Genomic DNA, 113,750 nt, shown 5'->3' on the forward strand with positions numbered 1-113,750 from the left:
TAGACCGCCGCGAACAGGTCGTCCTTGCCCCGCACATGGTTGTAGATCGACATCTGCCGGGCACCCAGCTCACCGGCCACCGCGGTCATCGTCATAGCCTCGAACCCGTCCCGGTCCAAGACCTTCACCGCGGCCTCCACCGTCGAGGCCCGGCTGAGACTGCCCCGCCGTACCCGCTGCCGCCGCCCATACCGGGCAGGCACGGACGGCACCGAGTCTTGTTCACCCTGCCACGGCCGCGGGCTGCGGCACCTTCACAACTCCCTCCCGCCGCGCCGTCCAGCCCGTCGAGATGAGGTGACGCCACCGTGCCCGTCCTGAGTCGCCTTCGGCGCAGCCTGCCGGCAGCTCTGGCAGGGAGCGGGCGTGGCCGGTCGCGGAGGGTTGAGGTTCGTCTGCGGGCGGGCCATGCCACGGGCGTGCGTACGACGGGCGCGTGGAAGCGGTACCGGGTGGCCCGTCAGGGCCGGCGCAGAGAGATGGGCAGATGGAAGCGGCGGGCGATCCAGATGATGGCCAGGTCGCAGAGGGCGAGCCCAAGGGTGGCGGGGAGCAGGACGGCCCAGCCGCTGTCGCCTCCTTCGCCGATGCTCCAGAGGACTTTGAGCAGGGCCATAAGGTTGATGATCACCAGGCCCCAGCCCAGGGACCGGTGCCAGAATGCCAGGCACAGGGCGGTCAAGCTGGCGATGACGGCCAGCACGCCGAGCAGGTGGGCCGCTGACAGTTCGCCGATGCTGCGGATGAGCTCCTTCTCCATGTCGAGGAATGCCTGTACCTGGGGGTCGACCCGGGCCGGCGGCGGGAACCAGAACATGCTGGTGAACAGTGCCAGGAGCGTGATGACAATGCCTTTCCAACTTCGCCGCCAGGCGAAGTAGGCCAGAGGGAGGACGAACAGCGGCCGGATGTACCAGCTCAGGGTGTTGGTGTGCCGGGCGTAGGCCCAGTCGAGGAATTCCTGCAGCACACCGCTCACCGAGCCTCTGTGTGATGCCCGGCAGCCTGCGACGATTCGCGGGCCTCGGCGACATGTGGCCGGCCCGCACCGGCGATAGCGAGAGAGAACATAGTTCATTCTATTCGTTCGGAACGATCCGAACAACATAGAATATTGGTGTGGCAGACATCGAGGAGTTCGTGGAGAGTGCGGGACTGTACTTCGAGCGTCTGGGGCTGAGCAGGACGGCCGGCCGGGTCATCGGCGCCTTGCTGGTCGACTCGGGTGACGCGGCCGACGCGCCGGGGTTGTGTGCGAGTTTGGGGGTGGCCAAGAGCAGTATGAGCGTCGCCCTCGGCCAGCTCGAGCGAGGTGGCCTTGTCGAACGTTTCCGCCCGCCCCGGGCACGCCGCGATCACTACCGGCTGGCCGAGGACGTCTTCGGGCGGGCGTTCCGGGCGAAGATGGCCGAGTTCACGGCGTTCGCCGAACTGGCGGGGCAAGGATTGAGCGTCGTCGGCGACAACCCCCGGGGCAAGGCCAGGCTTGAATCGATGCGCGACATGTACGCGTTCATGGGCCGCGAGTTCCCCAAGCTCCTCGATCAGTGGGAGAAGGAAAGAGAGCGTTCATGATGCGGTGGCGCCCGAGCAGGGCGTAGATCTGGTCCGCGGGTGGAAGAGCATCTGGTTCATGGCGTGCCGAGAAGGATCTTCAGCCTGACGGTACTGGGGTTACGCAGCCGCAGGCCCACGACGATGATCCAGGCGAATCCGGCCGGCAGGGCGGCGTGTTCGAGCAGCCCTGCAGGCGCGGGGCGGAGCACGCCCTGCACGTCCAGACGGAAGGCGATGCCCGCGGCCCACGTGGTGGGTACCGCCGAGTACGAGCAGTTTCATGACGCTCCTGGAGTGAGGGGCAGCCAGAGGGCTGACGGGTGCCGATGGTCGTGGAAGATCTCGTGCTGCGAGGAGCGCAGGTTCGTACCGGTCTCGAGCGGTTCGCCGGTGCCGGGATTGCGGCCGAAACGCGGGTGGGCGCCGCTGGAGACCTGCAGCCGGATGCGATGCCCGCGCCGGAAGCGATGGGCCATCGGCCACAGGACGATGTCGGCCACGCGGATGTCACCGGGGTCGGTCAGCCGGACGATGCCGTCGCACACGTTGACCGAGCAGCCGCGCGTGTCCACGTCACACAGCCGGGCGAAGTAGTCGACGTGTGGGTTGTCCGAGCGCGCGTGCAGGCGGACGCGGACCGGGCCGATGGCCTCGACGGCTTCCGTCAGTGGCGCGGTGGTGAAGGTGAGCACGTCGGCGCGGCCTTCGACGGCGCGGTTGTCCTTGGCCCCCGCGAACAGGCCCACCTGTGTCCCGCCGATGGTGGTGGTGGGGTCCGCGGGATCGTAGCGGTATCGGCTGGGCGCGGCGTCACCGTCTTGCGGGGTACGGCTCAGCCCGCCGCCCGCGTGCAGGAACCAGGGGGCCGGTTCGTGGGCGGGCGGCCAGGCGGGCAGGTCGATCCAGCGGCCCGCACCGGTGACGAACAGCCGTACACCGGTTGGTGCTTGACGCCCGAGCAACGCGGCGTCCAGCATCGCCAGCGCGTCGGCCAGCCCTTGACGGGTGTAGAGACCGCGGCCGTGGCTCCACGGGCCGACCAGCAGCCGCACCTGCCGCCCGGCCGCGACCAGAGCGGCGTGGTCGGCCAGCATGCCCGGCAGGAAGAAGTCGTACCAGCCGCCCTGCAGGTGCACCACCGGCGGCATGCGGGCGGTGTTGGCGCGGTGATCGGTGCTCGCCCAGTAGGGGTCGCCGGGACCATGCCGGACCCATTCCCGAAACCACGTCACGGCGTGCCCGGTCAGTGCCCTGTCGGCCTCCGGCAGCGGAAGGGCCAGCGTGGCGCGCGACAACCGCCGCTCGGCGCCCACCATGCTGAGCATCTGGCGGGCGATGCCGCTGGAGAACATGCGGTCCACCAGTTGCACCCAGCCGAGCGCGCTACCCGTCGCGAACGCTCCCCCCGGATACATGAAGCCTTCGGCGAAGGAGGACGGCGCGTCCTGGACGAGCGCGATCTTCCATTCCGGGATGTCCCGGGCGGCCAGTTCCCACTGGGCGAAGCCGAGGTAGCTGGCGCCCCAGGTGGCGAGCGTGTCGCCGAACCACGGCTGGGCGCGCAGCCAGCTCAGCGTGCCATCGCCGTCGGCCGGATCGATGACGAACCCGTCGAAACGACCGCCGGAGCCGGCCGTGCCACGCAGGCTTTGGTACAGCACCTGGTAGCCGCGCTCGGCCAGCAACTTCGGGAGCCCGTCCAGCGCGTTGCCCCTGCCGTACGGGCTGCGCAGCAGGACCAATGGCGGCTGTCGCTGGCCCGCCGGATAGTAGTGCGTGGCGAGCAGCCGCACGCCATCGGCGGCCGGGATCTCCACGTTGCGCCGCATGCGCACGTGGTGCCGCAGCGCGGGGCGAACGCCGTACAAACGGCTGAGCAGGGTCATAGCCGGTCACTTTCCGCCGACGCCGATGAGACATCGCCGACCAGGCTTCCCGGCACACCATCGCGACCTCGCCGAGGTCCGATACTCCATCAATCTAGCAAAGTTTCATGAATCTCTGAAGGCTCGATACATTCAATGTTGCCGCGGAGGTCGACGAAAGCTCACCCTCCCAGGGGCGGCGCGCCCTCCCGGGCATGCTTCCGCTCTTCGTACAGCAGCCCCATTCTGTCGATCCGCCAGAGCTGGGCGATGACCGTGAGCGTCGCGCCGAAGACCGTCGGCCAGACGTCGAGCACGACCAGCCCGTAGCCGATCAGTGCGAAGCCCGCCGACCCGGCCGCGATGAGCAGTCGCAAGATCTTGCGGTGATCGGCCGAGACGAGCGACTTGTGCTGCAGCCAGAGTTGTTCCCCGTAGATCCCTTTGGACGACCAGCTGGTGGGCGTGGTGACCGCCGGGAACGCGTAAGGGTTGACGAACAGCCAGACCACGACCAGTCCGATGGGAAGCAGGCTCCACCAGCCGATCCACTCCCTGCTCCAGATCGCGAGAATCATGAGCGGGATCGCGGCGAACCTTGTCCATACGCTCCACGGGTTGGCGTGACGCTTCCATCCCTGGTCACTCAGGCCGATTTCCATAGCTTCTCCGTTTCCCGGTCCACCTCAATGTATACAACTTTCAGAGATCTGTAAATATTCAGAGCACCTAGTAGCATTGACGGATGGATGGGAATGAACGGCTGCGCGAGGCGGCCGAAAGGCTTGCGCTCACCCTGTCGCAAGGCGGCATGCAGCGCTCGACCGCCCGGGTCATGACCGCACTGCTCTACACGCAGCAGGAGACCATGACCGCGGCGGACTTGTGCGACGAGTTGTCGATCAGCTCCGGGGCGGTCTCCACCGCGGTCAAGCAGTTGCTCCCGGTCGGCCTGATCGAACGTGTCCCGGCGCCGGGCAGCCGCCGCGATCACTACCGTTTCCGCCCGGGCGCGTGGGCACGGCTCATGTCCCAGCAGAACGCCATCGTGGCCACCATGAGCGAGGCCGCCCGGGAAGGGCTCGATGCCGCGGGAGAAGACAGCGTCGCCGGCCGACGGCTTCACGAGATGCGAGATTTCTACACCTACATGGCAGCCGAACTGATCCCGCTCATCGACGGCTGGCGCGAGCACTACCTCGCCGAGCACGATGGTGGCGACCGTACCGGGCCGTCAGTGTGATCGATGGGTCGAGCTCTGTCATCACCATCTTGATCCTTGCATAGGGCAACAATCTGCTAGCCTCGGAAAAGGTGAGCCGGGAAGTCTGGTCGGCATGGCACGGTCATGCCCACCCCCCCCGGAGGTCCTCGATGCCGCCCTCGCTCGCGTCCACGGCCGGCCAAGCTCCAGAGCCAGACTTCGTGGGGGATGTCCCGGGCGCCAACGATCATGCTCGTGCTTCGGGCGGCCGGACTGCGGACTCGGGCCTCGATCGATGATGCGATGTCGGAGTTCGAGGACACCTGATCATTGACAGCGAGGAGCGGAATGCCGCGAAGTCACGGTATGAGGTCGCAGACGGTCCTTCGCGGCCTGCCGTTCGCGGCAATGGCGGCGGTCGCCTCTGTTGATCTTCTGGCTGGGCGGAGCCTTGGTTTTCTTCCCTTGCTCACCCTCGGGCCCACGTTCGCCTGCGTGTCGGGAAGTGTCAGAAGGACCGCGGTGGCGGGAGTGATCGCTCTGGCCATCTGCCTGCCGCTGGCGTACTACAACGGCTCGCTGTTTCGGTGGCAGAACAATCTCACCATCGTCACCATCATCGGTGTCACCGGCGCAAGCATGCTGGCCAGCGCGCTCCGGCTGCGTCGCGAGCGGGAACTGGCCAATGTCCGGCTGGTCGCCGAGGCGGCACAGCGGGTTCTGCTGCGGCCTGTGCCGCGCCGGGCGGCGGATCTGCAGATAGCGCTCTCCTATACCTCCGCCGCGGCCGAGGCCCAGATCGGCGGCGATCTCTACGAGGTCGTCACCACGCCGAGCGGCGTCCGGCTGCTCATCGGTGACGTTCAGGGTAAGGGCTTGGATGCGGTCGAGACCGCCGCCTGGGTGCTCGGCGCCTTCCGCGAGGCGGCCTACGACGAAGACGACCTGCTCGGGGTGAGCGAGCGGCTCGAAGCGTCCCTCACCCGGCGCCTTGGTGACGAATCGTTCGTGACAGCGATCCTGGCCGAGCTTCGGGACGGCGAGCTCGTTGTGCTCAACTGCGGCCATCCCGCCCCGCTCCTGCTCACCCGTGAAGGCGGTGTCTGCCTGATGGAACCCCCGGAGGAAGGGCTGCCTCTCGGCCTCGCCGCGCTGGCGTCCGCCGTTCCGAAGCCGTATCGGATCCCGTTCCGGCAAGGGGATCGGATCCTCCTCTACACCGACGGCGTCATCGAGACCCGCGACCGGACCGGCGCCTTCTATCCGCTCGTCGAACGGGCTTCGCTGCTGAGTGAGGCGGACTCTCAGCATGCGCTGGACACCCTGCGGGAGGACTTGCTGGAGCATGCGGGCGGTCCACTGCCGGATGACGCGGCGATGCTGCTCCTGCGAAGGCTACGGGACTGAATCATGGAACCGACTCTTTCCGAGCCCTTCTGCGGCTCCATGGGGCTGGCCGTACTCACCCAAGGACTGACGGCGGCACGGGCACACGCGGGTGGCCTAAGCTTCAGCGCGGTAAAACGGTACCCATGACTGAGCTGCCCGCTGGAGAGGACGTCGATGCGGTGAGCGCGGCCGTGCTCACCGGTTCGCGGACCCTTGTCGCGATCGCGGCCAGGTCGCTGGCTTCGGTCGAGGACAAGGTCACGCTCCCGCAGTTCCGCATGCTCGTGGTGCTGGCGGGCCATGGCGAGACGAAGCTCGTCACCATGGCGGAGTTGCTCGATGTGAACTCGTCCACGGCCATGCGGATGGCCGACCGCCTGGCCAGTAACGGCCTGGTGGTGCGCGAGGTCAACCCTGACAACCGCAGGGAGAGCCTGATGCGTCTGACACCGGAAGGGCGCCGCCTGGTCGATGAGGTCACCGCGCGCCGGCGGGCGGAGATCTCCTCGATCGTCTCCCGGATGAGGCCGGATCAGCGACAGGCGCTCATCTCCGCGGTGGCCGCGTTCAACGCGGCCGCGGGTGAGCCGCCGGCCGATACGGTGCATCCGCTCGGCTGGCCCGACCTGCCATGAGAGGCCCGCCCGGCGGCCAGACCGGTGGTCGCCGCTTGCGGCGCCGGAGCCACCACCTGAGCCAGGTGTGATCCGTCCCCGAAAGGGCCGGCCCTGAGCCTGTCAGCTCTCCTCCACCTTCACCGTGCCGGCGCTCCCGTCGATCGTGATCAGCTGCCCGGTCCTGATCTCGTGCGTGGCGTTGCGGACGCAGATGACGGCGGGGATGCCGTACTCCCGGGCCACGGTGGGGCCGTGCGCCACCGGGGATCCGGTCTCGGTGACCAGACCGGCCGTGGTCATGAACAGCGGGGTCCAGCCGGGGTCGGTGGTGGGGGCCACGAGGATCTCGCCGGGTTCGATGTGCGCGCCCGCCGGGTCGCGGATCACCCGTGCCCTGCCGGTGGCCCTGCCCGCGGCGCCGGCCATGCCGGTCAGCACGCCCTCCTCCGCCGGCCCGTGCGGAACGAGCGTCTCCACGTCGGTCCCGTCCGACAGCAACGCGCCGGGGACGGCGTGCCGCCGCAGTTCCCGCGTGTACTCGGCGCGGCGTCTCGCGGTCAGGCCGCGCTGGTCCGCTCCTTCGTGTACGGCGGCGCCGGCCTCGGACAGGTCGAGGAACATGATGTCGTCGGCACGCTCCAGCAGCCCGCGAGCGACCAGGTCGTCGCCGATCAGCAGAAGCTGCCGGCGTGCCGCCTGGAGCGCCGGCAGCCAGGCGAACTTCCCGATCTCCCGGAGCCCGGTCAGTTCGCGCGAGCGACGCATGAGAAACGTCGCCAGCCGGCCGCGCACCGGCCTGTTGCGCCGCGCTCGCCGAGCCAGCACCTCAAGCGTGGCTTCCGCCTTCCGCGCCGCCTGGTCGAAGCGCCGGTCGGGCGCCTGCTCAGGGTCCTCGACGCGAAGGTAGTTGGCGATCGTGGCGAACAACGGGGCCGGTTCCTCCTCCCAGCGGGGCATGCCGACGTCGATCTCGGCGGCGGCGCGCATGCCGTACTTCTTCAGGAAGCCGGACATCCCGATGTCCGGCAGATCACCGGCACGGAAACGCGCGGCCAGTTCTTCCGGCGGGGTGTCGAGGAACAGCTCTCGGTGCTTGCGCGCCTTCACCGACAGGTTCCACAGGGCCAGGTCCATCTCGGTGGTCACGTTGTACGGCATGCCGCCCAGGACGGTGTCCAGTTCGCCGGGCGAGGCGACGCCTTCGAGCAGCCCGGCGGGGGCGGTGCCTGCCAGGATTCCGGCCATCAGCGGCCACACGATGCCCATCATGTCGGGCGTCATCACGGCCTTGTGAGAGTCCTCGATCACCCAGCGCAGCCGCTGCGCGCTGGTGGCGGGCTCGGCCGGCGGTCGCGTCAGGCGGCTGATCTCCCGGACGCCGCGATAGGCCCGGGCCCTCGCGGCGCCCGGCCGGGCCAGGCTTCGGACGATACCGGTGATCGCGCCGGGCGCCAGCCGTACCGTGATCCTCAAGGCGCTTCGTACACGGAACGGCAGGCCGCGCCGCGGCGCGAACCGCGGATCGTCCAGCATGCGCAGGACGGCGCCCTGGACCCGGGGACCGTACACCTCCAGGGAGACGCCGAGCCGGTTGCGCATGGCCTTGTTGCGCACGAAGTCGGTGAGGTCGAAGTACAGCCGCCCGCCGATGGGGACCATCCGGGGCATCGGATCGCGCGGGTCGACGGTGGCGCCGGCGCCCTTGAACCACATGCCCGCGCCGGTTTTGAGCATCGACACCCCCATCGGAGTCGTCGGCCTGAGCATGCCCTGGATGTGGCCGAACTCCAGGTAGAGCCGCGTGTCGCCGGTGTCGGGCGGGGCCGGGAACAGAGTGGTGACCGGCCGGGACTGCAGCAGCCACAGCGTGTCGTCACCGTCGATCGCCCACTCGATGTCCTGCGGCGAGCCGAAGTGCTTCTGCAGCCGCCGCCCGGCCTCCCGCAGTCGTTCCAGCTGGTGTGCGGAGAGGCATCCCGACTCGGCCGGGATGGCCGTCGTGTCATGGTCGAGCAGGTAATGGTCGGGTACGACCGTGCCGTCGACGATCGCGGTACCCAGACCGGGGGCTGCGTCGACGACCATCTGGGTGCGGCAGCCGGTGATCGGGTTGGCGGTGAACAGCACACCGGCGACCGCGGGGTCGATCATGCGCTGAACCACCACGGCCATGGCGGCCTCGTCGATGCCCGCCACCGCGCGATAGGCGACGGCACGCTCGGTATGCAGGGAGTCCCAGCACCGCCGGACGGCGTCGAGCAGCGGCCCGGTGCCCTCGACGTTCAGATAGGTGTCCTGCTGACCGGCGAAACTGGCGTCCGGCAGGTCCTCGGCGGTGGCGCTGGAACGAACGGCCACGCGGCCCCCGCCGAGCCGCTCGTAGGCATCGAGCAGCTCGGCCTCAGGAAGATCTCCGGACCTGTACGACTCGACCGTGAGACAGAAAGCCGTCCGGGACGCGCTCACCCGCCTTGATCATCTCTCCGAGCCCGGCGGCCTTGCCTCCCACACGATCGACCATCTGAGCGTCGATCTCCAGCAGACGGATCAGATTCATCCCTCTACCCCCATCTCAGTTGCCGGTCAGATCACGCCGCCGGAAGGTGAGGAGCCCGGCCCCTGCGCAGGCCAGGGCGACGGTGGCGAGCCAAAGGAGCGGGCCCGCGATCACCTCGCCGCCCGGGGCCTGCGGCAGGTGCGCGTAGGGCGACAGGTTCCGCAACGCATCGGGCAGTTGGAGGACCTCGCCCAGCTGTCCGAGCAGAGCGAAGCCGGCCAGCGCCGCCCAGGCGAGTGCGGTCAGCCGGGGAAGCACGCCGTACAGCAGCATGGCCAGAGCGGCCGTCACCCAGACCGCGGGCACCTGGACCCACGCCGCCCCTGCCAGCCGGAGCATCTGCCGTCCCGCGTCGCCGGTGCGCAGACCGTGGGCCAGTCCGACGGCAAGCCCGCCGGCGGTGAGGATCACCGCGGCGCCGCCGAAGGCCATGACCAGGTGAGCGAGCGTCCAACTGGTGCGCGAGACGGCCGCGGCCAGCACCGGTTCGGCGCGCAGCGCGCTCTCCTCGGCCTGGAGCCGCAGCACCGCCTGGACGGCGAAGCCGCCCGCGACCAGGCCCATCACGCCCAGCACGGTGGCCAGGAAGGTGTCGGTCAGCGCTCCCTCGCCACCCAGCTGGTCCAGGATGGCGGCGAGCTGCGGGTTGTCGCGCACGATCTGCCCGGCGCTGTCCGCCAGGGTCCCGAACAGCGTCCCCATGACGGCGAAGCCCGCGGCCCAGGCGAGCACACCGCCACGATGCAGCCGCCAGGCCAGGCCCAGCGCGCCGCCCAGATACGGCGGCGCGTCGGCAGGGCCGTGCCGGGGCCGCAGTACTCCGGCGCCCAGGTCTCGGCGCCGGGCCAGTGCCGCGGCGAGGACGACCAGCGTGAACGCGGTCAGGACGGCCAGGGCGAGGACCCACCAGCGCTCGTCGGCGAAGGCCCGCACCCGCTGCGCCCAGCCGAGCGGAGAAGCCCACGACAGCGCGTCGATCCGCGCGGCATCGCCCGCGGCGCGCAGCAGGAACGCCAGGCCGAGCACCAGGAGGGCGAGGCCGTTGGCGGTGCGGGCGTGCTCGGTCAGTTGCGCCGTGAGCGCGGCCAGCGCGGCGAACAGCCACCCGGTGCAGGCGATGGCGAGCCCGAAGGCGAGCGCGCCGGGGGCGGGCAGTCCCTGGCCGGCCAACGCGGCCGTGAGCAGCAGGCCGATGAGCAGGTTCGTGCCTGCCGCCACGAGGAGCGCGGAGGTCATGAAGGCGTGCCGGCCGATGGCGCAGGCGCCGAGAAGTTCGGCCCGGCCGCTCTCCTCTTCCGCGCGGGTGTGCCGGGTGATGAGCAGCAGGTTCATCAGCGCGGTCAGGATGGTGGTGATCGTGGTGGCCCGCCAGGCGGTCAGCCCGCCGACCGAGGCCGGGTCGTAGACCGGGCCGGTGATCGCCTGCAGGGCCGGGGTGGAACCGATGGTGACGCCCAGGGCGACCCGCTGCGCCATGCCGGGATACAGCTCCGCGATCGCCGAGGCGGTGCCCGCGACGGCGCCGACGATGAGCAGGATCCACACCGCGAGCGCGAGGCGGTCACGGCGCAGCGCCAGCCGTACCAGGGAGAAGGTGCCCGTCATGGGGAGGCCTGGTAGTGGCGCAGGAACAGCTCCTCCAGGGTGGCCGGGTGGCAGGTCAGGTCGCGCACGCCCGCGGCGGTGAGCAGCGGCAGCACCTCACGCAGCCGGTCGGGCTCGATCTCGAAGATGATCCTTGAGCCGTCGACGGCCAGGTTGTGCACACCGGGCAGGTTCCCGGGGACGCGGTCGAGGTCGGCGGTGACGGTGGTCCGCGTCAGGTGCCGCAACTGGGCCAGGGTGCCGCTTTCCACGATGCGGCCGGCGCGGATGATGCTCACCCGGTCGCAGAGCGCTTCGACCTCGGACAGGATGTGGCTGGACAGCAGGACCGTGCGGCCGTTGCCGCGCTCCTCGGCCACACACTCGCGGAAGGCGGCCTCCATCAGCGGGTCGAGCCCGGCGGTGGGCTCGTCCAGCAGTAGCAGTTCGACGTTCGAGGCGAGTGCGGAGATGAGGGCGACTTTCTGCCGGTTGCCCTTGGAGTAGGCGCGGCCCTTCTTCGTCGGGTCAAGGTCGAAGCGCTCCAGCAGGTACTGCTTGCGCCCACGGTCGAGCCCGCCGCGCAGCCGTCCGAGCAGATCGATGGCCTCGCCGCCGGACAGGTTCGGCCACAGGACGACGTCGCCGGGCACGTAGGCCAGCCGCCTGTGCAACTCGACCGCGTCGTGCCAGGGGTGGCCGCCCAGCACTTCGGCGTGGCCGGAGTCGGCCCGCAGCAGGCCGAGCAGGACGCGCAGAGTGGTGGTCTTTCCCGCGCCGTTGGGGCCGAGGAAGCCGTGCACTTCACCTTCGGCCACGGACAGGTCGAGGCCGTCCAGGGCAGTGACGGCGCCGAAGGATTTGGTGAGGCCGCTGACGAGTACGGCGGGACTGCCCGGCATGGGCGCCTCCCTGAAGCCGGTCCGATATGACGTTGCCGACCAGGCTTCCCGGCGCTCCACCATCGACGTTAACAGCGCCGGATCCGGCGCGCCAGACGGGCTGATGCCCGATCGTCCGGGGTCAGCCCGGACGGGCGATGCCGAACACGTGGCTGAACCGGCTGAACGTGAAACGGTCGAGCCGGCCGATGCCGAACCCCGCCGCACGGATGGCGGCGACCGGGTCGCGGGCGGGGTGGCAGCCGCCGCAGGCGCGAGACCACAAGGGCGTGATGAGCGTCTCGGTCAGGGCGAGCGGCCGGCGGGCGGATCGCACATGTTCGTAAAAGCGCAGCTCTCCCCCGGGTCGAAGGACCCGGCGCACCTCGGCGAGTGTCGCCCGCAAGGGGGCGCAGCAGAGCACCAGCGAGCAGATCACGGCATCGCATGAGCCGTCCGGCAGCGGGACCTGGGCGGGATCGCCCTCGACGATGCGAATCGGGGTGGGGAGGGTGTCAGCCACCTGCTGAGCCGTGGAGCGCAGGAATCCATCCGGCTCGACCACGATGATCTCATCGAGGTCCGGCGGATAGCAGGTGAGTTTGACGCCGTCTCCTGCCCCGAACTCCAGCACCCGTCCGGTGAGACCTGCCATCAGCCATTCCCGCTGGACGGTCGGCCGACGTCCTGTGCATACGGGGCGGGGGTGGTGGAACTGCTCCATGCCGCATCCGATGATTGCCCGGCCGTCCGGAGGCCGGGGGACAACGTCCATCATGACCCCACTATCGACCGAAACCTCCGCCTGCGGCAGCCTTTGGCGCAATACCTTGGCGGTCAGGGCAGGTCGGTGAAGCGTTCGACGTTCTGGGTGGTGCCGGAGACGATGATGATGTCGCTGTAGGTGAGCTCGGTGTCGGCGGTGGCGTAGGTGAACTCCTCGCCCTCGCTCTTGACCGCGACGACGGTGACGCCGTACTTGCGTCGCAGGTTGGAGCGGCCCAGCGGGAGGCCGGTGTAGTCCTTGGGAGGTCGCGTCTTGGCCATCGCGAAGTTGTCGTCCACCTGCATGTAGTCGAGCATCCGGCCGCTTACCAGGTGCGCCACTCGTTCGCCCATGTCGTGTTCGGGCGAGACCACGTGGTGGACGCCGACTCGGGTCAGGATCTGGGCGTGCTGGCGGCTAACCGCCTTGGCCCAGATGTCGTCGACCTCCAGCTCTGTCAGCAGGGCCGCGGTGAGGATCGACGCCTCCAGGTCGCCGCCGATGGCCACGACCGCGCGGTAGAAGTCGGCGACATCTAACTGGCGCAGGGCGTCGAGGTCAGTGGAGTCCGCGACGGCGATGTGCGTGAACTGCCCGGCCAGGCTCTGCACCACCTTGGGACGGCGGTCGATGGCCAGCACATCGGTGCCCCGCCGGACCAGCTCCAGCGCCAGCGCGCTGCCGAAGCGACCCATGCCGACCACCACGACCGGGTCACTGTGTATGTCAGCCACGATGGTCCTTCCCATCCGCGATGTCCTTGCGTCCCCGCATGCGGCGGACGATGCCGAACCAGGCGGGCACGTCGCGCTCGTCGTCGAAGCCGCGGGCGACGACGATGTCAGTGGACGAGTGCACCAGGATCGAGAGCACGATGGTGACCGCAACCAGCTGAAAGACCTCCTGGGCTGCGGCGATGCCGGAGGCGAGCACGATCAGGCCGTAGACCACCGAGGCGAACCCCTTCGGCCCGAACCAGGCCACCGCCGCCTGCTCCCGCATCGTCAGCCCGGATCCGAGGAACGACACCCAGATCGCCACCGGCCGCGCGGCGACCAGCGCCAGGACGGCGAAGACCCAGCCCTGCCAGCCGACCGCGCCCAGCAGCGCGGGCGTGATGAGCGCGCCGAAGACCAGCAACGCGGCCAGCTTGAACAGTTCCGCGATCAGCTCGCCGAAGTGCTCGAACGACTCACGCTGGCGCGCGCCGAAGGTCGCCACCGTGATCCCGGCGGCGAACGCGGCCAGGAACAAATTCCCATGCGTGGCCTTGCCCAGGGCCAGCACCAGCAGCCCGATCGCGAGCGCGTTGAGCGGCTCGTACTGCGTGGAGGCCGAGAACCAGCGCGTCTGCTCCAGCTTGATGGCCAGCCACGGCACCGCCACGCCGATCACCACGCCGATCCCGAGCTCCGCGCCGAGCGCGCCGAGGTGCAGGTCATCGGATCCGGCCGCGACGGCCAGGAAGAGCATGACGAACGGCAGCGCCAGCCCGTCGTTCACGCCCGATTCGACGTTGAGCAACTGTCGTAGCCGGGGCGGCACCTTCTCATTGCCGACCAGCGCGGCCGCGAACACCGGATCCGTCGGCGCCAGGATCGCGCCGATCAGCAGCGACTCGATCCAGCCCAGACCGACCAGATAGTGCGCCAGCAACGCGGTGATGATCAAGGTGAGCGGCAGCCCCCAGCCGAGCGCCCGGCCGGGCAGCCGCCACGCGCCGCGCAAATCCTGCCACCCGACCCGCATGCCGTCGCTGAACAGCACCGCGAACAACGCCAGCTCCGCCAGCGTGCCGACCAGCGGCTCACCCGCCCGCAGCGAGACCACGCCCAGCACGCCGTCGCCGAGCACGAACCCGGCCACCAGGAACAACGCGGCCGTCGACAAGATCGTCCGATGGGCCAGGCTGGACAGCAGCACCGCGACCAGCAGGACGACGGCGAACGCCGTCAACAAGGTGCCCATCAGCACGCCTCCGCGTCTCGTATGACTGTGACGTTTGCCGACCAGGCTTCCCGGCGCACCGCGCTATACCGTAGCAGCACCCCCGCGGCCAGCGTCTCTACACGACCCTGACGGCATCCTTACGCCCCTATGACGCCGCATCGGCTGATGAGCGCTCATAGGTAGCGCAGCCACAGATACGGCACACACAGCGCGACGGTCACGACCGTGACCACCAGCCCGTATTTCGTGAACTGCCAGAAACTGATCGGCGTGCCGTTGCGGGCGGCGATGCCCAGGACGACCACGTTGGCCGCCGCTCCGACCGCGGTGGCGTTGCCGCCGAGATCGGCGCCGAAGGCCAGCGCCCACCACAGCACCTGAGCCGAGTCGTTCCCGCCGTTGGCGGCCACGAGTTCCGCCACGATGGGGCTCATCGTGGCCACGTACGGGATGTTGTCCACGATCGCCGACAAACCTGCCGACGCCCACAGCAGGCCCATGGTGGTCAGGCCGAGCTGTCCTTGGGTCGCCTCGGTGGCGGCCTGGGAGATCTGACCGATGACACCCGTGTTCACCAGCGCGCCGACCATCACGAACAACCCGGCGAAGAACACCAGTGTGGGCCACTCGACCTCGCTGATCGCTTCCTCGGTGGTGACCTTGGTGGCGGCCACAAGAATGCCGGCGCCGAGCACCGCGACCACGGACGGTTCGTAGTGCAGCACCGGGTGCAGGACGAAGGCGGACATCACCACCACCAGCACCAGCAGCGACTGCCACAGCAGCCGCCGGTCCTTGATGGCCTCCCGCTCGTTCAACGTCATGATCTCGGCGGCCCGCTCGGGGTCGTAGACGAAGGACTTCCTGAACAAAATGCGGCACAACCCGATGAAGACCGCCATGAGCACCACGACCAGGGGTGCCATGTGGATGAGGAAGTCGTTGAACGACAGCCCCGCCCGGCTGGCGATGATGATGTTCGGCGGATCGCCCACCAGTGTGGAGGCGCCGCCGATGTTGGACGCCATGGCCTCGGCGATCAGGAACGGCGCGACCGGCAACGCCAGCCGTTCACACACCAGGAACGTCACCGGCGCGATCAGTAGCACCGTCGTGACGTTGTCCAGCAGAGCGGACGCACATGCGGTGATGACGACCAGCAGCACCATGAGGCGATAGGGACGGCCTTTGGCCCGCTTGGCCGCCCAGATCGCCAGGTACTCGAAGATACCGGTCTGTTTCAGCACCCCGACGATGATCATCATGCCGAGCAGCAGGAAGATGACGTTCCAGTCGATCCCGGTCGACTCCGAGAAGAACGCGGTCTCGGCGTTGGTGGCGTGGATCATCAGCATGATCCCCGCCCCGCCCAGGGCGGCGGCCACTCGGTGGATCTTCTCGGTGGCGATCAGCGTATACGCGCACAGGAACACCGCCACCGAGATCCACGCCGTGAGCGTCATGCGGCAACGACGCCAAGCTGATCACGCGTGCTCATGGACGTCCTTAGCGATCGACTGTGGAACCGCCGACCAGACTTCCCGGCACACCTGTAGACAACGTATCAATGATCGTAAGGACGGGACAGCGAGCCTCGTGCCGCTTACAGATGGCGCAGTCACGAAGCGAGCGCCCGATCCAGCAGCGCCTGGAGCGTGACCGCACCGAGCAGGCGATCATCCTCGACCACCGCGACCAGCGGACTGTGCGTGCGCGCCATCAGCGCCGCCAGTTCCAGCACGGTGGCGTCCGGGTCGGTGATGGGCAGCTCACGCTCCGCCTTCGGCAGCGCCGACTGGACCGTGCGGTCGGCCAGCGCCTGCAAGAACTGGTCGGCGTGCGCCTCGTCGATCACGCGCGCGAGCGCCGGATCATCCTGGCAATAGCCCGGTACGGCCAGCCGCAACACCTGGGTGCCGGGCAGGATGCTGGACGGCAGCCCGCGCTCGTCGACCACGATCAATCCGGGCAAGTCCTGGTCGGCCAGCAGCCGGGCCGCTTCGATCACCGGCGTGTCCAACGTGACGATGGGGAAGTCGACGAGCAGATCACGAGCGCGCATCCGCGAGACCTTTCGGGGTCGACGACACGGCCGCCGGTCAGTCGGCCCCGGCACACCCGTCGATACCGTACCAACGACCATCTGGATACCTGCGGTTTCCTCATCGCATCGTAAGGTCGTGACACCGTCCCGGCGTCGTTGAAGTGCACGGCCAGAACCCTGGACGGTGACGCCGCGCTGGTGCTCCGGTTCTGGGCGATGAAGGAGTTCCTCCAGCGCACCGGCTCCATCCTCCAGTTCTCCACGAGAAGGGCGTCACCTCGCAGCCCACCGTCGTCTTCATGAGACCCGACGGCTTCACCACCGGGCCTGGTCGTCACCGTCACCGGCGGTGGCCCGGGTCCGGCCGCGCCGCGCTCCTCACCTGCGTGGACGCCGCGCGGACGTCGGCGCGGTGCGGAGTCTACGAGAGACGACTGACCGCGGTCGTCAGTTGTGCTCTTGATCCCATCGGTCGAGGAGCTTGGGGAACTCACGGCCCATGAAGCCGTACATGTCGCGCATCAGTTCCAGCCTGGCCCGGCGCTTGGGGTTGTCGCCAACTACCACCAGCCCCTGCTCGGCGAGCTGCGCGAACGCGGTGAATTCTGCCATCTTCGCCCGGAACGCACGACCGAAGACGTCTTCGGTAAGCCGGTAGTGATCGCGACGCCCCCGGGGCGGACGGAATCGCTCAACGAGTCCACCCCGTTCGAGCTGGCCGAGGGCGACGCTCATACTGCTCTTGGCCACGCCGAGGTGTTCGCAGAGCCTCGGGGCATCGGCGGAATCGTCTGGATCGACCAGGAGCACCCCAACGACCCGGCCTGCCGTACGACTGAGTCCCAACCGCTCGAAGTACAGCCCGGCACTCTCCACGAACTCCTCGACACCGGCCACAAACAAATTCTATTCTGTTCGGATAGTTCCGAACAGAATAGACAAACTTCATGATCTCCACCGCCATCACCGGGGCCGGCCCGCGCGCCGCCCGCACCCTCGCCTCCGCAGACCACCTTGACGATCCGAGCTGCTCTCGCGCCACTCCCGGCCATGCCGCCCGGGCCCGGTGAGCGGCATGCTGCAGGAATTCCTCGACTGGGCCTACGCCCATCCGCCCGCTGTTCGTCCTCCCCCTGGCCTACTTCGCCTGGCGGCGAAGCTGGAAAGGCATCGTCATCACGCTCCTGGCACTGTTCACCAGCATGTTCTGGTTTCCGCCGCCGGCCCGCGTCGACCCCCAAGTACAGGCATTCCTCGACATGGAGAAGGAGCTCATCCACAGCATCGGCGAACTGTCGGCCGCCTACCTGCTCGGCGTGCTGGCCGTCATCGCCAGCCTCACCGCCCTGTGCCTGGCATTCTGGCACCGGTCCCTAGGCTGGGGCCTAGTGATTATCAACCTCATGGCCCTGCTCAAAGTCCTCTGGAGCATCGGCGAAGGAGGCGACAGCGGCTGGGCGGTCCTGCTCCCGACCACGCTGGGGCTGGCCTTGTGCGACCTGGCCATCGTCTGGATCGCCCGTCGCTTCCGCCTACCCATCTCGCTTCGCCGTCATAAGGACGCCTGACAGGCGACGTCCGCCAGGGAAGCTTGACCGTGGCCTGGGCGGATGCCACGGCATGAGGCGGACCGGTGTTCATCGGAACGCAGGCGGTCGGCGGGCGCGAGTGCCTCTTCCAAGGCGTCGGAGGTGTCCACGCCGGTGGGATGATGCCATCCACTCCGATGATCTCGATGGTGCCGGCACAGTCCAGGATCTTGCGGAGCAAGGGCCAGGAACGGCGTGCCGCCACCGTCTCGGAGCTTGGTGGCATGCTTCTGGAAGGCCTTCGTCAAGGGCGCCGAGATCTTCAACCCTGGCGACTCCGGCCAGAGCTTCGCCCTCGCCGCCAACCAGGAACTCAGGCTCAGGGCCCTCGCTGCGACCTGAGCACTCCGGCCGACAGCGGCGCGGTACGGCAGGCGCGCGACGCGGTCGTGGCCGCGGGCGCACCCGGCATCCGGGCCCGTGCTGGCGACCGGCGTAGAGCCCGGATCGCCAACGGCGGACTCTCCGCCCCCGGACTCCATGGAACCGGCGCCGGCCCCACCACGGGTCACGGGAACGAAAGACTAACCACCTTCGCGATGGGAGGCCCCGGTCACGAGCCGATTCAGGACGCTGTCCGCGACAGTCGTGAGGCTGTCCCAGGTGCCGTCCTCGACCACCCGGCCGTTGTCGAGGACGGCGATGTGGGGGGCGCGGCGGATGGTGGCAGGACGGTGCGCGATGACGATCGTGGTGGCGTCCAGGCCGGCGAGCAGGTCGGCGAGCTCAGCGTCGCCGACGGCGTCCACGTGTGCGGTCGCTTCGTCGAGGATCAGCACCCGGGGGTTCGTGAGCAGGGCGCGGGCGAGTGCGACGCGGGCTCGTTGACCGCCGGAGAGCGTGGCGCCACGTTCTCCGACGACGCTGTCCAGGCCCTCGGGCAGGGTGGCGGCGATCCGGTCGATGCCGCATTGCCTGATCACGCGGTTCAGCAGGTCGTCGTCGGCGTCGGGCGCGGCCAGCCGCAGGTTGTCCCGGAGCGTGCCGTGGAACAGGGAGGCGTCCTGGCCGACCAGCGCGACGGCCGACCGCAGGTCGTCGTCGGTGAGATCGCGCAGGTCGACGGCTCCCTCGGTGGTGGTGAGCTCCACGGCGCCTCCCGTGGGGTCCCAGAAGCGGGCCATGAGGTGGGCAACGGTGGTCTTTCCCGCTCCGGACGCTCCGACAAGGGCGACGGTGCCGCGCGGAGGAATGGTGAGTTGCAGGCCGCGCAGCACCGGGGCGGGGCCGTAGGAAAAGCGGAGGTCGCGCAGCCGTACGCCGACCGGGCCGTCAGGAAGCGGAACCGGGTGAGGAGCGGACGGCGCGGTCGGCGGGGCGGCTAGCGCGGCCGTCACCCGCGCGGCGGCGGCACGCAGGCTGCCGGCCTGGCGCAGGGAGTCGGCGCCGGCGGCCACCGGCGCCAGGACCGAGACGGCCAAGGCCAGCGCGGCCGGAGCCCACGCGCCAGGTGGATCGCCGCCGGCTGTCCCGATGGCGGCCACTACGGCGATCAAGGCCAGCACCACGAGGATGTCTTGCACGGCCATGAAGGCGCCGTCGTGGCGGGCCTCGGCTCGCTGTGCCGAGGCGAGCCGGTGGCTGGCGTCGGCGAGTTGCCAGCGGCGGCGGTCGAGGGCGTTATGGGCGAGTAGCTCGCGGATGCCGTCCACGGTGTCGACGGCGTCGGCCGAGAGCCGTGCCGTGGCGGTGCGGACGTGTTCCCCGCGCCGGGTGCGGCCGCGGTCGCCGAGCAGCGGATGCGCCATCAGGGCGGCGGCCGCGGGCAGGACGGCGAGCGCCAGCCCGGGGTCGATGACGCCGAGCACCGCCGTACCGGCGACGAAGACCACGCCGGAGGCGAGCAGCTGAGCGATGGTGTGGGCGTAGAAGAACTCGAGCGTCTCGATGTCGTTCATCGCGGTCGCCGCAAGGTCACCGCTCCGGCGACCGGCGATGCGAGCGGGGGCGCTGCGGGCGAGCCCGTCGTAGATGCGCACCCGCAGCTCGGCGAGCACCCGGTAGGCCAGGTCGTGCGACAGGTCCATCTGCCGCCACGTGGCGACGGCCCGGATCAGCACCAGCCCGCCTAGCGCGCCGACGGTGGCAGGTCCTGGCGCGGCGTGGTCGATGACGGCCCGTCCGACGGTGTGGGCCAGCCAGGTGATCAGGATGACGAGGGCGGCCTGGTCGATCAGGCAGGAGATGATCGTGCGGGCGACCATCCGGCGGTGCGGCCGTAGCGCGGGCAGCAGGCCCCGCAGGACGTGCCGGTTCGGCAGGTTGACGTTCATGCGTGTCCTCAGCTTTGGTCGCGCAGGTCCGCGGTGGCCAGTGCGGTGTAGGTGCCGCCCGCGCCGGCCAGCGTGCTGTGGTCGCCGACGGCGTCGACCAGGCCATGGTCCAGGACCACGATCCGGTCGGCGTCCCTGACAGCGGCCAGCCGGTGGGCGATGATCAGGCAGGTTCTGCCGTGCGCGAGGCGGCGCAGCGCCCGGGTGATCTGTTGTTCCCGGCTTTCGTCCACCGCGCTGGTGGCCTCGTCCAGCACCAGCACCGGCGCGTCGCAGAGCAGGGCGCGGGCCAGGGCCAGGCGCTGCCGCTGGCCGCCGGACAGGGTCGCGCCTCGTTCTCCCAGGACGGTCGCGTATCCATCGGGGAGCGCGGCGATCTCGTCGTGGATCCCCGCGTCGCGACAGGCGGCGGCGAGTTGCCCGTCGGTGGCGTCGGGGGCGGCCAGCCTCAGGTTGTCAGCGATGGAGGCGGCGAAGAGATAGGTCTCCTGGGAGACCACCGCGATGCTACGGCGCAGCGCTGCCAGCGACAGGTCACGGATGTCGACGCCGTCGAGCGACACCGACCCCTCTTGGGGGTCGTGGAGGCGTTGCAGGAGCGCCAGCAGCGTGGACTTGCCCGCACCCGACGGCCCGACCAGGGCGGTCGTACGGCCGGCTGGGCACTCGAAACCGACGCCGCGAAGAGCCTGACGGCTCGCGCCCGGGTAGGAGAAGCGGACGTCGGCGAATGCCAGGGCGGGCGCCGACGCCCACGTGGGCGCGAGGGTGCCGGTGTCGGGTACCGACGGTCGCGCGGTCCGCAGGGCGGCGATACCGTCGGCGGCGGAGAGCCCCACGTATCCGGCGTGCCATTCCCTCGACAGATCGCGCAACGGCCTGAAGCACTCGGCGGCGAGCATCAGCAACAGATAGGACTCCGCCCCGGTGGCGCGGCCGGTCGCAGCCGAGATAGCGGCCAGCAGGACCGCGCAGAGCGTGCCCCCCTGGATGGCGAGGTCGGTCAGGGCCGTGTCGACCAGCGAAACCCGGAGCTTGGCCACGATGGCCCGATGCAACTGGCGTGATCGGCCTTCCAGTCCCTGACGCTTACGGTGAACGGCTCCGGTGGCACGGAGGGTGGGCATCTGCTGGAGCGCTTCCAGATAGTCGGCGGCCAGGTTCTCGTAACTGTCCCAATGTTCCTTGCCGCGCTTGGCCAGTGCGCGATCCCACAACCGGGGCACGAGAAGCGCCATCGCGACGGCGGCGGCCAGGCCGGCGGCGGCCCATACGTGGATAGTGGCGATCCACGTCAGAAGCACCGGCGTGACCAGGCACACCACGGCGAACTGCGGCAGATACCGCGACAGGTACGTGTTGACCCCTTCGGCACCGTCGACCACGGTCGCGCGCAAGGCCCCGGCGCGGGCGGCGGTGCTGTGGGCGGGGCCGAGCCGGCCAAGCTGGACGAGCAGTTCGTCACGCAGGACCGACCGGATCCGCGCCCCGGCGTCGGCGGCGGCCAGTCGCTGCCACCGCGTCAGGATCGCGCGCAGCAGGAGCACGGCGGCCACCACGACGAGCAGGACGGGCAGGCGGTCGGTTCGGCCACGGGCGATGTCGGCCAGGGCGACGGCGAGCAGCGCGGCCTGCGCGATGTGCGCGGCGGTGACAGCGGTGAGCAGGGCGGTGGCCCGCACCAGCGCCGCCGGCGCGGTACCGGCGGCACGCAGCAACTCCGGGTGCAGCATCATCGGCGGTCGCTCCGGGAGAGAGAAAGAGGGAGAGGGGAAGCCAGCGCGAGACCGTGAACGATCCATCGTCGTCCGGCCCGGCCGCCCAGTGCGGCTCCCAGATCGGCGGCCTGCCAGGAGCCGATCGGCCGGGTGCGCAGGCCGGCGGCGGTCGCGGTGAGCTCCGCGCAGGCGGCGGCGTAACCGGCGGCCAGATGCTCGACGCGGATCCGCTCGGCGGAAGCCGAATCTGGGGCGCCCCCGGCCAGGAGGACGGCTCCGGCGTGCGAAATCCAGCCTTGCCCGGCCGCCCACATGGCCAGCGTGGGCCGTGCCTCGCCACTGGCGACGAGGCGGAGTTCCTCCGGTTTCCCGGGTTCGGCGGTTACCAGGCCAGTGGGCGCGCCGACAGCGGCGTACCAGGGCGGACCATACGGGGTGGCGCGGTCGGCCGTGGACAGCACGGCGGCGAGGCTGACGGCATCGGGCTGTCCGCTCAGGGGTGGTGGCGCGCTGCGACGGTCGGCGATGGCCTGCGCCAGTGCCGATAGCTCGCCATCGAAGGGGGGTACGGCGGGCCACCAGACGGCCGGGGCGGTGGTACGGCACAAGGCGGCAAGCACGGCTCCGGCGCGCTGTCCTTCCGGGCTTGGCGCGGGGCCCGCCTCCGGCGGCGTCCCCGGCGGCTGGGCGGCCCACGCGGTGAGCGGGTCGACCTGGCCCGGCTCATCGCCCGGGGCGCGGGCCGTGATGTGCACGGCGGCAAGCGGATGTTGCGGGGTGGTCTGCGCCCAGACGGCCTGCCACTGGTCGGGCGTGGGCAGCCCGGCGGCGGCGGCCAGCGTCGCCGCGTCGGCGTTCAACGTCGGCCGGGCTTGGTGTCCGTGGGCGACCGCGGCCATGGCGAGGGCGGCCACCGCGTGTCCGGCGTCCAGGAGCAGCAGGGGCCAGGCGCGGTGGCCGTAATGGGAGACGGTCCGCTGGACGGTGACCGTGAACACGACGACGATCCCACGGGACGCCTTCCCCGGTGCGGGGCCTCGTCGGCAGACCCGATGGTCAAGCGGATCGTAGGCATAGAGCCCTGGCGGCACCGAACACCCGGGACCGACCAGCAGATGAGCGTTGACCGGATGGAGCCCGCCCGCGGAAGCCACCGGGCGCAGCCGTGTCGCGGCCACGCCGTCCCGATCGCGGACGCCGGAGTGGAACGGCGCGGGCTTGAGTCCGACGGGTCCGGCCTTGAACGAGAACCTCAGCAGGCGCCCGAGGTCGATGTCGCCCTCCCCGGCCGCAAGATCGGCCGGCTCGCCGGTCCAGCGTTGTCTCGCTGGGCCCGCTGGGCTGTGCGGGCCGACCGGCCGGATGGATCTGGCCTCGGTGATCGCTTCGGCGACCAGCCGGTCGGTGAATGTGGTGGTCATGCTCGAACACCCCTTACATGTGTGGAGGCGGGGCGAGGGTGAAGTCGCCGGGCCCGGTCGGGGCGGTGGCACGCCACTCGTGGACGAGTGCCACCTGCGAGAAACGTGGGCAGCCGTAGTAGGCGAACGCGGCGGGGGCGTTGGGCACCAGGCCGGTGACCAGGACACGAGCCACGCGCAGCGGGGTCTCGGCCACATCGGGTGTGGTCAGGTCGACGGCGACGACACGGTGGCCGCCAGAGACGAGACGTTCACGGAGCCGTTCCGGCGAACCGGCCACGACCTGGTCGATCGCGACGGTCTGCGCGGGATGCGTGAACCGCCGTGCCAATGGGGCCAGCCGGGCGTCGAGCCAGACCTGGACGTGGGCGCCCAGGTCGCGTACCCGGGCGAAGTCGTCTCCGGCGTCGTCGAGGTAACGACGATCCGCCCGGTGGTGCAGGTACAGGCCCTTCGCGAGTATCCCGGCGTCGATCGCCTGGAACACCCACCCACCGGGGTCGGTGAGGCCCTGGGTGAACACCCACGTGTGCACGGCCTCCAGGACGGCCTTCCTGGCGGCTTCCGCCGGGTCGTACCGGCAGGCGAACCCGGCCGCGTAGAGGTCGCGATCGGCGTCGTACACCAGGGCGGCCATGGCGGGGGCGAACTCATTCGGCATCTCCACCACCCAGGTCCGCAGCGGCGATCCCGCGAGGTCGGCCGACAGTCCCGGGATGCTGTCCACCTCGACGCCCCGCGTGGGGCCGCCCAGATGCCACCACACTTCAAGGGCGTCGCGTTCCACGACTTCCAGCAGGGCACGTTCGACGGCGTCGGCGAGGCCGGCGCCGGTCGCTATACCCGTGTAGTTCAGGTGGTGGGTACGCGGCAGGGACGTGAGATCGCCCTGCCGCCAGTTGAGATGGGTCAGCGCCACGGGTGCCAGGCACTCGCGCTCACCGCCACCGAGTAGCTGCTCGACGCCCTGTGTCCACAGTGCCTCGGTGGCGTCTGTGAACCGCCGGTACGGAAAGCCGGGCCGGTCGTATTGCCAGCCGGCGTAGGCGGGTAGCTCGGCCGGGGAGAGATGGTTGTGCCCGGCGAGGTCGCCCGCGGTGGCCCGCAGCGGAGCGCCCGTTTCGCCCGGTGGCGGGAGCCGGTTGCCGCAGTAGCGCTCCACAGCCTCCGCGATGGCGGCGACGCGGGCTCCTTCGGGATCGCCGAAGGTGGTGCCCAGGGCGACACGGTCGGCGGGCCAGGCCCCGAACCTGCGGGCGTCGCTGACTTCGGCGGTCATCGCCACATAGCGGGCCGGGGTTCCCTGAGGGTGGGCGACGGGGGCAACCGACCGGATCAGCCCGCAGACCGGGTCGACCAGCGCGTCCACCGAAAGCGGCTGGGCGGGGGTGGTGGCAAGACGGCGCGCGGTCACGTGGTGATCTCCTCTGCCGGGTCGACGGTTCTGATCGTGGCGGCCCGGTCGAGAGTCCTCAGCACCACGTGGCTGCCCTCCGGGATGACGGTGCGCCGGGAGGGCCACAGGACGGTGGTGCGGAGCGGGTCGAACCCGGTGTGCGGATTGCGGGCGTGGGCGGGGAAGTGATGCCCCGCGACCTCCAGCCGCAGCCGGACTCCCGCCAGCAGGCGTTTGGACAGCGGACCGAGAGAGATGTTGACCAGGGCGCGCGCCTCGGCCCGTGCCTGTACGCGCGTGATGCCGGTGGCCAGCGGCTCGGCGATGCCGCGGGAGCTGATAGCGACCAGGCGAGCGGCCCAGTCTGCGGTGGCGGTGTCCGCCGCGGCCAGGATCCGGACTTCGGCCTCCCCGGCCAGGTCGAGCGCTGTGGGCAGTGGCTCGCCGACGGCCAGGAAGCGGTCGGGCAGTCCGTACTCCGGCACATCGAGGCGGTCGGAACGCACCGGGCGTTCGGGATCCGCGACGAACTCCGTCCCTCGCAGCACCCGCAGACCGGCGCCGTTGCCGTCCATGTGGACACGGGTGGTGGTGCGGTCCAGCTCGTGGGCTGACAGCCATTGGCCGGTGCCCTCCAGGGCGACAGCGCCGCGGCGCCCGACCAACGTTCCCTTGAGCGCGGCCTGCGCGAACCTCACGTACAGCGGTCCCAACGCCAAGGCGGGGCCGTCATCGGTCCGGCTGGGGCCGGCGGTGAGAGCGTGACCCCAAGGACCGAGTAACAGCCGGGAGGCCCCGGCGCCTTGGCGGCCCCAAGCCCGCCACAACGTCATCGTGTCGGTGACGAACGGGTCGTGACTTCCGCCCACGGCGAGCAGGGGCATCGCTCCGGATTCAGCCTGCGCTCCGTCGCCGAGCGTTCCGGCGGGATCGCCTGAACGCTGCGCGGCCCAGAGCCGTTGCCAGGAGGGCAGCGGGCGCCCGAGCCGCCGGGGGAGATCCAGCACGGGCAGGTGGTCGAGCAGGGCGGGGTCAGTGGACAGGAGCCGCTCCAGCGCGGGCGGGTCGCTGTCCGGACGGTCACCGTGGGCGGCCCACCAACCGGCTCTCGCCAGCAGCCGTTCCACACCGTTCCTCTCCCGTGCGGTCTCCGCCAGACCCAGCGCGGGTACGGCGGCGATCGCGGCGTCGGGGCGGACGGCGGGGTCGGCGTGCAGCGCTATGGCCAGGACACAGTGGGCGGCGTAGGAGGCCCCGCAGGCGACGATTCTGCCGTCGCACCATGACTGCCCCCGGAGTTCCCGCACCGTGGCCGCGCCGTCCTCGGCTTCGTTGGCGTACGGGTGCCACTGCCCGCTGGAGCCGTACCGGCCGCGTACGTCCTGGGCTACGGCGGCGAAACCCCGTCGCGCCCATGCGCGTAGCTCCGCGGCGTGCGAGCGCCGGTCGTACGGCGTGCGGATCAGGAGGCAGGGAAACGGGCCCGGCCCATCCGGCAGGCAGTAGTCGGTGGTCAGGACCGCGCCGTCACCTGTGATGACTGCCATGCTCTGAGAAGGGGTCATGCGCGGTGCGTTTCGATCGGGGCGACACGCGGGACGGGGAGCACGCAGTGCTCGGTGACCTTCAGATCCCGCAGGTCGACCCTGCGCAGGCGGCGCCGATCGGGCAGGTGCTCTCCTCCGCTGTCGCGCCGGGCCCAGGTGGCGAGGTCGGTGGCGATCAGCGCGGCGATGGTGGCCGCGGCCGCGGCTCCGGTGACCGGATGCGGGCCGGTGGCGACGTTTCCCGCCCAGTAGGCGGCCAGTTCGCGATGGGCCGGGGTGGCGGCCAGGCGGCGGGCGGCCACGTGGGTGGCCAGCACGTCGCCGGGGGCGGCGGCGATCGGTTCGATCCAGGCCTGCCGGCCCTCACGATGGCAGCGAGCCCAGGCGATGCCCTGTGCGGGCAGCCGATCGGCGTCCTTCCACAGCCCTGGAGGGACCGGACGGTCGAGGCACCAGACCACCGCGGCGACGTCGGAGGCCTGCCGGCCGGATGCGGATGCGTCGGCGAGCGCCGCTACGTCTCCGGGTGCCGCGGGACGGGGGCGCGCTCCCTCGGACGTCAGGAACTCGGTGAGGGGCGCGGTCAGGCGTTCGTCACCGAGCACGAGTACGCCGGCGTGGTCCGAGGGCCAGGACGGCGGCGCGGCGAGATATCCGGCGTCGGTGAAGGCGCCCAGCAGTCGTACGGTCTCCTGCCTCGCGGGATGGCCGGAACCGCCGCCGGGGCCGAGCAGGCTCAGCATCTCCGCCGTGGCCTCGGGAGGGGCGTTGACGCGCAGGAACTCGCCATCAGAAGTGCGGACCGCGGGCGGGTGACCGTCGACCGTGACGATCTCGACGCCGGGGGCGAGTTGGGGCCGCGACACGTTTCTCCTCATCAGCCGGTGCGCAGGATGGCGATCGAACGGGGACGGGCCCGTCCGGAGTCGCCTCCGGACGGGCCCGCGGAGTCGCTACTCCTGCTCGTCGTCGAAGGGGTTCTCGACGAGGGCGTTGGAGTGGGTGGCGGACAGGTGCGGAAGGTGGGACTGGTCGGAGATGGGGGTGAAGACCTGCTCCATGGTTCCTCCTTGCTGAGCGGACGTGATATCAGGCGATATCGGAGCTAACCGTAATGAAAACCGTTTTCAGTTTCAAGTGGGATAGGTCGGTCGGGGTAACAGACCGGCCACCCATGCTCGGGATCTCGGCCCACCCTGCCCTCGATGCCGAAGACGTGCCGTAGCAGCTCAGAGGTGACCACCTGGTCCGGGGGCCCGTCCGCCGCCACGCGTCCGTCCCGCAGAGCCACCAATCGCTGTGCGAAACGGGCGGCGAGGTCGAGGTCGTGCAGCACCATCAGCACGGTCAGCCGCCGTTCCTCGCGCAGACGGGCGACCAGTTGCAGCACTTCCAGCTGGTGACGCAGATCGAGGTAGGTGGTCGGCTCGTCGAGCAGCAGGACGGGCGTGTCCTGGGCCAGGGCCAGCGCCAGCCGTACCCGCTGCCGCTCACCGCCGGACAGCGTCTCCACCGGCCGGTCCGCCCACTCCTCCACCCCGACGTCCCGCATCGCGCGTACGGTCACCGCGTCGTCGCCGACACGAAGCATGCCCAGCGGGCCCCGCACGGCGTACCTGCCCTGCCGGACCAGCTGACGCACCGTCAGTCCCGGTACGGCGGGCGCGGACTGGTGCAGCAGGGCGACCTTGCGGGCGGCGGCACGGCGGGAAATCCGGGCCGCGTCGGCACCGTCCACCCACACCCGTCCCGACTCGGGACGCAGCACCCCCGCCGCAAGGCGGAGCAAGGTGCTCTTACCGCAGCCGTTCAGGCCGACAAGGGTGACGAACTCCCCGGTTCTGACCCGTAGGCTCACTTCATCCAGCACCCGCCACCCCGGATAGCCGAAACTCACCCGATCGAGGTCCAGCACGGCGGCCCCCGGCCCAGCTTCCGGGTTGGTCGTCGCGGTGCCGGGATCGTCGATCAATTCGGACACGGTCTGCACTCCTCGTAGACATGGGGAAACCCGGGCGTAAGATCACGGATCGACGGCATGGCGACGGACGATGAACAGCAGCACCACCGCTCCCACACAGGTGGTCACCGCACCGACCGGGACGCTGAGATGCTCCGCCCCCCAGGCGGTCACCGCCCGCGAAAGCAACTGGGCGGCGGCGTCGGCTCCGCACACGGCGACGGCGCCGACGAGCGCCGCTCCCGGCAGCGCGGTCCGCAGGTCGGCCCCGAACAGGGCGAGCGCCACGTGCGGCACGACCAGCCCGACGAAACCGAGCGCCCCCACGGAGGCCACAGCGCCCGCGGTCAGAGCCACCGCGCAGAGCAGCGCGAAGCCGCGTGCCCGCGACGGAACCAGACCGGCCGCCTCGGCCACCCGCTCGCCGCAGCGCAGCAGCATCAGCGGGCCCGCGGTCAGGCAGGCGACCACGCCCCAGCACAGCGCCCACGGCCACAGCAGTGTCCAGTGCTGCCAGGTCCGCGCCTCCGTGGTGCCGACCATCCACTGTACGAAGCTGCCGAGCTCGCCCGGCGCGGCCAGCAGGATCACCGACGTCAGTCCGCCGAGCACGGCTGAGACCAGCACGCCGTACACGGCCGTGGCGGCCGGATCGGCGCGCGCCCGCCCGCTCAGCAGCCATAGCAGACCCGCCCCGCCGCAACCACCGGCGACCGCGGCGATCACCACCGCAACCGGTGACGCCCAGTTGGCCAGGCCCAGTCCCGTGGCCGCGACCGCACCGAGCACCGCGCCCGGGGTGACCCCGGTGACCTCCGGCGCCGCCAGCGGGTTGCGCAGCGCCGCCTGCAGGATCAATCCGGCCAGGCCGAGACTGGCCCCGGCGCCGAGCGCGACCAGCACCCTCGGCAGCCGAACCTGCCAGACCAGATGATGGGTGATCGGGTCCACCGCACCGCCGGTGAGCGCCTGCCACAGCGCGCCAACCGTCAGCGCGCGCCCCGCCGCCAGATCGGCCATGGCCGCCACGAGTACGGCGACCAACAGCACACCGGCGACGAGCGCCGGCCGGCGCCGTCCTCGGCGGGAAGGCGCCGCGCGAGGCGCGGCCGACGTCGTGGACACTGACCGCTTCGTGAGCATCATCGGGCACCCGCACTCTGCCTGGCGCCGATCCCCCGCAGCAGCGCCACACCCGCGGGCACCCCGACCAACGCCGTCCAGGCCCCGACGGGAGTCTCCATCGGCAGGAGAACCAGACGCGCGGCCTGATCGGCCCACACGGTGATCACCGCGCCCCACACCACCGTCCACGGCAGCCACCTGACCACGTCGGCGTCCGGGCGCAGCCGCCGCGCCAGGTGCGGGGCGAGGAACCCCACCCAGGCGATGGGGCCGCACACCGCCACCACAGGCGCGATCAACAGCACGGAGACGGCGAGCGCCGCCAACCGGGCGTGCCGGACCCGCAACCCCAGCGCGCCGGCGTCCTCATCGCCGAGCCGCAGCACCGACAACATCGGGGCGCACAGCACCACGAGCGGAAGGGCAACCAGCAGCCAGGGCCAGACGCCGTGCCAGGCCTCCCATGTACGTCCGGACAGACTGCCCAGCAGATAGCGGAAGATCACCTGAAGATCGAGCTGATCGGCCATCACCATCAGCACCAGCAGCGCGGCCTGGAAAGCGGCCGCCACCGCGGCCCCGATCAGCAGCACCGCGGACGGGCTCCGGCCGAACCCGGCGGCCACGAGCGTCGCGACCCCGCCCAGCCCGGCTCCCACCAGCGCCAGCAGCGGATAGGACCAAGCGGGCAGAGTGAGCGTGAGCACCAGGGGAGCCACGACGCCCAGTGCCGCTCCCGAGGAGACGCCCAGCATCTCGGGAACGGCCAGCGGGTTGCGCAGCGCCTCCTGCATGACGAGCCCAGCGGCCCCCAGACAGCCTCCTGCGATCAGCGCCAGCAGTAACCGGGGCAGCCTGACCTCTCTGACCACAACCGCCACCAGCCCGTCCGCCGCGCCGCCGGGCAGCACCGCGGCCAGCCGAGTCGGCGAGATGGTGGGCGTGCCCACGCAGAGCGCGCACACCGCGGCGGCGGCCAGCAGCCCGGCCGCCAGAACGGCTGTTCGCGTCATCGCAGGGCGGCCGTAGCTTCATCCAGTACCAGGCCGAGGGATCGGGTGCCGCGGCCCTTGGCCCACAGCTCCGGGTCGACCTCGATCACCTTGCCGTTCTTGACCGCCGGAATCTGCGACCACAAGGGGTTCTTGGCCATCTTCTCCGACAGCTTCGCGCCAGGCGCGCCGAACGCGATGGTCTCCACGAAGAGCACGTCGACGTCGCGGGCGAGGATCTCCTCCAGGCTGAAGGTGCCCTCGACGCCGCGGTTCTCCCATGGATAGTCACAGATGCCGGGGAACAACCCGGCCGCCACGTCTGCGCCCGGCGTGGCCACGCCGAAGTTCTCGTCGCTGCCGAACACGATCAGCGCGGTCTTGTCACTCTTGGCCTTCTCCGCACCGGCCACCTTGTCGCGCAGCCGCTGCTCGGCGGCGACGGCCTGGTCTCCGCGATGGGTGAGCGCGGCCAGGTCGCGTAGATAGGCGACGCTGTCCTGCCACGTCGCCGGCTGCACGGCCCAGAACGTGGTGGCGCCCTGCAGTGCGGGCGCGAGTTTCGCGTGCGTGTCCTCCAGGCCGATCACCAGGTCCGGCTTGTGGGACAGGATCGCCTCCACCTCGGGACTGATGAAACCACCCGGGATGACAGGGACCTGCTTCGCCTTCTCCGTGCCGATGAACTGCGGATGGGCGAGGAGCTGGGAGTTGGTGGCGATTGGCACCATGCCCAGTTCGGTCAGCATGTCATCGCATATGGCCACCAGGCACACCACGCGTTCCGGAACGCTCTTAACGGAGATCTTCTTGCCCCGCACGTCGGTGATGCTGCTGGCATGGGCGACCGGCTGAACCGCAGGCAGGCTCGTGGCGTCGCCGCCGCCGGCGCCCGTTGTGCCGGCAACGGGGCTGGGGCCGTTGTTCGTGGTTCCACTGCAGCCGGCCAGCAGGACGCCGGCGGCGGCGAGCGCGACAGCACGCCTCAACAGGCCGCTGTGGGTGCGCGGCATGGTCATGGGTTCTCTCCTGGGGGACGGTGACGAATCGGTCGAAGGGCGTTCTGCTACGAGGCGCCTCTCACGCGACATCGGGCATGATAATGGTTTTCATTGCATTCGTACATTATGCCCGGGAGCATTCATGACATCTCTGCGACTCGTCGCGGCTGACCACGCCGCCGGCGCCGTCTACGTCATCGAGCCGCATAGCGGCCGCACGCTGGCCCGGCTCAACGGGCGCCACCTCGCCGAACACGCCGGATTCCTGCACCTGGAGGGATCCAAGCTCGCCTTCGTCGACGACCTCGCCGGCGAACTGGTCGTCCTCGACCCGTTCGCAGCCGGAACCGGCGATCCGCTGATCGTGGCCGGCGCGCCGGTCGCCGTTCCCGCCGAACACCTGGCCGCCGATCCCAGTGGCCGCTACGTGGTCGTGACCAGCGGCTGCGGTCGCTCCTGGGAGCCGTGGAGCGACCTCCTCACCCTCGTCGACCTGAACCCGCGGACGGGATCAGGGCCGGACCAAACCGCCTGGCCCCACGCGGTACGGGTGCGCACCCGCATCGGCGAACCCGGCGTCACCGTGCTCCCCGATCCGGCCGATGCGAGTGACCTGCACGTCCTGCTGCGGCATCGCATGCCCGGAGCCTTGGACGCCCACCCGCTCTCCCGATTGCTGGACGCGCCCCCGGGCTGCCCCACGGTCGAACCGGCCTTCCGCCTGCCTCTGCCCGACGACGGGCATGGAGACGCGGCGGACCCCGTGACCGGCCAGGTGTTCGCCGCCACCGGCACCGGCGTGCACCGCGCCCGCCTCGGCGGCTCCGGCCTGGTCGCCGAGCCGCCGTTGACCTGGGACACTCCCGGGCACGTCGGCGGGCGGGGCTACTACCTGCGGCTGGATCCGGCCCGCCGTACCCTGTGGAGCACCGTGCGCGGAGGGCCGGAAGAGCCTGGCGAGTGGCCGCTGTGGACCAACGACGCATGGTGGCATCGGCTGGACGACGGCACCACCGGGCGGGTGCCCCTTGGTCCCGGCCTGGTCTTCCGGCTGGCCTTCTGTGCCGATCGGGTCGTCTTCTCCCGTATCCATCCGGACGGGGACGAGTTGATCGTGGTCGGTGCGGCGGACCACGTCGTCCTGGCCCGCGTCCCGCTACCGCCGATGGACGGCGCTCCCCGCAGGGGCGGTACCCCCTGGGACGACGCACAACGCCGCGCCATCGCCGCCTCGCCGGCCGCTCCCGTGGTCGCGGTCACCCGCGGCGGTCATGGCCAGATTCACCTGCTCGACCTCTCGGCCGATACGGGCCTGCGCACGCTCGACCTGCCCGCCCCCTTCGAGGAAGGCGGCCACATGGCCTTGATCGGAACCGGCGACGGCCAGGAGGGAGACACCGTCGGCCGCTGAGCATCAGGTCGCCCACCCTTGATACGGCGAGACATGAATGATAATGATTTTCATGTCCAATCTAGAAGCGATTTCCTCCCCGGAGGTCTTATACGTCGCAGTACTCTCGTCGCCACGGCGGTGGCCCTACTCGCGGTCTCCTGGCAGGCGCAACCCGCCTTAGCGGAGCAAAGTGTGGAGGCCAGGCTTGTGGTCGCGGACGCCGCCGCGGGAAGCGTGCACGTCTACGCGATCCCGTCGAACGAGAAACTGACCACCATCACCGGCCGCACCTTCGCCGACCACTCCGGAATGCTGCCACTGAGAGACGGGCGGCTCCTGTTCGTCGACGAGGCGAACCACGAACTGGTCGCACTCCAGACCCGCGGCAAGCCCAAGATCGTGGGCACAGCCAAACTGCCCGAAGGCGAGGCCACGCACCTCGCCGTGGATGAGAGCGGCCGCTACGCCGTGGTGGCGGCAGCCGAGGAACACGACCACGAGCAGGCGCAGGAGGAGGCCCATGGCCTACTGACCGTCGTCGACCTGACGACCTACACGCCGGCCACGATCGAGGTCGACAGCGCCCACCCCGGCATCATGGTCAGCGGCGACACGGTGGTCCACCGCGGTGACGGCGTGCTGGAGACGTTCCCGATCGCCGACATCGTGGCCAATCCCGGAGCGCACCTGGAGCCCACAAGCACACTGTCCACCGGCGCGAACGGGCACGGCGAAGCCGCGCACGCCAACGGGCTGGCGCTGGGCGCCACCGACGCCGGCCTGGAAACCGCACGGGTCGTGGGCGGCACACTCCAGCGCGTCCGTACCGTCGCCTGGCCGACACCGGGTCGCGCCAGCTACGTCCGCGTGACCAAGGAGAAGCTGGTCACCTACACCTCCGACAGACCCGGCGACGACTGGCCGAACTGGCGCAACGACGCCCTCGCCGTCATCCCCGAGACCGGCGCGACCACCACCGCGGCGCTCGGAAACGGCTTCCTGTTCCGGCACGCGCTGTCCAGCCGGTACGCCGGATACGTCCTCCACCAGCCGGCAGGCGACCAGGTGGCCTTCACCAGCGTGAAGACCGGGCAGGTCACCGCCCGTGTCGCACTGCCGTCCCTGCCGGGTGGGCCGGCGCCCGGGCAGTCGCCGTGGGAGGCCCAGATCCGCCGCATCACGATGGACCCGTTCGGCGCACCGGCCTACGTGAGCGGCGGAGGCACCGGCAAGATCTCCGTCATCTCCCCGGACCTGGGCCGGGTCGTCGGCACGATCACCACGCCGACCTCGCTCGACGGTGGCGGCGCGCTCACCGTGGTCGTCCCCGGCCATGACGTTCCCGACAGGATCGGCCGTTAGCCGGTAGGTCTCTTCTCGCTCCGGCCGCACTCACCCTCGCGGTGTCCCGCGGCCGGAGCGAGTGGTCAGTGTTCATCCCAGTGGCCGTCGTGACGAGCGTGATGATGATCATCGTGAACGTAGTCCACATGGTCACCATGCGGGACGGCTACGTGCCCGCAGCCGAGACCACGTTGGTGATCATGCCCCACGTGCGGATGGTGTTCGGCAGAAGTGGTCATATCCGCCCCCATCCCCAAAGTGGGGAAATATCATTTCTTTGGTGTGTCAGGTACTGCCCGGCAAGAAGCGCGGTGATGTCGGGGAGTTGACGGAACGTGATCTGACCGAAACGGCTGATATGTGAGCTCTAGCCCTGTCAGCATGTCCCGGTGCCTTCCCTTGAGTCTCTCGAAGCGCCGCCTGCCTCAGCGGATCGTAGGAAGCATCTCCGCGCCATACCCTGGCTGTTCGCGGCCGTCGTCCTTCTGCTGCTGGTAGGACGGTTCGTGGTGGGCCCCCAGGAGGTTTCGCCCGCCGTACGAACATGGGCCACGATCTTCGTGGCGATCTGCGTCCAGGCGCTGCCCTTCCTGGCGTTCGGCGTCGCTGTTTCGGCGGCCATTTCGGCCTTCGTGCCCGCGACCTTCTGGACCAGAGCGCTGCCCAAGAGACCGGTGGCCGCGGTACCCGTGGCGGGGATCGCCGGAGCCGTGCTCCCCGGCTGTGAGTGCGCGTCGGTGCCGGTCGCCTCCGGGCTCATGTCACGCGGGGTGACGCCCGCGGCCGCGCTGGCCTTCCTGCTGTCGTCTCCGGCGATCAACCCCGTCGTGCTGGTCGCGACTGCTGTCGCCTTCCCTGACCAGCCGCTGATGGTGGTGGCGAGGTTCGCCGCCTCGCTCCTGGTGGCGGTCGTGGCGGGATGGTTGTGGCTGCGTTTCGGCAGGACGGACCTGCTGAAGATCCGCCGGCACCACCATGCCTCGTTCGTGGACGCGATGCGGCACGACCTTCTGCACGCGGGTGGTTTCCTGATCATCGGCGGGCTCGCGGCCGCGACGCTGAACGTGGTGGTCCCGCGCGACTGGCTGACCGCGGTCGCGGAGGTGCCGTGGCTCGCGATCATCGTGCTCGCGCTGCTCGCGGTGCTGCTGTCCATCTGCTCGGAGGCGGACGCGTTCGTCGCCGCCTCGCTCACCGCCTTCTCCCCGACGGCGAAGCTCGCGTTCCTGGTCGTCGGCCCCATGGTGGACCTCAAGCTGATCGCGCTGCAGGCGGGCACCTTCGGCAAGGCGTTCGCGGTGCGTTTCGTGCCGCTCACTTTTGTCCTCGCGGTGGCCGTCAGCGCCGTGGTGGGAGGGATCCTGCTGTGAACCGCACGTCACAGAACCTCGTCCTCATGCTGCTCGGCGGCGTCCTGGTGGGCATTTCCGCGTTCTCCACGGAGTACGTGAACTACGTCAAGCCCGGCTTCCGTCCCTTCCTCATCGCCGCCGGGGCGCTCATCGTGCTGGTCGCACTCGCGGGGCTGATCCAGGATGCGCGAGGGACGCAGGAGGCGCACGACCATCACGACAAGGGCCCCCGCGTGGCCTGGCTGCTCTGCCTTCCGGCCTTCTTCATTCTCCTGATCGCCCCGCCTGCGCTCGGCTCCTTCGCCGCGAGCCGCTCGGAGTCCGCCCCGCCCCTCCCGCCGCGGGCCCCCGTCTCGGACCTTGAGCCTGTCAGGAGCCAGGGGCAGAAACCGATCGACATGCCCATCGGCGAGTACATGTTCAGGTCCTGGGACAAGGGCGGCAAGAGACTCGCGGGCAAGACCTTCCGGCTGACCGGTTTCGTCACACCGTCCAAGAAGAAGGACCGGTGGTATGTCACGCGCATGCACATGGGCTGCTGTGCGGCCGACGCCTACGCGATGAAGGTAGCCGTGTTCGGCGCGCCACAGCCGGAGGATGACTCCTGGGTCGAAGTGACCGGCACCTGGATCAAGGTCAAGCCGGAGCAGATACCACAGATCTCCGCCACCGGCGTCCGGCCCATCAGTGAGCCGGAGTTCCCGTACGAGTAGCCCGGTCATCGTCACCGCTTCCGTATGCGCCAACGAAGCAAGAAGCAACACGTCCTGACCACCAGAACGAGCCCGGAAGTCGTAGCCTACGGTGGGTCGGGCCGGAGCGCCGGGTCACGGGTGACGGTTCGGCATGAATGCGACGGCCACCCCACCTCAGGTCCACCGCGGCCGAGGTAGGTGACCGTCTGGGGCAGCGTCGGGTGCTGTAGTTCCACTCGTTCGCCAGGGAGATTACGGAGCCAGCGCGGAGAGTATCACAGCGTCTTCAGGGAGCGATCAGCCCTCGCTGGTGGGCGCGGACCAGGCGGCGTGGGACCCGCAGTTCCCGGCCAGCCACCACGATCGGCACCAGGTCGGGCACGCTCGCCTTCCACTGCGCCCGCCGGTGCCGGGTGTTGGCGCGCGACATCTTGCGCTTGGGAACCGCCATCGCTACCAGCTCGCCTTCGTGATCCCGGGCAGCTCGCCCCGGTGCGCCATCTCCCGGAAGCGCACCCGCGACAGGCCGAACCTTGTCAAGTGCCCGCGCGGCCGTCCGTCGACGGAGTCGCGGTTGCGGACGCGGGTGGCGCTGGCGTCGCGGGGCTGCCGGTTGAGCTCCCGCACGGCTGCCGCCCGCTCGTCGGGGCCGCCGGTGCGGATGATCTCCTTGAGTTCGGCCCGCCGTACGGCATGGCGCGCCACGACGACCTTTCTGCGCTCGTTGGCGGCGATCTTGCTCTTCTTGGCCATCAGACCTTCTCTCCTCTGGCGCGGATGCGGGCCACGGCCGCCTCGACGCCGATCCTGTCCACGATCCTGATCGCCCGGGTGCTGAGCGTCAGCCGTACGTGCCGGTTCTCGCTGGGCAGCCAGTAGCGGCGGTGCTGCAGGTTGGGGTTCCACCGGCGGCGGGTGCGCCGATGGGAGTGGGAGACGTTGTTGCCGAAGACCGGCTTGACTCCCGTGAGCTGGCAGTGCGTCATCGTTCCTCCCGGAACGTCACGTGCCGGCGGACGACCGGGTCGTACTTGCGCAACGTGAGCCGATCGGGGTCGTTACGCCGGTTCTTGCGGGTCACGTAGGTATAGCCGGTGCCTGCCGTGGACTTCAGCTTGATCACCGGACGTAGCTCGTTTCTGGCCAAAGTGAACCTTTCTCTCGCTTCGATCTGCCATGATAATGACAACGGTTTTCATTCTTGGCAATTGGAGGCTTCGTGTCGACCCCTGTCGTCCTGATCGGCGGACTCCACGGCCCGGCTCGCACCGAGGTCGTGGATCAACTGCTGCGCGAGCACCCGGGCGCGCTCGCCGTCCACCACGACCTGACGGCGATCACGCGGGGCCGGATCGAACGGGTGGTGCGCGACGACCGCCGGGTTCTCGACATCACCGAGGTACGGCTCGCGCACAGCTGCCTGACCTGCACAGTCCGGGAGGATCTGCTGCCCTGGCTGGTCCACCACGCGGGACGGGCCCCGCTGCTCGTCGTCGATCTGTGGGACTCGGTCGAGCCCCGATCCGTCGCCGAGGCGCTCGACTGTGACGAGGCCCGCGACCTGCTGCGGCTGACCGCCGTACTGACCGCGATGGACGCCGAGCACCTGCCGGTCGACATCGTGCGCGGCGACGACCTGGCCGAGAGCGGGCACCAGGCCGCGGCGGGAGACCGGCGCTACCTGGCTGAGGTGCTGGCCAGGCAGCTCGAATACGCCACCGCCCTGGTCCTGCGCGGCGGCGACGCCGAGGACCATGACCTGACCCGCGCCATCCTCGACCACCTGGCGCCCTGCACGCCCGTCTTCGCCGAGACGCTGCCCGAGGTGAGCGGCCCCCCGCTGTGCACCCGGGAGCTGGCCGAGCGGGTCGATCCGCCCACCGCCCGGCTGCCCTGCGACGCGCAGACCGGCGAGATCATGACCGTGGTCTGGAAGCGCCTGCGACCGATGCACCCCGGCCGCTTCTTCGCCGCCGTCGACGAACTGGCCACCGGGTCCGTCCGCTCCCGCGGCCAGTTCTGGCTGGCCACCCAGCCCGACCGCATCCTCGCCTGGGACGCCGTCGCCGGGGTCGTCTCGGTAGAGGACTGCGGGCCATGGCTGATCTCGCTGCCGGAGGCGGCCTGGGAGCTGATGTCCCCGGCCCGGTGCGTGACCGCCTCGCTCGACTGGAACCCGATCCTGGGCGACCGGGTCCAGCACCTGGTCTTCATGGGGCCCGACCTCGACAGGCAGCGGCTGCTCGACCTGCTCGACTCCTGCCTGCTGACCCCCGACGAAGCGGAAACGCCGCTGGAAGACCCGTTCGTCCCCCTCATCACCCTCAAGGAGAGCGCGTGAAGCCCCGCCGTACACCCCGCAAGAAGACCAACCCGCTCCTGGGTGTCACCTTCGTCGACTACAAGAACACCGCCCTGCTGCGCACGTTCATCTCCGACCGCGGCAAGATCCGCGGCAGACGGGTCACCGGCGTCACCGTCCAGCAGCAACGGCAGGTGGCGCGCGCCATCAAGAACGCCCGGGAGATGGCCCTGCTCCCTTACTCCTCACGCTGACGTCCCGCCCGGCCATCGATCCACGAACGCACGAGTTCCAGTCCGGCGACCGCTCGTCGCCTCCTGATCCTGCGTTGCCCGAATCGGGCGCCGCCGCAGAGCGCGACCGAGGCCTGCGAAAGACTCGGCGCGATTCGTCACTCTTGCGACCGTCCCGACGCGCACGTGATTTCCGGGAGTGCGGGCAGATCGACGGACGAGCCCCCGGCCACACCTGATGTTGGCGACTTCCACATCGAGGCGATCTACGGCCTGTGTCGACCCTGCGCCAGACCGACTCCGAACCATCGCCCGCATGCTCTCACGGATATGGGGCTTGGACAGGCGCCCGCGTCGGGCTGGGAACCTAGCGATACCCAACGCCGACCAGGGTGGTGGCGTCCAGCGTGACGATTCCCCGCTCTCGCAGGGTGGTGAGCAGATTCGCCCGTAAGCGGGACAACGCGCGGGCGTCCAGCCCGTCGAGCATGCCGCGGAAGCCGCTGCCGACGACCAGAAGCCAGGCCAGGTCGTCGGTCACGGTGAGAATCAGGGGCACCCGGCTGACCGTGACCTCGCGTAACCCCAGGCCGGTCAGCCACTCGCCCAGAAGTGGCGCCGATGAGATCTTCGTCACGGAGTCGCGGCTGGCCGGGGCGGCGGGTTCGGTGCCGCGTTCCTGCGCGATGGTGTCCGCGAGTGCGATGCCGAAGTTCTCCAGGGCCCCGCCGGCCCAGGTGGTGACGGCGAAGGTGCCCCCCTGCCGTACCAGCCCGGTCAGCCGAGCTGCGGAGGCGTCCATGTCCGGAAGCATGAAGGCGCCGAGCACGCACATCACCACGTCGTAGGGGGAGTCTTCCCAGGTAGTGGCGTCGGCGTGGATGAATCGCAGATGCGCAAGGCCTTCTGCCGCGGCGCGGTCACGGCCCTGCGCGAGCAGGGAGTCCGCGAGGTCGATCGCGTCGACGCAGCCGTCAGGGCCGGTCGCGATGGCGGCGGGTACGGCGGAGCCGCCCGCGCCGCAGCACACGTCGAGCACCCGGTCACCCGGTTTGACGGCGACCACGTCGACCGTCGCAAGGCCGATCGGGTCCCACAGGTGCCGGGCCAGCCGCGAATAGTCGGCACCGGTCCGGTCGAACACCGCTCCGACGGCAGAGGGTTCCATGGTCTGCTCCTTAGCGCAGGGCTGTGAGGATCACATCGTCGCCGACCTGCCAGACGCTGCCGACCTCGGCGAAGCCGGCCGCGCGAAGGAGACCTGAAGCGGGACCTGCACTTCATGGCGGGCATGGTGGGCCGCATCACCGGCCGCTTCGCCGACCGGGAATGGTGGACGCCGGCGCGCGCCTTCTACCGCGTCCCCGACGGCTCCTGGGAAGCCTGACGAAACACCAACGGGCGGGTACGGCGCGCGCACGCGGTACCCACGCCGAAGTGTCCTTGAGGTAGTTCAGGCCCCTGCGGACGTGGTGCGCTGAGCGGGTGGGAGTCCTCCTCCCGAACATGGCCCCAGCCCCAAAGTGGAGCGATCGTTGCAGGTAGAGGCGTACATGCCTGGCATTGCGGAGACCGCGGGTTTCGGCGCTGGGGAGGTGTGCCGCTCGAATATTGAGTTAAGTGGCTTGAGCTGCGGCTATGCGGCGTAGTGGTATTGGCTGATCATTCCTATTACGACGGGTTTTCGATGGATGGATCGTAGGTCGTCTAGGTCGGAGGAAGGCTGCGTTGCGATGTCCGGAGGACGTTGATTCCGGGACTGGTGCGGACGGTGCCCGTTGTAGTGGATCAGATACTCCCGGAGCACGAAGGTCAGGTGGCGTTCGTTGAGGATCAGGATCCGGTCCAGGAGTTCGCGGCGTATGGTGCCGATGACCCGCTCGCAGATGGCGTTCATCCTCGGGGTCCGCGGCAGCGTGGTGATGCTCCGTAACCCTTCAGCTCTAAAGACCTCACGGAAGGTCGAGGTGAAGAGCGGGTCCCGATCGTGGATCAAGAACCGTAGCCCGGCGATGCGCTCCCCCAGGTCCATCGCCAGGTTGCGGGCCTGCTGCACCGTCCATGCTCCGGTTGGGCGCGCGGTTACTCCGCCAAGGTGCAGTCTCCGGGTGCCGTGCTCGATGAAGACCAGCACATACAGCCGTTTGAGCAGCATCGTCTCGACTACGAGGAAGTCACAGGCGATGATCGTGTGGGCTTGAGCGGTCAGGAACTGCCGCCAGGTCGGCCCAGCTCGGCGGGGGGCGGGATCGATACCGGCCGCGTGCAGGATCTCCCACACCGTGGAGGCCGCGATGTTGTAGCCCAGTCGGGCCAACTCGCCTTGGATTCTTCTATGCCCCCAGCCCGGGTTCTCCCGCGCCATCCGCACAATCAGCGCCTTGACGGGCCGGCGGGTGCATGGCCGTCCCGGGCGCCGCCTGTCCGTGAAGGTCCACTTACGCGCCACCAAGTAGCGGTGCCAGCGCAAGATCGTCGCCGGGGTGACCGGGAAGACTTCCGCCCATCGGCGACGGTGAATCAGCCGCGATAACGCTGCCAGCCAAAGACGGTCGGTGTGATTCCACCGCGGCTGGCTACCGAGCCGGCGACGGAGGACCTGGTTCTCGTGACGGAGCACCAGCAACTCAACATCCTTGGACAGATCAGAGCGGATCAGCACGGTCAGCAGGCCGAATAAGCCCCTCACCAACCGGTAGACAAGCGATAACAACACCTCGAGATGGTCGCAGCCGCCGCCCTGATCACGCAGCAAAACCCCAGCTCACAGTACGAAACCGTATTTCCGAGCGGGACACCCACAGATGGGTGACCGTGAAGACGGCGAGCAGCAGAACGAACCACGCGCCATGGCGTGGGCTCGGCATTGTCAACGATCCGTGCATGTCTAAGCACAGAGAGCAACAGTCTGTTGTCGGGCCGGTTCCGGGTGGAGGATGGCAGGATGCAGCCGTGGGCGAAGGTCGTCTGTGTTGTGCTGGTGGTGGCGCTCGTCGGCGTGGCTCTGCTCGCCGTCCTGAATGCCGTCGTCAGCTCCTTCTGATCCCGGAGCGCAAGGCCAACGGGACAAGCAGGAACGCCGCGCCTGCGGTGAGGAAGGCGCCGGTCCCGATCGTGCCCACGACCGCCCCGGCCAGGGCCGCCAGCGGGGGCACGACAGGCTGGGCCACTCCCCAGGACGATCCGTGGAAGGCGAACCAGCGCGGCCGGTCCGGTTCGGGCGCGGCGTCGGCGACCATCGACTGCCAGCGGCCGAGCAGCACGCTGTTGACCGCCGCGCAAGCCAGGTAGGCGGTGACGGTGAGGACGGGGCTCTTGGCCACGGCCATGATCAGGGCGAGGACGCCCAGAGCGAAGGTGCCCGTGATGAGGAGGACCTTGTGGGTGCGTCCGGTCAGCAAGGGAGCGGCCGCCCATAGCGCGAGAGGTGCGAGCAAGGCCGCGCCGGTCAGGGTCAGGCCCGGAAGCCAGGCGGGTGCGCCGCGTTCGAGCAAGGCCAGCGGCAGGTACATCATCACGGCCAGATGGCCGACCGCGAAGGCGGTGCCCGCCACGGTCAGATGCCATAGCGGTTTGGGGGGCTTCCAGCGGGCGCCCCGCCGTACAGTCGCCTTCTGAGGGCCGCGGGCGTCACGCGGCAGGAAGACCAAGGCCACGACGGCGGCGGTCAGGCAGGTGAGCGCGTCGGCGGCCACCAGCCAGCGCACACCCAGAGGGAGCAGAAACGCCGCCAGGAGCCCGGCGATCGCACTCGCCGCCGAAAGAGCCACGCCCAGCACCGCGAACACGCGATGCCGCTGCTCGCCTGTGGCAGCACGGGACAGGAGCTCCTGGGTGGCGGGCTCGTAAATCTCAAAGGCCACGCCGACCAGCGCGATCGCCACCAAGACCTGGGCCGGGCCCTGCGCCAAGGTCAGCATGATCAGCGCGGTGCCGGTGGCGGTCAGCCCCGCGGCCAGGACTCCGCGAGGCGCGAACCGGTCGAGCAGGAACGCGCCAGCCCACCGGGAGGCCAGGGCCGCCACACCGAAGATCACCAGTGCGGCGGTCGCGAGTCCGGGGCCCGCCAGCACTGCCAGGAAGGACAGGGCGTAGGCATCGAGCTGGTTGAGGACGCGCACCCATACCAGCGTCCGCGCTGCCGCGAGCATGTGTTCCTTCCGGGCCGGGGGCAAGGGGTGTCATCCTCGCAGGCGCCCCCGACAATTCACCGGTGGGCCACCAAGGGGGCGTGGTGGTCGATTCCGACGGGTCCGTCGGGATCGGCGTGCACCGTGGCCGCGCGCAGGCGGGGCACGTCGTGGATCAGCCGGTGCTCTGCCTCCACAGCCACCGCGTGCGCCTCGACCAGGGACAGGTCATGGCGGACCGCGATGTCGACCTCGGCGCGTAGCGCATGGCCGATCCAGCGCATCCGGATCGCGCCGACGCCTTCCACCCCGGGCACGCCGGACAGGATCTGCTCGGCTTGGGCGATCAACTGGGGATCGACCGCATCCATCAGCCGGTGATAGATCTCCTTGGCAGCGTCACGCAGCACGAAGCAGATGGCCGCGGTGATGAGCAGCCCCACGATCGGGTCGGCCAGCGGGAAGCCGAGTGCGGCACCACCGGCGCCCAGGAGAACGGCCAGGGAGGTGAAGCCGTCGGTGCGGGCGTGCAGGCCGTCGGCGACCAGGGCGGCGGAGCCGATCTCGCGGCCTACCTTGATGCGGTAGCGGGCAACCCACTCGTTTCCGATGAAGCCGACGACACCGGCCGCCGCGACCAGGCCGAGGGCCTGGACGTTCTCGGGGTTGATGAGCCGCTTGACCGCCTCGTACCCCGCCAGGCCGGCCGAGACGGCGATGAGCACCACGATGACGATCCCGGCCAGGTCCTCGGCCCGGCCGTACCCATAGGTGAAGCGGCGCGTGGCCGCGCGGCGGCCCAGCGAGAACGCGATCGCCAGGGGAACGGCGGTGAGGGCGTCGGCGAAGTTGTGCAGAGTGTCACCCAGCAGCGCCACCGAACCGGACAACGCCACGATAACCGCCTGCACGAGCGCGGTGGCCATGAGGATCGCGAAGGAGATGCCCAGCACCCGCATGCCCCGGCTGCTGGACTCCAGCGCGGTGTCGGTCTTGTCGGCGCTGTCATGGCTGTGCGGGGTGAAAACGTGGCCGAGCTTGGACAACAGCCGCCTGACGCCACCGTGACCGTGGCCGTGCCCGTGTCCATGCCCGTGCCCATGACCGTGACCGTGCTGCGGGGGGTCGAGCTCACTCATGGCGTCCCTCTCACTTGCCTTAGACCCGTTTGCCCGATTATATGTAGCCATGTATGCACGCGACAACGAATCAGGTGCAAGCCAGCCGCAGGAACAACCGACCAGCGCCCAGGTCGAGGCCGCTGTCGCAGCTTTCCGCATGCTCAGCGACGGCACTCGCTTGCGTCTGATGTGGGTGTTGTCCGAAGGCGAATACGACGTCAACTCGCTGGCCGCCGCGATCGACGTGGCCCGCCCGTCGGTCTCCCAGCATCTGGCCAAGCTACGCATGGCCGGCCTGGTGCAGACCCGCCGAGACGGCCGCCGCGTGCTGTACAAGGCCCGTGACGCGCACGTGCGTGCCGTGATCAAGGAGGCGCTGTTCCACGCCGACCACGAGGTCTCCGGCATCCCCCGCCACGACTGACAGCTCCTCGATCTCTCCCAGTCCTAGCCTCCATCGACCCGAGCCGGGTGGGCGCTGCCGGACGGCGCACAACCGGGCGAAGAGGTGTGGCGCGTCATCTGCGGCGCAGACTCTAGCAAGATCAAGTCGAGGGCTGAAGAGATCGCGGACGAAGTTGGGCAGCAGCCCGCCGAGCCATGTCTTCCTGGTCCATGGGCGGACATGGCCGATCCCTATCACTCGCGACAGCCGGGCCACCGCCTACGACAGCAGGATCGTACCGACGCCGAGCAGGGCGCAGATGCCGAGGACACGTAGCATCGGCCACTTCAGGACGAACGTCATCGCGAGCGCGGCCACGGTGATGGCCGAAGCGATGGGGCTGACCGTGCCGAGGTCGGGGAGCCGGATGCTCAACGGTCCCCACGCCCAGGTGAAGACCTCGCCGAACAGGGTGTGCTCGGCGAAGTAGAGGGCGAGATTGGCGATGACGCCGACCACGGAGGCGGTGATGCCGGTCAGGGCGGCGCTGATGGCGGTGTTGTGGCGCAGCCGCTCCACGTAGGGCGCGCCGAGAAGGATGAACAGGAAGCAGGGCACGAAGGTGACCCAGGTGGTCAGCAGAGCCCCCAGCAACGCGCCCGCCCAAGGGTTCAGCGCGCCGGGATCGCGGAAGGCGCCGAGGAAGGCCACGAACTGCACCACCATGATCAGTGGCCCGGGTGTCGACTCGGCCAGGGCCAGCCCACGCACCATCTCTCCCGGGCTCAGCCAGCCGTAGACCTCCACGGCCCGCTGGGCGACGAACGCCAGCACGGCGTAGGCGCCGCCGAAGGTCACCAGCGCGGTGCCGGAGAAGAACAGCCCCTGGGCGGTGAACACGCTGTCCGCACCAAGGAAGAGTGCCACCGCGGCCACCGGCAACCACCAGGCGACCAGCCCCACCGTGAGGATCTTGCCTGCCGAACGCCAGCTCGGCTGGGCGTGGTGCAGGGCATCGTCCGGGATCAGCGGGGCAGGGCCCCCGTCACCACCGTGCCCGTTGGCAGCCTTGAAGACGTGCGGGGCCAGGCGATGGACCAGCCACCCGGCGAGGGCCGCGGTGGCGACCACGATGGGGAACGGCACGCCGAACAGCGCCAGCGCGGCGAAGGCGGCCACGGCGAGGGCGACGAAGACGGGGTGGGTGAGTGAACGCCTGGCCACGCGGATGACGGCCTGGGCGACGATCGCCAGCACGGCCGGGGCGATCCCGGCGAACAGCGCCGTCACCACTGTGGTGTCCTGCCACAGGATGTAGACGGCCGACAGGATCAGCAACGCCAGCATGCCCGGCAGCACGAACAGGGTCCCGGCCACCAGGCCGCCCCGGGTGCCGTTGAGCAGCCAGCCGACGTAGATGGCCAGTTGCTGGGCCTCCGGGCCGGGCAGCAGCATGCAGTAATTGAGGGCGTGGTTGAAGCGCTGCTGGCCGATCCAGCGTTTCTCCTCCACCAGGGTGCGCTGCATGACGGCGATCTGCCCGGCCGGGCCGCCGAACGTCTGCAGCGAGATCAGGAACCACGCCCGTACGGCTTGGCGGAGCGGGACCACGTCGCGGGTTACGTCGGTTGTCACGTCGACCTCATCAGGAGGGCAGGCGGACGGATCGGAAGATCCGCCACAGGGTCAGGTCGTAGGCGGTCTTGGCGGCTGCGGCGATGACGAACGGGAGCGCCAGCCCGAAGGGCAGGATCAGCCCGGCCAGCGCGGGTCCGGCCGGACGGGTGAGGTAGCGGGCGGTGTTGGTGACGGCCGCGGCCGCGGTCCGCTCGTCGGCGGGGACCATGGTCATCACGTACGCCTGCCGGGTGGGCACGTCCATCTGCGACAGACAGGCCCGCGCCGTCAACAGCGCGATCGCCCCGCCCAGTCCCGGCGCGAACGGGACGGCGGCCAGCAGCAGGTTGGACGGGATGTGCGTGAACACCATCGTGCGCAGCAGCCCGATCCGCCCCGCCACCAGGGGCGCGGCCAGCAGGGACGCGGTCTGCAACACCCCCAGCACGGCGAAGGTGACGCCGATGGTCTGCGTGGTGGCGCCGTAGCGCAGGCTCAGCCAGTAGCCGAGGTACGCCTGCACCACAAAGCCGCCGGCGAGGCTGTCCACCGCGAACAGTGCGGCCAGCCGTACCACCGGCCGCCGCGAACGGGCCAGCACCCGGCGGCCGGGAACGACGGCGGGCGCCTCGACACTCGCGGGCAACCAGGCGGCCAGCACCACCCCGACCACCCCCACGACGGCCAGGACCCCTCCGAGCAGCCGCCGGTCCGGCGGCAGCGCCCCCAGCAGCGCGCCCGCCGTCCCGGCGACGGCGGCGACCGCGTTGTCCAGGCCGAAGCCCCGCACCACCTCGCGCTGTGGCCGCCCGGTGCCGGCCAGCATGACCTGCTCCAGCGTCGTGAACGGCCCGGACTCCATCACCTCGACCGACAGCGCCCCGGTCATGGCCACCGCCGCCAGCAACCACAGCGGCCCCCCGGACGCGATGACGACCCCCGAGCAGACCAACGCCCCGTACAAGGCGGCATACACCCGGCGGCGACCAAGGCGATCTCCCCACCGCGCCAACGCCAGGCTGGCGATGAGCGTGCCGGCCAAGACGGCCGCCAGCATCAGCCCCACACCGCCGGGAGTCAGGCCGTCCAGCCGCCAGATCGCACCAAGCTGGACAGCCGCGATCCCGTAGCCGAGACCGCGCAACGCCTGGGAGGTCAGCAGCAGGGTGACCACCCGGCCGACCGGGCTCATGCCGGTTCCCGCCCCAGGAGCAGAGCACGCCGGTGGAACTCATAGAGGCCGTCGAAGATCGGCTCGGTGATCTGCAGGATGCGTTGGTCGTCGTAGATCATCGACAGTCCGCGAAGGATCACGTCCACTCCGCGCGCCTCGGGTGCGTCGAACCGCTCGTCGTCGATGTCGGCCTCGTGCACGATCTCGGCGACCTTCCACAACACCGGGTCGTCGAGGTCGTAACGACGCAGAATCGTCTCGAAGCTGCAGTCGCCGGCATGATGCGACAGCTCAGCCCCCCGCATGTCGAACGGCGTCGCGTCCGCTGGCAGCGACGCGGCGTCGTCGACGAACACGAACTCGGGCTCCGAATCGAGGTGGCGGCGGATCAGCCAGGCACACGCCGCCCGGTCGATGTGCACCCCTCTGCGGGTTGCCCACTTCATCGGCTCTCCCGGGCGGCGAGGACCTGTTCAGCCAGCGCTCGCACCGCAAGGCGAGCCTGTTCACGTTCGGGTGGCGGGAAGTAGTCGCGGCGGCCGATCCGGCCCAACTCGGCCTGCAGCCGCTTGGCCGTCCGGGCTTGCTCGCCCGGCCGGGCTCGCGTCGTGTCTTCGGCCTGTGCGATCACCGCCCGATACTCCTGAGCTCGGGCCTGCCGCATCTCCGCCGCGATCATCTGCTCCTGCGCCTGACTGCCCGCGGCGGCCAGCCACAGCGTCGTCGAGCCGCCCAACTCGCCGATCTCCTCGGCGATCCACTCCAACTGCTCCCTGGTCCGGGCATCGGCCGGCAAGGCCACGAGCCCGTCCCCCAGCCGCGCAACGCCGAGCCGGTCCAGCTTGCGCCAGATCGTGATCCGCAACGTCGACGGCTGACGCGGGATGCGGTAGGCCAGCAACACCCACTGCCCCACCATTCCCGGCCCGCTGTCGCGCTGCCGCACTGTGCCGTCCATGACGCCTCATCGTAACCGTGGTTGTTGTAGCCGTGGTTACAGTCTAATGAGCAGTGTGGTACCGGTCAAAGGGCCGCGACGCCGATCCTGCCGAGCCAGGTCCGGGAGGTGTGTGGGTGCCGAAAAATCCATCCACCTGTGTTGAGCTGTAGTTTCTCTGGTGTTGATCACTCTTTGCTGAGCATCCGCTCAACTAGGATTGAGCGGATGCTCAACGGCCGACTCAAACTGCAACGTCGTTGCAAGTCACGCACTGTGTGCGAGTTTCGAAGCGTTACAGGCGTCTTGAGGATGCCGATGCCCTCGGCCGTGAAGACTTCGCCGAACATGGCGGTGAACTTCGTATCCCGATCGCAGATGAGGAACCTGAACCCCTCCATCCTGTCCCCCAGCTCGATCACCAGGTTCCTGGCGTGCTGCCCAGCCCACGGCCCTGGCCGGATGCTCGGTGATGCCGAGAACGTGCACCCGGCGGCTGCTCAGCTCCATGACGACCAGGCAATACAGGCGCTTGAACAGCACGGTGTCGCAGTGGAAGAAATCGCACGCCAGGACCCCCGTGGCTTGAGCACGCAGGAACTCACTCCAGGTCGGTCCCATGCGTCGCGGTGCTGGGTCGATGACGGCCTGCTTCAAAATCAGCCACACCGTGGAGGCTCCCACCCGGTAGCCCAGAGCCGCGAGTTCCCCAGCGATCCGCCGGTATCCCCGCAGCGGATTCTCCCGGGCATGACGAAGTGCCAAGGCCCGGATGGAGGCGCGAGTGGGAGGCCGACCCTGGCTGCGGCGCTTGAAAGTCCACCGCCGCCGTACGAGATCGGCGTGCCTGCGCAGCAGCGTGCCCGACGTCACGAACAACCGCAGACGACCGGCTGGAGACAGCAGCCGCGCCAGCCCGCTGATCACCGCCCGATCCGCCCATGACGGCCGGGACCTCGCCACCTGCCGACGCAATACCGTGAGCTGATGACGCAGGACCAGAATCTCCACCTCCTTCGACCTCTGCGAACGACCCAGCAGCACCACCCACGCCGCGAGTTGGACGAAGATCAGATAAAGCGGCCGCAACGCCATGCACAGCGATCATGCCTGCAAGAACGGGAGCGCCGAACCCCAGGTCAGCCCGACGGCCGAGTTTCGGGCACCCACAGGCTCGAGCAGCCTGATCGCTCAAGCTGTAAACGTTCGTGGTCACCGCAGTGGTAGGTGCACTCGGTGCCGGGCTACATGCCGCAACCGGCGTTGTTGCCGCCCTTCTCGTGGTGACCACCACTGCCAGGCTCGTGGACAGTGCCGGCGGCCACCTCACCCTGGCCCGCCCGACGATCATCAGGGTCTGGGCTGACAGCACACATCACACCAATGCTCACGGGACCGTGGAAGACGCCTCCGTTTGGGGTCGTGTCACCAAGGGATCCATCTTCCTGATACACCTCTGGATCACCGGACGGATCCTCACTCGACTCTCGGTGCTCCGTGAGCTGGTCCGCGACGACAAGGTTGGGCCCACCCGATCGCAGGCCATGAGCGATCCGCTGCCCCACCGCATCTCGCTGCGACCGCCCCGCGAAGGACTGGCACGCGACGACCCCGCTGGCCCATGCCTCGACGAGCTCCATGGCCTGGTCGGCGTTGAGCCGCGGATCGCACAACGAGGAGAAGTTGCGCAGGAGGTCGTCCTCGCTCCCGACCGAGCCGCCGACGCACTCCGTCACATCGCCCGCCGCGACCTCTATGTGGAGTCCGGCGGGGTGCTGCCGTTGCCCTTCCAGGATGTCACGGAACCTGAGCGATTCGGTGATCACGTCGTCGAGATACCGAGTCTTCAAGCCGACCCGATGGGACATGACGGTGTTGCCATGCATGGGGTCGCTCAACCAGATGACCGGATAGCCGCCGTTGGCCACGGCTCGGACGATCGGCGGTAGAGCCTCCTGGATGAGATCGCGGCCCATCCGTGGAATCAGCACGAGCCGCCCGGGCTCGCGTCGCGGGTTGAGTGCCTCACACACGTTCAGGACCTCTCCCGGGGTGGCCGCCGGCCCGATCTTGCATCCGACGGGGTTCGCCACCGACGAGAGCAGGGCGATGTGCGCACCGGCCGAATGGCGGGTGCGCTCCCCCACCCAGGGCAGGTGGGCGGAGGTCAGGTAGAGCCGGTTCGAATCCGGGTCCGGCCGGAGCATGCGGCTCTCATAGTCGATCACCAATGCCTCATGGCTGGACCACGGCCCCTCCATCGCGGGAAGTCCCTGCCTCTGTCGGTGTGCCCGCATCGCCCGCTGCACTTTGTCGCTGGCTTCGTAAGCCCACAGCATGCGCCGGGGGTCCGCCTTCCTCGCCGGGAGCGCGGCGGTCTCTGAGTTGATCATGTGTCCTCGGAAGGAGGGGATGCTGAGGCCACCGAGTTCTTCCGTCGCCTGTGACCGCGGTTTGGCGAACTGTCCCCCCATACGCCCGACCCGGATGACGCTCTGCCCGGTGAGATCGCTCAGGTGATCTCCCAGCCTGTCGATGACCCGGATCTTTTCCGTGATGTGCAGGTCGGTGCATTCGTAGAAACTCTCCGCGCAATCGCCGCCCTGAAGAAGGAAGGCGCCGGTCTGCATCATTTTGATGAGCGATCGGCGCAGATGCTGAATCTCCGCAGCCTTCACAAGAGGCGGCGTCAAAGCCAGCCTCCTGCAAACGTCGTCATAGGAGGCATGGTCACGCCACTCCGGCTGTTGTGCCGCCGGCATGCTCTCCCACGGCCGGAGCCAACCGAGTTCTGCGGTCGAGCGGGGTGGTTGCACGTCGACTCCCTTCAGGAAACCGGCTGGCGTCAGTCGTCGGCAGAGACACTTCGGACAGCTTGACCGACTCGGCGACATTGGCACATCACGTCTTCGCGTTGACGGAGACTCACGTGGTCGAATGCTTCCGCCACCGGGCAAGGAAGGTGCGGCGCCAATACGAAGGGCGGGTCCCAAACACTGTCATCGCTCAGAGGCACTCTCATGGCACGCCCGGTCGCATACGATTCGCGATGTCCTCAGAGCGAACTCGTGGCGAACAGGGGATAGCGCCGCCGCGGTGAACCGACGCTTACAGAACGATCTCCATCGGGCTCGACCCCTGGTCGGGCGGTCGCGAGCGGACCGCTATCGAGCGAGGAGATGGCCCCTGAAATCACCCATTCGCCGCGCGACTATTCGTTGCACAGAGTGGAGCAACTGCCACAGTGAGCCCCGCCAGCACCCAAACCCCATAGAGACAGCCCCTAACTCTAGGCACGTATCACGGTAACTGTAGTCCGTCAAGCGCAATGACTCACAACCAATTCCGTTAATTACGTCAAAAGGTGGTCATAATGACGATCACCTACATCAATACAGTTTGATTTAACGCGGATACGCCATATTAAGCATGGTCGTTGACCCCCGTATTGTGGCCATGGTTGTGTCGAACACCGGGGGAATCTTCGTCTCCGCACTGGGGTGATCATGTATCCATTAGTCGGGCGTGAACACATACTGTCAGTGCTGGTCGGTCATTTGAATGCCACTCTGCATGGTTCGGGTGGATGCATCATCCTCGAAGGGCCGATCGGCATAGGCAGAACCCGCATCCTGAAGGCGACAGCCCTGGAGGGAGCAGAGCGGGGCCTAACCGTGGCCTACATGCGGACGGGAGTAATCGATCAACCGACGCCCGCACGCGAGTTGGTCACCTTCTTGCGGCACATAATGTCCAGCGAGTCGGAATTCGAGGACTTAGTTCGCCCGGAAGTCAATCCTTTCTGGTTGGCGGATCGGCTACGCGAGCTAATCGAGAAGGCCGCGCGCAGACGCCCCCTCCTGATCGTTCTCGATGATGCCCAGCGAGCCGATGAGGCCAGCGCCCTGGCCCTCCAGAGCCTGGTGCAGTCACTCGCCGCGTCACCGGTGCTGTGGTTGCTCGCACGGCGGCCCGTTCCCGCCCAGTCGCTCGCTCAGCACGCGATCGGCTGGCTGATCGACCGTGCCGCGGTCCGCCTTCACCTTGGGCCTTTGGGCGATGAGGCGGTGGCGGCGCTCTGCACCAACGCCTTGGGCGCCAAGCCGGACGCCTCGGTGCTCACCTGGGCCGCTCGCTGCGGCGGCAATCCGTGGTTGCTGGAGAATCTCCTCTGCGCGCTCATGGAAGCGGGTCAGGTGGTCATCGCCGATGGCACCGCCTCCGTGTTCGCCGATCGCCTCCCCGCATGTGTGCTCGTCGCCGTTGACCGCCTTCTGGACGAACTGTCGCACCCGGTCCGGCGCTTGCTTACGCAGGGCAGGAGGATCGGCCACGCGTTCACCGCCGAGGAAGCGGCGGCTTTGCTCAGCGAACCCGCGCCGAACCTGTCTGCCAGCGTCGAGGAGGCCATACAGGCGGGCTTCATTCGGAGAACCGGGGAGAAGCTGGCCTTCGTTCACGAGGTGATCGACGAGGCACTTCAGCAGGGCTCCATCGCTAGCTTGGATTCGGCCGCACCGCCTGGGAACAGTCCCACTCATGCGGACCCAGCGTGGACTGACCGGCCGGTCATTCAGGTGCCTCCGCAACAGCGAGTATGCAGTTGTGATGAGATCGTGGCTCTGGTCATCTCCGCCGTGGTCCAGCTTCCCAACGGGACACGAACACTGTCTCGCGCTGTGGGTCTCCTGGCAGGGGCCGGGCGGGGCGCCGAAGCGGGTCGTCTCGCGGACGTAGCCCTGCGTACTGGTGTCGAGGCCGCCGCCGAGGTGCAACTGGTCCTTGAACTCGCGCAAGGTCTGCAAGACGCCGGCGACCACGGCATTCTGGCCGAGCCACTCCAGCGGACGTTGGCGCGCCAGGACCTTCGCGAGTTCGACCGGGCCAAACTCGAACGCCTGCTCACGGATACGGCGAAGCACGCTAGACCAGAGGGAGCACGTGACAGCAGGCGAACTGTGGTCAACGGTCCCCGGCTGGGCTCTGAGGACAGGTGCGAACGGCCTCTCTGGACATGGATGGTACGCGCTCTGATCGCCGCCGATCAGTTCGACGAGGCGTCCGCCGTATGCGCGGCGATCAAGCAGGAGTCGGAAAGGCTCGGCGCGGCATGGCCCGAGCCGCTGTGGCATAGTCACCACGCCGAGCTCCTGGTGACGGGCGGGCGGCTGGATGAGGCTCGCGTGGCCGCCGAAACCGGGCTGCGTCTCTCGAGCCGGTCGACCCCTGAGGACTCCATCCATCCGCGTGTGGTACTGGCCCGGATCAGTCTGCATCATGGCGATTCCGCGACCGCCAGCGAGCACCTGCGCATGGCGGAACGACTGGTGACCGACGACACGATGGCAGACAAGGCCGGATTGGACTGGGCGCTGACGCAGTTCCACGCCGCCTGCGGGCGCCCCAGCATGGCGGTTCAGACGCTGATCAACGTCGAGGAGAGGGTGGCTCCTGAAACGCTGCTCTTCGCGGAAGCCCCGACGGCGGCGGCGACGATCGTACGGCTGGCCAGGAAGGCAGGGCTCAGCGCCGAAGCCGACCAGGCGGCCGGGTTCGCCCGCCGCCTGACCGAACGCAACCCGACGGTGGCCTCGCTGGCGGGCGGTGCGGAGCATGCCGAAGGGCTCTTGCGCGGTGACCTGTCCGCCTTGCGCCGGGCCGTTGAGCACTATCGGCTCAGCAGGCGCCCCTTGGCGACGGGAATCGCCCTCGAGGACACCGCCCAGGAAGCGCAGAACACCCGCGATCAGGACCAGGCGGTCCGATTTCTCGAGTCCGCGCTCGATCTCTACCTCAATTGCGGCGCGCGCCATGATGTCACCCGAGTGCAGAGGAAGCTCCGCCGGCTCGGTGTGACCCAGGCGGGCTCGCTGGGCGCGGACCGGCCCACTTCAGGCTGGGAAAGTCTCACCATCGCGGAGCTTCGTGTCGTGCGGGCCATCGTGGACGGCAGGACCAACAAGGAGGCGGCGAGCATCCTGTTCCTGTCACCCCATACCGTCGACAGCCATCTCCGGCGCGTGTTCGCGAAGCTGAACATCAACAGCCGGGTCGAACTCACCAAGCACTTCATCACGCATGAAGCCTCGTGAGACGTCACCCCCGGCGGGGCTCGAAGAGCTCGATGAGATTGCCGGCGGGATCGGTGAGCAGGATCTGACGCCCACCGGGACCGGCGACGACGTCGCTGCGGAAGGACAGTCCGGCGGCGTGTAGCCGTCCGATCTCGGCGTCGAGATCGCCGACGACGAGGTGGATGCGATTGCGTCCGGGGGCGGTGTCCTCCGCAGGGGTGGCTCGGGCGCCGGAGCTGGTCGGGCCGGACAGGAGGAGCCGCAGCGGGCCGCGTACCACGTCGGCGAAGGCGGGCGCGGCGTTGGTGTGCACCGTGAAGCCCAGGTGGACGGTGTAGAAGTCGACGGCGGCGGTCACGTCATCGACGAGGTAGCGGACACTGGCGAGTTGCTCAGGTGCGGTCATGATGGGGCCTCCTGTGATGCCGGTAGAGGTGGCGGGATCTGCGCCTCGCCCTGATGTCGAGGCCGCTTGAGGCATGGACGCCACCATGCGATAATATATCAAGCGGGTTTGATGCACTGTCTATCGACCGAAAGGAAATCGACAGTGGCAGACGAGCACCCCGCCGCGGAGACCGGTCAGAGCAAGGGGGCGACGTGGCAGGTGGCGCTCATGTTTCTCAAACTGGGCGTCATCGCCTTCGGCGGCCCGGCCGCGCACACCGCGATGATGCGCGACGAACTGGTACGGCGCCGCGGCTGGGTCAGCGATGCGCGATTCGCCGATCTCATGGGCGCGACCAACCTCATTCCCGGCCCCAACTCCACCGAACTGGCCATCCACCTGGGCTACGACCGCGCACGATGGCGCGGTTTGGTCGCGGCCGGGATCTGCTTCATCCTTCCGGCGGCTCTCATGGTCACCGCCCTGGCCTGGGGATATGTCACCTACGGCAGCACGCCCGCAGTCGAGGGCATTTTGTACGGGATCATCCCTGTGGTGATCGCCATCGTCGCGCACGCGCTGTTCGGCCTGATCCGCACCGTCGTCAAGACCATCTGGCTCGGTGCCATGGCGGTCATCGCACTGACCGCCTATCTGCTCGGGGTCAACGAACTCCTGATCCTCACCGGCGCGGCACTGCTGTCTGCCGCCATATACCTTCTGCGCAATCCGCCCGCGAACCACAACCGTATGCACGGGCTACTGACCACGCCATTGCTCACCCTCGGCGGCTCGCCCCTGTTCCCGGACCCGACCGGAGCTCAGCTTGCCCAGTTGTTCCTCACCATGCTGAAGATCGGTTCGGTGCTGTACGGAAGCGGATACGTCCTGCTGGCCTTCCTGCGCGGAGATTTCGTCGAGCGGCTCGGCTGGATCACGAATGAGCAGCTCATCGACGCAGTCTCCATCGGCCAGGTCACTCCGGGGCCGGTCTTCACCACCGCCACCTTCATCGGCTACCTCGTCGCCGGCCCCGCCGGCGCGTTCCTGGCCACCCTCGCCATCTTCCTGCCCTCGTTCGTCTTCGTCGGCCTGCTCACCAGGCTCACCGACAAGCTCCGCTCCAGCGCCTGGACGTCCGCGCTGCTCGACGGAGTGAACGCCGCGGCGCTGGCCCTCATGGCCGGAGTCTCCTATCAGCTCGCCCGAACCGCCGTGGTCGACCCCCTCACCGCGGCCATCACGGTGATCAGCCTGCTCCTGCTCTGGAAGACCAGACTCAACAACGCCTGGCTGATCGCCGGCGGAGCGGCCGTCGGACTGGCCCATACCTTTCTCACGTGACCGAAAGGATCCCCATGAGCGGCACGCACACCTGCCAGTACTGTCGCCTGAACGCCGCGGCCGAGGAGCCTCCCGGCGGCTGGATCCACCGTGACGCGTTGTGGTCGGTCTACCACGGACCCGCCGACGCCTCCATCCCCGGCACCATGAAGATCGTCTCGCGGCGGCACTTCGTCGACTTCGCCGAGATGACCGCCTCGGAAGCGGCGGCCTTCGGCCCGCTGCTCGCCCAGCTCGACACCGCGCTTCGTGCCACGACCGACGCCGAACGTGTACATCTCGTCTCGACCCGCGACCGCGTCCAGCACTTCCACGCCTGGCTCTATCCCCGCCCCGCCTCCCATCCCCTGCGCGGCACCGACTTCCTGGCCGCCCCCCAGCATGGCGATCCCGCCGAGGCCGTGGCCGCGGCCCATGCCGTCCGCCGCCATCTCATCGCGGCCTCTCGCTGAGGTTTTCAGCCGGTACGGCAGGCCGTACCCCTTCAGAGATATAGCAATGTAGATTGATTCATCTATTTGTATTGATTTATAATGATGGTGTGCAAACCAGGAGCCCGTCGGCCGAGTCGCGGCGCTTCGCCCGGCACAACCTCCGCGGACACCTATTCGGTCTTCGTCCGCGCGGCCGACGGACCATGTGAACGCATCCTGTTCCTGCTCGGAAAGGACCTAGCGATGTCCGAAGTCCACGAGAAGCAGGTCGGCGTCCGCTACATATCGGACGACGTCCCCAAAGCCATCGAGTTCTACAGCAAGCACCTCGGTTTCACCGTCGAGATCAGCGCGGTACCCGCGTTCGCCTCGCTGATCAGGGGCAACCTGAGGCTCCTGCTCAGCGGGGCGAAGAGCCCGGCGGCACGGCCGCTGCCCGACGGCAGGACGCCGGCGCCCGGAGGATGGAACAGGATCCATCTCGTCGTGGGCGACATCGCCGCCGAGGTGGAGCGGCTCCGTGCCGAGGGCCTCACCTTCCTCAATGAGATCACCACCGGCCCCGGGGGCAAGCAGATCCTCCTGGAAGATCCGAACGGCAACCTCGTCGAGCTGTTCGAGTACGAAGCCATGTAACCCTCGGCCCCGGGCCGCAGCGGTCAGGACCCGCCGCGGCCTGGAGGCCTCAGGGGGCGGCGTCTGCCCCATGGCAGCTTCCCGGTCCAGGGCACCACGTCGTCCGGGTCCCTGGGGACGGCTTTCGCCGCGCCCGCGCCGGTGAGCGCCCGGACCTCCATCTCGGCGAACCTCACGTCATCACGCTCGCCGCGAGCCTTGGCACCGGCGTACCCCAGGAGGAAGGCCAGCGGGATCGACACCACGCCCACATGCCTCCACGGGAAGAGAGCGAAGTCGGCGCCGGGAAGCAAGGCCAGGGGATCACCCGAGACGGCCGGCGAGAACACCACGAGAACAGTGGTGACCGCGGCGCCGCCGTACATGCTCCACAGTGCCCCCACCGTGTTGAAGCCCCGCCAGAACCACGCGTAGAGCAGGGTCGGCAGAATCGTCGAGGCGGCCAGAGTGATTCCGAGCGACAGCATGAACGTGACGTTCTGCCGCATGAGAAAGATCGCGCCGACCGCGGGAAGCAGGCAGAGCACCACCACGGTACGGCGCGCCACGGCGATTTCCCGCGCTTCGTCGAGCGGACCCCGCCCGATGAGATTCGTGTAGACGTCGCGGGTGAAGCTCGCCCCGGCGCTCAGCGCCAGTCCTGCCGTGAGCCCGATGATCGTCGTGAAGACGACCGAGGCGACGAACACCAGCACCGGCCCCTCGGCGAGCGCGACCACCAGCGGGGACGCCTCCCCAGCTCGCTTTTCCAGTGCGGCGGCGCCGAGGCCGATCAGGACGATGAGCAGGGAGTACGGCGTGGTGAGCCAGATGGCCCAGGACACCGAACGGCGCGCGTGCTTGGCGTCGGGCACCGTGAGGAAGCGGATGAAGAGGTAGGGCAGCACGGCGTGCCCGAGCACCGTGGTGAGCAGTCCGGAGAGAGACTCCAGCAGGTCGGGCGCCGGAAGTCGCGTGGTCGCGTCTCCGAGCAGCGTCGACGCGTCAAGGCGGTGGCTCGACAGCAGGGTGTACGCGAGCAGGGCCACCGCGGTGAACAACAGGAGGGCGTTGATGATCTGGGTCCAGGTGGTTCCCCGCATGCCAGCGTGGTACACGGTCAACAGGGTGACGCCAATGATCGTGGCGATGATCAGAGCCTGGCCGGCGGGTCCGCCGAGCCCGATGAGGAGCGCGAGCAGGCCGCTGGCCGCCACCAGTTGCCCGGTCATGTAGAGGACGAACACCACGAGTGTGACCACCGCGGCGGCCAGACGGACAGGGCGGGCCCTCATCCGCACGCTCAGCGCGTCACCGAGGGTGTATCCGCCGGTGTTGCGCAGTGGTTCGGCCACGAGAAGTAGCGCGGTCAGCCACGACACGGCGAAGCCTGCGACCGGCAGGACTCCGTCGTACCCGGAAGACGCGATCCCGTCGCCCAGGGTGAGGAACGACGTCATCATCATGAACGTGCCGAACAGGGCGAGGCCGTTCTGCGGTGCGGTGAAGGCGCGGTCGCCGGTGTAGAAGTCCGGGCGTGTGTTCCGGGCCCGGCTCAGGCGTGAGATCAGGAACAGGATGACCAGGCTGAAGATCACCGTCGACTGCCTTCGAACTCCGCGCGGATCCTGTCGGCCAGGGGGTCGAGCCGCCGGCGCGCGTATACCAGGTGGACCACGGCGACGAGCACGGGCAGGGCGATCAGCCCGAGCGCGCACATCAGGCGCGGCACTCCGGGCATCCACCGCGAGAGGACCACGGTGACAGTGAACGTCCCGAGGTACAGCGTGGCGCTCCAGGCCAGGTAGCGCCGCGACCGGGACCGCAGACGGGCGAAGGCCGGGGAACGCTGGAGCGCGACGTACCTGTTCGTGTCCTCTGCCCTGGTCAGGGGATACGGTTCAAGGCCCTTGCCCGTGCTCAACGCGCCTCCTCCGGGATCTTCACGCCAGGGGTGTCTGTCCGGCACGGGTGCGCTGCCGGACGCTGACTGCTGGTGTGAGGCCTTCGGGCAGGTACACGTCCACCCTCGATCCGAAGCGGATCAGGCCGATGCGATCGCCTTGCCTGACGACCTCTCCGGCGTTCACGTAGGGAACGACGCGCCGCGCCACGGCACCGGCGATCTGCGCGAACTCCACGTCGCCCAGGTCGGTCCTCAGGTGCCACACGACTCTCTCGTTGCGGTCGCTGTCCTTGTCGAAGGCGGGCAGGTATCCACCCGGGATGTGGGCGAGCGAGGTCACCGTTCCCGTGCAGGGAGCGCGGTTGACGTGGACGTTCAGCGGGTTCATGAAGATGGACACACGGGTCCGGCCGTCCGGCCACGGATGGATGCTCTGGACGACGCCGTCCGCCGGGGAGAGAAGCCGGCCCTGGCCCAGCTTTCGCTCCGGATCGCGGAAGAACCAGAGCATGAGGCCCGCGAGCATGACCAGCGGCGGAGCGGCCACGGCGCAGAGACGTGAGCGCCGGGACCCGGCCGCCGCGGCGGCCGCCAGGGCGAGGACCGGGAGGAGCCAGAGGGTCGTTCCGCGTGCCAGCCTTGGCCGTGGGCGGGTGGACATGTGCTGGTCCCTTCCGGCTCAGGCCTGCGGCTGGAGTTCGATGATCGCGATCTCGGGCGGGACTCCGGCGCGCACGGGCGGGCCGAAGAATCCGGCGCCGCGGGTGACGAAGATGGAGGTGGACTCCTTCCTCGCCAGGCCGGCGAGCACCGGCTGCTGCAGACCGACGAGCCGGTCGAAGGGGACGGTCTGGCCGCCGTGGGTGTGACCTGACAGCTGGAGGTCGACGCCGTGCCTGATGGCCGCATGGACCTGGACGGGCTGGTGCGCCAGGAGGATCACCGGACGCGCCGGGTCCCTTCCGCCGAGTGCGGCGGCGAAGTCCGGCCCCGCGTGGTCGTACATCGGCGCCATGACGTCGGTGACCCCGGCCAGGTCGAAGGCGGCGCCTCCGGAGGCGATCTCCACGCGTTCGTTCAGCAGGGGCCGCATTCCGAGATACCGGACCTGATCGACCCACTCGTCGGCGCCGGAGGAGTAGTCGTGGTTGCCGGTCACGAAGTATGTGCCCTGGCGGGAGGTCAGCGCGCGCAGCGGCTCGGCGGCGCGTCCGATCTCCGCGACCGTGCCGTCCGCCAGGTCTCCCAGTATCGCCACCATGTCGGGCTGCTCGCGATTGACCCGTGCCACGATGCGCTCGGCGAGCTCCCGGTGGAGGAACGGCCCGAAGTGCGTGTCGCTCACCGCGGCGATGCGGAAGCCGGAGAGCCGGGGATCCAGTCCCCTGATGGGTACGGTCACCCGGACGGTCCGCAGATCACCGAACGCGGCGCTCATGCCGTACCCGACGAAACCGGCCGCGGCACCGCAGGCGGCGAGCGCGCAGGCACGAGCGAGGAACAGCCGGCGTCCGGGTTCGTCGAGCTTCAGTGCGTCGAGGCCATCGGGGGTCCGGAGAGGTGTTTCCGCGTGCTCGTCCGGTTCCCTCCGCGGGGTCGCTACGAGGGCCGGCGAGGGCGTCCGCGCCACCTCGGTCTTCGTCGACCGTCGCCACCACATCAGGAGCGCCGCGCGTGGGACCTCCAGCACCAGCAAGCTGAGGAGCAGGTAGAACATCAGGGCGATCCATACGTACCCCGCCCAGGCCAGCCACCAGGCATCTACGCCGACCGTCCGGGTGACCATGAACCCGACCACGCCGACGATGCCGAGCCCGGCGATCGTCATCCCACCGGCCCGGCGCCATCGACCCGGGCGGGTGGTGGAACGGACGAGCCGCGCCCACAGATAGAGGTGAATGGAGACGGCCAGCAGCGTGATGATTCCGAAGAAGATGAGTGGATTATTGGTCACCATGTCTTCAGAGTCTGGGAGCGCACGCTCTGCCGGTCACCACGTGTCCGCGCGATCTATGCCCGCGATTCAACGGGATATGGCGCGAATACGGGGCCACATTCTCGACAGGGCGGAGAAGAATCATGCAGATGACGAGGCGCGATATCGCCCTTTGGGCGGCTCAGATTCTGCTGGGAGCGTTCATCGTGTTCATGGCCCTGGCGAAGCTGGCCGGAACTCCCTCATCCGTGGAAATGTTCGACCAGATCGGGTGGGGCCATTGGTTCCGTTACGTCACCGGCGCGGTCGAACTCGCCGGCGGAGTGGGCCTGATGATCCCGCGGGTGGCGGGACCGGCCGCGCTCGGCCTGGTGGGCGTCATGATCGGCGCCACCCTCACCAATCTGACGATCGACCGGCCGGTCATGGCGGTGCTGACCGTCCTGCTCTGCGTCGCCTTCGCCGTCATCGCCAAGGTTCGGTGGAGTTCGACCAGGTTCCTGGTCGACCGCATCAGACGCTGAGCCTGGAGCTCCAACGCTCGAAAACGATGCATCGAACCACACTGGTGCATTTCCTGTTGATGTATCGTTGTTTACATGAAGCCTGGCAGAGAACTCGCGCCGCCGCCGTTCGCGCGGATGGCGGCCGATCCCCTGCGCTGGCGGCTGCTGCGAGAGCTGGCGCTGAGCGACCGGCGCGTCCGGGAACTGGTCGCGCTGGTAGGTGAGCCGCAGAACCTGGTTTCCTACCACCTGGGCCGGCTTCGGGCCGGCGGGATGGTCACTGCCCGTCGCAGTAGCTTCGACGGCCGCGACGCCTACTACCGGCTCGACCTGACGCGATGCGGCCAGCTGCTGGCCGAGGCGGGAGCGTCATTGCATCCCGGACTGGCCTTCGATCCGGCGCCGATCATCGCGCCCAAGGCTCCGGCTCCGAAACCGTGCGCGGTGTTGTTCCTGTGCACCGGAAACAGCGCCCGGTCGCAGGCGGCCGAGGCGCTCAGCAGGGTCCGCTCCGATGGCCAGGTACAGAGCTTCAGCGCGGGCAGCCAGCCCAAGCCGCTGGTACACCCCAGCACGGAGCGGGTCATGGCCGCCCGCGGCATCGACCTCACCGGCCAGCGGCCCAAAAACCTGAGCGAGTTCGCCCGGCGACGTTTCCGTTACGTGATCACCTTGTGCGACCGGGTGCGCGAGGTGGTTCCCGCCTTCCCCGGCGACCCCACGCTCGTTCACTGGAGCATGCCCGACCCGGCCGCGCAGGAGGATGATCCTTCGGCGTTCGAGCTGATGGCAGATGACATCGAGACCCGCATCAGGTTCTGGCTGACGTCGATCGGCGTGCCCGCGAATCCCGTCCGGTCATAGCGGGCAGCCGCCGACGGCGGCACCCGCGAGGGGACACCGCCGACGGCGAGTGGTGCGGGCGGATCAGCCGCCGTTGAGCTTGCGCTGAATGAAGGTGTAGACCGAGTCGCCGACTTTCGGCGCGTACTCGGCCACGTTCTGAGTCGCGGCACGGAAGTGCACGCCGGCCCAGACCCTGCTCATGCGGCAGTCATTGGCCAGGTCGGTCCAGTTGTTCCAGCGCAGGGTGATGTCGGTAGCCGGAGTGACCCCTGGCTCGATCAGAGAGGATCCCTTCGCGCGCGGGACCGTGATGTCGATCTTGTCGGTGCCGAGGAACCGGCGGGCCGCCTGCGTGTAGGCCATGCAGTTCGCGGACGTGCCGGAGGGGTACTCGGAGTGATCGTGCGTGTTCGGGTAGCTGCGCCACTCGTTTCCGGTGATGTCGTTGACCGTGCCCCTGCCGGGGCCGCCCCAGGCCGTCACCTTCTTGTCTCCGTACAGGTAGCGGATCGCGGAGAACGGCCGGACCGCGTCATACCTCCGCTTGAAGTACCAGGTCGCGACGGTGACATCGAAGATGGACAGGTCGACGGTGGTGACGAAGTGCACGGCCTTCTCGATGTCGAAGTTGTGCTGTTTGAAGACCGCGTTGCCGGTGACGAATCCAAGGCTGTAGATCTTGTCGTTGAAGAACTCGGCGACCATCTTCCTGTGGTCGTTCAGGTTCGCCGACGCGGCCAGGATCTCGTCGGCCTGGCGCTTGTAGCCGACGCGATTGCGATGGTTGCTGTCGACCGGGGGTGAGACCGTGAACTGGGACGGGCTGCTGTAGGAGACCGGCTTGACCTGCCCATAGTAGGGGGTCACATACTGCTGGGCTCTGAACAGGCCGTTCGATGAGATGACGTTCGGCTGCCAGCGGGACGGGTTGCGGAGCTCGTGGGGAGTGTTGACCGGCTTGTACCCGGTGTAGTCGGCGTACGACTGCCGGTTGTACGCGCGGCCTCCTTCGCTTCCGTCCCGGTTCGACCCGTCGTTCTTACGCGCCTCGATGACCTTCTTGGCCGCGAGGTTGCCGATGCCGATGGGAGTGGTGGTGTTCTCCGACCTGTCGTCGGGATCGAGCCCCACCGAGGTCAGCATGGTGCGGAAGTCCGCGGTGAAGTGCGGGAAGACCGCGGTCAGCGAGGTGTAGGCCGAGTAGATGACGGCGGTGTTCCTGTTGCGGGTGGTCGCCTCGCTTCTCGGGCGGCGTCCCAGGTTGGAGTAGATGCCCACCGCCGTCGCATGGTACGGGGCAATGGCGTCGAACCAGGCGAGCTCCACCATCAGGATATGGTCGGCGATCAGCGTGGCGTCGCCGCCGTCCGTGATCGTGCGCACCGCTTTCTGGAATCTGGGGTAGATGACCTCGGTCAGGGAGTTGCCGTTGTCGAAGTCGAAGGCCGCCGCCGTCTTGTGCTGCGAGGCGGCCGCGCCGGGGACCAGGCTCATCGTCAGTAACGCCGCGACGGCGACGGCCATCGCGTACTTCAGCCTCCGGCTCCATGACGGTCTTAGATCTGACACCTGACATTCTCCTTTTCGTTCTTTATGTGTGCGGCTTCATGGCGCAGAGGATGCCGTGGGCGACGAGGGCGTCGGCCGGCATTTCGCCGAGGTTCTCGGTGACTGCCTTCGTGATGGTGAATCCGCATTCCTCGAGCCACGCCTTATAAGTGGAAAGCTTCTGCGGCCCGCCCTGGCCCATGGTGCAGCCGAGGAAATAGGTGGGAAAGAAGTCGACCGCGTACGTGTCCTTGACGTCTTCCGAATACACGGGGCCGAGGATGTGGACCTCCCCGCCCGCTTCGAGCGCCCGGTACGTGTTGCCGAGGATCTTGAGCACTTCTTTCTTGTCGAACATGTCCAGGAAGTGCTTGATCAGCACGACGTCGAATCCTTCCGGCACGCTGCGGAAGACGTCGCCGCCGATGAACGAGCAATGCTCGTCCACGCCCTGCGCCTTGAAGTTCGCCAGGCACTCGGCTTCCTTCTCGGGAAGGTCGAACGTCGCCACGCGGAGACCGGGCGAGGTCTTCAACCGGTAGGCCAAGATCGCGCCCAGGCCGGTGTTCCCGGCGAGGTCGAGCACCTTGGAGCCGGGCTGTATGTCGATGTTCCCGAAGAACCAGGGGTCGATGTGGGCGGTGACGGCGTCCATCATCGTGCCCCAGGACTCCCGCAGTTCCTTCAGCTCAGCGAGGGCTTCATAGAGGTTGCCCGTGTGCCCATAGAGCTTCTTGAGCCCGACCGTCGTGCCCGTCCGCACGCTGTCGGCGAGGTAGAAGCTCTGCCGGAGCACCACCATCTTGATCATGTTCATGATGGCGAGCACCCGCTGGAGGTCCTCCTCGGCCACCGCGGCGAGCTCGGCGAGCGCGTACGTCCGCGACTCGTCGTCGTACGCGACGAGATCCTCCTTGACCAGCAGGTGCAGCAACTGCTCGACCGCGTCCGGCGCGGCGCCGACGACGGCGCCCACCTGGGCGGCGGTCATCCCGCTGTTGTGCCTCAGCGCGTCGACGATCCCGAGTTCGAAGGCGCACAGCAGGTTCATGAACCTCGTCGGCCCCAGCATGTATTCGCGAAATCTTCCGAGCACGCGTTCTGCGGTCATTGGGGTGTCCCCTTCCTGGGCGCGGCCGCCGAGGGTGACGCGCCGCGTATCCGCTGCACCACCGCGGCGGGGTAGGACGGACTCCGGTTCCCGCGCCAGGCCACGTGATGGTCGGGCCGGATCAGAACGAGGTCCCGCTCCCAGATCCCGCGAGCCAGGTCGTCTGTCACCACGGCGTGGTGCACTGGCAGGCCTTGTTCGGCCGCCGCGGTGAGGAGCCCGTCCGCGCGACCGTCTCCAGAGAAGTCGACGAGGGTGAAGAACGCGCCGAACCGGTCGTAGAGGGGCGTGCCATCACCGAGCAGCACACTGGGCGGGCGGCCTCCGGGCCAGGTTGTCGGCGTGTAGCGTCGCGGGGTCCACTCGGGTTCCGGCGCGTCGTCGTGGCAGACGATGCCGGAGGCGTCGTATCGGTAGCCCAGCTCGACTCCCGTGTACTCGTTCTCGCCCCGCTCCGCCTTGAGGAACGAGGCGATCTTTGGCAGCGGGGTGCCGTCGCGCAGGAGCCCGCCGGCCCTGAGGTGCACGCCGAGATGCCGATGGGAGGTGTGCATGTTGCGCAGGCCAACGGGGCGGCGCTCATCCTCGTAGCTGTCGAGAAGGCCGGGACCACCGAAGCCTTTGACCAGAGCGGTGATCTTCCAGGCGGCGTCCACCGCGTCGGCGATGCCGGAGTTCATGCCGTAGCCGCCGGTCGGGAACATCTGATGCGCGGAGTCCCCGGCGATGAGGACCCTGCCGGCGCGGTAGTGGTCGGCGATCACGAAGCTCGGGCGCCAGCGCGAGGTCAGCAGCACCTTGTCGATCTTCAGGTCTGCTTGCATGGTGCCGAGCGCGAACGCCGCCGGATCGGCGGGCGGCGGGTCGAATTCCGTGGGATCCATGCCGTTGACGTGCACGGTCCAGGTGTCGACCTCGTCCTGCGCGATGATCACATATCTGAAGGCGAAGTAGTGCCAGAACCGCCCATGGCGATGCAAGGTGTTCAGGTCACGGCTCTTGAAGTGCACCATCAGCGCGTTGGGCAGCTCAGGCACGTCGAACCCCTTCAGCCCGATCCCGACGGACTTACGGACCTGGCTCGACGCGCCGTCGCAGGCGATCACGTAGGGAGAGCGGACGAGGACCTCGCTGTCGTCCATGGTGCTGACCAGGCGGCTGACCACACCGATCTCGTCTTGGACGAGGGACTCGAAGCGCCAGCCGCACCGGAGCTCGACCCATGGGTGGCGTCGGCAGTGGGCTCGCAGGACCGGTTCCAGGTCGATCTGCGACAGGCGCTGCCCCGGCTCGACGGGTTGGGTGCCGTCATTGTGCTCCGCGATGTATTGACGTTCCTCGGAAACCGAGGGAAGCCTCCACACGGTGATCGGCTGACCGGCGAGACCGGTCGACCAGATGACGTCGGCCTGGTGTTCGGGCCGGACGCCGACGGAGCGGACGTCGGCGGTGAGCCCGAGCCGCCGGAGCAACTCCATGCTCCGGGAGCTGATGTAGTCCAGCTTCGGGTGGTTGGTCGTTTCGAAGCTCTCCTCGACGAGGACGCAGGGAACGCCCTGGTCGGCGAGCGTGAGGGCGGCGACCATGCCGACCGGGCCCGCGCCCACGACGAGAACCGGATCCACGATTGCCTCCTGAGGATGTGGGACGGTCCGGCCGCCCCACATCACGTGCTCAGCGTGCTTCGGTGGGTGTGTGGCCGACTTGCGCGGGCGGAGTCGCATGGGCAGCGGACTCGCCGGCGCCGGTGAAGGCGCGGACCTGGAGTTCGGCGAATCCGGCCTCGTTGCGTTCGCGGCTGGTGATGGTGCCCACGTAGCCCAGCAGGAAGGTGATCGGCACCGAGGCCAGCGCGGGATCGAAGGTGATGAAGGCGATGTTGATGCCTTGGAAGATCGCGACCGGGCTCCCGGTCACCAGGCCGGAGAACACGGCCAGGACGCCGGTCACGATGAGCCCGCCGTACACCGACCAGCGCAGCCCCGCGCTGTTGAAGCGCTTCCAGAACAGCGAGTACACGACGGCCGGCAGGACCGACGCGGCGGCGAGACTGATCGTCATCGGCAGCAGGGCGTGGATGCTGGCTTGCAGCAGCACGGTGCCCACGACGGCGGTGGCAAGCCCGATGACGACAGTGTTCCGCCGGGCGGCCTTAACCTCGGCGCCGGGGTCCTGCGGCTCCTGACGCATCGCGAACACGTCACGGGTCACCGACGTCACCGCGCTGATCAGCAGCGTGGCGAGCATGCCCACCACGATGATCAGGGCGAGCGCGCCGGCCAGGCCCACCAGCCAAGGGCCGCCGACGGCGTTGGCGAGGATCGGCAGCGTGGTGTCGCGCGTAGGCGGCGCCACGCCGATGTTCAGCCCACCGAGCAGCGCCACAGCGCCCAGGCCGACGACGGCGACGCACAGGTAGAACCCCGCCATCAGCAGGCCCGCCCAGCCGACGGATCGCCGCGCGTCCCGGCCCGAGGTGACCGCGGCGTTGCGCATGAACATGTACGGCAGAGCCGCATGCCCGACGAACGCGACGAACAACTTCGACAGATGGCCGATGGGACCGCCGCCTTCGCTGAACTCACGACCGGGCCCCAGCAGGTCGAACCCCGCGGGGTGCGGCGCGGCCTTCGCCTGGGCGTCGCCGAGCAACTGGAACAGGTTGAACCGATACTTCACCAGCACGACGGCGGTCAGCACGGCCAGCACACCGATGATCAGGGCCGCTTTGACCACCAGCAGCCGGGTGGTTCCGCGCATCCCGCCCACGAGGACGAACACGGTGGCCAGCACGCCCATGCCGGCGACGACGACGGCTCGCCCGGCGCCGGCGTCGAGGCCGAACATGACGCGGGAGACGATCCCGCCGGCTTCCATCATCACGATGGCGTAGGTGGTGTAGAGCACCAGAGTCACCACGATCGACGCGGTCCTGGCCGTCCGCTCGCCGACACGCAGCGCGAACAGGTCTCCGAGCGTCTGCCCGCGGATGTTGCGCAGCGGCGAGGCGAAGATCAGCAGCGCGATCAGCCAGGACATCACGAAGGCGGCGGAGAAGAGGAGGGCGTCGAATCCGTTGAGCGCCACGTGCCCGGTCATCGTGAACATGGTCGAGAGCAGGACAAAGCTCGCGAACAATGCGAGCGCGTTCTGCCCCGGGCCGATGCGCCGGCCCGCGACATAAAACTCAGCCGGGCTGGTCTGGCCGCGGCGGGCCGCGACCACGACTCCCGCCACCAGGATGAGCAGGGCGGCGGAGATGAGAGCGGTTGTCATCGGGCACCTCGTTCCAGATCCGCCCTGATCTCCTCGGCGAGGGGGTCCAGCTTGGTCCGGGCGAATCTCAGGTAGGCCAGGATGATCACCACCGCCACGGCGAACGACCCCAGCACGAACAGCAGGCCGACGTTCACCGTTCCGATGACCGCCCGCCGGTAGAAACCGGGCGCGAAGGCTCCGAGAAGGCTGGTGAGAAACCACCACCCCGTGAAGGCCACGCTTGCCCAGAGAATGAAGGTCTGCAGGTGGCGACGCAGGTCCTTGAACCGAGCACTGTCATGCACGGCGACAAAGCGGTCGCCGTCCGGCGGCGAGCTCATCGTGCCCATGACACCTCCTCGTCGTGACGTGACGGTCAGAACCGCAGCATCCGTCATCGCCCCGGCACGGGCATGCCCCAAATACGGGATCTCCGGCGTGGTCCCAAAATGGCGCGGCGGTCCCGCCGAACCACGCGAAAGTGCGATGTACGGCGATGACCGCCAAGGCGAATGGTGGTGACGGTTCGAAACCGATCTCGAGGAGCCCGGATGAGCGTGGCACCGGAAATAGACACCTGGACGTACGACGACTTCACCGGCGGCGAACTCGATCCCGCACGATGGAGCATCATGGCCGTGCCAGGACCCGGCGGCGAACGGTACGTCTACCAGGACGAAAACGCACAGGTACAGACCGGCGACGGCCACGTCGAGATCACCGTCAACCCGTTCACCCGGTTCCACGACACGAACCCCGCCCAGAACAACGCCAAGCAGATGTACCGATCCGTCCGGCGCATCCCCGTACCGGCGGGCGGGGCGGTGACGTTCGAGGTCGACATGGCGATACGGACCTTCGGCCAGATTCCCTACAACCTGCTCGACGCCTTCGGCACCATGAACGTCTTCGACATGGAATCCGGCGTCGTGCTCAACCTCGCCGCCACCAATGACACCGTGTACGCGCTGGTGGAACGCCGCGGCATCCCCGGCGGCCCCCTGCCGCACGTGCACTACCACCACCGGGTTGTCCTGGAGACGCCGACGGAACCGGGCACCGAGCACACCTACGCCATCACGTACCGGGCCGAGGACTCGGAAGCGATCTGGCACGTCGACGGTCAGGTCGCCTACCAGGCGCGCATTCCCGTGCCCGTCACGGGATTTCACATCGGCATGGCCCTGTTCTCGGCTCGGGACCTCACCCGCTACACCCGCGAGGAGCGTGAACACGGACAGGGCGCGAGCGGCCGGTGGGGGCCGTGGAGGATCACGGCCTCCGGTCGCGAGAGCGGCGGCTGAACAGGTCAGACGAGCAGCTCTCCCCCGTCGATGCTGAGATTCACGCCGTTGATCGAACGATTCTCCAGCAGGAAGGTGATGGCCTCGGTGCAGTCCCGCATCGTCACCAGCCGCCCGGTCGGCGTGCGTGCCTTGACGGCCTCCCAGACGTGGGGTTTGTCACTCCAGTACGGCGTGTCGGCGACGAGACTCGGATGCAGGGCGTTGAACCGGATCGGCGCGAGCTCGGTCACCAGAGTCCTCACCAGCGCGGCGATGCCGCCGTTGGCGGTCGTCACCGACGTGGAGCCCGGGTAGGGCCGGTGCATGGCCAGGCCGCCGAGCAGCACGGCCGAGCTGTCGTCGGACATCCTGGGCGCCAGGGCATGGACGACGGCGGTGTAGCCGACGAGCTTCATCATCAGCATGCGCGCCGCGTCGGCGGGACGGTACTCACGGACGGTGTTGTGGTCCCGCTCCAGCGCGGCGAGCACCAGTCGATCGACCCTGCGCACGCTGCCCAGCGCGGGCGCGATCTGTTCAGGAACGGTCAGGTCCAGCGCCAGGCCGCGGGCCTGCGAGCCGATCTGGCCGGCGATCTCCTTGGCCCGGTGCTCGGTACGGCCGGTGATGACCACCTCGCACCCCCGGGCGGCGAACGACTCGGCGGCATGCCGTCCGATCCCCGATGTCCCGCCGATGACAACGACATGAATGCGGTCGGACATTGATTTCCTCCTGCCGTCCGATGACCGGCCCGCTGACCGTACCCGCCGCTGTTACGGACGGTCGTCACGTATTCGCGGTATTCCAGGTGGCGCACGGTGCCGTCAATGCGGTTCTCGCGGTGAACCACGTGAATGGGCGATGGCCGCACGCGGCCGGAAACGGTGAGGCTCGACGTGAAATCGGCGAAAAGAGGCGCGATGACACAGGCACGCCAAGGTGAGCTGGGCCGGACCAATCGGTGGTGGGTCGTCGGCGGCATGGGGCTCGCCATCTTCATGGGCTCGCTCGACATGAGCATCGTCGGCGTGTCACTTCCGGCCATCCGGGACTCACTCGGAGCTCCGACAGCGACCGCGCAGTGGGTCGTGCTCGGATACCTGCTCCCATTGGTGGCGCTGGGCCTGCCGACCGGCCGGTGGCTGGACAACATCGACCGCCGGGTAGCGCTGGCCTGCGCCTGCGCGGGCTTCGCGCTCGCCGCCCTCGCGGCAAGCCTCGCGCCGACGATCGGCTGGCTGATCGCGGCCCGCGTGGTCCAAGGCGTGTTCAGTGCCGCGTTGCAGGCACTGATTCCCGTCCTGATCACGACGTCGGTCGAGGCGCGCGTACGTGGCCGGGCGATGGGGATCGTCGACGCGATCGGGATGCTCGGGTTGATCACCGGGTCGGTCGCCGGCGGTCTGCTCGTGGCGTCGGTGGGCTGGCGGTGGGTCTTCTTCCTGAACGTGCCCGCCTGTCTCGTGCTGATCGCGCTGGCGTTCCTTCAGGTTCCGCGCAGTGGCGGCGTCCGTCCGCCCGCGCGCAGTGCGGCGGTGGAGGCGGTGTTCCTCATCGGCGCGGCGAGCATCGTCATGATCGCGTTGACGCTCGCGACAAGCCAGGGGCCGCAATGGCTGCTGTTGGTGCTTGCGGCGGTACCGCTCATCCTGGCCTGGCGCAGGCTTGCCGTGAGCGTGCCGGTACGAAAGCTGCTGACGCTGCCCGCGATGCGCCGCCCGCTCGGCACGCTCGGCGCCACCTCGATCTCCGTCGGTCTGCTGTTCTACATCGTTCCCTTCTACCTGGTCACCTTCCTGCACACACCCGCCTCTGTCGTCGGTCTCGTGATGCTGGCGCTGCCGCTGGCGGCGGCCGTGTGCGGTCCGCTCGCCGGCCTGCTGGCCGACAGATATGGATATCCGCGGATCGAGCTCTTCGGGTTGGTCCTGGTCATCTGCAGCCTGCTGCTACTCCTACCGGCGAGTGAGTCCTGGCAGGCCGTCGATGTGGCCTGGCGGCTCGCGCTCGCCGGCGCCGGTCTGGGGTTGTTCAACGCGCCCAACATGAGCGCGGCGATGTCGGCCGCGCCCGGCGCGCTCCTCGCCACCGTGGGATCGGCCACCAGCGTCACCCGGCAGGGCGGCTTCGCGCTGGGCCCGGCGATGGCGACCTTGATCTGGGGATTGTGGAGCTTCGGTGCCGACGGTATCCGCGGCAGCTTCACCGCGGCCTCGCTGGTGGTCATGGCCGCCGCCGTCCCGCTCACCCTTCACATCTGGACGAACCGCTCCCGTGAGCCGGGACCGATGGCGGAAGACGTGGCGGCGCCGGACGGTCCATCCCCATCGGAACGTCCATGACCCGCGAGCTTCGTGGCCGGGAAGCGGAAGAACGGCAGATCGCACACCTGCTCCACATGGTCGCGGCCGGCGCGAGCGGCGCGCTCTATGTCGAAGGCGGCTGGGGCAGCGGCCGCACCCGGCTGCTGCGGGAGGCCGCCGACTCGGCCGCTCATCAGGGGTTCGCCGTCCTGGAAGGCATCTGGCCGTCCGCGGCGGACATCGGCGCGCATGCCTCGCACCGGCCGGTCCTCGTGGTCCTGGACGACCTGCATCACGCCGATGCGGCGCTCATCCGCAGCCTCGACACGGCGTCGTGGCGGCTGCGTGACCGCCCGATCGCCTGGATCTTCAGCCGACGCCGCGGGGCCGGTGATGCGGCGGCCGAGCGGCTCTTCACCCGCACGCGTATGGCAGGGCCCCACGTGGACCTGCGCCCTCTTTCCGCCCAGGCCGCCGGGCAGATCGTGGCCGACCATGCGGGCGCCGCTGTGGCCGCCCTCCCTCACCTCGCGCGGGTGACGGGTGGGAACGCGCTCCTGTCCGTCGAGATGGCCAGGAGCGTAGACAGTGAGCGGCCGGGTGATTTCATCGATCAGCCGTCCGATCGCGTCCGCTCGTGCGTACGGAGCGGTATGGCCGACCTGAGCGAGATATGCCGCCAGCTCCTCCACGTCGGTGCGCTCCTCGGGTCCCGCTTCACGCTGGGTGACGTGGCGAAGATGCTGCGACGTACCGTGGCGGAGCTGATCGCGCCGGTCGAGGAGGCTCTTGCCGCGGACATCCTCGCCTGCGAGGGTGAGTGGCTCGTCTTCACCCAGGAAGTCTTCCGGCGCTGCCTCCTGGCGTCGCTCCCGCGCCCTGCGCTGACGGCGCTGGAGGCCGAGGCCGGACGCGCCGGAGTCGAGGAGCGGTTTCACGCCACGAGACTCCCCGATCCGGTACGGAAGGCGGCCGGATGGGCGGCGCTGAGCGACGCTGAGCGTACGGTCGCCCGGCTGGCCGGCCAGGGACTGACGAATCAGCAGATCGCCAGCCGCGTGTCCCGGTCGCCGCACACGGTCAACTACCATCTGCGCCGCATCTTCAGAAAACTGGGCATCCGCTCGCGCATCGAACTGGTCATGCTCGCCCCTACAGATCATTCGGCAGCGGACGTGATGGACACGGCTGGGTGAACCTCCAGTTCCTTCAGCGTGCGGGCCGTGGACAGAGGGACCGCGCACCGGGCCGCGGCGTACTGGAGCGCCATGGTGTGGTGTTCGAGCGAGAAGTCGGCCATCGCATCGGCCACCATGAACGGCTGGATGTCCCGGGTGAAGGCGTCGCAGGCGGTCATGAGGCACCCGACGTGGGCGAAGACCCCGCAGACGATGAGCTGGTCGCGCCCGGCGCGCTGGAGCCGCTCCTCCAGATCGCTCCGATGGAAGGCGCTGTAGCGCCATTTGGTCAGCACCGTCTCGCCCGCCCGGGGTGCGACCTCGTCGGCTATCGCCCGGTCGGACTCCTGCCTGCTCATGCCCGGCCCCCAGAAGTCGTGCAGCAGCCCCCGCTCGTGGCGGGTCATGTCCCCCGGCTGTGCGGTGTACATCACCGGCACACCGGCCGCGCGGGCGGCGGCGATCAGCATCGCGGTGTTGGCCAGCAGCTCAGCCAGCGGGGACTGTCCCGCCGGGAAAGGCCGCAGGAAGTACCGCTGCATGTCGTGCACCAGCACGACGACCCGATCCGAGCGCGGACACCAGGGCACCACCGGGCTCGGCAGGTCGATCTCGCCCGGCATGCGATACGGCGCGAATCCATCCATTGCCATCGGCTGTCTCCTCTTCCGTTTCGGGACCTGTTCACACATGCAGGGCGGCACCACCGTCGACGTACAGGTCGTGCATCGTGATGTGACCCGCCTGATCCGACACCAGGAACGCGACGGCGTCCGCCACGTCCCGGGGCTGGGCCAGCTTTCGCAAGGGGATGCCGACGCGGAACGCGGCCGGCGATCCCCCTATGGCGAACGCCGGATCGGCATGGGAACCCAGCATCGAGCGCAACATGGGGGTGTCCGTGGAACCGGGTGAGACGATGTTGCAGCGGATGCCATACTCGGCCAGCTCCAGCCCGAGACATCGGGTGAACTGGGCAGATGCCGCCTTGGACGCGGCGTAGGCGGCCATCTCCACACGCGGCACTCCGGCCGCGTTCGACGCCACGGTCACGATCGCGCCCTGGCGACGGTGGATCATCTGGCGGGCCACGGCCCTGCAGACGTTGAACACTCCGCCCGCGTTCACCGACAGCACGTCGTTCCAGTCCTGGTTGGGCAGCTCGACCACCTTGCCGGTGCGCAGGACGCCTGCCGCGTTGACGAGGATGCCGATGGGGCCTTGCTTGTTCTCCACCTGGCCGACGAGCTCGTCCACCGCCTCGCCGTGCCGTACGTCGACGGTGTAGGCGCGTGCCGAGAGGCTCTCGGCCTCGAGTTTGGCCACGAAGGTGGCCAGCCGCTCCGCATTGCTGTCGACTGCGGCGATGTGTGCTCCGGCGCTGGCCAGGGTGCGTGCCACCTCCGCGCCGATGCCCTGCGCCGCGCCGGTGACCAGCGCGATCTTCGCCTCGATCCCGGACAGTTCCATCGCGATCTCCCGCCTGCTGGTCACCCGATGTCCCGGGCGAGCGTGGCTCGGTTCGTGGCGGCTTGGTCGGCGTCGTAGCCGAACAGCCATTGCTGATCGCCCAGACTCGACGACGCTCGAGCGCCGTCGTCGCGCTGCCGCTGCGCGTCTCCGTCGGCCAGGTGGAACGTCCGCGCGCTGTCGCGTGATTCACGCTGAATCCGGTTTGTCCGTGGAAAACGTAGGTGCTCGTAGGCCAGTAAGGCCTCGCGCAGGCCGCATCTGCCCGCCTCGGCCAAGAACCGGGCGAGCGATACGGCGTCCTCGATCGCCTGGTTCGCGCCCTGGGCACGGAACGGCAGCATCGGATGCGCGGCATCACCGATGACGGCCACCCTCCCCGACTGGAGCCTGGGCAGGCTCTCCCGGTCGTGCAGCGCCCATCGGCTGACCGCCTCCGCCGCGCCGATCAGCCGGGTGACGTCCTCGTGCCAGCCCATGTAAGAGGACGTGAGCTCGCGTACGCTGCCCTGCGCCGACCAGGACTCCTCCCGCCAGTCCGGCTCCGCGACGGTCGCACCGAAGCTCACCAGCCGACCGGCCGACACCGGGTAGCACACGCAGTGCCGGCCCGGCCCGAACCACAGTTGTACACGCGGCTCGGTGAGCAGATGGGGCACCCGCTCCGCCGGCACCAGTCCCCTGTAGATCGTCTGCCCGGAGTACCGAGGACGGTCGGGCGCGAGGTGCTCGCGCACCACGGAGTGGATGCCGTCGGCGCCCACCACCAAGTCCGCCACGACCGTCGTGCCGTTGGACAGATCCAGCCGCACGCTATCGGCCCGTGGCGTCACGGCGACGCAGCGGGCGGCGAGATGCACGCGCTTCAGCGGTAGAAGAGAGAGCAGAGCGCTGTGCAGGTCGGCCCGGTGCAGGGTGTAGTAGGGCGCCCCGAACCTGGCCACACACTCCGCACCCAGCGGAGTGCGCTGCAGGGATGTGCCGTCGTCCCAGCGCCGGATCTCGATCGCCTGCGGTGCGACCGCGACGGTGGCCAGCGCCTCCGCCAGACCCAGCCGGTGGAGTTCGCGGGCGGCGTTGGGCGCGAGCTGTACTCCGGCCCCCACCTCGGACAGGCGCGGAGCTTGCTCGTAGATGTGGAAGTCGACGCCGGCCCGCTGAAGGGCTGCGGCGAACGCGAGACCGGCGATGCCGGCCCCGACGATGGCCACGCTCATCTGCGACATGTCGGTCCCATCGCGGAGGGTCAGTAGTAGAGGAGCGCCTTGTCCCAGTCCTCGTCCGGGCCGAAGAGGCTGCGCGGCTTGACCACGTCGGACATCGAGGTCAGGACCGAGAGCGGCACCAGGCCACCCGGCGAGAGGCCGACCACGTCGCTGTCGACGCCGAAGGCGGTCCGCACAAGTGCGGCCAGCTCAGCTCGCGCGGCTTCCCGATGCTCATCCGGTACTTCGATCTCGATCCGAAGCTGCGCCGGTGTCGCCTTCGCCCGCCAGAACAGCACGCCGTACGCGTCCGGGAGGGAGAAGACGAGCTCCTCCAGCCGATGCTGGTTGATCTTCGCGGTGCCGACCTGATAGCCGAAGGCCGCGCGACCGAGCACTTGGATCGTGGGAAGGCCCCATCCGCATCCGCAGTCGCGATAGGAGACGGAGACGTTGTCCTCAAGGTTGTAGCGCAGCAGGGGCATGGCCTCCCGGTAGAGCGGCGTGACCACCAGCTGCCCCTCGCCCTCCACGCGTACGGCGCCGGTCTGCGGGTCGTAGACCTCGAACAGGGCACGATCGGCCCACAGGTGCAGCCGCCCGTGCGGGCACTCCCCTGCCAGGCTGCCGGTTTCGGTGGAGCCGTACTCCTCGATGAGCGGCACACCCCAGATCCGGCTGATCCGCTTGCGGCGTGCTTCGGTCAGCGGCTCCCCTCCGGTGAACAAGGCGCGCAGCGCGGGGAAATCGGCGTCAGGCCGATACCCAGCGGCATCCGCCGCCGCGGCCCACAGCAGGCATTCCGTCGCCACCGACCAGGTCAGCGTCACGCCCAGGTCGTGCAGGACACGAATCACCCGGGCGTACGGCATGGCCAGCGAACGGTTGTCACCGGGCACGATCGTGGCCCCGCGCAACCGCCCTGCGGCGTGAGCGAGGTGACCGGTGAGCATGAGGGCGTAGGGCGTGCGCACCAGGAAGATGTCCCGTTCCGACATGCCAATCCACTTGCGGGCGAAGCGCTCGGCCAGGTCGGCCCAGTCCTCCTCCGTGTAGAACGACGGCGTGGGCTGGCCGGCGGTGCCGCTGGACTCGTGATACGTGGCCACCCGCTCCTGGGGCACGCCGAGCATGCCGTACGGATAATTCTCCCGCAGGTCCTGCTTCGTGGTCAGCGGCAGGCCAGCGAGGTCGGCGGCGGTGGTGGGCAAGGCTCCCGCGTTCAACCGCTCGCGGTAGAAAGGCGACCGCGTGGCCCAGGCGACGGTCTGGGGCAGCTGCTTCTCCTGAAGCCGCTGCACATCCGCCATGTCGTTCCACTGGCCGAGCTGAGGCAGGCCGGAACTCGTGTCGTTCATGGCTGTTCCTCTCCAAGCAGTCGGTGGGCGTTGTCCCAGGCCACTAGCCGCCACTGGTCGGGTGTCGTCCCTATCGCCCGGAACTTGGCCAGTTCCACGGTGGGATGCTGCAGCGGGTGCTCGGAGCCGAACATCACCCGGTCGGCGCCCAGACGGCGCAGAGCCGCCTCGGCCACGCAGGTGTAGCCTCCGGAGGTCTCGAGAAGGATGTTGGGCTCGTCGGCGATCAAGGAGAGCGCGTAGAAGTCGATGTTGCCGATGCCGCTGTGGCCGAGCACGAAGTTCACCGCCGGGAACCTGCGCGCCAACGTCACCAGGTCAGCGACGCCGGCACCCTGACGCGCGAGGCAGACCACGTAGACGGGGTGGCCGAACGACTCCGCCACGCTGACCAGGGCAGTGACGGACGGGTCGAGAAGGGCGATGCCGTGGACGGCGGGCGAGATCTCCAGCCCGCGGAACCCGGCGGCCCTGTCACGGTAGACGTCGCAGGCCTGGTGGGGGTTGGCGAAGTAGAAGGGCACCAGGCGTCCGTCGGTGCCCTCGCAGGCGGCCAGCACGGCGTCGTTGTCGGGATCGGTCTCCACATGCCCGCCCTCGATGAGCTGGCAGGACAGCCGGTCGAGGTCGATGGTGCCGCCCGCGCACACCACCGCCCGGTCCAGCCCGCATTCGTCCATCGTCGACAGAAGCCGGGCCCTGGCGCCTTCCCGCGGGGCCAGGCGCATGTGGAAGTCCAGGATGGGTCGCGCGGTCACCGCTCACTCCTCGATGCAGAACTCATCGATCGGGTAGCCGACGTGCCGCTGCTCGCGCGGTAGGCAGCCGAGCAGTTTCGTGCCGGCCGTCAGGTCGGTGACGTTGAGCACCGCGCCGCCCGGCCCGAGCACCCGCACGTGCCAGTCGTCCTGAACAATGAGGTTGATGTTGACGCCTGATGCGGAAACCGCGTTAATCGCGAGCATCGGCCGCGTCTCGATCTTGACCCGGCCGACCGTGACGGGTCGTGCCCGCCCCTTCGAGTCCACGGCGAGCACTCTGCGGCCGGCGCCGAGTTCGCTGAGGTAATTGGTGCGCCCTCCATCCGACAGTGTGTAGGAGTGCAGCGCACCGGCGTTGACCCGGAACGGCCGCGTCGGCATGTAGGGCAGCGGGTGTGTCTCGCTGCAGCACAAGATCATCCCGTGGGAGTAGGAGCCGACGAGGATCCCCTCATCGGGGCGGAAGTGGGAGCAGGTGTCCACGCATACCCGTTCGCCCATGCCGGCCCGGCTGATCGCGGTGACCTCCAGCTCTTCCAGGACCAGGTCCGCCGACCTTCCCGTCGCGGCGGCCTTCAGACTGGTCGCCTCGCCGATGGCACGGGGCGCGAGCATCACCCCGTCGGAGCCGTGTTCCAGCACGCCGAAAACGATCTGTGCTTCCTCGACGTCGGCCACCTGGGTGATGACCGAGCCGTTGGCTCCGGCACCGGCCGCCAGCACGATCTCCAGAGGGATCTTGGTGGGGTCACGGAAGGCCAGCACACTCCACTGCTCGTGGCGCGCCGCCCGGCATGCCTCCTCCAGGCTGGCGGGGTCGGTGATCTCCACAAACCTGCCGAACTCCACATCAGGGTGGCGGCCGGCCAGGTCGGCGGGCTCCCCGTGGCGGGCTGGGGTGACGATGACCAGGTCGGCGGGTTCCAGCTTGTCCGGCAATGCGTCGGTCAGCGGGAACAGGACCTTCTTCACCGTCGGGGGTATCACTTCCAAGTCAGCCGGATCCGCCGCCACGACGGCGTCGATCCGCTGGTGAACAGCCTCCTCGATGATCGCTTCCCTGGCGCCGCCGCCGTTGCGGATGTCCAGCCAGCACAGTTTCACGGATCTTCTCCTCTGCCGAGCTCAAGTGGTGACGGAAAGCCGATCGTCCAGCGCTTCATGACCCGGGGAGTACGGCGGATCGTGGATCAGGTTCGCGATCGTCGCGGCCATCCGGCCGGGCTGGCCGGCTTGGAAGACGTTGCGGCCGATGGCGACACCTGCCGCCCCGCCGCGGAGTACGTCGGAGACATGGGCCAAGACCGCGCCGGTGTCCTTCTGCCGGGGGCCGCCGGCGACGATGACGGGGATCGGGCAGGCCCGGACGACCTCGGCCATCAGGTCGGGCGAGCCCGCGTAGTCGGTCTTGACGATGTCCGCACCGAGATCAGCGGCCAAGGACGCCGCGTGTGCCACCAGGTCGGGCGCCCGCGAGTCGGTGATCTTCGGCCCTCGCGCGTACACCATGGCGAGTAGCGGGACGTTCCAGCGATCACACTCCTCCGACACCGCGGCCAGATCGGTGATCTGGCGGACTTCCTGATCCGAGCCGAGGTTGACGTGCACGCTGACCGCGTCGGCGCCCAGCCGCAGTGCCTCGTCGACGGCGGCGACCAGATACTTCGCGTTGGGATCGGGCGCGTGCCTCGTGCTCGCGCTCAGATGAACGATCAGAGACATCCGGGCGAACCAGCCGGGATCGACGTGACGCAGGCTGCCCTTGTGGAGCACCACGGCGTCGACTCCGGTGCCGGCGAGCTCGCCCAGCAGGGTGTTCAGATCTCCATGCCCCAAGGGCCCGTCGGTGACGGAATGATCGAGTGGGACCACGAACAGGCGTCCGTCGCCATGCCGGAAGACGCGTCGCACCCGTAGACGCCGGGCGAACGAGGCGTTGTGTACAGCCATGTGTCTTGCCTCCCTCAGACCGGGGCTTCGCGGTCGCAGGTGGACAGCGTGGGGGCGGCGTCGGGAGCGCGCCATTCGCTTTTCTCCAGGCCGAACTCCCGATGCAGGACGTCGACGGCCTCCGCGGTACGGTCCTGCGGCACGATGACCGACAGCCGCGACTGAGACGTGGAGATCCAGCTCGTCGGTATCCCGGCGGTGGCCAGGGCCGCCATCAGCTTGGCCGTGTACTCGGGGCGGCTCAGCAACCCCATCCCGACCACCGACACCTTGCCAACGCTCTCGTCGAAACGCACACCGCCCCCGAAGCCGACCGCGACCTCGTGCAACGCGGCCCGCACCGGGGCCGCTTGGCTGCGGCGGATCGTGAAGCCCATGCGGAACTCGTTCTCGTAAGGGCCGGACCTGGCCACCAGGTCGACGACCGTCCCGTGGGCGGCGAGTGCCTCGAACACCTTGGGAGCCAGATCGTGGTCTCCCGACCGGCAATGCACGAGCACGCGCACGACATCGGTGTCGTGGGCCACGGCCACGACAGCCCGCCGGGTCTCCAGTGGCCGACCGTCCCGGCGTTCCGCGATGGTCGTGCCCGGCACCGCGGACAACGCGTTTCTGACGTGCAACTTGACCCCCTCCATAGCTGCCAGCTCGACACAACGGGTATGCAGAATCCGCGCGCCCGCGAACGCCATCTCCGCCATGACCGCGGGATGGACCCATGGCAGGCAACGGGCGGCGGGCAGGACGCGGGGGTCAGCGCTGAAGACTCCGTCGACGTCGGTGTAGATCTCACATGCGGACGCCCGCAGCCTGGCCGCGAGCGCCACCGCGGTCGTGTCGGAACCTCCACGCCCCAGGGTGGCGATATCTCCTGCGGGATTGACTCCCTGGAACCCGGCGACCACGGCGACCTTGCCCTCATCCAGGACGGCGCGCACGGGTCTCGCTCCGATACTCGAAATCAGCGCGTCGCCGTGCCGATCGGTCGTCCGTATCCCCGCCTGGTGACCTGTCAGCGAGACCGCCGGCACGCCGAGGCCGGTCAGCGCCAGCGCCATCAACGCCGCCGACTCGCTTTCACCGACGGCCAGCAGCTGGTCCAGTTCCCTGGACGCATACGCCGGGCCGACGTCGGCGGCCAATCGCAGCAGTTCGTCGGTTCTGCCACCGCGAGCGGAGACGACCACGACGGTCAACCTTCCTCGGCGCCACTCCCTCGCGATACGCAGGGCGGCATGAGAAACACGGTCCAGGGTCTCCAAAGAAGTCCCGCCGTATTTCTGCACAAGAACATCCACTGCCGCATCACCCGCCCGAATTCGTCCTCGGTGAAGCTGACATTAATCGCGGCCCGCCGGACTTCCCACTACTCGCGCGGGTAGCGCGGCCAGGTCCAGGTATTCACGCCATGGCCGCTACCGTGCCATTCTCCATCGATGACCCGATGAGACGGCACGAGTGGACGGTTCACGCCACGGCTTTTCCGCACGCCTCGGCATGGACATTGCTCACCCAGGTAGTTGCCCGCGCGTTTCGATGGCGCAATGCTCAGAATTGTGGCCGCGACTTATGGCCGCGCCATCCGCTTTGCGCATCACCCGTTCACGGGAACTTGGCGGAAACAGCGCGAACAAGTGAAGCAGCGACCCCGCTCTATGCGGAGACTACCGAGATGGAAGAGCGCGCCTATATCGATGGGGAGGCTCTCGCGTGTCCGCCAGACTTCTTTCCCTCAAACAACGGTCAAGAACGGCCGTCATTCTCGCGGCGCGGTGCCTGGGCACGCTCCTGCCGGGGGAGGCCACTCCCAGGCGGCTGGCGAAGTTCGCGCTCGTCAGCACCTGCACCGTGCTCGTCCTGCTCCTGGGTGCCAGTGCGATCCTGCTGGCCGCCGGTGGCGAGCTGGGCTGGGCGGGAGTCTGCATCCTCGGCTGTTTCGTCCTGGACGGCATCGACGGCGCGCTCGCGCGGAAGTTCGGGGTGGCCAGTCCCTTCGGCGCGCAGATGGACTCGCTCGCCGACCTGTGCGGCTTCGGCGTCGCGACGCCACTGCTCGCCTGCTACTGGCTCACCGGTGCCGCCCCGCACTACGCGGTCGTCTCGGCGTGCGCCGCCCTGGCCACCTGCGCGATGATCCGGCTCGCCCGCTTCAACGTCCTGCCCAAGGACGGACGGTACTTCGCCGGGTTGCCCGCGGCCATGCCCGCCGTCATCGTCGCCGTCGCCATCCAGCTGGGCGTCGAGCCCTCCGCCGGCCATCTGATGGTGGTCGGCGTCCTGGCCATCCTCATGATCACCATTCTTCCGTACGCGAAGATCGGCAGGATTCTCGCTCTTCCCTGGTGGATCTGGCCTATTGCCGTACTTGTGGTCGTAGCGAGCCCGAAGGCGGCGTTCGGGTTGCTGGTCGCCGCCTACCTGACGTCGGGCCCTGTCCTGTGGGCCCTGAAGCGCGCCTCCCGGCCGCGGACGGTGCCCGTTTCTCGGCAAGCGCCTGCCCTGTCGCCGCATCCGCACGTTCGCATTGCGATCATCGGGGCCGGATTCGCCGGACTGGGCGTGGCCATCCGGCTCAAGCAGCTCGGCATCGACGACTTCCTCGTGTTCGAGCGTGCGGACGACCTCGGCGGAACCTGGAGGGACAGCGTCTACCCCGGGGCCGCCTCCGACGTGCCGTCCAATCTGTACTGCTATTCCTTCGTCCCCGAACCGGGATGGACCCGCACGTTCCCCACGCAGCCGGAGATCCAGCGATACCTCCGGCGATGCGCGAACGAGCACCAGCTGGATCGCCATCTCCGGTTCGGCCAGGCGATGCTGTCCTCCGAATGGGATGATGACGCCGCTCACTGGCGCGTCGGCACCTCCAAGGGGCCTCTGACAGCCGACGTCCTGGTGGTGGCGACCGGCCCCCTCAGCGAACCGGCCACGCCCTCCGTTCCCGGGCTGGAGCGGTTCACCGGCACGGTCTTCCACTCGGCGGCATGGGATCCCTCCCACGACATCCGCGGCAAACGCGTCGCTGTGATCGGGACAGGCGCTTCGGCCGTCCAGTTCATCCCGGGGATCCAGCCGCAGGTCGCCGAACTCTACGTCTTCCAGCGCAACCCTCCGTGGGTGATGCCGCGCTGGGACCGCGACAAGACCGTCCTGGAGAAGGGGCTCTTCCGCAGACTCCCCAGTGTGCAACGACTGGCACGCACCGCCATCTATCTGTGGCGGGAGTCGCTGCTCCTCGGCCTGGCATATGACCAGCGCATGCTCAAGCCGGCGGAGTGGCTGGCACGGCGTCATCTCCGCCGGCAGGTCGACGACCCCGAGCTGCGTGCCGCGCTGACCCCCAACTACAAACTGGGCTGCAAGCGGATCATTCTTTCCAGCAGCTACTTCCCCGCGATCACCCAGCCGAACACCGAGCTGGTGACGAGCGAGATCCGCGAAGTGCGCCAGAACTCGATCATCAGCGCCGACCGGACCGAACGCATCGTCGACACCATCATCTTCGGCACCGGGTTCGAGCGCGCGCACACTCCCGTCGCACAGCGGATTCGCGGGAGGAACGGCCGGCTGCTCACGGATGCCTGGCGCGAAGGCGCGGAGGCGTATCTCGGCACGGCCATCGCCGGCTATCCGAACCTCTTCATGATGCTGGGGCCGAACACCGTCTCGGGGCAGAACTCGTCCCTGGTGACCATGGAGGCCCAGATCAACTATGCGATCAACGCCGTGCGCTTCATGGCCCAGGCCGACGTGGCGGCTGTCGAGGTGCGGGGGGAGGTCCAGTCGGCGTTCGTCGCAGACGTTCAGCGCAAGATGACCGGCACCGTGTGGGTCTCGGGCTGCAGCAACTGGTACGTCGACGCCCATGGCCGCAACACCACGCTGTGGCCCGGATTCACCCGAACCTTCCGCCGGCGCACGCGCCGCTTCGATCACGAGAACTACCTGGTGCGGAGCCGTTCAGCGCCCTGAGCGCCAGAACCGTCCAGCGGTCAGGGCGGGAACGACCTCTAGGGAAGGCTCACTCGCCTGCCCTTCACGCGGGCGAACAACGCCTTGGTCTGCGGCCAGCGCCGCCACGCGACCACGGTGGCAACGGCCAGCCAGAACAGCGGCACCCAGGGTGGGTCGTCGATGACGACCACGTTGGTGAACGCGGCCGAAACGAGCAGGGCCGTCAACCCGAGTGAGGCGAGACCGGCCAGCGCGGGGATGAGCACGCCGATGCCGCCGGCCAGTTCCAGGAAGCCGACCAGATACCTGAACCACTGGCCGGCGCCGATGCGCTCGAACAGATTCACCATCACGGGCAGGCCGATGAGTTTCGTCACCCCGCCGGCGATGAAGTCGAGGCCCAGCACGATCTGCACTATCCACAGCACCACGTTGGCACGCCGGCTGGGTGCGGTCTTGTTGACGGTTTCGTTGTCGGTCATCGCATCCACCTCTCCCCGCCCGAATTTTCCGAACTCGGCTGAGCCTGACGATAATCGCGCCGCTCCCTTCCTCCCACTACTCGTGCGAGTAGTGCCGACTCATGCAGGTATTCACGCCACGGCATCTCCCGATGGCGGCTTCACGCTATTGCTCGTTTACGTACGGCGCAGCAAACTGCTTTTCATGTGAAAAGGGGGGATCGATATGTTCGACCGCGTCGAAGACGGGCGTCCCTTTGCCCTTCTCTATCGGCCGCACGCTGGCCGGGAAGCGCGCATTGAAATTCTCGCCGGTGACGTCTCCCGGGTGAATCGTCTGGCCGATCTGCCGCTGCCGGACGCTCGATCGGGTGAAGCCGGGCACGATCTTCTCGTGGCGGTGCCGTACCGGCAGATCGTCGAGCGCGGCTTCGCCTGCCGTGACGACCATGCCCCGCTGCTCGCCATGCGCGTCGAAGAGCAAGCCGAGCTCAGCCGGGAGGAAGCGCTGACGCGCCTGCCCGAGGACGACGTGTGTGTGCTCGACGCCGGATTCGACCTCGGCGACCAGAGCTACGCTGAATGCGTGCGGCGGGTTCTGCGCGACGAGATCGGCCAGGGCGCCGGATCCAACTTCGTCATCAGGCGCTCCTTTGTCGCCCACCTGCGGGACTACTCGATCCGCACCGCGCTCAGCGTTTTCCGCCGGCTTCTCACCGGCGAACTCGGAACGTATTGGACATTCCTCTTCCACACGGGTTCCGAGACCTTCGTCGGTGCATCACCCGAGCGCCATGTCAGCATGACCGACGGCACGGTCATGATGAATCCCATCAGCGGAACCTATCGGCATCCGCCCAGCGGGCCGGACACAGCAGGGCTGCTGGAATTTCTCAACGATCAAAAAGAGTCCAACGAGCTCTACATGGTCGTCGACGAGGAACTGAAGATGATGGCCCGCATGTGTTCCTCCGGCGGCAGGGTTCACGGCCCCTTTCTCAAGGAAATGGCCCGGCTGACGCACACGGAATACCACCTGAGCGGGCACAGCGACCTCGACGTCCGTGACGTGCTGCGGGAGACCCTGCTCGCGCCGACGGTCACGGGCAGCCCGCTGGAGAACGCCTTCCGGGTCATCAGCCGCCACGAGACGACGGGCCGCCGATACTACGGGGGCGTCCTCGCCCTGATCGGCCGCGACTCTCGCGGCTCCCGCACCCTCGACTCCGCCATCCTCATCCGCACCGGGGAAATCAGCCCTCAAGGCCGGATGCGTCTCGGTGTCGGCGCCACCCTGGTCCGCGATTCGAACCCTGACTCCGAGGTCGCCGAGACTCACGCCAAGGCCGCCGGAATGCTTCAGGCGCTCGGTCTCGCCGGCGCGAGTGGGCAGCCGTCCGGAACACGCGCCCGCACGTCGGCGACCGGCGACCCTCGCGTGCACAGGGCCCTCGAAGCCCGCAACGGGACCCTGTCCCGGCTGTGGCTGGAGGGTGCGCACCAAACCGTCCCCGACCCGCGGCTGGTTGGCCGCCGAGTGCTGGTCATCGACGGGGAGGACGCCTTCACCGGGATGCTCGGACATCAGCTTCGCGCGCTCGGGCTGGAGAACGTGATCGCACCCTTCGACGACCATCCTGACCATGAAACGTTCGAGCTCGTCGTGGTCGGGCCCGGGCCGGGCGACCCCCGCGACGCGGCGGACCCGCGCATACGCGCGCTCCGCGGTCTCACCCGGGACCTGATCGCGGGCCCCGTCCCGTTCCTGTCCATCTGCCTCGGCCACCAGGTGCTCGCGGCCGAACTCGGCTTCGACGTCATCCGGCGCCCCGTACCCCATCAGGGCGTTCAGCGTCTGATCGACCTGTTCGGCCGCCCCGAGTACGTGGGCTTCTACAACACTTTCAGCGCTCTTTCCGATCAGGAGGTCGTCTTCTGTGAGGCGCTGCGCGACCACGTCCGGGTCAGCCGTGACAGCCGATCGGGCGAGGTCCACGCCCTGCGAGGTCCAGGCTTCCGATCGGTACAGTTCCATCCCGAATCGGTGCTCACCCAGCACGGACCGGAGATCCTCGGCGAACTGCTCTCGTCGCTGCTCGCGGTGGTCCTCACCACCTGATCAACGACGTCACCGCAGGCGCGTCGCCGTATAGACGAAGGCGGGCGGAAGGTTCGCCCAGACGACGCCGCTGACGGCGACCTCGCCGAACATGGCTTTCAGAACCTGGCCGAAGCGGCGCGCGGGCGGCGCCCAGCAGGCATGGACATAGGCGTAGGCCACGAAGATTCCGTCCGGTGCCAAGCTGTCCCGGACGGCCCCCATCAACCGGTGCTGCAGGTCCTGAGAGAACAGCGCGTAAGGAAGACCGCTGATGACCGCGTCGGCGCACTTCAGTTCGCGCTCATCCAAAAGCCGTCGCACATGTACGGCGTCGCCCACGGTGACATCCACCGCCGGAAAACGCTCGCGAAGCAGTGCGGCGAACCGGTCGTTCAGCTCAACCGCCAGATGGAGACCTCGCCCGGAGAGCCGATTCTGAATCGCTGCGGTGAACGCGCCGGTGCCCGGTCCGAGTTCGACGACCACCGGATCGCCTTCGCCCGGCAGAGGCGCGGCCATTCGCTCGGCGACTTTCGGCGAGCTGGGGATGACCGACGCGGTTCGGAGTGGATTTCTGAGGAACTCACTGATAAAGAGTTTGTGCTCGTCGCGCACAGCACACCGTCCAGTATTCTTCCTGTGATAATTCAGTAGATACTGAGCGGCGCATTTGAGCCACTACTCGAATTGATAAACAGATGCTACTCGAGCAGGCAGTCGGCGACGGGCATTCTCTCGGACAATTCAATAGCCTCGGTGGGACAGCAGTCAGCCGCTTCACGGACGTTCGCGTGAAGGACCTCGGCGGGCGCGGGATCCAGCAGGACGACGATGCGGTCTTCGTCCCGCTGGCCGAACACCTCTGGAGCGGCCAGCACGCACTGGCCGGACCCACAGCACTTCTCTTGATCCACGGTGACGTGCACGCGGACTCCTCTTCGCTGGTCGGAGTGAAGGTGTGGTCACGGATTCGCGCCCTTGACGTCCGCGGCCCGCTCCCCCTGGGCCGCTACCTCCTGCTCGCCGGGTAGGCGGGTACGCAGGAGAGCCAGGACCGACAACCCGCTGAGCACCGTCGCCAGGATCATGGCGCCGCGCATCCCCGCGACCTGATAGGAGGTGGCGGACCACACCAAAGTGGCCAGCGCGGGCCCCATCGCGAATCCCATCGTCCGGGCGAGGCTGGTCGACGACCCGGTGGTCGCCAGGAGCTGGGGCGGCGCGTTGGTCATGGCCATCGCCATGTTGGGGGCGTTGAACAGACCGTTCCCGAAGCCCGCGAGAAGGAGCCGCCACCCCAGATCGCCCAGACTCCAGGAGCTGTCCATCGGAAGCAGCAGGGCAAGCCCGACGGTGAACACGGCCGCCCCCAGGATGGCCGTTCTCCTCCTCCCCCACCAGTCGCCCAGGAAGCCGCCGACCGGCCCCATCGCGGCCATGCCCGCGGGGAAGAGCAGGATGGTGACCCCGGCCGCCGACAGCGACTCGCCGAGTTCACGTTGCATGAAGAACGGGGTGATGAAGAAGACCGTGCCGATGGCCGTCGCCGCCGAGGCCAAGGCGACATGTGGTCCCACCTCCCCCGGCCCGCGGAAGAGCCGGCGAAGGGACTCGCTCGCGGGCATCCGCGCCCAGACGAGCACCAGCAGCACGGCGACCAGCGCGAGCAGCATCCAGGCCGGTCCGCCGCTCGCGGTGAACGACAGGGCGAGCAGGAGGGCGGCGACAGCCGTACTGATCAGGAGCGCCTCCGCGAACCACCGGCGATCAGGCAACCGCAACGGCGCACCGGATGGCAGCGTCAGCAGTCCGACCGCCATCACGAGAACGCTGACCGGAACGTTGACGAAGAAGATCCACGACCAGTCCAGCCTGTCGACGATCAAGCCACCAAGCCCCGGCCCGCTGAGCAGGCCCAACGGACCCAGCGTCGTGATCAGCGCCATCGCGCGGCCGCGCGCCTCCGGCCGGACGGCCGTCGCGGCCAGCGCCGGAACCAGCGAGAAGAGAAGCGCGCCGAACGTTCCCTGGACCAGACGTGCGCCGACCAGCCAGGCCATGTCGGGCGCGAACCCGGCGGCGACGCTCGCCAGAGCGAAGCCGGTCAGTGAGAATCCCAGAGCCGCACGCCTGCCCACACTGTCCAGCCACCTGCCGCTCGGCAGCGCGAGCCCGGCCAGCGGCAGCAGGTAGGCGAGTACGACCCACTCGGTCAGGCTGGTGACGATGCCCAGATCTTGCTCGATCGCCGGCAGCGCGACGTTGACGATGCTCATGTCGATGGACGCCATGAACACGGCCAGGGCTGCGGCGACTGCCAGCGACCACCGATTCCGTTGCGGGCTCGGCTGCGCTCCGGGGCTTTCGCGACCCTCAGTACCCTCGGCCATGGCAAGGTGCTCCCTTGTGTCGATAGGCCTTAGTCCGGCTTCATCCACCCGAGCAACGAATTCGACTCGGATGGCTTCGCGACTGGTTTTCGACGAACACCAAACCCAGACGGGCGGCCTCCGCCTTGCGCTGCTTGCGCTCAGAGCCGCCACTGCCCGCCATCGGACGGGGTACCCCGCCCGGGACTCGATTCCGGCCGTCTCGGCATTGCGCCTAGACAGGCAGTGGAACGCACAAGGCAAGCTTATATCAATCCATATAGATCAATCAAGCTAGTTTGGTTGATTGGGCGCGACATCAGGTTGTCACGAATGCGGCTGACCAACCTGAACCGCAGGCCTGCGCAGACTGGAAGGTCGTCGTCGATCACGGCGCCTGGCTCGGGACCGACGTGGAGATCGTTGAACGCAACCCTGTGCCGCTCGAATATTGGGTTATGTGGTCTGAGCTGCGGCTACGCGGCGTAGTGGTATTCGTTGATCGTGCCTGTGGCGACGCGTTTTCGGCGGATGGATCGCAGGTCGTCGAGGTCGGTCACGCCGAGGATGGGCTGCGTTGCGATGTCCGGGGGACGCTGCTGCCGTGACTGGTGCGGGCGGTGCCCGTTGTAGTGGATCAGATACTCATGCAGCACGCGGGTCGGGTGGCGTTCGTTGAGGATCAGGATCCGGTCCAGAAGTTCGCGGCGCAGGGTGCCGATGACGCGCTCGCAGATGGCGTTCATCCTCGGGGTCCGCGGCAGCGTGGTGATGATCCGCAGTCCTTCAGCTGTGAAGACCGCGTTGAAGGCTGCGGTGAAGAGCGGGTCGCGATCGTGGATCACCAACCGCACCTCAGCGATGCGATTGCCCAGGTCCATCGCCAGGTTGCGGGCTTGCTGCACGGTCCATGCTCCGGTCGAGTGCGCGGTTACTCCGGCCAGGTACAGTCGCCGGGTGCCGTGCTGGATGAAGATCAGCACATACAGCCGTTTGAGCAGCATCGTCTCGACCACGAGGAAGTCACAGGCGATGATCGCGTGGGCTTGGGTGGTGAGGAATTGCCGCCAGGTCGGCCCGGCCCGGCGGGGTGCAGGATCGATGCCGGCGGCATGCAAGATCTCCCACACCGTGGAGGCCGCGATCGAGTAGCCCAGGCGCGCCAGCTCCCCCTGGATTCTCCGGTGTCCCCAGGCCGGGCTCTGCTGCGCCATCCGGACGATCAGCGCCTTGACCGGCTGGCGAGTGCCGGTGCGTCCCGGGCTTCTCCTGTCGGTGAAGGTCCACTTGCGCGCTACCAGGTTGCGGTGCCAACGCAGGATCGTCGCTGGGGTGACCGGGAAGACCTCCGCCCACCGGCCGCGGCGGATCAGCCGGGACAACGCCGTAAGCCAGAGCCGGTCGACGTGATTCCACCGCGGCCGGCCGCCGAGCTGACGGCGGAGCACCTGGTTCTCCTGACGGAGCACCAGCAACTCAACATCCTTGGACAGATCAGCACGGATCAGCACGGTCAGCAGGCCGAATAAGCCCCTCACCAACCGGTAGACAAGCGATAACAACACCTCGAGATGGTCGCAGCCGCCGCCCTGATCACGCAGCAAAACCCCAGCTCACAGTACGAAACCGTATTTCCGAGCGGGACACGATCAGGCGGTACAGCGCGTAGAGCCGGTGTGTGGTGGCGTGGGCGAGGAAGGCGTAGGTGTGCGAGGGCGTCCACACCATCACCGCAGACGGACGCGGCGTGGAGGCATAAATGTTGAGCATCACCGCCCGGCTCAGCGCACCGCCCCGGCGCTGCTGCTGCTCGGCCGTGAGCCGCTGCTGCAACGTCTGGTTCCAGTCGGCGACGCATTCGTCGGTCCACACCAGCGCCTTCGGCGAAGCGGCGTCGGGCAGTTCGACCACCGCGGCCGGGTTGAAGTCGATCAGCCGATCCTGCTTGATCGCGATGTTCAACGCGTGCCGCAACGTGGCCCGGATGCGGTGCATGGTGGCCGGACCGACCGGCCGCCGCTTCCGCACGGTCGCCCCTTGGACCGGATCCCCGCTGGCGCGGACGGCGGTGATGACATCGTTGAACTCCTCGATCGCATCGAACATCCCCGCGATGTCGGAGACCCGCAACCGATCCAGCCTGATCTCACCCAGATAGGGGACGAAGTAGAGCCGGATATGCGCCTCATACGAGCGGCGCGTAGTCGGATCGATCCTGCGCTTGCGCCGCAGGAACTCCTCCATCCATGCCGCCACCGTCACAGACGGGTTGAGGTCCTGACGGGTGCGGACCTTACGCCGCACCTCCTCCACCGCCGGCAGCGCCTGCGTGTCCTTCAGCACCGACAACATCAACTCCGTCACCCTGCGCCGGATGTGCGGGTCCTCATCCAACGCCAGCAGATCACGCGCCCGCCCCAGCTCCGCCTCCACCTCCACCAGTGTCGCGAAGCCCTGGCGGCGCAGCGGGTTACGCCGCCGCCCATCGGCGTGCGCGGGCAACTCCAGTTGATACGCCCACACGCCGTGGGTACTACTCCACCGCTCCCCTCCCCCACCAGCACGGCGCAGCCTCGGACAGGCCTTACCGAGCTTCTTGCCCGTCCCCTCATCCCGGCACGAACACGCCTTGAAGACGGTTCCATTCATCCTGGCGCCTGACCTTTCCTCGATCCTGGTGTCTGCTCTCGCCGCCCCGGGGCGAGCAATCCCTTTCGCCACACCGCCGAATGCGATAGGGCGGGGGCGACCGATCGGTGCCGCCGACGACCCCGGTGGGGCACCGTCAACGGCCCCCTGTACTGCTTCAAATCTCGTACACACGGTTTGAGCTGGTGTTTCTTCAGATTGGTCAGGCGGCTCGGTAGTACTCGTTGATGGCTCCGCTGCGCACCTTTCGGCTCTGAATCCGGCCTTCCAGCGGGACCACAACGTGCTCGTCTTGATCGGGTGGTCGTTGTTGCCGGGACTGGTGCGGTCGATGGGTGTTGTAGTGCTCGGTGTATCCCTCCAGGACTGATCGCAGGTGACGTTCGTCGTAGATCAGCATTCGGTCGGTGCATTCGGCTCGGACGGTGCGCACCCAGCGCTCGGCGTAGCAGTTGGCTCAAGGTGTCCGCGGCGGCGTCTTCGTCACTGTGACGCCCTGGCTGGTGAAGATCTCGTCGAAGGTGGCGGTGAACTTGGCATCCCGATCACGAAGGAGGAACCGGAACGAACCGATCCTCTGCCCGAGATCCATGAGCAGGTTGCGGGCCTGCTGAGCCGTCCACGCGCCGGTTGGATAGGCAGTTACGCCCAGGACGTGCACGCGTCGTGTTTCCACCTCCATGACGAACAACACGTACAGGCGTTTCAAGAGGATTGTGTCGACGTGGAAGAAGTCGCAGGCCAACAGTCCTTTCGCCTGCAGGCGCAGGAACGTCCGCCACGAGGTGTCGCAGCTTCGTGGCGCCGGCGGTTGTCGGCGTGAACGCAGAATCCGCCGCACCGTCGCCGCGCTGACCCGCACGCCGAGCCGCACCAGTTCACCGTGGACCCGCCGGTACCCCCACCTCGGATTCTCCTGGGCCAGACGAAGGACCAGGCCTCGGACCTCATGGCTTGTTCCGGGGCGGCCGTGCGGTGTGGATAGGTCCATGCGCGTCTGATCAAACGACGATGCCACGCCAACAACGTGCCCGGGGTGACCAGCCGATGAGCCCGCAGCATCGACGGCAAGAAGCGGGCCAAGGCCGCTAGAAGCGCCCTATCGGCCCAGTCCGGCTTCGGCCGGACGACCTGGCGCTTCAACACGGCAACTTCGTGGCGGAGGACCATGATCTCGACGTCCTTGGACGCCTGGCTGCGCCCCAGCAACACCAGCCAGCCAAACACCCGGATCGAGGTCAGATACAGCAGACGAACCGACACAGACCGCGATCTTGCCTGCGCGGGCGTCTGGAGGTCAAAGCCGCAGATCAAGCACTACGCGATGAGTTTTGAAGCACTACGCCATGTCTGCCGACGAGACCGGCTCGGCAGCCTGCTACATGAATACGCCCAGGTTGCTTGAGGGGACACGATATTCGGCACCCACAAGATCCCCTCGCCCGCTCGAACCCGGGCATGCAGCGTGACCGCACCCGCCACCCGCTCCACGAACTCGAGACCAGTCGGCCAGATGCGGAAGAAGATCCTCAATGATCAACTACCAGACCGTTCCCCGTCACAAGATCAGCGACAGCGCCCATAACTCCGTTCTTGGTGGAGCATGCGCAGGGGTACGCCGACAGCTGGAGCGGTTCAGGCCGCGTCAGCCCAGCATCACGAAAAGATCATCCATGATCACAGTCAACGAGCCGATGGTCACACCAATGATCAGGGCGGCCGCGATTCCGTGCGCTTCCAACTCGCCGACTCGCCCGTGCCCCGCGTAGCCAGTGACGGCGGCAGCGAACAGCAAGAGATTGCGCACGACGTGACGAGTGGAGTAGCGGAGTGCCGTCGATCTCCCGAAGCAATGGCAATGACCACCGCGCATCCGGCGCATCGCCAAAGTGAAGGCGATCGTGAGGCCGCCCGACAGGAAGAATCCCGTCACGGCCGCCCATTCTGCGCCGGGCATGGACGCGAGGAAAAACAGGACGACCAGTCCCTCGGCACCTATCACCGAATAGGCTACGACAATCGTGGAAGGACCGGGGACAAGCGAGCGCATCGTCTGGATGAAAGGTCCGGGGTTGCGTAGCTTCCCGAGGAAAGACATCCCGAATACCGTTGCCAGGAGGGCCATGCAGGCAATTGATGTGTAGATCATCATAGGCTCATCGCTCGAACCACTCTGGCCACCACCCTATGAGTGGATATGAAACCGAGCTGGCGGGAATCCACGCTGAGATCCCTGTTGTCGCCGAGGACGACGATGTGGTTCGGGGGCACCACCGCCCCGCTTACACGGCCGCCGACTGCACATGGAACACGCTGGCCCGGGAGCGCGACGATCCTCTTGACTATGTTCGTGGCCGGGCCGGGGTTCTCGCTCGGGGGCGAGGTGTCGATGACAACGACCTGTCCGGCCCGGAAGGAGCCGCAAGACCGCCGGCAGGCCAAGAGCCGCTGGCCATCTGTGTAAGTGGGCTCCATGCTCGGTCCGGATACCGCGACCACGATCAGCCGGCGCCGCAGCAGAAGGATTACAGCCGTGGATGACAGCAACACGGTTGCGCCGATGAGAATCATACGAGGTCCTGATAGCCAGCGGCCTGCATCGTGAAGAGCCGGAAATATCGCCCGCCCAACCGCATCAAATGCTCGTGATCTCCGGATTCCGCCACCACGCCGTCGTCGATGACGATGAGGAAGTCGGCGTCCCTCAGCGTGTTGAGCCGATGAGAGACCAGAAGGCTGGCCTTCCCGGTGCGATACGTCTTGAGCCGGTTGTGGAGCTCGTATTCAGCCTGCGCGTCCAACCCGGAGCTGGGCTCATCGAGGATCAACAGGTCACGATCCCTGCGGAGGAGGGCGCGAGCCACAGCGATCCGTTGGGCCTGCCCGCCGGACAGATACACGCCCTCTGTCTGCTCGTCTTCCTGAAAGAAGTTTCGCGTCATCAGGGTGTCGTAGCCGCTGGGAAGAGAACAAACAGCGTCGTGTACCCCGGCACGCTTGGCTGCGATGGAGATGGCATCACGATCGCTGATGAGTGCGAGATCCCCCAAGCCGATGTTCTCGGCCACCGAGAGATCGTATTGCATGAAGTCCTGGAACACGACCGACAGTCGGTTGCGCAGATCCGCTATATCTACGTCGCGAATGTCCAGGCCGTCCCAGCGGATTGTGCCATGCACCGGATCGTAGAACCGACACAGCAGCTTGACCAGGGTCGACTTACCGGATCCGTTCAGCCCGACCAGCCCGACGGTGCGGCCATTAGTGATGGAGAAGCTCACTCCTCGTAGAACCCATGGGTGGTTCGGACTGTATCGGAACCACACGTTGTCGAACTCGATACGCAAGAACGGTGTGGCGAGGCGGCGGATCTCGCGGATGGGAAGATCCGGCTCCACGCCGGTTACATGCTGATAATGCGAAAAGAGAAGGAGGTGTTGGTGCATGAGACCGAGCTGCGTGATGAATCCGCTCGTCCCGCCGTGGACGCCTGCCATGGCCGCGATGAACATCAGAATGTCGCCGATGCTGAGCAGCCCGGCCTGGCACTGCACCATGGCCCAGATCACTCCCAGACCGGAGACCGTGGCGGCGACGGCCCGGAGCACAATCTGGATGAGCATTTGCCGTCGATCCAAAGTCCGCTGCTCCGCATTCGCGGTGCGTCGTTCCTGGAGCATGCGCTGGTGCAGGAAATCGCCCAGCCCGAACAGGCGGACCTCCTTGGCCGCGTCGGTGCTGGTCAGAAGCTGGCTGTAGAAGAACTCGCGCCGCTCGACAGGGCCGAGCGTCCACATGGTCGCGGCCCGCTGTCTCGCCATGAACACCTCGGCCAGCAGCGCCGGAAGCGTGCAGGCCAGTGTCAGCAGTGTCATCGGAGGACTGATGGACAGCAGGGTCCCCAGGAAGCCGCCGACCATGATGAGGCCACCCAGCATGCCGAGGCATGCTTCACCGGTCTGCCCTGGCGTCATCCCGCCGGACTGGGCCGCGAGCCTTATTCGGTCTAGGAAAGCAGGGTCCTCGAATCTCTTCAGCCCGGGTAGCCGGCTCAGCGTTCTGTAGAGGCGATCTTGTGCCAAAAGGCTGATCTGGCGGTCGAGTTCAGCCGTGGCGTAACTCTGTATGGCCGGACTAATGCTGGTGATGACTCCGATGGTGGCAAGTCCGGCGGCGAGCGCGATAACCGTAGTGACAGTGTTCTGCGTGACGATCGCATCAATCGCGAGTTTGGTCGCCCACGCACTTGCCAGCGGGACGATGGCGCCGGCCAAATTCAAGGCCACGACCAGGGCGGCCCAACGAGGGCCGGCGTCCCACGCCAAGCGCAGCGCCTGGGGTAACCCGGTCCGCACTAGCAGTTGCTTCATGCTTTAGGTTGCCCTAACCGGCAGGTTTTCGTGGAGGATCTTACGATCTCGGACGATTCTGATGGCGGGCGTACCTCTGAGACCGAACGCCCTGCACAACTGACCGTCAATCGGCTCCACCACGACGTCGGCCGCCTCCTCGGCGGCTGAGATCATGGTCCCGGCCTCAACACGGTCCGCAGTCACGATCACGGCCAGCACGTTGCCCGTCCAGCCTTGTGCGAACTCGACGAACGGCGGGAACGCTTCCTCGCACGGGGAGCAGCCGGGGGCGAAGAAGCCGATCAGTGTGGTTTCGCCCAAGGCCGCGGTCGACAGCGGCCTACCGGTCGTCGTCGCCACCTCGAAGTCGCCCACTGCCTCGCCCGGCATGATCGAGAGCCTCTCTGACGGATCCGGGCCAGTCCTGTTGAGAGATCGAATGACGCTGTAGGTGAGGAGAACGTTGAGGAGGCAGAGGGCGAGGGTCACCACGCCCAGGGCAGTTAGGAAGATCATGTTCACGCCAGCTCTCAGGTGCGGGGGATCGGAATGACCACCTCGTTAAGCCCGTTGGGCGGGTCCATGCGCGACGTTCTGGACAGCATCGTCGCGACAGTGAAGAGGTTCCAGGCGAGCGCCGGCTGAGCAATGCTCCGACCGCCGAAGAGGAGCTTCACCTCGTCCGGCTGGACCAGGTTGGCGAGCGCGTCCAGTCGGTCCACGACGAATTCGCCGAGTATCGAGGACAGCTCAGGGCCCGGGCTAGTTCGCCAGTTCCATCCCCCCGCCTTCTTCGGTTTAGCCGCCGCTGCGGGCTTCTCGGCGCGAAGGCGTGCCCACAGCGAAGCCGGGCGGTCCGCGGCGAATCGCCAAGGAGCGCCCTCCAGCGGAATTGTGTGGAGGGACGGCGCGAATCTGCGGATCAGGCCGTGCACGACTTCCTCGGAATACCGCCACTGTTGATCGAGAGCGATGCTCTCGGATACCACTCGGTTGTCCAAGAACGGCTGGATGGGGTTGCCGCGGCGCAGAGATCCCACACGTGCGCCAGCATGCCAGCGCCCAACCCGATACGTAACGTACATGTGGTCCAGGACTTCCCACGGGTTCTCGCGCGCTCTGACCAGCCATGGGGCGGCGAGAGATTCCGCGTGTTCGTTAGCCTCCGCGGTGAACAGCCCCGCGTTCTTCAGGTAGAAGTCATTGATGCGGCGTGTCATCGCCTTTTCGGTGGTCGTGTTCTGACTGTAGAGGAATCCTCCGCGCAGGATTTCACCGCTTTGGCCGGACATGGTGGGCCTGGCGCTGTAGGGGAGATACTCCACGATGCTCTCGTAGGCGGAAGTCATGCCCTCGCATGCCTTGAGCACGTCATAAGTGCGCAGCTGGGGGTGGGGAATCACCACGGCGTCCTTCTTCTCCGTCTGGACAGGAGGGATGACCGTGTGCTCGATTTTCAGCTTTCTTGCGATTTGGCGAGCGATGACAACATCCGGATGGTCATCGAGACCGTTGGTGGTGGCCCGAAAGGGGATTCTCGCGGCATGAAGGAGCGCGGCCATGAGCCGGCTGTCCCGTCCACCCGTTAGAGCAAGGTTCACGGGCTCGGTCACGGCTCGCAGGGGAGCCACCGCGGCGATGAGTGAATCCCCCAGCTGATCGATGCCGGTGCGCTTGGCGCGCGTTGTGCGCGGCATGGGGGCGGCCGTGGGTAGTGGCGTTCTGTTGATCGATCGAGTCGCGTCGCGAACTTCTATCGTGGACGAGGGATCGAGTGCGTGAACTCCACGATACGGGGTTTCGTCGGAAAGAAAGTACCCCTGGCGGATCATGGATTGAAGGGCGAGCTCGTCCCAGTCTATCTGTCCCCCTGTCGCGACAAGGTGGACGTGGAGTGCACGACTGCCGACGATATGAAGGTCAGATGTTTCGGCATAGAACACCGAGCAGGCGCGTGTGCTCACGGTCGCCGCCTGAATCTCTCCCGGCGCAGCGCGGAAGGCCGAGAAGCAGCCGCCCGACGACTGTGTGGCGTCATGGAGGGAGACGGCGGTCGCGAGCACTGAGATATCCGCCTGCCTCGCCAAATGACCGCTGACGCCTACGACACGGTCCCGCGAGTAGTAGAGCAAAGCCGGCCTTCCCGGAACCGACTCTTCGTTGGACCAGGCCAGCAGGGCGGTACGCCCGTCCTCCCACTCGGAAGCCGTGATCGTCTCACGGGGAACCGGGAACACGTCGTCTATGACCGAGCGCGCGATGGAGGCAGCCCTTGTCACGTTCGTTCGAGGGTGCTTCGCCATGAGCGCTAAGAAAACGCGCATTCTCAGTCCAATCTCGATTAGAAGATGTGTGTGCCGGCGACGAGGGTCTCTCCATGTGCCGGACCATGAGGAGACCCTTGTGCGCGCATTTGGCGATCTACCAACCGCAGGCGTAGTAGGCCCAGCTTGTGCAGCTGATGAGCTTGCCGGCGTCCGTGTAGGTGCAGTAGCGGACTTTACGCCAGCGGTAGCCGTATGCCGCGCATCCGTCGCCTTCTTTTCCCTGGATGTACTGGTACTGCGGCTGCGTGTAGGTGGCAGCGGCGGTCATGTGAGGAAGGAGTCGATCCAGCGTCTTGTCGAGCAGGTTCTTGCGCAACGTGTCTCTCCTTGATCGGTGACTCTTGTGGAGAGGATTGCCCAAGAAAGTGGGGTTGGGAATGTGATGTGCTGCCAATTCCTGTCCCGGAATGTCCCGGACACCTTAGCGGTCAGGCGCGCTAATGCTTGTCATGGCGACTGCCCTTCTTGTGTCGGTCCAGTAATCGACGTCATCCTGTCCGCAGCCGCAGGATTTGACAAAGGACCGAAGGAGTTCTTCCCTGGGCAGCCTGAGCTGGCGTAGCACCGCGGCAAGCGTGCTCTTCGGCAGAGATTCGCCGAGCGCCTGCGCTCGGCGCTCCAACTGCCGGAGCGTCAGGCCGGTCCATGCTTTCAGCCGACGCATGTTCAACACCAGCTCTTTCTCGGTGTTCGGGTTTTCGAGTCTTGGACACCTGCGTGTGGGCGTCGACAAGGTTGCCCCCGGCCTATCAGCCGTTATCAGGGTTGCCGCGGAGGAGTCGAGGCATCTGCGTGTCCGCTTCTAGCAATTCGATCCCGAGTAGCTCCCCCGACTCCGCAAGGCGCACGAGCATCGTGGTGTCTCCTCTATCGTCCTCGATGGGGAGCTTGTAGCTGCTCTCGCCGGCTTCGAGCTCCCGGAAGGCGATATACGCCGCGTTCACTTCCCGATCCCATCGAACTTTCGGATGACTCACCCTGACTCCTGTCCCGGATGGCAGCCGTTGCCGGAGCGTCGTCGCGCACTCCGGCAACGGCAGTGTTGGTTAACTCTTACGCCAGGCCGTTACGACGATGCCTCGCGGGCTGACAATGACGACAATCTTCCCGCTTGTGTACTTGTAGTTTCCGTTGGACTGCTTGACCGCCCTGCTGCAGGTGTTGTAGACGACGTTTTCGACGAGCTCGGTGCCAATGCCGTCCGCCGCCATCTCTTCCAGGGCGTGGTTACTGTAACCCCGAACGACACAGGGTGCGGCCAGAACCTGGACGGAGGTCTCCTTGACGTACGAGGTGGCCGTCATGGCCGTTGCTGTTCCCGGTGCCAGGAGCGCGATCGCTCCCGCGGCCGACAGGCCGGCGGTGGTAAGACGAATCACCGATTTGACTGAAGCTCGCATGGTTCCTCCTGGGATTTGAGGCGCGTTTTGGAGAGGGAATTAGCGGTTTCTTTGCCGCCATCGGCCATAACTAATCAGCGAGCGGCAATCGCCGTCAATTGATGACCCTATGAGGTAGATCACACTTGACATTTGGTTATGGATTGTGATGCGAATTCAGGCTGGGCGCAACGCGTGCCGCGGCCTGGTCGAGGGTGAGCGCGATCCATTCGGCCAGTGGCACGGAGGCTATTTCGGCCGCCGCCTTCCATTCCTGTTCCCGCTCCGAGGAGATCTGCACGGCGACGGTCACGGTGACCGCAGGCGTATACGCGATGATCTGACGGCTGGCCTGGATCTCGGAACGCAGCCTGCTCAGCGACCATTTACCTTGGTGGGCTCGGGCGAGCCATGCCTCCTGCTCTTCCTCAGGAAAAGCCGCCACCTGCGCATGATGTTGCACGCTCAGTGTGTCCCGTCGACGGGACACAGGCACGTTTCGAGCAATCCATGCGTAGTTTCGGAGCGTCTTGTAGGAGAGAGAGCTCTTGGCCATGGCCTGGCGATAGCGTCCGGGGAAGGAATCCTGGCCGTACACCAGCCAATCTCCGAGCCACCACGCCGCGCAGTTGCCTATCACGTAGAGCTGGTCACCGATCCGTTCCCAGGAGTCGAGTGAGAGGTCTCGTGGGAGTGTCAGGCCGACTTTCCTGGCCCTGACGGACGTGTCGAGCCCAAAGCGCCCCTCTAAAGAATTTCGGTGGGGGTGGATCCGATAGGAGAGAGGGTCGATATCCAGCATCGTTCTCCAGTGCGCGACTACGGACGTGAGAGCGTCGAAGTCATCACAATAGGGACCGCGCCTATATTTCTACTACATTGGGCTTTTCCAACCTGAGTGGGGGCTCTCCATAGAGCATAAGCTGAGGATGTCCTGCCTCATGGCTCTCCTTCTCGGACGGACCCTCGCTACGCATCTCACCGGGATACTCCCGAACGTCGACGTGAGCACGCAACCACGCCGTGTCACCTCAGACATTCAACCGCTGTAGACACCGTCCTTGTCGACGGCGTCGGCATAGTCGGCGAAGCTCACGCTACCGACACCGATCGAGGGGTTGGCCTCGATCATGTGGAGCGCGGCCACATGCACCGCATCTGGCGTCCGCGTTCTTCCCCCGCGTTGACGAGCAGTAGCGATATCTCGGGCGAGTGGACGGCGATCTTGTCCGCAATATGAAGAACGTGTGATCGTATTCCTCTGGCAGCAGTGCGAGGATCTCCTTGACTGTGACGCCTTCGTAGGCCGGATCGTCGAGATATTGCACAGGCACGACGAACACTTCTTCACAGTCTTCTAGGGTTCCTTCGGCGTGTGCCTCCATCGGTCCGATCGCCGCCCAGGCCTGCGGGGCGGAGCAGTCCGTTGCGGATCACCAGCAGTTCGTAGCTCGAAGACAGAATGTCGGGCCTGATCGCATTCTGTTGGGATTCCGGCCAGCGAGTGCTTTCATCCCGCTTCGCGAGTCTGGAGCACGAGGATGGCTTCTTAGCCAGGTGACCTGCGAGTAGGGGGCAGCAGCGGAGTTTGCGCAGGATGCGCCACGATTTCAATACGGCATTGGCTCGTTCTCCTGGGCCGCGGAGCTCGGCATGGAGGGAGTTGGCGCACTTCTGCGAGGGTGGCTTACCTCGACCCTTGTTCGGCACCAGCACGCACTGACCTGCGCCGACATTGCGACTGCCGAAAATTACGTCCGTGCAGCTCAAGCGGCATGTGAGTATTCGTGGAGGATTCCGCCGAGCCGGTCGTGTCGGTGGATGTTTAGGTCGATGATGCGCGCCGGTTCGGGGATCGGATCCGGGACGGCGCGAAGTGGAGCCGCCTGGCCAAGGGCTTGATGAGCGCGATGCTCGTTGTAGAACGTCTCGTACTCGGCCAGGGCGTGGCGTAGATGGTGTTCGTTCCAGAGCAGGCAGCGGTCCAGGAGTTCGCGGCGGCAGGTCTGCACCCACCGTTCCATGATGGAATTCATGCGAGGCATCCGGATGCCGGTGAGCACCGTGTGAATCCCGGCTTCGGCGAGAATCTCGTCCATCAGTGCGGGAAACTTGCCGTCCCGGTCGCGGAGCAGAAGGCGCGCCCTGCAGCACGCATCCTCCAAGTCCATGACGAGATTTCTTATCGCTTGGGTGACCCAGGCCGCGGTCGGATGGGCGGTGGCGCCAAGCACGCGGACGCGCCTGGTGGCGTGCTCGATGACGGCCAGGATGTAGTGGCGCTGCCCGTTCAGGGTGACGGTCTCGATGAAGTCGCAAGCCAGGAGTGCGTCGGCTTGTGATCGTAGGAAGTCGGCCCAGGTGATGGATGCCCGCTCGGGTGCTGGATCGATGCCTTCTCGCTGGAGGATCTCCCAGACCGTGGATGGCGCGACCTTGAGGCCGAGCGTGGCGAGCTCGCCGTGCACCCGCCGATATCCCCAAGCTGGGTTCTCCCGGACCAGACGCAGGACGAGGGCGCGGATCGAGCGGACCGTGGGCGGGCGCCCACAGCGCTTCGGCCGGCAGGTACGGGCGTGCCGCTGTTTCACGATCTCGCGGTGCCAGCGCAGGATGGTGTCCGGGCGGACGACAAGCCGCAGCTGACGCAGGACCGCGCGGGGCAGGGAGGTCAGGAGTGCAGCCAGGAAGAGGCGGTCTTCGTGGGCGAATCTCACCCGTACATCGGCGCCGAGCTGCCGTTCCAAGACCATGATCTGATGACGCAGTGCGAAAATCTCGACATCCTTGTCCCGATCACTCATCGGCAATAGCCGCAATGCGGCGAAGGCGTTCGTGACGGTCAGATAGGCCAGACGAAGAAGCACGAACGATCATCATGCCGCACCGGTTCTCCTCCACGGACGAATGGAGAGCGCCTGCACGCACCGGGCTTCGCAAGGCCTTGACCTGGCCGGACGGGATTATCGGCAGGCGCACAGCCAGAACCGTCAGCGTGAGGCCGAGGCTCGCCGCATCATCGGTGTTGCCGACGGGCTACGCGAATCCGATCCTCAGACGGCGATGCGGCTCAGTCTAGCCGCTTGGCGCCTGGCCGACCTACTCCCGGGAGATGCCTTGCTCGTCTCCCTCCATGGCCTGGCAGTCATGGAGGGAGACGAGACGACGTACTGTCAGCTCTCGTCGTTGTTGATCTCGTCCAGGACGCGGGTCGCGTCGCTGTAACGACCCGTGCTGCCCTCCACGGGCAGCGCCAGCGTGCCGATGCCGAACAGGGCGGCCTCACGGACGTTGCGGAGGTTGTGCCGGTCGGCCGTCTGCGAGCTGATCGCGGTCGAGGCGTTGACCTTCCTCGTGGCCAGGTTGAAGTACGTTCCGAGTAGCTGGATCCGCAGGATCCTCACGTGCGGGGCCCCGGGCCCGAACACGGCCGTGACCTCGGGCGCCGACAGTGCGCCGTCGCCGCCGGTGTCGAAGCGCTGGTCGGACGCCTGGATCCGGGCCAGGACCTCGCCGGTCCACTCCTGCTCGTGTGTCTTCCAGTACCCCTGGCTGCGCGGGTTCCCCGTGGCCGGCTCCTCGGTGATCTCGGTGGTGGCCGACGCCTTCACCGGCTCGTAGGTGCAGCCGTTGTCGTTGGTGAAGGTCAGGGTCGCCGCGTTGGTGATCTCGATGCCCGGCAGGAAGAGCAGGCTTGGCCGGGCGGTGTACTCGATCGTCTTCTCGCCCGACCCGCCCGCCGCGGCGCCGATCTGCCAGGTGAGCGTGGTCGTGCCGTCGGCGTTCCGCACCACTGTCGTGGGCTGCGGGCCCGCTCCGGTGTCCAGGGCCTTGCTGTAGTAGACATCCTTCGGGAGTACGTCGGTGACGACGACCCCGGAGGCGTCCCCGCTGCCGGTGTTCTCGTAGGAGATCCGGTAGGTGATCGCCGCACCCGCGTTCACCGTGGCCGTGGCGGTCTTCCCGGCGGTCAACCGAGGCGCGTGGACGGTGGTGGACAGCGAGTCCCCGCCGCTCACCGGGTTGCCCAGCATGTCCTCGCCCTTGGCCGACGCCTCGCGGGTCAGCACGGTCCCGTCGGCGGTGTCGCATGGCACCTCAACGGTCGCGGTCCGGGTGTGCGATTCGCCGAGGACGAGCGTTTCCAGGTTCTCGGTACCCAGCCGGGTCTGCAGGGACGGGCCGCGGCCGGGGTTGGCGAGCGTGGTGGTGTAGGTCAGCGTGTCGCCGGGGGTGGCGTCGGCCGGTCCGGTGAGATCCACCTTGAGCTCGGGCTTGACGAGGGTGGCCAGGTTGACGCGGGCGGATTGGATGATGTCCCAGTCCGGCTCGTTCTCGGTGGGGGTGCCGGCGGTGCGGAAGTTCTCCCTGGTGCGGAAGCCGTAGTTGAGCCGGTTCCAGTCCTCGAAGCCGTCCAGGCGGCTCAGGCGGGGCGGCTCGCCGGGGTCCCAGTCGCCGTCGTTGTTGAGGTCGTTGGTGGTGTCGTTGTTGATGTTGGCGGTGACGTTCGCGGTCGCCGGTGGCGGACAGGTCACGCCGGAGATACCGCCGCCGTCCCAGTTGTTGTTGCCCAGGGTGGGAATGCCGGTGCCCTGGCACTCGTCCAGACCGGGGGGAAGCACCTCGTTCAGCGGGCCGGCCACGATGCGGGAGTAGTCGCAGCCGCCGGGCAGACCGGCTCCGGGCACTGCGGTGACGCCGCAGTACTGCATGGTGTAGTTCATGACGCTCAGGTAGTTGGGCTTGTTGTTGTCGTCGTCCTGACCGCCGTGGTGAAGCCCCAGGGTGTGACCGAACTCGTGCATGAGCGTACCGGCCTGCTGGTTCTGGTTGCCGATCGACAGCCCGTTGGCGTTGACGCCCCAGCACTGGTTGCCCGTGGTGCCCCTGGTGCCGCCGAGCGTGACCATGAAGTTGACTCCGGGGATCCCCTTGGCCTGGCCGGTGGTGCAGTCGTTGGTCGCGCGGCGGAAGTTGGTCTGGTGGCCGAACAACGCGTAGCGGAAGACGAAGTCGCGGGTGGCGTTCATGTTCTTCAGCGTGAAGAAGTTCGTCCCGGCGTTACCGGGGGCGCCGTCCCAGTCGATGATCTGGTTGCCCGCCTCGTTGATCTGGTTGCCGCCTCCGCCGTAGTTGCCGAAGGTGCCTACGGCGCCGCCTCCCGCTCTGGGCACGTTCGTGGCCACGCCGGCGGCCTGGCCGTAGAAGTTGCCCATGTCGACATGGAGCTGGATGCCGGAGGAGCCGTCGGCGTTCGTCACCGGGGCGTCGGCGAAGGACTGCACGACCGCTGTGACCGCGCCCTGCACCGGGCAGTGGTTGTGGTTGGCGCCGAACAGGCAGTCGATCTCCAGGTAGAGGTCCTTGCGCCGGAAGTTGGCGCCCATCGCGGGCAGGTCGACGTCGATGGTGGTGTCGCCGTCGGCGTTGTAGCCCCAGCGCTCCCACCCGTCGAGCAGGTAGTCGCCGTCGGTGTCGCCGTTGCTGGAGTCGATGCTGACGTCGAAGCACACCTTGACGCGGGGCTCGTCGTCATCGTCACCGTCGCCGACCGAACAGGACTGTGGCCAGCTGACCTTGTCCTCCTGGCCGGTGTGGTCGATCCACTTGCCGGTGAGATGGTCGACCCGGAAGTCGAGGTTGTTGTCGCCGTTACGCGGGCTGATGTCGCCCAGATCGTCACCCGAGGTGCTGTCGTGGTCCCAGATTTGGATGCCGACCGGGATGTTCAGCACCGTGTCCGGCACCTGCGCGCTGAGCGCCCAGAACGGGGTGACGAGCGACTTGTCCTCCTCGTGCGCCGTCGAGGGATCGTCGTCGCTGCTTCCCGGCGGCTGTTTCTGGCCGTTGATCCACACCTTGGCGTAGAGGTCGGCCGGGCCTTCCCCCGCGGCCTCCAGCCCCTCGTTCCTGCAGTCGTCGATGCACTCGACGTGGGTGATGGTGACGGTGACGGTGCGCGTGGCGACGGCCCGGGCCGAGGTGGCCGAGACAAGGCTCACCGCCAGCAGGCTGAGGATCCCGACGATGGCTCCTAAGAGTCTGCCGTTCATGTCGCTCCCCTTTTGTTGACAGGGGAACACCGTCACACCAACCAGCTGTGAGCGCCTGAGTACACCCTGCTCATTTTCTGGCGAAAAACGAACGGTCAGTCGCCAGGGACGCCGCGACCCGCACGGACCTCCCGCCCGTCCCAGGGAGGGCGGCATCCCAACTACGTCAAGTAGCTCAGATGACTACCCTGCGATCCTTACCTTCACGAAGGAATCCACATTTCCGCCTTACGTCCCATCGGGTGCGTCACCGCAGGTCAGGTCGCCGACGGTGACGCACCGACGCGGGCCGGTGATAGCCCCGGGGATCTTGAGATGGTCAGCGGGCTGCCCGCGCGTCGGCGCGGCTGACCACCTCCAACCGCCTACCATGAGCGGCCATGCCCAGTGAGCCTTCCGTCTCCGCTCCGCAAGGCGCGAGCGCCGCCCATGTCCGAGGGATGCTCGCTGACCTCGAACAGGAGATCCTCCGCCTCCCCTCAGACGACCCCGACCGGTCCGGCTTGGATGTCGACTTCCACCGCGTGATGGGCCTCCTGCTGCAGACCAAGCACGCCACCTGCGTGAGCGCGGTCGACTGTGGCGAGGGTGGTGCGGACCAGAGCGGCCAGGGTGAGCACGGCGGACGGTTGTGCCCAGTGTGCACGAGGGCGATCCAGCGAGCGCGCACGGGCCGACGATCTCCGGCGCGCCCAGGCCGCCGACCAGACGACGGGCTAGACAGCCCTGCCCAGTGCGGCCGCCGTACGGCGGCCGCGACCAACCGCGCGACGGCCAGCGTCGGCGCCGGGCTCAGCGGCCTTCCTGCTCGCGGGCACGCCGGGCCACCAGCTCGACCAACCGGGCACGTTCAGCGGCGATCACGGCCGGATTCTCCTGCGGGCCTTGCGCGCGCGCCAGGGGGACGGTGCGGGCGGCCGGGTGACTCTGGGGCGCGTCGGCCGGTGCGCTCGAACGTCGTCCGGGCCAGCCACCGGCGGTCCATCACCTGCGTCGGCGCGCTACTCCGATCCCCGGCGGCACCCGCCGGGACTCCGCAGGGAGCCGGATCTACCGGGAAATCCAGATGTTGCAGTGGGCGCACCAGTCGCGGGTGGTGGCGAGGTCCGGGAACAGGCGGTACGGGCCCCAGATCTCGTGCGGCCAGCGGCGGGCGTGCTCGGCGGTGTGCTCGTCCGGGGTCTGGACCTCGGCGGCGGCCTTGAGGTGGGCGTCCTTGGCGCGGTAGTCGGCGGCGCGCTCGCGCTCCTCGGCCGCGTTCTTGCGGGCATCGCGCACCGGGCGGCCGCCGATGCCGCCGTCGGTGGCGGCCCGCTCCCACAGCAGCGCCCGGCGCTCGGCGATCTCGGCCATCAGGTGCGGCGGCGGCCCCATGAACTCATCGTGGACGGCGGCGGAGCGGTTCATGAGCGGGCCCACCAGCTCCATAAGCGGGTCCATCCTGCTCATGCCGCCCGACACCGGCCGGGCGCTGATGCTGCCGGAAGGCTCGCGGCCCTCGGCGGCCGCGTGCGCCAGTGCCCACCTGTCCAGGTCGGCGGCGGTCTGTTCCGGGCGTTTGGTGCCGGCGGGCATCCGGTTGACCAGGTGGGCCTCCAGGCCGCCGGTGACGCCGTAGATCTCCTCGACCACCTCGGGCTGGTTGTTCAACGCACTGCCTTCGCCGCGCCGGTCACCGCGCCTAGCTAGCAGGTCGAGCTCGAACCAGCGTTCCAGCGCCTGCATCCGGCTCTCGTCGAGCGCCGCTACGTACTCGGCTCGTAGCGACCGTGACGGCACATCGGCCAGCGCTGTGCCCCGCCACAGGTTCAGCGCCTCACGCACCCAACGAGCTTCCGCAGCGACTTCAGTCGTGGCCTTGGCCCGGTGGATGAGGGTGCGGAAACGGCCGACATCCACATGGTCGTCGGCGGCCCGGACGAGGTATCCGTCGGTATGCGGTATGGATCAGCTTCTCGTCGTCCGTGTCGTCGCGCAGTACGACCCGTAGCCGGGCAACGAGAGTGTGCAGCGATTCTCGTGCCTTTCTAGGCGGGTCGTCGTCCCACACGTGGTGAATTATGGCCTCAGCCGAAACAGGCTGGTTCAAGCTCAGCAGGAGGCTGGCCAGAACGATGCGTTGCTTGGCGCCGGGAACCGCGACGCGGCGGCCTCGCCGGGTCACCTCCAGTGCGCCGAGCAGGCCAAAGGAGGTAGCGGCTGGAGTTGTGTTCATTCAGTGGCTCACCTCATGCCGGGGCGTCGAGCTCCGGGTCATCTCAAGATCGGTCATGGTGTCAGCAGCACCACGCTCAACCGCCCGTGTTGGCGCACCCCTGGGTGTGGTTCACTCGGCGTTCTGATCACACAGCGCCTATCAAAGTGTGGATCCTCTTGCCTAGGAGGCACAGGTTCCGCCGTCGAGGACGCTCGTTCCGCCCCTCGATGTACCGTTCCTTGCAGGACGCGCAAGCGATCCCTCCTGGTGCGATAGGAGTAGGCGATAGCCCCTTCCTTGATCGAAAATCTAGAGGTCCACCCCGGCGCGGTTCGGTAGAGCTCTTGTTCACATAGAGGCGCGCTTTGTTGCAATTACAGTCGGCAGACGAAGGGGGTGGCAGCAGCCGCGGCCGTAGGCCGTATCCCGCTGCGGTGGCGGTTGCGGCGCATACTGCTGCGAAACGTGTCTCAAGAACCCCCTCCTGATACACACGGCAAAGTAGAAGAAGCATGTTTCGTCCTGACTTCATCGGCATCGCAAACCGCCTTCGTCCGCTGCTGTAGGTGATGGCGTCAAGGCTCTCCCCCAGCAGTGATCGGCCGATACCAGGCTGTGGCGGGAAACGTGAACGCGGCTCCTGGACGCTCGAACGAAACGATCGGCCAAGGTATCCGCGCGGGGATGACCGATATCGCTGCCTGGCGCACTCAGTGAACCTTTTTCATCCTCGGGCGGCATGGTGATTCTGTAGAACTGCAATGGCTTTGCACAGGTGGCCGGCTTTGCTGGGGCTGCACCGGAGCTTGCGGAGGATACGCCAGCTCTTGAGCTGGGCATTCGCGCGCTCTCCCGGACCACGAAGACGGGCATGTGACCGATTGGCCTGCCTCTGCGACTCGGGCTTGTTCCTGCCCTTGTACGGGGTCATGACGGGGCCTTCAGCTCCCTGGTAGCCCCTGTCCGCCAGGACGATGACCCCGGCCCGCTCCAACTCCCGCAGGATGCCCCAGATCCGGGCCGCGCTCAGGTCGTGCGCCTTGCCCGGCAGCGCGCCCGAGGTCCACAGGATCGTCCCGTCCGGTGAGGCGATGACCTGGACGTTCATCCCGTGCACGCGGTGCTTGCCGGAGAAGTACGGCCGGTCGGCCTTGATCCGATCGGTCCGGATGAGCGTGCCGTCCAGCACCAGATAGTGCAGCCCATCCCGTTTGGCCTTCCGCAACGCCTGCCCGAGCTTGGGCGAGCGCGCCGACAGCAGCATCACCGTCTCCTCCACATATCGCCACGCCGTCGCCGTCGATACTCCGAAACCGGCTCCGAGCTCGTCGAATGTCTCGCCCTTGCGCAGGTAGACCAGCACCAGCAACGCCTGCTGTCCCGGGCTGAGCAATCGCCAGGCCGATCCGATCGCCTGGCGGTGCCGGCGGATCAGCCCGGCCACGTAGTTCAGCGTTGAACGCGACAAATCGACCGCAGCACGGTAGAACAGCACCCAGAGCTCCTGGCGGTAACGGTGATGGTTGTGGTGATCAACCCGTCTACCAGGGGCTCTACTACGTCATCAGGTGAATGTCGGTCCCGCGATGATGCTGTGATCAGCACCTCTGCCGCCAGGGATGAAAAAGGGCTCAGTGGCGTCGAGTCCGCGAACCGCACGCGCGCACCCTCGGCGACCGCATGGCCAGCCGCCTCAACACCAACCTGATCGGCCGTCGATACCTGTCGACACTTGGAGAATTTTCGAAAGGATGGCGCTTTCGCTCGCTGCCTCGGTACCGTCTCCGCGGCTGGATAAGGCCGAAACAATTCAGATCAACAAGGAGGCGCAATGCGTTGGTTGCCTCATACGATCGCCGCCGCAGCCGTGGTGCTACTGCCCGTCGTGAGCTCCTCCGCTACGGCGGCTGCTTCCACCGTGTCGCCGTGGGACTGCCCCAGCGATGCCGTCGGCTGCATTTTCGACCGGCCGGGCGGCTGGGGGGACCGGTATGTCATCCGGTACAGGTGGAACCATGACCTGCCGCGGGGGTGGTGGGACAAGGCCGAATCGGTGCGCATAAATGCAGGAAAGGTGGCCCTGTTCAACTACACCGCCTCCGGTCTCGAATACGTCCTTCCCTGGAGGGGCCGCGGCAACTGGGAGATCCAGCGCGCTATGCACAACCAGGCCGACCGGGTGCATGTGGACAACGGCTGTTCTGAGGGGTGTCGCGCGGGGTAGGCGAGGGAGCTGCCGGTGGCAGGTGGCGTCCTTTCACCAATTTCTCGCCACCGGAGCTCCGTTGCTGCTTCGCACTGCCATCGCCAATCCGGGTTCGCCGGCCTTGTGTGCACTGACCTGCTGCAACGATTCGCGCGAGTGTCCGACGGTCGCCAGGATCAGGCCGGGTTCACCCGGTCGCGGTTCGACCCATTACTAGCTTCTTGCTGGGGTGTTAAAGAAGCGCACTGGAGGCTGCGCGATCGCGCACTCATGAACTTCTTCTATTCCAGCGGCAGACCCCTCGGTTCGCACACGAGCGAACGACCTGGAGCCGCTCTGAAGTCGTAGCGAGGGAGGCGTGCTCTAACCTTCAGAAAATCAAGCCATCGATGACCAGAAAACACCCGAGAGAATCTACACAAACCGATGGGACTATGGTGATCAAAAAGCGCATTCTCCGAACCGTATACGCTCTCGCCGTGTGCCTGACCCTGGTGGTAGTGGCACAACCCGCCTCTGCAGAAGTCACACAACTGGGCCACGTGTGGAAGAAGTGCGGGCCCGTACCAGCAGGCGTCACATTGTGCGAGCTGGGCGTCCCGAGATTCCCCGGCGGCACGCTCGCCTTCGACGTCGACGTCATCCCTCCGCGGGGCGCTCCAACCGATCTGAGCTATCTGGTGAGAGTCGTCTCAAAAGGCCAGTATCCCGCGTGCCAGAATATCATCAGAGGCGACGCGCCCGCTCGCTCCTACCTCTGCCATCGCGTCAACGCCGGTCACGCCCAACTCTTCGTCAGCAAGCAGACCTATGAGACGGCCACCCTCGGCATTCGATGGGGCTAAGGCCGTGTTTCCAAAGGTTCTGACGTAGGCGCGTGGTAGGACCGATAGACAACGAGGTCTCCGGTAGTTGGTTCCATGACCATGTAGAGCCAAGTACCGGAGACCTCGCGGCTGGCGTAGCGGTCACGAGGCGGCACGATCTCACCGACGAGCAAAGGGCGGCGCTGGAGCCGCTGCTGCAGTGTGCCGGGATCAGCGCCCGCACCTGCCCGGCGCTCGCGGCGTTGTCGGCCACCACCAGCACACCCCGCTCCTGCCGGGCCAGGTTGGCCGGCACCGACCGATACACCGCCAGCACCTCATCGGCTGTGGCCGGCAACTCCTCCGGGCGCAACCCCATCGCGCGCAGCACCTGACCCGCCACCGCGAACGCCTCCACCGGCTCACTCGCTCCGGGCGTGTAGCCGTGCAGATCGCAGAAGAACACCCCACCCGCAAACCAGCCCGCCGCCAGCGCCTGATGGGCGGCCACCAACGCCAGCGCGGTCTTGCCCATCCCGGCCATCCCCGCCACTGCATGCACCAGCACCGCCGTGCTCCCGGCGCCTACCGCTTCCGGACGCTCGGTAGCTGCCCCAGCGGCCGGATCGGCCCCGGGCCGGCCGGGGTCGAGCGCGGTGTTCAGCGCGGCCAGGATCTCGCCGCGGCCGGTGAAGTCCGGCGGCGCCGCCGGCAGCCCCGCCAACGCCTTGACCGGAGAAGAAGCCGGGTGCAGGTGAACATCGCCGGTGATGACGACGCCGGGGTTGTCTCCGTCGACGACGGCCGAGCGCTCTCCCATCGCCGTTGGCCCACGCGATGGTGCGCTCGGTACGGCAGCGGCCGAGGCCGGTTCGGCGCCGCCCACGGAAGGAGAGGTGGTCATCTCTTCACAATGACCGGACCCGAAGAGATGTGCCCTGCTCTATGGCGAATCCGTAACCGACGGTAGATCACCGCGCAGCGTCACCGCGCGATCTGATCACACGCGACCGCACTGCTTTAAGTGTGATCTTTCGTGTGGAACGGTCACGTCTTGCCTGGCCTTCTCATGGCCCCACCTCGACGGCCTGGTAGATCCGGACGCTGGCCGGCCTGTGGCCGGTCTGGGTGGATCTGCCGAACGCCACGCATCGCCCGCCCAAGCCGCCACCCGGTTCCAAGCATCCGCGCCAGGGGCCGACCTGACAGCACATCGTCGTGCCCGACGATGTGGCCTCGGCGCCCGACCTACCAGCCCGACTATGTGCCCGCCGCCAACCCTGGCCGAGCGCCTGGCGGCGATGATCACTAAGAAGACGGTGCGCCGCCGACCCCTATGACGGCCCTCGCGCGCGGATTAGTAAGCGACTCAGTTCCGATGCGTGGGCAGTTCTGGGCGGTCGTTGGTCCAGCCAATCGCCTGGAACGAGGTGAAGAGACGCAGCTCTGCCTGCCGCCCGTTGGCGAGCTTGGTGGTGTTCGTCCTCACCTCGGCAAGAAGCAGGCCGGTGCTGGGATCGACCATGAGCTGAACGTGGGTGAACAGGCCCGGCTCTATTTCCTCCTGATAGCTGAGCGCCTGCCCGCGCCGGCCCAGCGGATCGGTCGTCTCCCCCTCGGCCCGTATGCCGGGCAGAGACGCAAGGATCCGGTACGCGGATGCCCGAACCTTGGGCGAGGCTGGCAGGCCACTGATGATGCCCACGCAGTCTCGCAGAAGGATGTGCGCCCTCGCCTCCTTCACGTCCATCCCGGATCCGGACAGCTCCAGGCGGCCGATGCGCTCTTCCAGGTAGCTCCGGAGCTTGTCGGGCTCGCTCGGGATCGCGCGCACTTGCTTCCAGGTCATCGACTCCCCTGCCAGGTCACCGGCCGTGCCCTTCCATGTGCCGTAAAGCCGTTCGGCGGTTCGCTCACCTGCCGCCGCCTCCAGCGGCTTGGACGGGACGGAGAACAGGTTCTCCGTCTTCATGTTCTTGGGGTATCGCCAGCTGGTGGGCGCCCCCGCGGCCCGCCAGGCCGCCTCGTCTTGCGGGGTCGCGGGCTTGAGCCCGGGATCCTGCCAGATGCGCCAGTACTGCAGATCCGGCCGCTTGGCCAGCCACGTCTCAAGGGATCGGGTTCTCTCGATCACGTAGCTGCGGGTGGGGTCGGTCAACATCGACTGGGTGACGGTCGCGGTGCGCCAGTAGTCGCCGCTCGCAGGGGCCTTCTCCACGGCAACGGCGGCAGCAAGCAGGATCTGCTGGGCGGTCGGTTCGGCCGTCGCGGACACCGACGTGCTGGGCTGAGGCGCGACGGAGATCGTGCTGTCAGACAGCATCGCAGGGGCGATGACCGCTACCGCGGCGGCAGCCGCGGCCAGGCCGAGCAGAGCGCGGCCAGGAGAGGGCATGAGCCGCCGCCGGGAGGGTAGGAGCCGCCGCCGGGCCGGAACTCGGCTCCAGCGAGACGACCTCCGCCAGCAGCGCGTCCGCCCCCGCGGTGGACGCCCGGCCGGCCAGGTCCTCATCCAGCACTCGCGCCCGGTCCTTGAAGATCTGGTCGTTGTTCACCGTGACTCCTTCTCGATGAGCGGCCGTGATGCGAAACGGGCGGCCGATGGGCGGGTCTTCTCCAGGGCCTCGGCGAAGCGCTTGCGAGCCCGATGCAGGCGGATACGGGCGGCGTTGCGGGAACAGTCCAGCACTGTGGCGATCTCGCCGGGGTCGAGCCCCTCCCAGAGGGTCAAGGCCAGCAGTTCTCGATCGCTGTCGGCGAGCATGTCCATGGCTTCGCCCACGCCGTCCTGCTCACTGTGGTCGTAGGGGGCGGCATAAAGGTGTTCGATCTCGTCGGTGAGTTCGGTATGCCGGGTGAGCCTGCGCCGCTCGCTACGGCGGTGGTTAGCAAGAACCCGACGGGCCACGCCGTACAACCAGAGCTTGCCGGCCTCGCCGTCAGGGAGCTCGGTCATCCGCCGCCAGGCGATCACATAGGTCTCGGCCACAACATCGGCGGCGTCCTCAGGTGAGGAACACCGCCGCACGGCATATCCGAGGATCTGCTCATAGGTTCGCCGGTACACCGCCTCAAACCGGGACCGATCGTTTCGTTCACTCACGCGTCATCCTCGTCAGGCCTTTCGAACGCTGCGGGCTTTCAATTCCTACGTGTCCGCGGCCGACGGCAGAATTTCAGGCCAGGCAGAAACGACTGAACCGATCGGAGCGGGCCCGCGAACCGAGGGCGCGCGACACCGGGGTTGAGGAACGCCGGGGCAGAGAATGGCGCTACCCGCTGGTAACAAGATCAGAT

General features: G+C 67.9%; 109 protein-coding genes and 3 pseudogenes. 26 read left to right on the top strand and 86 right to left on the bottom strand.

The annotated features are described in order from the left end of the window. A partial coding sequence (locus ACFWY5_RS40310) for a TetR/AcrR family transcriptional regulator (RefSeq protein ID WP_379637962.1) occupies positions 1-203 on the bottom strand: 203 nt, incomplete at its 3' end. A 257-nt stretch (positions 204-460) separates the two neighbouring features. Continuing rightward, the gene (locus ACFWY5_RS40315; protein WP_379621234.1) at positions 461-979 is read right to left on the bottom strand and encodes a hypothetical protein; all 519 of its coding nucleotides are present in this window, start codon (positions 977-979) and stop codon (positions 461-463) included. Positions 980-1,119: 140 nt separating this feature from the next. On the opposite strand from ACFWY5_RS40315, the gene ACFWY5_RS40320 reads away from it, so the two are divergent. Beyond that, positions 1,120-1,575: a GbsR/MarR family transcriptional regulator gene (locus tag ACFWY5_RS40320; protein ID WP_379621236.1), complete on the top strand. Its 456-nt coding sequence runs from the start codon at positions 1,120-1,122 to the stop codon at positions 1,573-1,575. A gap of 56 nt (positions 1,576-1,631) precedes the next feature. Here ACFWY5_RS40320 and ACFWY5_RS40325 read toward each other — a convergent pair whose 3' ends face one another. The 3 genes from ACFWY5_RS40325 to ACFWY5_RS40335 form a co-directional block, all read right to left on the bottom strand. Continuing rightward, positions 1,632-1,775, bottom strand: a complete 144-nt coding sequence (locus ACFWY5_RS40325) for a hypothetical protein (RefSeq protein WP_379621238.1) — start codon at positions 1,773-1,775, stop codon at positions 1,632-1,634. A gap of 60 nt (positions 1,776-1,835) precedes the next feature. Then, positions 1,836-3,443 (bottom strand): CocE/NonD family hydrolase, encoded by a 1,608-nt coding sequence (locus tag ACFWY5_RS40330; protein WP_379621239.1) that lies wholly within the window; start codon positions 3,441-3,443, stop codon positions 1,836-1,838. Positions 3,444-3,604: 161 nt separating this feature from the next. Next, positions 3,605-4,084, bottom strand: a complete 480-nt coding sequence (locus ACFWY5_RS40335; RefSeq protein ID WP_379621241.1) for a DUF6653 family protein — start codon at positions 4,082-4,084, stop codon at positions 3,605-3,607. 83 nt (positions 4,085-4,167) lie between these two features. Between ACFWY5_RS40335 and ACFWY5_RS40340 the strand changes: the two genes are divergently transcribed. From ACFWY5_RS40340 to ACFWY5_RS40350, 3 genes are all read left to right on the top strand, one after another. Then, a complete protein-coding gene (locus ACFWY5_RS40340; protein WP_379621243.1) occupies positions 4,168-4,665 on the top strand; it encodes a GbsR/MarR family transcriptional regulator in 498 nt (165 codons plus the stop codon). 327 nt (positions 4,666-4,992) lie between these two features. Beyond that, on the top strand, positions 4,993-6,033 hold the full coding sequence (locus ACFWY5_RS40345; RefSeq protein ID WP_379621245.1) for a PP2C family protein-serine/threonine phosphatase: 1,041 nt from the start codon (positions 4,993-4,995) through the stop codon (positions 6,031-6,033). 125 nt (positions 6,034-6,158) lie between these two features. Then, a complete protein-coding gene (locus tag ACFWY5_RS40350) occupies positions 6,159-6,650 on the top strand; it encodes a MarR family winged helix-turn-helix transcriptional regulator (RefSeq protein WP_379621247.1) in 492 nt (163 codons plus the stop codon). 102 nt (positions 6,651-6,752) lie between these two features. Here the strand turns inward: ACFWY5_RS40350 and ACFWY5_RS40355 are convergent, their stop codons facing one another. From ACFWY5_RS40355 to ACFWY5_RS40395, 9 genes are all read right to left on the bottom strand, one after another. Then, positions 6,753-9,098 (bottom strand): PEP/pyruvate-binding domain-containing protein, encoded by a 2,346-nt coding sequence (locus tag ACFWY5_RS40355; RefSeq protein WP_379621249.1) that lies wholly within the window; start codon positions 9,096-9,098, stop codon positions 6,753-6,755. A gap of 106 nt (positions 9,099-9,204) precedes the next feature. Next, positions 9,205-10,794, bottom strand: a complete 1,590-nt coding sequence (locus ACFWY5_RS40360) for an ABC transporter permease (RefSeq protein ID WP_379621251.1) — start codon at positions 10,792-10,794, stop codon at positions 9,205-9,207. Next, positions 10,791-11,675 (bottom strand): ABC transporter ATP-binding protein, encoded by an 885-nt coding sequence (locus ACFWY5_RS40365; RefSeq protein ID WP_379621253.1) that lies wholly within the window; start codon positions 11,673-11,675, stop codon positions 10,791-10,793. Before ACFWY5_RS40365 ends, ACFWY5_RS40360 begins: the two co-directional genes overlap by 4 nt. 121 nt (positions 11,676-11,796) lie before the next feature. Then, a complete protein-coding gene (locus tag ACFWY5_RS40370; protein ID WP_379621255.1) occupies positions 11,797-12,309 on the bottom strand; it encodes a class I SAM-dependent methyltransferase in 513 nt (170 codons plus the stop codon). A gap of 182 nt (positions 12,310-12,491) precedes the next feature. Further along, positions 12,492-13,154: a potassium channel family protein gene (locus tag ACFWY5_RS40375; RefSeq protein ID WP_379621257.1), complete on the bottom strand. Its 663-nt coding sequence runs from the start codon at positions 13,152-13,154 to the stop codon at positions 12,492-12,494. Then, entirely contained in the window at positions 13,147-14,388 is a 1,242-nt protein-coding gene (locus ACFWY5_RS40380; protein WP_379621259.1) for a cation:proton antiporter, read from the bottom strand. Before ACFWY5_RS40380 ends, ACFWY5_RS40375 begins: the two co-directional genes overlap by 8 nt. Before the next feature lie 155 nt (positions 14,389-14,543). Beyond that, on the bottom strand, positions 14,544-15,833 hold the full coding sequence (locus ACFWY5_RS40385; protein ID WP_379621261.1) for an SLC13 family permease: 1,290 nt from the start codon (positions 15,831-15,833) through the stop codon (positions 14,544-14,546). Between the two features lie 155 nt (positions 15,834-15,988). Beyond that, positions 15,989-16,432, bottom strand: coding sequence for a CBS domain-containing protein (locus ACFWY5_RS40390; RefSeq protein WP_379621263.1), 444 nt, complete (start codon positions 16,430-16,432; stop codon positions 15,989-15,991). A gap of 429 nt (positions 16,433-16,861) precedes the next feature. Beyond that, the gene (locus ACFWY5_RS40395) at positions 16,862-17,311 is read right to left on the bottom strand and encodes a GbsR/MarR family transcriptional regulator (RefSeq protein ID WP_379621265.1); all 450 of its coding nucleotides are present in this window, start codon (positions 17,309-17,311) and stop codon (positions 16,862-16,864) included. 305 nt (positions 17,312-17,616) lie between these two features. Between ACFWY5_RS40395 and ACFWY5_RS40400 the strand changes: the two genes are divergently transcribed. Beyond that, positions 17,617-17,982, top strand: a complete 366-nt coding sequence (locus tag ACFWY5_RS40400) for a hypothetical protein (protein ID WP_379621267.1) — start codon at positions 17,617-17,619, stop codon at positions 17,980-17,982. A gap of 237 nt (positions 17,983-18,219) precedes the next feature. Then, entirely contained in the window at positions 18,220-18,345 is a 126-nt protein-coding gene (locus tag ACFWY5_RS40405) for a hypothetical protein (protein WP_379621269.1), read from the top strand. 182 nt (positions 18,346-18,527) lie between these two features. On the opposite strand, the gene ACFWY5_RS40410 is transcribed toward ACFWY5_RS40405, so the two are convergent. The 11 genes from ACFWY5_RS40410 to ACFWY5_RS40460 form a co-directional block, all read right to left on the bottom strand. Then, complete coding sequence (locus ACFWY5_RS40410; RefSeq protein ID WP_379621271.1) at positions 18,528-20,276, bottom strand: ABC transporter ATP-binding protein; 1,749 nt, start codon at positions 20,274-20,276, stop codon at positions 18,528-18,530. A gap of 8 nt (positions 20,277-20,284) precedes the next feature. Further along, the gene (locus tag ACFWY5_RS40415; RefSeq protein WP_379621273.1) at positions 20,285-22,012 is read right to left on the bottom strand and encodes an ABC transporter ATP-binding protein/permease; all 1,728 of its coding nucleotides are present in this window, start codon (positions 22,010-22,012) and stop codon (positions 20,285-20,287) included. Beyond that, positions 22,009-23,415, bottom strand: coding sequence for a hypothetical protein (locus tag ACFWY5_RS40420; protein ID WP_379621275.1), 1,407 nt, complete (start codon positions 23,413-23,415; stop codon positions 22,009-22,011). Before ACFWY5_RS40420 ends, ACFWY5_RS40415 begins: the two co-directional genes overlap by 4 nt. A gap of 13 nt (positions 23,416-23,428) precedes the next feature. Continuing rightward, positions 23,429-24,829 carry a YcaO-like family protein gene (locus tag ACFWY5_RS40425; protein ID WP_379621277.1) on the bottom strand — a complete coding sequence of 467 codons (1,401 nt, stop codon included), beginning with the start codon at positions 24,827-24,829 and terminating at the stop codon, positions 23,429-23,431. Next, positions 24,826-26,358, bottom strand: coding sequence for a CocE/NonD family hydrolase (locus ACFWY5_RS40430; protein ID WP_379621279.1), 1,533 nt, complete (start codon positions 26,356-26,358; stop codon positions 24,826-24,828). The genes ACFWY5_RS40425 and ACFWY5_RS40430 overlap by 4 nt, the downstream gene beginning before the upstream one ends. Before the next feature lie 14 nt (positions 26,359-26,372). Then, positions 26,373-27,224, bottom strand: coding sequence for a hypothetical protein (locus ACFWY5_RS40435; RefSeq protein ID WP_379621281.1), 852 nt, complete (start codon positions 27,222-27,224; stop codon positions 26,373-26,375). Positions 27,225-27,311: 87 nt separating this feature from the next. After that, positions 27,312-27,419 (bottom strand): streptamidine family RiPP, encoded by a 108-nt coding sequence (amiA, locus tag ACFWY5_RS40440; protein ID WP_379621283.1) that lies wholly within the window; start codon positions 27,417-27,419, stop codon positions 27,312-27,314. Between the two features lie 44 nt (positions 27,420-27,463). Next, on the bottom strand, positions 27,464-28,339 hold the full coding sequence (locus ACFWY5_RS40445; RefSeq protein WP_379621285.1) for an ABC transporter ATP-binding protein: 876 nt from the start codon (positions 28,337-28,339) through the stop codon (positions 27,464-27,466). A 42-nt stretch (positions 28,340-28,381) separates the two neighbouring features. After that, on the bottom strand, positions 28,382-29,443 hold the full coding sequence (locus ACFWY5_RS40450) for a FecCD family ABC transporter permease (protein ID WP_379621287.1): 1,062 nt from the start codon (positions 29,441-29,443) through the stop codon (positions 28,382-28,384). Between the two features lie 17 nt (positions 29,444-29,460). Then, positions 29,461-30,456 carry a FecCD family ABC transporter permease gene (locus ACFWY5_RS40455; protein ID WP_379621289.1) on the bottom strand — a complete coding sequence of 332 codons (996 nt, stop codon included), beginning with the start codon at positions 30,454-30,456 and terminating at the stop codon, positions 29,461-29,463. Beyond that, positions 30,453-31,454 (bottom strand): ABC transporter substrate-binding protein, encoded by a 1,002-nt coding sequence (locus tag ACFWY5_RS40460; protein WP_379621291.1) that lies wholly within the window; start codon positions 31,452-31,454, stop codon positions 30,453-30,455. The genes ACFWY5_RS40455 and ACFWY5_RS40460 overlap by 4 nt, the downstream gene beginning before the upstream one ends. A gap of 124 nt (positions 31,455-31,578) precedes the next feature. On the opposite strand from ACFWY5_RS40460, the gene ACFWY5_RS40465 reads away from it, so the two are divergent. The 4 genes from ACFWY5_RS40465 to ACFWY5_RS40480 all read left to right on the top strand — a co-directional run bounded on the left by ACFWY5_RS40465 (position 31,579) and on the right by ACFWY5_RS40480 (position 36,238). Continuing rightward, entirely contained in the window at positions 31,579-32,847 is a 1,269-nt protein-coding gene (locus tag ACFWY5_RS40465) for a hypothetical protein (protein ID WP_379637963.1), read from the top strand. Between the two features lie 174 nt (positions 32,848-33,021). Next, the gene (locus ACFWY5_RS40470; protein WP_379637964.1) at positions 33,022-34,191 is read left to right on the top strand and encodes a YncE family protein; all 1,170 of its coding nucleotides are present in this window, start codon (positions 33,022-33,024) and stop codon (positions 34,189-34,191) included. Between the two features lie 488 nt (positions 34,192-34,679). Beyond that, positions 34,680-35,543 (top strand): permease, encoded by an 864-nt coding sequence (locus ACFWY5_RS40475; protein ID WP_379637965.1) that lies wholly within the window; start codon positions 34,680-34,682, stop codon positions 35,541-35,543. Continuing rightward, the gene (locus tag ACFWY5_RS40480; protein WP_379637966.1) at positions 35,540-36,238 is read left to right on the top strand and encodes a TIGR03943 family putative permease subunit; all 699 of its coding nucleotides are present in this window, start codon (positions 35,540-35,542) and stop codon (positions 36,236-36,238) included. The genes ACFWY5_RS40475 and ACFWY5_RS40480 overlap by 4 nt, the downstream gene beginning before the upstream one ends. A 268-nt stretch (positions 36,239-36,506) precedes the next feature. Here ACFWY5_RS40480 and rpmF read toward each other — a convergent pair whose 3' ends face one another. Genes rpmF through rpmG form a run of 4 tightly spaced genes read right to left on the bottom strand, consistent with a single transcriptional unit; the run spans position 36,507 to position 37,367 of the window. Continuing rightward, entirely contained in the window at positions 36,507-36,671 is a 165-nt protein-coding gene (gene rpmF / locus ACFWY5_RS40485; RefSeq protein WP_379637967.1) for a 50S ribosomal protein L32, read from the bottom strand. A gap of 2 nt (positions 36,672-36,673) precedes the next feature. Beyond that, positions 36,674-36,973 (bottom strand): 30S ribosomal protein S14, encoded by a 300-nt coding sequence (gene rpsN / locus ACFWY5_RS40490; RefSeq protein ID WP_379637968.1) that lies wholly within the window; start codon positions 36,971-36,973, stop codon positions 36,674-36,676. Beyond that, positions 36,973-37,206: a 50S ribosomal protein L28 gene (rpmB, locus tag ACFWY5_RS40495; protein WP_379637969.1), complete on the bottom strand. Its 234-nt coding sequence runs from the start codon at positions 37,204-37,206 to the stop codon at positions 36,973-36,975. The genes rpsN and rpmB overlap by 1 nt, the downstream gene beginning before the upstream one ends. After that, entirely contained in the window at positions 37,203-37,367 is a 165-nt protein-coding gene (rpmG, locus tag ACFWY5_RS40500; RefSeq protein WP_379637970.1) for a 50S ribosomal protein L33, read from the bottom strand. Before rpmG ends, rpmB begins: the two co-directional genes overlap by 4 nt. 72 nt (positions 37,368-37,439) lie before the next feature. On the opposite strand from rpmG, the gene ACFWY5_RS40505 reads away from it, so the two are divergent. Together ACFWY5_RS40505 and rpsR are read left to right on the top strand one after the other, a co-directional pair. Beyond that, positions 37,440-38,561 (top strand): GTP-binding protein, encoded by a 1,122-nt coding sequence (locus tag ACFWY5_RS40505; protein WP_379637971.1) that lies wholly within the window; start codon positions 37,440-37,442, stop codon positions 38,559-38,561. Beyond that, complete coding sequence (gene rpsR / locus ACFWY5_RS40510; RefSeq protein ID WP_379637972.1) at positions 38,558-38,776, top strand: 30S ribosomal protein S18; 219 nt, start codon at positions 38,558-38,560, stop codon at positions 38,774-38,776. The genes ACFWY5_RS40505 and rpsR overlap by 4 nt, the downstream gene beginning before the upstream one ends. A gap of 346 nt (positions 38,777-39,122) precedes the next feature. Here rpsR and ACFWY5_RS40515 read toward each other — a convergent pair whose 3' ends face one another. From ACFWY5_RS40515 to ACFWY5_RS40530, 4 genes are all read right to left on the bottom strand, one after another. Then, a complete protein-coding gene (locus tag ACFWY5_RS40515) occupies positions 39,123-39,923 on the bottom strand; it encodes a class I SAM-dependent methyltransferase (RefSeq protein ID WP_379637973.1) in 801 nt (266 codons plus the stop codon). Between the two features lie 468 nt (positions 39,924-40,391). Continuing rightward, positions 40,392-41,510 (bottom strand): integrase core domain-containing protein, encoded by a 1,119-nt coding sequence (locus ACFWY5_RS40520; protein ID WP_379637974.1) that lies wholly within the window; start codon positions 41,508-41,510, stop codon positions 40,392-40,394. Positions 41,511-41,784: 274 nt separating this feature from the next. Continuing rightward, on the bottom strand, positions 41,785-42,906 hold the full coding sequence (locus tag ACFWY5_RS40525; RefSeq protein ID WP_379637975.1) for an MFS transporter: 1,122 nt from the start codon (positions 42,904-42,906) through the stop codon (positions 41,785-41,787). 56 nt (positions 42,907-42,962) lie between these two features. Further along, entirely contained in the window at positions 42,963-44,024 is a 1,062-nt protein-coding gene (locus ACFWY5_RS40530; protein ID WP_379637976.1) for a cation diffusion facilitator family transporter, read from the bottom strand. Between the two features lie 49 nt (positions 44,025-44,073). On the opposite strand from ACFWY5_RS40530, the gene ACFWY5_RS40535 reads away from it, so the two are divergent. Further along, on the top strand, positions 44,074-44,430 hold the full coding sequence (locus ACFWY5_RS40535; RefSeq protein WP_379637977.1) for an ArsR/SmtB family transcription factor: 357 nt from the start codon (positions 44,074-44,076) through the stop codon (positions 44,428-44,430). A 240-nt stretch (positions 44,431-44,670) separates the two neighbouring features. On the opposite strand, the gene chrA (ACFWY5_RS40540) is transcribed toward ACFWY5_RS40535, so the two are convergent. From chrA (ACFWY5_RS40540) to ACFWY5_RS40565, 6 genes are all read right to left on the bottom strand, one after another. Then, a complete protein-coding gene (chrA, locus tag ACFWY5_RS40540) occupies positions 44,671-46,026 on the bottom strand; it encodes a chromate efflux transporter (RefSeq protein ID WP_379637979.1) in 1,356 nt (451 codons plus the stop codon). 10 nt (positions 46,027-46,036) lie between these two features. Continuing rightward, positions 46,037-47,200 carry an MFS transporter gene (locus tag ACFWY5_RS40545; RefSeq protein WP_379637980.1) on the bottom strand — a complete coding sequence of 388 codons (1,164 nt, stop codon included), beginning with the start codon at positions 47,198-47,200 and terminating at the stop codon, positions 46,037-46,039. Beyond that, complete coding sequence (locus ACFWY5_RS40550; protein ID WP_379637981.1) at positions 47,197-47,628, bottom strand: chromate resistance protein ChrB domain-containing protein; 432 nt, start codon at positions 47,626-47,628, stop codon at positions 47,197-47,199. The genes ACFWY5_RS40545 and ACFWY5_RS40550 overlap by 4 nt, the downstream gene beginning before the upstream one ends. Beyond that, complete coding sequence (locus ACFWY5_RS40555) at positions 47,625-48,140, bottom strand: Chromate resistance protein ChrB (protein WP_379637982.1); 516 nt, start codon at positions 48,138-48,140, stop codon at positions 47,625-47,627. Before ACFWY5_RS40555 ends, ACFWY5_RS40550 begins: the two co-directional genes overlap by 4 nt. Before the next feature lie 246 nt (positions 48,141-48,386). After that, positions 48,387-49,214 (bottom strand): hypothetical protein, encoded by an 828-nt coding sequence (locus ACFWY5_RS40560; protein WP_379637983.1) that lies wholly within the window; start codon positions 49,212-49,214, stop codon positions 48,387-48,389. A gap of 149 nt (positions 49,215-49,363) precedes the next feature. Next, positions 49,364-50,881, bottom strand: a complete 1,518-nt coding sequence (locus ACFWY5_RS40565; RefSeq protein ID WP_379637984.1) for a 3-deoxy-7-phosphoheptulonate synthase — start codon at positions 50,879-50,881, stop codon at positions 49,364-49,366. Positions 50,882-51,625: 744 nt separating this feature from the next. Here ACFWY5_RS40565 and ACFWY5_RS40570 point away from each other — a divergent pair. Continuing rightward, complete coding sequence (locus ACFWY5_RS40570; RefSeq protein WP_379637985.1) at positions 51,626-54,211, top strand: AAA family ATPase; 2,586 nt, start codon at positions 51,626-51,628, stop codon at positions 54,209-54,211. 4 nt (positions 54,212-54,215) lie between these two features. On the opposite strand, the gene ACFWY5_RS40575 is transcribed toward ACFWY5_RS40570, so the two are convergent. Then, positions 54,216-54,599, bottom strand: coding sequence for a VOC family protein (locus ACFWY5_RS40575; RefSeq protein ID WP_379637986.1), 384 nt, complete (start codon positions 54,597-54,599; stop codon positions 54,216-54,218). A gap of 144 nt (positions 54,600-54,743) precedes the next feature. Between ACFWY5_RS40575 and chrA (ACFWY5_RS40580) the strand changes: the two genes are divergently transcribed. The 3 genes from chrA (ACFWY5_RS40580) (at position 54,744) to ACFWY5_RS40590 (ending at position 56,995) form a co-directional block, all read left to right on the top strand. Then, on the top strand, positions 54,744-55,925 hold the full coding sequence (gene chrA / locus ACFWY5_RS40580) for a chromate efflux transporter (protein WP_379637987.1): 1,182 nt from the start codon (positions 54,744-54,746) through the stop codon (positions 55,923-55,925). Beyond that, a complete protein-coding gene (locus ACFWY5_RS40585; protein WP_379621320.1) occupies positions 55,922-56,377 on the top strand; it encodes an HIT family protein in 456 nt (151 codons plus the stop codon). Before chrA (ACFWY5_RS40580) ends, ACFWY5_RS40585 begins: the two co-directional genes overlap by 4 nt. Before the next feature lie 225 nt (positions 56,378-56,602). Continuing rightward, positions 56,603-56,995 (top strand): VOC family protein, encoded by a 393-nt coding sequence (locus tag ACFWY5_RS40590; protein WP_379621322.1) that lies wholly within the window; start codon positions 56,603-56,605, stop codon positions 56,993-56,995. Between the two features lie 23 nt (positions 56,996-57,018). On the opposite strand, the gene ACFWY5_RS40595 is transcribed toward ACFWY5_RS40590, so the two are convergent. Genes ACFWY5_RS40595 through ACFWY5_RS40610 form a run of 4 tightly spaced genes read right to left on the bottom strand, consistent with a single transcriptional unit; the run spans position 57,019 to position 60,837 of the window. Further along, positions 57,019-58,572 carry a cation acetate symporter gene (locus tag ACFWY5_RS40595; protein ID WP_379621324.1) on the bottom strand — a complete coding sequence of 518 codons (1,554 nt, stop codon included), beginning with the start codon at positions 58,570-58,572 and terminating at the stop codon, positions 57,019-57,021. After that, complete coding sequence (locus ACFWY5_RS40600; RefSeq protein ID WP_379621326.1) at positions 58,569-58,898, bottom strand: hypothetical protein; 330 nt, start codon at positions 58,896-58,898, stop codon at positions 58,569-58,571. Before ACFWY5_RS40600 ends, ACFWY5_RS40595 begins: the two co-directional genes overlap by 4 nt. A gap of 19 nt (positions 58,899-58,917) precedes the next feature. Further along, a complete protein-coding gene (locus ACFWY5_RS40605) occupies positions 58,918-59,541 on the bottom strand; it encodes a phosphatidylserine decarboxylase (protein ID WP_379621328.1) in 624 nt (207 codons plus the stop codon). A gap of 18 nt (positions 59,542-59,559) precedes the next feature. Then, positions 59,560-60,837: a metallophosphoesterase gene (locus tag ACFWY5_RS40610; RefSeq protein ID WP_379637988.1), complete on the bottom strand. Its 1,278-nt coding sequence runs from the start codon at positions 60,835-60,837 to the stop codon at positions 59,560-59,562. Positions 60,838-60,965: 128 nt separating this feature from the next. On the opposite strand from ACFWY5_RS40610, the gene ACFWY5_RS40615 reads away from it, so the two are divergent. Further along, complete coding sequence (locus ACFWY5_RS40615) at positions 60,966-61,340, top strand: DoxX family protein (protein ID WP_379621332.1); 375 nt, start codon at positions 60,966-60,968, stop codon at positions 61,338-61,340. A gap of 75 nt (positions 61,341-61,415) precedes the next feature. Then, positions 61,416-62,186, top strand: a complete 771-nt coding sequence (locus ACFWY5_RS40620) for an ArsR family transcriptional regulator (RefSeq protein WP_379637989.1) — start codon at positions 61,416-61,418, stop codon at positions 62,184-62,186. 63 nt (positions 62,187-62,249) lie between these two features. Here the strand turns inward: ACFWY5_RS40620 and ACFWY5_RS40625 are convergent, their stop codons facing one another. Genes ACFWY5_RS40625 through ACFWY5_RS40645 form a run of 5 tightly spaced genes read right to left on the bottom strand, consistent with a single transcriptional unit; the run spans position 62,250 to position 68,435 of the window. Beyond that, entirely contained in the window at positions 62,250-63,737 is a 1,488-nt protein-coding gene (locus tag ACFWY5_RS40625) for a vanadium-dependent haloperoxidase (protein WP_379621336.1), read from the bottom strand. A 22-nt stretch (positions 63,738-63,759) separates the two neighbouring features. Beyond that, positions 63,760-64,827 carry a methyltransferase gene (locus ACFWY5_RS40630; protein ID WP_379637990.1) on the bottom strand — a complete coding sequence of 356 codons (1,068 nt, stop codon included), beginning with the start codon at positions 64,825-64,827 and terminating at the stop codon, positions 63,760-63,762. Further along, complete coding sequence (locus ACFWY5_RS40635) at positions 64,824-66,452, bottom strand: FAD-dependent monooxygenase (protein WP_379637991.1); 1,629 nt, start codon at positions 66,450-66,452, stop codon at positions 64,824-64,826. Before ACFWY5_RS40635 ends, ACFWY5_RS40630 begins: the two co-directional genes overlap by 4 nt. A 49-nt stretch (positions 66,453-66,501) precedes the next feature. After that, complete coding sequence (locus tag ACFWY5_RS40640) at positions 66,502-68,103, bottom strand: cation acetate symporter (protein WP_379637993.1); 1,602 nt, start codon at positions 68,101-68,103, stop codon at positions 66,502-66,504. Further along, positions 68,100-68,435 carry a DUF485 domain-containing protein gene (locus ACFWY5_RS40645; RefSeq protein ID WP_379637994.1) on the bottom strand — a complete coding sequence of 112 codons (336 nt, stop codon included), beginning with the start codon at positions 68,433-68,435 and terminating at the stop codon, positions 68,100-68,102. The genes ACFWY5_RS40640 and ACFWY5_RS40645 overlap by 4 nt, the downstream gene beginning before the upstream one ends. Before the next feature lie 201 nt (positions 68,436-68,636). On the opposite strand from ACFWY5_RS40645, the gene ACFWY5_RS40650 reads away from it, so the two are divergent. Then, complete coding sequence (locus ACFWY5_RS40650) at positions 68,637-69,389, top strand: DUF6081 family protein (RefSeq protein WP_379621347.1); 753 nt, start codon at positions 68,637-68,639, stop codon at positions 69,387-69,389. 5 nt (positions 69,390-69,394) lie between these two features. Here ACFWY5_RS40650 and ACFWY5_RS40655 read toward each other — a convergent pair whose 3' ends face one another. Beyond that, a complete protein-coding gene (locus ACFWY5_RS40655; RefSeq protein ID WP_379637995.1) occupies positions 69,395-70,096 on the bottom strand; it encodes an SDR family NAD(P)-dependent oxidoreductase in 702 nt (233 codons plus the stop codon). Positions 70,097-70,294: 198 nt separating this feature from the next. Between ACFWY5_RS40655 and ACFWY5_RS40660 the strand changes: the two genes are divergently transcribed. Together ACFWY5_RS40660 and ACFWY5_RS40665 are read left to right on the top strand one after the other, a co-directional pair. Further along, on the top strand, positions 70,295-71,716 hold the full coding sequence (locus ACFWY5_RS40660) for an MFS transporter (protein WP_379637996.1): 1,422 nt from the start codon (positions 70,295-70,297) through the stop codon (positions 71,714-71,716). Beyond that, positions 71,713-72,873, top strand: a complete 1,161-nt coding sequence (locus ACFWY5_RS40665) for a BREX system ATP-binding domain-containing protein (protein ID WP_379637997.1) — start codon at positions 71,713-71,715, stop codon at positions 72,871-72,873. Before ACFWY5_RS40660 ends, ACFWY5_RS40665 begins: the two co-directional genes overlap by 4 nt. Here ACFWY5_RS40665 and ACFWY5_RS40670 read toward each other — a convergent pair. Genes ACFWY5_RS40670 through ACFWY5_RS40705 form a run of 8 tightly spaced genes read right to left on the bottom strand, consistent with a single transcriptional unit; the run spans position 72,837 to position 80,897 of the window. Further along, the gene (locus ACFWY5_RS40670) at positions 72,837-73,508 is read right to left on the bottom strand and encodes an isochorismatase family protein (RefSeq protein ID WP_379637998.1); all 672 of its coding nucleotides are present in this window, start codon (positions 73,506-73,508) and stop codon (positions 72,837-72,839) included. The two genes, ACFWY5_RS40665 and ACFWY5_RS40670, sit on opposite strands and share 37 nt — an antisense overlap. A 31-nt stretch (positions 73,509-73,539) precedes the next feature. Next, the gene (locus tag ACFWY5_RS40675) at positions 73,540-74,349 is read right to left on the bottom strand and encodes a 2,3-dihydro-2,3-dihydroxybenzoate dehydrogenase (protein WP_379637999.1); all 810 of its coding nucleotides are present in this window, start codon (positions 74,347-74,349) and stop codon (positions 73,540-73,542) included. After that, positions 74,346-75,551 carry an FAD-dependent monooxygenase gene (locus ACFWY5_RS40680; protein WP_379638000.1) on the bottom strand — a complete coding sequence of 402 codons (1,206 nt, stop codon included), beginning with the start codon at positions 75,549-75,551 and terminating at the stop codon, positions 74,346-74,348. Before ACFWY5_RS40680 ends, ACFWY5_RS40675 begins: the two co-directional genes overlap by 4 nt. A 20-nt stretch (positions 75,552-75,571) precedes the next feature. Beyond that, positions 75,572-76,888, bottom strand: a complete 1,317-nt coding sequence (locus ACFWY5_RS40685) for a phenylacetate--CoA ligase family protein (RefSeq protein ID WP_379638001.1) — start codon at positions 76,886-76,888, stop codon at positions 75,572-75,574. Beyond that, positions 76,885-77,646 carry an amidohydrolase family protein gene (locus ACFWY5_RS40690; protein ID WP_379638002.1) on the bottom strand — a complete coding sequence of 254 codons (762 nt, stop codon included), beginning with the start codon at positions 77,644-77,646 and terminating at the stop codon, positions 76,885-76,887. The genes ACFWY5_RS40685 and ACFWY5_RS40690 overlap by 4 nt, the downstream gene beginning before the upstream one ends. Before the next feature lie 3 nt (positions 77,647-77,649). Further along, positions 77,650-78,753: a 3-dehydroquinate synthase II family protein gene (locus ACFWY5_RS40695; protein ID WP_379638003.1), complete on the bottom strand. Its 1,104-nt coding sequence runs from the start codon at positions 78,751-78,753 to the stop codon at positions 77,650-77,652. A 21-nt stretch (positions 78,754-78,774) separates the two neighbouring features. Next, complete coding sequence (locus tag ACFWY5_RS40700; RefSeq protein WP_379638004.1) at positions 78,775-79,599, bottom strand: 2-amino-3,7-dideoxy-D-threo-hept-6-ulosonate synthase; 825 nt, start codon at positions 79,597-79,599, stop codon at positions 78,775-78,777. Positions 79,600-79,613: 14 nt separating this feature from the next. Next, positions 79,614-80,897 carry an aspartate kinase gene (locus ACFWY5_RS40705; RefSeq protein WP_379638005.1) on the bottom strand — a complete coding sequence of 428 codons (1,284 nt, stop codon included), beginning with the start codon at positions 80,895-80,897 and terminating at the stop codon, positions 79,614-79,616. Between the two features lie 412 nt (positions 80,898-81,309). Between ACFWY5_RS40705 and ACFWY5_RS40710 the strand changes: the two genes are divergently transcribed. Next, on the top strand, positions 81,310-83,571 hold the full coding sequence (locus ACFWY5_RS40710) for an NAD(P)-binding domain-containing protein (RefSeq protein WP_379638006.1): 2,262 nt from the start codon (positions 81,310-81,312) through the stop codon (positions 83,569-83,571). 38 nt (positions 83,572-83,609) lie between these two features. On the opposite strand, the gene ACFWY5_RS40715 is transcribed toward ACFWY5_RS40710, so the two are convergent. After that, on the bottom strand, positions 83,610-84,035 hold the full coding sequence (locus ACFWY5_RS40715; protein WP_379617127.1) for a DoxX family protein: 426 nt from the start codon (positions 84,033-84,035) through the stop codon (positions 83,610-83,612). Between the two features lie 205 nt (positions 84,036-84,240). On the opposite strand from ACFWY5_RS40715, the gene ACFWY5_RS40720 reads away from it, so the two are divergent. After that, positions 84,241-86,133, top strand: coding sequence for an anthranilate synthase family protein (locus ACFWY5_RS40720; RefSeq protein WP_379638007.1), 1,893 nt, complete (start codon positions 84,241-84,243; stop codon positions 86,131-86,133). 9 nt (positions 86,134-86,142) lie between these two features. Here ACFWY5_RS40720 and ACFWY5_RS40725 read toward each other — a convergent pair whose 3' ends face one another. The 7 genes and pseudogenes from ACFWY5_RS40725 to ACFWY5_RS40755 form a co-directional block, all read right to left on the bottom strand. Continuing rightward, positions 86,143-86,730: a class I SAM-dependent methyltransferase gene (locus tag ACFWY5_RS40725; RefSeq protein WP_379617123.1), complete on the bottom strand. Its 588-nt coding sequence runs from the start codon at positions 86,728-86,730 to the stop codon at positions 86,143-86,145. 86 nt (positions 86,731-86,816) lie between these two features. Next, positions 86,817-87,041 carry a ferredoxin gene (locus tag ACFWY5_RS40730; RefSeq protein WP_379617121.1) on the bottom strand — a complete coding sequence of 75 codons (225 nt, stop codon included), beginning with the start codon at positions 87,039-87,041 and terminating at the stop codon, positions 86,817-86,819. 36 nt (positions 87,042-87,077) lie between these two features. After that, a complete protein-coding gene (locus ACFWY5_RS40735) occupies positions 87,078-88,505 on the bottom strand; it encodes an MFS transporter (RefSeq protein ID WP_379617119.1) in 1,428 nt (475 codons plus the stop codon). A gap of 455 nt (positions 88,506-88,960) precedes the next feature. Next, positions 88,961-90,088 (bottom strand): integrase core domain-containing protein, encoded by a 1,128-nt coding sequence (locus ACFWY5_RS40740; protein ID WP_379617117.1) that lies wholly within the window; start codon positions 90,086-90,088, stop codon positions 88,961-88,963. Continuing rightward, the gene (locus ACFWY5_RS40745; RefSeq protein ID WP_379638008.1) at positions 90,078-91,007 is read right to left on the bottom strand and encodes a hypothetical protein; all 930 of its coding nucleotides are present in this window, start codon (positions 91,005-91,007) and stop codon (positions 90,078-90,080) included. Before ACFWY5_RS40745 ends, ACFWY5_RS40740 begins: the two co-directional genes overlap by 11 nt. A gap of 328 nt (positions 91,008-91,335) precedes the next feature. Beyond that, positions 91,336-91,575: pseudogene (locus tag ACFWY5_RS40750) on the bottom strand (integrase core domain-containing protein); the annotation flags it as partial. 15 nt (positions 91,576-91,590) lie between these two features. Further along, entirely contained in the window at positions 91,591-92,124 is a 534-nt protein-coding gene (locus ACFWY5_RS40755; RefSeq protein ID WP_379638033.1) for a helix-turn-helix domain-containing protein, read from the bottom strand. 192 nt (positions 92,125-92,316) lie between these two features. On the opposite strand from ACFWY5_RS40755, the gene ACFWY5_RS40760 reads away from it, so the two are divergent. Continuing rightward, the gene (locus ACFWY5_RS40760) at positions 92,317-92,538 is read left to right on the top strand and encodes a hypothetical protein (RefSeq protein ID WP_379638009.1); all 222 of its coding nucleotides are present in this window, start codon (positions 92,317-92,319) and stop codon (positions 92,536-92,538) included. Between the two features lie 240 nt (positions 92,539-92,778). Here the strand turns inward: ACFWY5_RS40760 and ACFWY5_RS40765 are convergent, their stop codons facing one another. From ACFWY5_RS40765 to ACFWY5_RS40845, 17 genes and pseudogenes are all read right to left on the bottom strand, one after another. Continuing rightward, positions 92,779-93,285 (bottom strand): MauE/DoxX family redox-associated membrane protein, encoded by a 507-nt coding sequence (locus ACFWY5_RS40765; protein ID WP_379638010.1) that lies wholly within the window; start codon positions 93,283-93,285, stop codon positions 92,779-92,781. Beyond that, entirely contained in the window at positions 93,282-93,704 is a 423-nt protein-coding gene (locus ACFWY5_RS40770; RefSeq protein WP_379638011.1) for a S26 family signal peptidase, read from the bottom strand. Before ACFWY5_RS40770 ends, ACFWY5_RS40765 begins: the two co-directional genes overlap by 4 nt. Continuing rightward, positions 93,701-95,503: an ABC transporter ATP-binding protein gene (locus tag ACFWY5_RS40775; protein WP_379638012.1), complete on the bottom strand. Its 1,803-nt coding sequence runs from the start codon at positions 95,501-95,503 to the stop codon at positions 93,701-93,703. Before ACFWY5_RS40775 ends, ACFWY5_RS40770 begins: the two co-directional genes overlap by 4 nt. Positions 95,504-95,506: 3 nt before the next feature. Next, complete coding sequence (locus ACFWY5_RS40780) at positions 95,507-96,007, bottom strand: TlpA family protein disulfide reductase (RefSeq protein ID WP_379638013.1); 501 nt, start codon at positions 96,005-96,007, stop codon at positions 95,507-95,509. Positions 96,008-96,015: 8 nt separating this feature from the next. After that, a complete protein-coding gene (locus ACFWY5_RS40785; protein ID WP_379638015.1) occupies positions 96,016-97,788 on the bottom strand; it encodes an asparagine synthase-related protein in 1,773 nt (590 codons plus the stop codon). A 118-nt stretch (positions 97,789-97,906) separates the two neighbouring features. Further along, entirely contained in the window at positions 97,907-98,128 is a 222-nt protein-coding gene (locus tag ACFWY5_RS40790) for a hypothetical protein (RefSeq protein WP_379638016.1), read from the bottom strand. Positions 98,129-98,233: 105 nt separating this feature from the next. After that, complete coding sequence (locus ACFWY5_RS40795; RefSeq protein ID WP_379638034.1) at positions 98,234-98,476, bottom strand: helix-turn-helix domain-containing protein; 243 nt, start codon at positions 98,474-98,476, stop codon at positions 98,234-98,236. 85 nt (positions 98,477-98,561) lie between these two features. Further along, positions 98,562-98,789, bottom strand: a complete 228-nt coding sequence (locus ACFWY5_RS40800; RefSeq protein ID WP_379638017.1) for a DUF2283 domain-containing protein — start codon at positions 98,787-98,789, stop codon at positions 98,562-98,564. Between the two features lie 69 nt (positions 98,790-98,858). Further along, positions 98,859-99,212: a DUF4258 domain-containing protein gene (locus ACFWY5_RS40805; protein ID WP_379638018.1), complete on the bottom strand. Its 354-nt coding sequence runs from the start codon at positions 99,210-99,212 to the stop codon at positions 98,859-98,861. Between the two features lie 136 nt (positions 99,213-99,348). Continuing rightward, positions 99,349-99,993 (bottom strand): LmbU family transcriptional regulator, encoded by a 645-nt coding sequence (locus tag ACFWY5_RS40810; protein ID WP_379638019.1) that lies wholly within the window; start codon positions 99,991-99,993, stop codon positions 99,349-99,351. A 295-nt stretch (positions 99,994-100,288) separates the two neighbouring features. Next, positions 100,289-100,606 (bottom strand): annotated as a pseudogene (locus ACFWY5_RS40815) (DUF6924 domain-containing protein); the annotation flags it as partial. A gap of 95 nt (positions 100,607-100,701) precedes the next feature. Further along, positions 100,702-100,907: pseudogene (locus ACFWY5_RS40820) on the bottom strand (IS5/IS1182 family transposase); the annotation flags it as partial. Between the two features lie 50 nt (positions 100,908-100,957). Then, positions 100,958-102,058, bottom strand: coding sequence for an integrase core domain-containing protein (locus ACFWY5_RS40825; protein ID WP_379638020.1), 1,101 nt, complete (start codon positions 102,056-102,058; stop codon positions 100,958-100,960). A gap of 306 nt (positions 102,059-102,364) precedes the next feature. Then, entirely contained in the window at positions 102,365-105,244 is a 2,880-nt protein-coding gene (locus ACFWY5_RS40830; RefSeq protein ID WP_379638021.1) for a hypothetical protein, read from the bottom strand. 1,050 nt (positions 105,245-106,294) lie between these two features. Next, positions 106,295-107,143 carry a BTAD domain-containing putative transcriptional regulator gene (locus ACFWY5_RS40835; RefSeq protein WP_379638022.1) on the bottom strand — a complete coding sequence of 283 codons (849 nt, stop codon included), beginning with the start codon at positions 107,141-107,143 and terminating at the stop codon, positions 106,295-106,297. Then, positions 107,091-107,459, bottom strand: a complete 369-nt coding sequence (locus tag ACFWY5_RS40840) for a winged helix-turn-helix domain-containing protein (protein WP_379638023.1) — start codon at positions 107,457-107,459, stop codon at positions 107,091-107,093. Before ACFWY5_RS40840 ends, ACFWY5_RS40835 begins: the two co-directional genes overlap by 53 nt. A 706-nt stretch (positions 107,460-108,165) precedes the next feature. Continuing rightward, positions 108,166-108,936: a transposase family protein gene (locus tag ACFWY5_RS40845; protein WP_379638024.1), complete on the bottom strand. Its 771-nt coding sequence runs from the start codon at positions 108,934-108,936 to the stop codon at positions 108,166-108,168. 336 nt (positions 108,937-109,272) lie between these two features. Between ACFWY5_RS40845 and ACFWY5_RS40850 the strand changes: the two genes are divergently transcribed. Continuing rightward, positions 109,273-109,665, top strand: coding sequence for a hypothetical protein (locus ACFWY5_RS40850; protein WP_379638025.1), 393 nt, complete (start codon positions 109,273-109,275; stop codon positions 109,663-109,665). A 777-nt stretch (positions 109,666-110,442) separates the two neighbouring features. On the opposite strand, the gene ACFWY5_RS40855 is transcribed toward ACFWY5_RS40850, so the two are convergent. The 3 genes from ACFWY5_RS40855 to ACFWY5_RS40865 form a co-directional block, all read right to left on the bottom strand. Continuing rightward, positions 110,443-111,357 carry a hypothetical protein gene (locus ACFWY5_RS40855; protein ID WP_379638026.1) on the bottom strand — a complete coding sequence of 305 codons (915 nt, stop codon included), beginning with the start codon at positions 111,355-111,357 and terminating at the stop codon, positions 110,443-110,445. Between the two features lie 465 nt (positions 111,358-111,822). Then, positions 111,823-112,965 (bottom strand): CU044_5270 family protein, encoded by a 1,143-nt coding sequence (locus tag ACFWY5_RS40860; RefSeq protein WP_379638027.1) that lies wholly within the window; start codon positions 112,963-112,965, stop codon positions 111,823-111,825. A gap of 39 nt (positions 112,966-113,004) precedes the next feature. Further along, complete coding sequence (locus ACFWY5_RS40865) at positions 113,005-113,556, bottom strand: RNA polymerase sigma factor (RefSeq protein ID WP_379638028.1); 552 nt, start codon at positions 113,554-113,556, stop codon at positions 113,005-113,007. Positions 113,557-113,750 lie beyond the last annotated feature (194 nt).

The organism is Nonomuraea sp. NPDC059007 (assembly GCF_042740555.1).
Classification (GTDB): domain Bacteria; phylum Actinomycetota; class Actinomycetes; order Streptosporangiales; family Streptosporangiaceae; genus Nonomuraea.

Bases quoted from the DNA above. Each gene is read 5' to 3' on its own strand.
- ACFWY5_RS40415 (WP_379621273.1), bottom strand. From the start codon at position 22,012: ATGATGCTGCACCCGGAGTTGCTGCGTGCCGCCGGTACCGCGCCGGCG.
- ACFWY5_RS40755 (WP_379638033.1), bottom strand. From the start codon at position 92,124: ATGGACCTATCCACACCGCACGGCCGCCCCGGAACAAGCCATGAGGTC.
- ACFWY5_RS40765 (WP_379638010.1), bottom strand. From the start codon at position 93,285: ATGATGATCTACACATCAATTGCCTGCATGGCCCTCCTGGCAACGGTA.
- ACFWY5_RS40660 (WP_379637996.1), top strand. From the start codon at position 70,295: ATGACACAGGCACGCCAAGGTGAGCTGGGCCGGACCAATCGGTGGTGG.
- ACFWY5_RS40345 (WP_379621245.1), top strand. From the start codon at position 4,993: ATGAGGTCGCAGACGGTCCTTCGCGGCCTGCCGTTCGCGGCAATGGCG.
- ACFWY5_RS40615 (WP_379621332.1), top strand. From the start codon at position 60,966: ATGACGAGGCGCGATATCGCCCTTTGGGCGGCTCAGATTCTGCTGGGA.
- ACFWY5_RS40715 (WP_379617127.1), bottom strand. From the start codon at position 84,035: ATGACCGACAACGAAACCGTCAACAAGACCGCACCCAGCCGGCGTGCC.
- ACFWY5_RS40330 (WP_379621239.1), bottom strand. From the start codon at position 3,443: ATGACCCTGCTCAGCCGTTTGTACGGCGTTCGCCCCGCGCTGCGGCAC.
- ACFWY5_RS40700 (WP_379638004.1), bottom strand. From the start codon at position 79,599: ATGGCTGTACACAACGCCTCGTTCGCCCGGCGTCTACGGGTGCGACGC.
- ACFWY5_RS40680 (WP_379638000.1), bottom strand. From the start codon at position 75,551: ATGTCGCAGATGAGCGTGGCCATCGTCGGGGCCGGCATCGCCGGTCTC.
- ACFWY5_RS40385 (WP_379621261.1), bottom strand. From the start codon at position 15,833: ATGACGCTCACGGCGTGGATCTCGGTGGCGGTGTTCCTGTGCGCGTAT.
- ACFWY5_RS40455 (WP_379621289.1), bottom strand. From the start codon at position 30,456: ATGACGCGAACAGCCGTTCTGGCGGCCGGGCTGCTGGCCGCCGCCGCG.
- ACFWY5_RS40400 (WP_379621267.1), top strand. From the start codon at position 17,617: ATGTTCTGGTTTCCGCCGCCGGCCCGCGTCGACCCCCAAGTACAGGCA.
- ACFWY5_RS40335 (WP_379621241.1), bottom strand. From the start codon at position 4,084: ATGGAAATCGGCCTGAGTGACCAGGGATGGAAGCGTCACGCCAACCCG.
- ACFWY5_RS40390 (WP_379621263.1), bottom strand. From the start codon at position 16,432: ATGCGCGCTCGTGATCTGCTCGTCGACTTCCCCATCGTCACGTTGGAC.
- amiA (WP_379621283.1), bottom strand. From the start codon at position 27,419: ATGGAGCAGGTCTTCACCCCCATCTCCGACCAGTCCCACCTTCCGCAC.
- ACFWY5_RS40530 (WP_379637976.1), bottom strand. From the start codon at position 44,024: ATGAGTGAGCTCGACCCCCCGCAGCACGGTCACGGTCATGGGCACGGG.
- ACFWY5_RS40525 (WP_379637975.1), bottom strand. From the start codon at position 42,906: ATGCTCGCGGCAGCGCGGACGCTGGTATGGGTGCGCGTCCTCAACCAG.
- ACFWY5_RS40850 (WP_379638025.1), top strand. From the start codon at position 109,273: ATGCGTTGGTTGCCTCATACGATCGCCGCCGCAGCCGTGGTGCTACTG.
- rpsN (WP_379637968.1), bottom strand. From the start codon at position 36,973: ATGGCCAAGAAGAGCAAGATCGCCGCCAACGAGCGCAGAAAGGTCGTC.
- ACFWY5_RS40340 (WP_379621243.1), top strand. From the start codon at position 4,168: ATGGATGGGAATGAACGGCTGCGCGAGGCGGCCGAAAGGCTTGCGCTC.
- ACFWY5_RS40430 (WP_379621279.1), bottom strand. From the start codon at position 26,358: ATGGCAGTCATCACAGGTGACGGCGCGGTCCTGACCACCGACTACTGC.
- ACFWY5_RS40565 (WP_379637984.1), bottom strand. From the start codon at position 50,881: ATGCCGGCGGCACAACAGCCGGAGTGGCGTGACCATGCCTCCTATGAC.
- ACFWY5_RS40550 (WP_379637981.1), bottom strand. From the start codon at position 47,628: ATGAAGTGGGCAACCCGCAGAGGGGTGCACATCGACCGGGCGGCGTGT.
- ACFWY5_RS40590 (WP_379621322.1), top strand. From the start codon at position 56,603: ATGTCCGAAGTCCACGAGAAGCAGGTCGGCGTCCGCTACATATCGGAC.
- ACFWY5_RS40570 (WP_379637985.1), top strand. From the start codon at position 51,626: ATGTATCCATTAGTCGGGCGTGAACACATACTGTCAGTGCTGGTCGGT.
- ACFWY5_RS40515 (WP_379637973.1), bottom strand. From the start codon at position 39,923: ATGGAACCCTCTGCCGTCGGAGCGGTGTTCGACCGGACCGGTGCCGAC.
- ACFWY5_RS40630 (WP_379637990.1), bottom strand. From the start codon at position 64,827: ATGACCGCAGAACGCGTGCTCGGAAGATTTCGCGAATACATGCTGGGG.
- ACFWY5_RS40610 (WP_379637988.1), bottom strand. From the start codon at position 60,837: ATGGTGACCAATAATCCACTCATCTTCTTCGGAATCATCACGCTGCTG.
- ACFWY5_RS40555 (WP_379637982.1), bottom strand. From the start codon at position 48,140: ATGGACGGCACAGTGCGGCAGCGCGACAGCGGGCCGGGAATGGTGGGG.
- ACFWY5_RS40785 (WP_379638015.1), bottom strand. From the start codon at position 97,788: ATGGCGAAGCACCCTCGAACGAACGTGACAAGGGCTGCCTCCATCGCG.
- ACFWY5_RS40535 (WP_379637977.1), top strand. From the start codon at position 44,074: ATGTATGCACGCGACAACGAATCAGGTGCAAGCCAGCCGCAGGAACAA.
- ACFWY5_RS40665 (WP_379637997.1), top strand. From the start codon at position 71,713: ATGACCCGCGAGCTTCGTGGCCGGGAAGCGGAAGAACGGCAGATCGCA.
- ACFWY5_RS40840 (WP_379638023.1), bottom strand. From the start codon at position 107,459: ATGAACACAACTCCAGCCGCTACCTCCTTTGGCCTGCTCGGCGCACTG.
- ACFWY5_RS40655 (WP_379637995.1), bottom strand. From the start codon at position 70,096: ATGTCCGACCGCATTCATGTCGTTGTCATCGGCGGGACATCGGGGATC.
- ACFWY5_RS40545 (WP_379637980.1), bottom strand. From the start codon at position 47,200: ATGAGCCCGGTCGGCCGGGTGGTCACCCTGCTGCTGACCTCCCAGGCG.
- ACFWY5_RS40805 (WP_379638018.1), bottom strand. From the start codon at position 99,212: ATGCGAGCTTCAGTCAAATCGGTGATTCGTCTTACCACCGCCGGCCTG.
- ACFWY5_RS40575 (WP_379637986.1), bottom strand. From the start codon at position 54,599: ATGACCGCACCTGAGCAACTCGCCAGTGTCCGCTACCTCGTCGATGAC.
- ACFWY5_RS40685 (WP_379638001.1), bottom strand. From the start codon at position 76,888: ATGAACGACACGAGTTCCGGCCTGCCTCAGCTCGGCCAGTGGAACGAC.
- ACFWY5_RS40640 (WP_379637993.1), bottom strand. From the start codon at position 68,103: ATGACAACCGCTCTCATCTCCGCCGCCCTGCTCATCCTGGTGGCGGGA.
- ACFWY5_RS40645 (WP_379637994.1), bottom strand. From the start codon at position 68,435: ATGGGCACGATGAGCTCGCCGCCGGACGGCGACCGCTTTGTCGCCGTG.
- ACFWY5_RS40775 (WP_379638012.1), bottom strand. From the start codon at position 95,503: ATGAAGCAACTGCTAGTGCGGACCGGGTTACCCCAGGCGCTGCGCTTG.
- ACFWY5_RS40365 (WP_379621253.1), bottom strand. From the start codon at position 11,675: ATGCCGGGCAGTCCCGCCGTACTCGTCAGCGGCCTCACCAAATCCTTC.
- ACFWY5_RS40410 (WP_379621271.1), bottom strand. From the start codon at position 20,276: ATGAACGTCAACCTGCCGAACCGGCACGTCCTGCGGGGCCTGCTGCCC.
- ACFWY5_RS40770 (WP_379638011.1), bottom strand. From the start codon at position 93,704: ATGATTCTCATCGGCGCAACCGTGTTGCTGTCATCCACGGCTGTAATC.
- ACFWY5_RS40720 (WP_379638007.1), top strand. From the start codon at position 84,241: ATGTTCGACCGCGTCGAAGACGGGCGTCCCTTTGCCCTTCTCTATCGG.
- ACFWY5_RS40650 (WP_379621347.1), top strand. From the start codon at position 68,637: ATGAGCGTGGCACCGGAAATAGACACCTGGACGTACGACGACTTCACC.
- ACFWY5_RS40380 (WP_379621259.1), bottom strand. From the start codon at position 14,388: ATGGGCACCTTGTTGACGGCGTTCGCCGTCGTCCTGCTGGTCGCGGTG.
- ACFWY5_RS40735 (WP_379617119.1), bottom strand. From the start codon at position 88,505: ATGGCCGAGGGTACTGAGGGTCGCGAAAGCCCCGGAGCGCAGCCGAGC.
- ACFWY5_RS40360 (WP_379621251.1), bottom strand. From the start codon at position 10,794: ATGACGGGCACCTTCTCCCTGGTACGGCTGGCGCTGCGCCGTGACCGC.
- ACFWY5_RS40460 (WP_379621291.1), bottom strand. From the start codon at position 31,454: ATGACCATGCCGCGCACCCACAGCGGCCTGTTGAGGCGTGCTGTCGCG.
- ACFWY5_RS40860 (WP_379638027.1), bottom strand. From the start codon at position 112,965: ATGAGGACCTGGCCGGCCGGGCGTCCACCGCGGGGGCGGACGCGCTGC.
- ACFWY5_RS40855 (WP_379638026.1), bottom strand. From the start codon at position 111,357: ATGACCACCTCTCCTTCCGTGGGCGGCGCCGAACCGGCCTCGGCCGCT.
- ACFWY5_RS40370 (WP_379621255.1), bottom strand. From the start codon at position 12,309: ATGGCAGGTCTCACCGGACGGGTGCTGGAGTTCGGGGCAGGAGACGGC.
- ACFWY5_RS40420 (WP_379621275.1), bottom strand. From the start codon at position 23,415: ATGACCACCACATTCACCGACCGGCTGGTCGCCGAAGCGATCACCGAG.
- ACFWY5_RS40605 (WP_379621328.1), bottom strand. From the start codon at position 59,541: ATGTCCACCCGCCCACGGCCAAGGCTGGCACGCGGAACGACCCTCTGG.
- ACFWY5_RS40810 (WP_379638019.1), bottom strand. From the start codon at position 99,993: ATGCTGGATATCGACCCTCTCTCCTATCGGATCCACCCCCACCGAAAT.
- ACFWY5_RS40670 (WP_379637998.1), bottom strand. From the start codon at position 73,508: ATGGCAATGGATGGATTCGCGCCGTATCGCATGCCGGGCGAGATCGAC.
- rpmB (WP_379637969.1), bottom strand. From the start codon at position 37,206: ATGACGCACTGCCAGCTCACGGGAGTCAAGCCGGTCTTCGGCAACAAC.
- ACFWY5_RS40350 (WP_379621247.1), top strand. From the start codon at position 6,159: ATGACTGAGCTGCCCGCTGGAGAGGACGTCGATGCGGTGAGCGCGGCC.
- ACFWY5_RS40620 (WP_379637989.1), top strand. From the start codon at position 61,416: ATGAAGCCTGGCAGAGAACTCGCGCCGCCGCCGTTCGCGCGGATGGCG.
- ACFWY5_RS40830 (WP_379638021.1), bottom strand. From the start codon at position 105,244: ATGAACGGCAGACTCTTAGGAGCCATCGTCGGGATCCTCAGCCTGCTG.
- ACFWY5_RS40465 (WP_379637963.1), top strand. From the start codon at position 31,579: ATGACATCTCTGCGACTCGTCGCGGCTGACCACGCCGCCGGCGCCGTC.
- ACFWY5_RS40560 (WP_379637983.1), bottom strand. From the start codon at position 49,214: ATGGCGTTGCGGCCGCTTTATCTGATCTTCGTCCAACTCGCGGCGTGG.
- rpmF (WP_379637967.1), bottom strand. From the start codon at position 36,671: ATGGCGGTTCCCAAGCGCAAGATGTCGCGCGCCAACACCCGGCACCGG.
- ACFWY5_RS40795 (WP_379638034.1), bottom strand. From the start codon at position 98,476: ATGCGTCGGCTGAAAGCATGGACCGGCCTGACGCTCCGGCAGTTGGAG.